Genomic DNA, 115,343 nt, shown 5'->3' on the forward strand with positions numbered 1-115,343 from the left:
TCATCATAGATCACGGCAACGAGTTCATCACGCTCTACGGTCATATGACACAGGTGCTTGTCAACGTGGGCGATAAGGTTAAGCAGGGCGATATAATCGGTCTTATGGGCTCAACAGGCTACTCAACGGGCGATCACCTGCATTTTGAGATACGCTATCAGGGCTATATAGTCAACCCCGTTTACTATGTTGACCTTACCATAGATACCGAAAAAGGCGGCGCAGCGTCACTGAAAGAAAAGAAAGACACAAGCGCCGATACCATAACAGTGGTCGAAACAGACCCTGACAGCAAGTCCGAAACTGTCTGGCTCGAACAGCCTGCCGACTCAAAGTCGGAAAGTTCAAAGCCCGATGACTCAAAACGCGAAGACAGTTCGGGAGGAACATAAAATAACTAAGACCGCTCGATTTTTTGCCATAGTTTGGCGGAATGATACGTGCGGTCTTTTATTTTAGGAAGGAGTTATAAAAATGAAAAAAATGAAAAATCTGTTTGAATACGCTACCAAAGAACTTTCGCAGGACGCTTTTCTCCGCTGGCTCTTTGAAAACTACAAATGCGAAAAGGAAAAGGTAAGAGAAGCTGCTTACAAACTTCTCAACGAATTCTGCTGTCTAAAAATGAAAGACGGTGATATAACTGATCTAAAGACCTGCGGGCAGTATAAGAAAATTGATGTCACTGTCTGCTTCAAATATAATGACAGATGCTATCTTGTCGCCATCGAGGACAAAACTTTCTCTAATGAGCATGACCAGCTGAAAAAATACAACGATGCGCTCGAAAACAAAGAAAACAAATATGATATATGCGATAAATTTGAATTAAGTGATGATGAATATAATAATTTAAAGATATTCAAGATATTCTATAAAACAGATGATGATTATTTCAAAGAAAAAGATATATGTGAAAAAAACGGCTGGAAACATTATTTCATAGATGATGTAAGCAAGCTGTTCAGTGGCATTTCCAACACAGGCAGTGAAATACTTGATGATTATATAGAACATCTTACTATAACAAGAAAAAAGGTTAACGAAGTATCTGCTGAACCGATAAAAAAATGGGATTATCGCAATTTCAGAACATACCTCCATAAAGTTATACTGCCGGAAGCGGAGAAAATATTTGACGGTAAAAAATGTAAGATGACACATGTCGGCTGGTACGCCTATGCGTCATTAGAATTCAAACATAATTACGATTTTTATAAGGTAAAGCCAAACAAGGAAACAGAAGATAAAATTAAAAAAAAAGAAACTGAAAATAAAATTACAAAAAAAGAAACTGAATTATCAATGGAGTTGAAGAGCTATGACACGGAGTCGAAGAACAGTGTCACGGAGTCGAAGAACAGTGTCACGAAGTCGAAGAACAGTGTCACGAAGTCGAAGAACAGTGACACGGGTTTTAAAGTCACATTCAGATTGAAAGGAAAAGCCAAATTTGAAGATGACGAGATCATAGATGTGGAGTGCGACCCTAAACTCAAAGATAGCTTCAGGAATATTATTACTAAAAGCGAAAATTTTAATAAATACTCAAAAAAGTGGTGTGTTTCGAGCTCAAGCAAAAAACTTGATGAAAAGTTTTCAAATAAAAACCAACTTGATATTATGACAGCTAATATCGTGGCAGTGATAAAGGAACTCGCTGATATATTCGATGAATGCGAACATATTGATGGCATCAAATAAGTCTGATACATATAAAAAGGGAGTGCGCATGCGCTCCCTTTTTGCGCATTCTCCCACCTCTGCAAACGCGGCAGGATATCCATAACGCTCTCTTCTTACCGCCGTTTCCTCAAAATTTGATTTCAGTGACTATCACGTAACAAGGGTTGACTAATAAAGGGATATATGGTATAATTATATAAATTTTTACTTGCGGACAACGGTTCTGTGAAAAGGGCAGTCTGCGATTTTCAAGGAGGTCATAATATGAAAATGACAGTAAGTCAGGCTATGGTCGAATGCTTGAAAGCGGAGGAGATCAAGGTCGTCTACGGTTATCCGGGCGCGGCTATCTGCCCCTTTTATGATGCACTGCTTGACGCTGAAAAGGATATAAAGCACGTTCTGGTAAGGCATGAAGCCAACGGCGGTCATGCGGCAAGCGGCTATGCAAGGATATCGGGTAAGCCCGCAGTCTGCATCGCGACCTCAGGACCCGGTGCGGTCAACCTTATAACAGCCATCGCGACCGCTTATGCAGACTCGATACCTATAGTCTGCATCACAGGTCAGGTAAATACCGACCAGATAGGTTCTGATGTTTTTCAGGAGGCTGATGTGACAGGCGCGGCTGAACCGTTCGTTAAACACAGCTACCTGCTGAAAGACCCCGCCGATGTCGCCAGAGTCTTTAAGGAGGCTTTCTATATCGCAGGTTCGGGCAGACCCGGTCCTGTGCTGATAGATGTTCCGATGGATGTCCAGAAGATGACAGTTGATTTCAAATACCCCAAGACCTGCGAGATACGCAGTTATAAACCCACAGGCAAGGGCAACGCTTTGCAGGTAAAGCGCGTAACCGAAGCACTGCGCTCGGCTGAAAAGCCCCTTATCTGTATCGGCGGCGGCGTTTTCGCATCAAATGCACAGGCTGAGGTCGTTGCGCTTTCCGAAAAGCTGAATATCCCCGTTATCACTACTATGATGGGCATTTCAGTCTTATCGGATGATAACCCGCTGTTCGTGGGCATGATAGGCACACACGGCACTAAGATAGCTAACTACGCTGTCAATGCCTGCGATACATTGTTCCTTGTGGGCGCAAGGGTGGGCGACCGCGCAGTCAAGACTCCGCTGGCACTTGAAAAGACCACCAAGATACTCCATATAGATATCGACCCCGCCGAGATAGGCAAGAATATCGGCGCGGATATCCCGCTTGTCGGCGATGCGAAGCTGGTTTTGCAGCAGATGCTCGCCTATATAGATAAGCACCCCGACGGCACTGCCGACCATACCGCGTGGCTCGGTCAGATAGCGGAAAAACGCACACCGGTCAAGTTTGAAAAGCCTGTCAAAGGCACTGTAAACCCCAAAGAGTTTTTACAGAAACTTGCTGAAAGAATGCCTGCAAATGTCAATATCTGCGCCGATGTCGGTCAGAACCAGATCTGGACGAGCAGATATTACTTCAAACGCGGCGGACGTTTCCTGACTTCGGGTGGCATGGGCACTATGGGCTACTCACTGCCCTGTGCGATAGGCGCGAGAATGGCTGACGAGAGCCGTCCCACTATCGCAATATGCGGTGACGGCGGCTTCCAGATGAATATGATGGAACTGGCAACTGCGGTGCAGTACGGTGTCGATGTCAAGGTCATCGTCTTCACCAATACCCGTCTGGGCATGGTGCGCGAACTCCAGACAAAAGGCTATAACGACAGACAGATAGCCGTCTTCCTCGACGGTTCGCCCGATTTCGTAAAACTGGCGGCGGCTTACGGTATACCCGCTGTCCGCGTAAAGGACAGCAAGTCAGCCGATAAAGCCATAGAGATGCTGGCTGAGGAAAAAGGCATGCTGCTCTGTGAAGTAGTTGTCGATAAGGATTTCCCCACATTGTAAGAGGTGCGAGATGCTGCATTACAGGATACTCAGCTATGGCAGTGACTATGACTGGGAGTATATGGTAGACCTCATCTCACTTCGCGATGCGGGCGAGATAGAGCGCCAGTTCGTCAGAAGGCTCAGCGATATGTCCCGCGATGATGCTTTTGCCGATGATGCTTCGGCGGCACTGATGAAAGATATCGACCGCGCCGAACGTACAGGCGAGTACGCGGTCATCACACCAAAAGGCAAGGGCTGTATCACCTGCCTGTCCAACGCAGTGCGCTTCGGGCTGATGGTCATAGATGCCGCCAAAAACGGCAAGCCCGTCATAACTAAGCCCTACGCCGCAGATATCGCGGTGCTTGAATGGCTGGCAAGGGCGGGGGAGCATACGCTGGTGCTCACAGATAATGAGTGCGATAAGTCGCTGAAAGAGGTGCTGACACTGGTCAATAACGGCGAAGCAGACCTCGAATATCAGGGGCAGACTTACTCGGCATACAGCATCAGGGATTGTATCGATGCTCTGCTGCCGCTCATTGAAAAAAATGAGGGCACTGCCGAAGAGGACACTCTCTGAGCGCAAGGAAAATAATTCTGATATGCTCGCGTTATTAACTTTATTAAGTTAAAATGTTAAAGAAATGGTCATAATATCATAGTATAATAAATAGGTGTGGAATTTATTTCCCGAAAACGGAGGTTTTAATATGAAGCATACCATCTCAGTCCTCGTAGAGAACCATAGCGGTGTTCTGTCAAGAATATCGGGTCTGTTCTCAAGAAGAGGCTTCAATATCGAAAGTCTGGCTGTAGGTCCCACAAATGATGAGTCCATATCAAGGATAACCATCGTTGCTGACGGTGACGATCATACCGTTGAGCAGATCGAGAAACAGCTGAACAAGCTGATCGAGGTCATCAAAGTCAAGACCTTCGGCAGAGATGAATTTGTAGCGCGTGAACTTATGATAGTCAAGGTGAATGCCCCCGCCGACAAGAGAAGCGAGATAATGACCATAGCCGAGATCACGGGCGCTAAGGTAATGGATATCACCCTTACCACCATGACGCTGGAGATATGTGACAGATATGACAGGCTGTGCCGTTTTGAGAAAGTTATCGAGCCTTACGGCATACTCGAAATGGCAAGGACGGGAACTGTCGCTGTTGAACGCGGCGCAGAGTATTTCAGCGCAAAAAAGTAAGTAATTTGCCCCATCACAGGGTAAAATAAATCAATCCAAAAATATTTAGGAGGAAATTAAAATGGCAGATGCAAAGATCTATTATCAGCAGGACTGTGACCTTAATGTACTGAAGGGTAAGACAGTTGCTATTATCGGTTACGGCTCACAGGGTCACGCACACGCACTGAACCTGAAGGAGAGCGGCGTAGATGTCGTTGTTGGTCTGTATGCAGGCTCCAAGTCCGCAGAAAAGGCTAAGAAGCAGGGGCTGGAGGTCGTAAGCGTAGCTGATGCTGTTAAGAGAGCAGACGTTATTATGATACTCATTCCTGATGAGAAGCAGGCAGCTCTGTATAAGAGCGAGATCGAGCCTAACCTGACCGCAGGCAAGACTCTGGCATTCGCACACGGCTTCAATATCCACTTCGGCTGCATCGTACCCCCTGCAGACGTTAACGTTATCATGATCGCTCCTAAGGCTCCCGGTCACACTGTTAGAAGTGAGTACCAGGCTGGCAAGGGTACTCCTTGTCTGATCGCTGTTGAGCAGGACGCTACAGGCAACGCTCTGGATATCGGTCTGGCATATGCAGCAGGTATCGGCGGCGCAAGAGCAGGCGTTCTGGAAACTACTTTCAGAACCGAGACCGAAACCGACCTGTTCGGTGAGCAGGCTGTACTGTGCGGCGGCGTTTGCGCTCTGATGCAGTGCGGTTTTGAAACTCTGGTAGAGGCTGGCTATGACCCAAGAAACGCTTACTTCGAGTGCATCCACGAGATGAAGCTGATCGTTGACCTGATCTATCAGTCGGGCTTCGAGGGCATGAGATACTCCATCTCCAACACTGCTGAGTACGGCGACTACATCACCGGTCCTAAGATCATCACTGAGGATACCAAGAAGGCTATGAAGAAGGTTCTGGCTGACATTCAGGACGGTTCCTTCGCTAAGGAATTCCTGCTCGATATGTCTGATGCAGGTTCTCAGGTACACTTCAAGGCTATGAGAAAGCTGCACGCTGAGCATCCTTCCGAGAAGGTCGGCAAGGAGATCAGAAAGCTGTACAGCTGGAACAACGAAGAGGACAAGCTGGTAAACAACTAATTTTCTGACAAATAAGCTATATGAAACTCTCCCGCGTGTCGGGAGAGTTTTTTTTGTTTTGTTTCCAAAATGGAAATGTTAATTCTTAACAATTTCTGTTGACTTTCGGCTCTGCCTGCATTATAATTATCTTAAGGTGCAAATATGTCTTGGGGAGAGGCGTACCCGAAAACCGCAGCTGGGGTAGCTGTGGTCTTCTTTTTTGCCCTGAATGCTATATGTCGTTTGGTATAAAAATGTTGCGTAAAAATGAGCAAAATGCAATAAATTTTAGTCATGAGGACTGCGGAGATTGACAAGAATTCCAAAACGTGTTATAATTTTAGTGTGGGCGCATATGCGCGAATCGTGTGATTTTTTTGGGGTCTGATCTATGAAGTACTACGTTTATGGATATACCAATACAGGTAACAGAGATAAAAATGAAGATGCCGTACTGGTCGGTAATGAAGTAGTCAACGATGGTTTTCGTGAGGCTGTGCTTGATGCGCCCTTTATCACAGGCATCTGTGACGGCGTAGGCGGCGAAAAAGCGGGCGAAGTCGCTTCGCGTACCTGCCTGCAAATGCTCTCTGAGGTAGAATATACCGCATCTTCCGATCTTAAGAGTGTCGTGCTGGATATCCACAACAAGATAAAAAAGGTCGGCTCACGCAGCCGCAGCGCCGAAAATATGCAGACCACTCTCTGCGCACTGGCTGTCGATGAAGAAGGGCGCGGGCTGTGCCTCAATGTGGGTGACAGCAGACTCTACCGCTTCGTCAACGGCACTATCAGACAGATATCCACCGATCAGAGTCTTGGTCAGCTGATGTATAATAAAGGTGCGATAGATACCGCCGAAGAACTTGTGCCCGAATACCGCGCAGCCATAGTTTCCGCTATAGGCAGCCCCCATAGTGAGCCGAATGTCGAGCAGGTGCCCCTTGTCAGTGATTTCGGCGCTGAACCCGATGATATGGTCATAATCACCAGTGACGGTATATCCGACTATGTCAGCGATAACGAGTTCGAGGTCGGTCTGTCGATGGATCTGCCCATCTCCGAAAAACTGGCTGCACTGGCAAAACTTGCTCTGCTCAACGGCAGTAACGATAATCTGTCAATAATCGGTATCAAGCCTTTTCTCGATTTTGAAGAACTTGCCGCACTGACCAGCCACGATGCCGTCAGTGAAACGGTGAATGTCATGGAGATGCTGGAGGAGCAGTCTGCTCCCCGCACCGCTGAGGAAAAGGACGAACTCAGCGATATACTGACGATCGATCTGGGCGATATAATCGGTAAAAGTAAGCCCGAACCAAAGCCCGAACCTCACCATGAGATAGTCAGCCGTGAGGATATCGAACTTGAAACGCATGACCTGTTCATGCAGGCGCAGGCATCACTTTCAAGGCTTTCGGGTATGATACCCAAAAAGAAAAAGGACGACTGAAACTCCAATAACGTTTGCAAAGCCTAAATTCAGGGATTTTTCAAACAACTATTAGGTAATAATGATGAAAATATTCCTGAACGCATTGTTAGTTTACGGTAAAACGATGAATAATCTTAGCAATGTATTGACAAAACGGACATTCTGTTGTAAAATATTTAAAGAAATAGACAAGGAAGGTCTATTCAAGATCACGATGAAACGAATTGGAGGAATTTGAGATGAAGAATTCAAAGATCGTTGCAGCTATGGCAGCTGCATCTATGGCTGTATCTATGCTGTCTATGGTTACCGCTTCTGCTGATATTACTTCTGATATCGATGAAGTTAAGGTAGATGGCAAGAGCGTATTTTTCAGCCTGACTGATAACGGCTATGATCCTGCTGAAGTAAAGAGCGTTTCTTTCACTTTCAGCGTTGATGATACTGACGGCTTCGGCGGCGGCATCATGTTCCAGAGCGATAAGAACAACTGGGATCAGAGAGATGGCGTATGGGATTGGGGCAACCCCGGTGCTGACAAGCCTATCACCGCTGAGGGTGAGGATGGCGAGTACACCCTGACTTTCGATCTGGAAGGCTACTTTGATGATTTCGATGGTGACATCACTTGGGCACAGGTTTATGTTCAGCAGTGGTGGGGCAATAACATCACCGTTACCGCTGTTGATGTAGCTACCGCTGATGCTCCTGTAGACGAGCCCGTTGACGAGCCCGTTGATGAGCCCGTAGACGAGCCTGTTGATGTTGTTCCTACCGATGCAGAAACTACTGACGGTGAGACCGATACTACCGGTGATCAGGATACTACCGATGCTGAAACTACCGGTGTAGGCGATGTAAACGGCGATGGCAAGATCAACGTAACTGACGTTTCTAAGGTTGCTGCTCACGTTAAGGGCGTAAAGGCTCTGACAACTGACGAGCAGGACAGAGCAGACGTTAACGGCGATGGCAAGGTAAACGTTACTGACGTTTCTCTGCTGGCTGCACACGTAAAGAACGTTAAGAAGCTGGCTGTTAAGGCTAACTAATTAACGTAACTGTTACTTAATAAGCATTATAAGCGAACGCTTTCGGGCGTTCGCTTTTTTGTGCTTGACTTGCGGCATAAAATGGAGTATAATGGTATATAATAAGACCAACAACGATAAGTCATAAAAGGAGAGATGTAAAAATGACGACTGACAGACGCAAAGTGGTGCTTATAGGCACAGGTATGGTGGGCATGAGTTTTGCCTATTCACTGGTGAATCAGGGCGGTATCTGTAACGAACTGGTGCTCATAGATGTCAATACTGTCCGCGCAAACGGCGAGGCTATGGATCTTAATCACGGTCTTGCTTTCGCTAAATCAAATATGAAGATCTACGCGGGCGAATATAAAGACTGCAAGGACGCTGATATCGTGGTCATTGCCGCAGGCGTTGCCCAGAAAGAGGGCGAAACCCGCCTTGACCTCCTTAAACGCAATGTCGAAGTCTTCCGCTCTATCGTCACACCCGTTGTCCGTTCGGGCTTTGATGGCATTTTCCTTGTAGCTACAAACCCCGTCGATATCATGACCCGCGTAACTTACGAACTTTCGCGTTTCGGCGCTTCGCGCGTCATCGGTACAGGTACTTCACTCGATACCGCCAGACTCCGCTACCTGCTGGGCGACTATTTCACCGTTGACCCCAAGAATATCCACGCATATGTCATCGGTGAACACGGCGACAGCGAGTTCGTGCCGCTGTCACAGGTGATGATGGCTACCAAGCCCGTCATGAAGATACTCGAAGATGAACGCAACAGCTATTGCATCGATGATATGCAGTCGATAGAAGAACAGGTGCGCACCGCCGCCTATAAAATAATCGAGGCGAAACGCGCTACCTACTACGGCATCGGCATGGCGCTCACCCGCATCGTCAAGGCTATATTGGGCGACGAGAACAGCGTGCTGACAGTTTCCGCGAAACTCTGCGGCGAGTATGGCTACCGCGATGTGTTCATCGGCGTGCCTTCGATAATCGGCAGAAACGGTGTCAAGGAGATAATCGAACTTGACCTCAACGAAGAGGAAAAGGAAAAGTTCAAAAGTTCCGTCAATGTCCTCAATGAGCATTTTGACCCGCTGGAACTTTGAACCCAGTGCAGATAGCATAAAGCTCACTCACAGATACACGCATTCGGCGCAGTATGTATGAATATTCGTTTACTGTAATTATTTATTTTCCCCCACTGTGTTATTTCACAGCGGGGGATTTTTTGCAGATTTAGCCAAAAGTTACTTTTATTAATAAAGATATAAAGTTTTTAATATTAACCGCTTACTTTTGAATTAATTGACAAAGTTGTATTGTTGATGTTAATAATTGTTGACAGCAGACTGATTTGATGGTACTATATTAATATATATGGCTAAAGTATGGTCATATTGTGTTTACTTTTTCGATGCAGTGCGTCGGCTGTTTTGAAAGAGTATGAACAATAAACGCTCTCAGATCATGTACCTGCGGTAAATGCCGCAGACAGAGAGGAAAAGATAACATCACATGCCCTTGTCAGAAGTGGAGCTTTCGTGGTGTGATAAGGGGATAGCTTTAGTTGTGTCACACATATGTCACGGAAAATGCTTGAAACAGCAGTTCTGCGCGATCTTGTACCGCGCACGAATATCTGCTGTATGCTGTGACACAGCTGAGCCGATGATCTGATGCGTTTATACAGAATAGTATAAGGGGGAATGCTTTACATGCAAAAAAGCACTCACAGGCTGTGTTACAGGGTGCTGGCGGGAATGCTCTCGCTGGTGTGCCTGTTTTCGCTGCTGATGGGAACTGCGCCCGCTGCCTTTGCAGCATCGGCTGAGTATCCCGAAAATATCGAACTGCTGTTTCTCAATAAGCCGAATGATAATATAATCATCTCGGAAGATGAGCGAAGCGCGGATTTCAACATACCTGATTCCGGTCAGCAGGTCGATATAAGGCTTCGCATAAGCCTTAACAAGAAGTATGAGGAAGGTCAGCTTAGTATCATCATACCTTACAATGCGTTCAAAAACCGTAATGGCGAATATTTCCGTATGACGAACAAGATCGCTTTCCTCAACCAGATCAACGCTGAGGCATCTCTGCTGAAAGTCGTTCAGGACAGATCGGGTCGTCCCGGTGAAGATTCGGTCATCGAACTTACTAACAAGACTGCAAGCGCACCTCAGATCGAACTGGATATCAGCTATCTGGTCAATGCTGTCACTGTTGAGGATAACAGCGTGCAGGACTACGGTATAAAGATCATCGACACCAAGACAGGTGAGGATCGTTCGCCCGAAAAGCTGACTGCGACTTTCCGCACACATGTCAGAAATGCGAAGATCTATAAGTATACCGAGAACGAAGGCATTGACGAGGGCTGTTATTACGCTTGGGACGATATGCTGGAGGAAAGATATAAGCTCACCAGCAAATACGGCATCGACGAAGCCGCATTCAACGAGCTTTGCAAAGAATATGACTACGTGGGTTACCGCTTCATGTGCAGTGTTGACTGCAACCAGACAGTGCAGATGTACTTCAAGGAAGATCCTGAGGGCGGTGAAGCTGTGGCAATGTCACAGCTGTACAACTATAAGAACTGTACCCCCCTCGATAAGGTAACAGAGGGTGAGCACGCAGGCGAGTGGCTCTACAACGGCAATGATGCCGAGTTCCTCTGTCTTGTAAGATATCCTAAGTCTGTGGCAGAAAGCGCAGACGGCGAGAATAACCCTTACATCAAAAATAATGTCACCGTCACATATGTGGGCGTTGACGGCGATACCAAAGATATCACCTCAAACAGCGATACCTGCCGTTCGATATGGCAGGGCATGGGCGCACTCTATCACGGCGATATCTGGAGCGTAAGGAAAGAGTCGGGTCCCGACCCATCGGGCGCACTTGACCTCCTCCGCGCAGGCAGGGACGCTACTTTCAGCTATACCGTAACAGGTATCGGTCTGACCTATAAGTACGGCGCGGCAGACGGCTTCACCTACAAGAACGGTCCATATTCTATGGAAGTTGTGGACGATGCACTGTATGTCAACGGTCTTGGCGAAAACGGCAAATCCAGCGCCAGACTCGGTCCCTATGATTTCCATTTCAAGACATTCACTATGGCAGTAAGCCATAAGGATGTTACTTCCGTAAAACTGAACCTTGATGTAAACGCATATACCATGCGCCCCATCAAAGACAGAAAGCCTGTCGAGGTCTATGTAATGACCGCCGACAAGCCCGATGTTTGGCAGCTTGACCAGACAGTTTCACTGCCAAAGGGTTCCAGCGACTTTGAATATGCCGATGAGAACGGCAGCGCGGTCTTCAAGTTCAAGCATGATAAGGTCTACAGGATAAAGTTCACCTATCCCGATGCAAACGGCGATATCGAACTTGACTCCAATGTTACAGGTGTCCTCAAGGGCACAGGCAGCACCGTTAAGCAGGTCATCGCCAATATGGATAAGATAAACCTCAAGAACTTCCAGCTGTTCAACTGGGATGGTCAGATGGGCTATGACGGAAACGGCAGATGGGAGAACCCCTCTGACGGCGCTACTGTTTACTCTTCCGATAAATGGGTAAGACAGGATCTTCTTGAATTTGATGCTCAGAATTATGAGGGTCATGTCAACGAAGACGGCAATGTAAAGATAGCCAACAGACTTTCTGCCAGCAACAACATAATCGGCGCAGATGCTATCTGCGGCGCTGCAAAGGTTAGCGAGGGCATTGAGCAGGAAGACCAGCGCATCTATTGTAACTATACACTGGCAGCAATGTCAGGTAAGGCAGCTACCCCCGAAGAACTTGCACAGCTGATAGAACTGGGCGTTGTCGGCGGAAGCAATACAGTGGTCTTCCATGAACTTCTGCCTGTCGGCATGAGTCTTGAATCGGTCGAGCCTGTTGTTGGCGAGTCAACCAATTTTGAAGACAACCCCAAGCAGTATAACTGGGCTAAACTGTGGACGCAGTACAGCGGTCATATCCACCCCGTATCTGCACTTGAACCCAAGATATCCTATGAAGTAACAGATAACTACAAGGGTACTTTACGCCAGATGGCGACCATCACCGTGACTTACCCCGAACTGCCTATAGCTAAACTGGGCGAGTACAACAACAGCTGCTACGTGCTGGCATCTGTTATAAAGGTAAAGACACGCGGCGAGTATGCAGACCTCAGAACTTCAAAGCTGGATAACTACATGGTAGCACAGTACCTTGATGATGAGGGCAAGCCTGTCAAACTGGGCGGCGTTATGGCAAAGCCCGATGACGGCGGCGTTTACTCCGATATCAAAGACAGGGAAGGCAATGCCGCACTCAACGATGTCGATGAAGACGGCGATACCACGACCACTTCCATCGTTGCCGCAGATGCCTCCGATACAGTAGTTATGTACTATTCGGGCACACAGCTTGAAAAGAAGATAAAGGCTGATGACTTTGATACCTATTTCAAGGACTTCACCCAGACCTACGCAGGTCATAACTATACCTACAGGATACAGTTCTTCACAAATGTAGGTACTGCCAAGAATGTCGTTATCTACGACTCTATCGAAGAGGCGTATAACGAGTCGAAGTATCAGGGTCTTCCTTACTGGAAAGGCACCCTCTACGGTGTTGACCTCAGTGAAGCTAAGGACGCAGGTTTTGATAAGATAAAGGTCTATGTCAACACATCTCACTTCTATTCTGATGGAGAGATAGCTACAAACTACGATGCAGGCTATGAGGGTCTTACTCCCGCAGACCTGACTGCTGCCAACGGCTGGCAGCTGATAGACCCCGATAATTACGACGGCTGGGCTGATGTCAAGACAATAGCATTCAGCATCGGTGAAGATGTAACTTTCGGTCAGGCAGATGACCTGCCCAAGTCGGTCAGCGTTTACCTGAAAATGACTGCACCCGATACTATCCACCCCGACCAGACTCCCACAAGTCAGGTGCTTGCATATAATGCACCCGCTTACTACAGCGAAAAGAAGATGGGTCTTACCGACTGGTCGAAGGATACCACCATCGCAAATGTGGTAACAATAGGTCTTAAATCTGCCACCGCAGATATCCCCGCTGTGACCAAAAAGGTAACAGGCGCGGCACTGCCCGCTGATTTTGAGGATACCTGCACCTTTAACATCAAGCCAGTGAACGGTTCACAGGCACCCCGCGCTTATAATAATGGCGTATGGGGCAAGGCGATAAGCGCAGTCAACGTAAAGGTCAATGCCGAAAACGCCACTGCTGTCGCTGATGAAAACGGCAGTCTGCTGTTCACCGAACCCTGCACTCAGTCCTACGAGATAACCGAGAAAGCAGGCGCAAAGGAAGGCGTTACCTACAGCAAGGAAAAATATCTGGTGACCTACGATGTCACCGATGAAAGAAAAGATGTTCAGTATGATGACAACACCCTGCTGAATGTCGAGATGCACATCTACAAGACCGCCGATGCTGAGGGCAATGCCCTTGAAACACCCATCGAGGTCAAGAGCATCGAGTTTGAAAACAACTACGAACCCGCTCCCGCTGAGTTCGAGATACCCACTGTCATCAAGAAGATAAAGGGTGCTGAAAGACCTGAGGAGAAGGAGTTCACTTTCGGTATACTCAACACTTACGTTGGTGTCATCATACCCATGCCCGAAAAGCCCATTGTAACTATCAAGGGCGAGGGCAAGGCAAGTTTCGGCAAGGTGCTGTACACCAAAGCAGGTAAATACAGATACATTATAAAAGAGATAGCCTCAGGACAGAAGGGCTACACCTATGACGGTCACGGCTACCTTCTGATAGTTAATGTAACCGATGTTGGCGGCAAGCTGAAAGCCGAAGTTTCAGAGCTTACAAGGTCAGACCCCGAAACAGAAGTTTCAGAAACAGCCGAAGAGATAGTATTCGAGAACACCTATACTCCCAACCCCAGCAGTGCTGTGGTTTTCCCCGAAGTTTATAAGCAGTTCTCAGGTCATAACAGACTTGATGACAAGGAGTTCAATTTCACACTCTCTGCCAAAAACGGCGCACCTCTGCCCGAAAAGACCACTGTTACCGTAGTAGGTGCAGGTAAGGCATCTTTTGGCGGTATAAGCTACGATAAGGCAGGCAAGTATGTCTATGAGATAACCGAAGATGACTTCGACCTGAGTTATGTCGGCTATACTAAGGACAACACCGTTTATACCTACACCGTCACCGTTGTTGACAACGACGGTCAGCTTGAGGCTGAGGGCGTGCTGACAAATGCAGGCAATGCCGCAAATGCAGCCATCTTTGTAAATGACTACACACCTATTCCCACAAGCATCGTAACAGGCGCACCTGTCAAGAAGATAGACGGCGACACTCACGGCAATGAACCAAAGGTATTTGCCTTTGAGATGACTCCCGTAAACGGCGCACCCGCACCTGCAAGCACCATTTCAAGGGTTCAGGGCGAGGGTACAGGCAGAAGTTTCGGCAGGATATCCTTCACCGAAGCAGGCACCTACAGCTATACAATAAGCGAAAAGGCTCTGCCTGACGACTATACAGGCTTCACTAAGGATAACGCAGTCTATGACTACACCGTTACCGTTACCGATAACGGCGGCAGACTCACCGCAAATGGCGTTCTCACCCTCAACGGCGTGCGCACCGATGAACTTGCGTTCACCAATACCTATAAGCCCGAAGGCACCTATATCGATGTTCCTATGGCTGTCAAGAAGGTAGAGGGCGATATCGGTGAAAACGAGGATAAGGTATTCACCTTTGAGATCATCTCCGCTGAGGAAAATGCAGATATCGTTCTGCCAATGCCCGATAAGACTACCGCCACCGTAACAGGCAGCGGCGAAGCTACATCTTTCGGCTCTGTAAAGTACGATGATGTTGGCACATACCACTACTCTATCATCGAGCATGAACTTGATGATACTCACACAGGCTATACCAGAGATGAGTCTGTGTACGCGCTGACTGTCACCGTCACCGATATCGACGGCAAGCTGTCAGCATCATATGAACTCACTAAGGACGGCGAACAGTTCGACTCTGCCGAGTTCGTCAACGAGTACAAACCACTCCCCACCGAACTTGAACTGCCCGTTGCAGTCAAGGAGATAGACGGCGATACCGCCGACAGCGAGGACAGAGAGTTCACATTCGTTCTCACCGATGCAGAGGACACTTCTTCTGCCGAACAGCCCAAGCCCGACCCGAATACCGCTAAGGTAACAGGCGCAGGCGAGGCTACACCTTTCGGTAAGATAAAGTTCACCGAAGCAGGGGAGTACAGCTATGAGATATTTGAGCAGGAACTCGATGATACTCACGCAGGCTACACCCGCGATGGTTCCATCTACAGTGTAGTTGTTACCGTCACCGATAAGGACGGTCAGCTGACTGCATCATATGTTATGACCAAAAACGGCGAACCTGCCGACAAGCCGGTGTTCGTCAACGACTACAAGGCTGAACCCTGTGACCTTGAACTGCCTGTAGCAGTCAAGGAGATAGACGGTATCGTTCCCGATGAAGAGGAGAGAGAGTTCACATTTGAACTGACCTCCGCTGAGGACAAGAACGCACCGATGCCCGAAAAGGCAGTCGTTGCCGTAAAGGGCGAGGGCGAAGCTGAAGCATTCGGCAAGGTGACCTACGATAAGGCAGGCACCTACACCTACGAGATATTCGAGCGCGACCTCGATGACAGCTATGTGGGCTACTCAAAGGATAACTCAGTTTACACACTGACAGTCATCGTAAATGACATCGGCGGCAAGCTGGCGGCTAAGTACACACTTACCAAGAACGGCGAAAGCTCAGATGCGCTGGTATTCGTAAACAAGTACACCCCCAAGCCCCTTGATACCGAACTGGAGATAGAGAAGCAGATAGAGGGCACAGCCCCCGCAGAAGCGGAAACCTACAGCTTCATCATCACAGGCGGTGAGGGCGCACCTCTGCCCGCAGAAACGACCCTCACCATCACAGGTGCAGGCAAGGCTTCTTTCGGCGGCTGGACTTACACCAAAGCAGGCGTTTACAGCTATACCGTTTCTGAGGTAAAGGGCAGTGCTTCAAACTGCACTTATGATCCATCTGTCTACACCGTTACCGATACCGTCACCGATAAGGGCGGCGTGCTGGTAATGGCAAGGAAAGTTACCGTAAACGGCGCTGAGGTCAAAGACATAACATTTGTCAACACCTACAGCGATGACCGTGAGGTAACAGTCCCCGAAGATGAAGACAGCACACCTCTCTCCGAAGAGGAGTCATCAAGAACTCCCGAAGAGGGCGACAGTTCAAGAGAACAGACTACTGTAGAGGACAGTTCGACTCCCGACAGCAGCGAAAGCAGCAGTTCCGATACATCGAGCAGTTCGCAGTCTTCTTCCTCTTCAACTTCTTCGACCACTTCCACAAGTTCAAAGACAGAGAGCAAGAGCACCACATCTGTAACTACCACCCCGAACACTTCCAATCCGGGCACGGGCGCAGGAAAGACCCTTGCAGGCGTTGAGATAGTGCTTCTCGGTGCGGCGATATGCGTGCTGAAAAAGCGCAAAAACAATAAGTAAAGCGCTCTGATAAGCATTTTTGCCCGCAGGCTGAAAAGTCTGCGGGCTTGCTTTATGCTCACGGGGCATTGTGCTGTATTAATTATAAGTATTGGTAATTTTTATAAATGTGTGCTATAATGTATAGTAAGGAAAATGGGGGGCAGTATTTATGGATGACAGCGTAAGGCAAAATCTGATAGATGCAGGCTGTGACGAAGAACTTATCTGTAAGTTCGATGAATGTATAGCCGATAAGAAAAAGTGTGAAAAACTTCTTGCCGACCATCGGCGCAGGCTTTTGGAGGAAGTCCATGCGGGCGAAGCGCGTATAGAATGCCTTGACTACCTTGTATTTAAAATGAAAAAAGACGGTCTTGAATGACCGCATATATAAAACGCCCGAAGATAAAGTTCTTCGGGCGTTTTTGCTGTTCTCCTTCACAAGATCTAAATATCTCTTACGTATTTTTAAGGTGAATATTAAGGAAGTTTAAGGTTAAGTAAAGAGTGTTTTCAGGAAAAAGAATTATAATAAAGTCAATGAAAAACGAAAGAACAGCACCGAAAGCTGTAACTCGTGGAGGAGGGAGAATAATGAAAAGAAAATAGAAGAAAAACTTAAAAAAGAATTTCATCGCGCTGGCGGCGGTAGGTGTTGCGGCAGAGAGCGGCGGAACTTCACTGTAGCCCTCGATACGGCATCGGTAAGTTCTATAGTCGTCAGCGTGCTGATATCGATGGCATTTGGCTTCTGTCCCGCAAACAAGGCGGCAAAAGACGCGCTGAGATATAAATAAAAGCGCTCATATCCCCAAGAACAAAAGATATTATAAATTTCATACCACCCTATAAAGCATCTTGCCCCCGTACCACGCGGGGGACAGGATAGCGAACGAAAGATAGCATTCCTCTTATCTCTTTCATGTTGACCCAAAGCAGAGGGCGGCGCAAAGCCGTCCTACGCTTGCGGGTACTTCAAAAAGATCTATACAAGACCTCAGAATACCACTAATACCATAAGCCCCTCACCGTTTTTGCGGTGAGGGGCTTTGGTCTGCCGCCCACTCAAACACTCCCGAAAATCCCTCTCTCCCACCCACACCCCATCTTCCGTCCCACCCTCCCTCACTAAAAAAACTCCCCGCGCCGTCATCTGACAGTGCAGGGGAGTTATGCCGCAAAAAAGCGCCGTCCCATCGGGACAGCGCTCTGTAATTTACTTTATCTGGTTCTTGAGTTTGTTCTGCTCTTCTTCCATCAGCTTCATCAGGTCTTCCAGTGAAGTATCCGAATTGATGTTCCTTGTGCCTGCGCCCACAGGTCTTCTTCTGCGAGGTCTTCTGCCGTCAGCTCGTCTGCTTATCGCTCTGTCAGCCGCCGCTGCCTGAGCCTCAAAGCTGTCATCAGCACTCTGCTGAGGTGCAGCGTTCACACCAAGACCGTTATCCTGAACAGGCTGCTGTACAGGTGCCTGCTGCATCGGCATCTGCTGAACAGGCGCAAAACTCTCAGCTGCCGCAGGAGCCTCGTCCGCAGGCTTGAAACTCAGATCTATCTGGTCTTCGTTCTGCCTCTTTGCAGGTCTTTCAAACTCAAATCCATCAGCAGGTGTCTGCTTCTTTCTGACAGGTTTGAAGTCTTCTTCGTCCTCGTCCTCTTCTTCAAAGGCGGGTACAGACTTCTTTCTGCGCTTAGCTATCTGCTCGCCCTCATTCTGTCCGCCAAACAGGAAGTCGTCAAGTTCAACGCTCTTTTCGTCGTCCTCTTCCTCATCGTCTTCATCTTCATCGTCATCGTCTTCATCACTGCCGTGTGTAGCTATGGCGATTATCAGTTCGATCAGCAGCAGCAGGAACACAGGTACTATCACACATACTATCATGCCGAATTTCTGTGTAACGAAGTTTATGACAGCGCCCGCAGTCACGAAATAGCTTGCGCATACGCCAACGATGTTGCTGCTCTTGATAACGTGACCCTGTGTGCCGTTGGTAACAGTGAAGTCAACGCCGTCCTTGCCCTCTTTCGAGTTCATGTCAGCAAGCCAGAACACGCCCGAACCTACACCGTCCACCTCTTCACAAAGTATCGCACTGCCTATCTTGCTCTTAGGGTCAGGCAGACCGTCCGATGCGATGACCAGTACATTCTTAGGCACAGCCACCACCGTCCCCGAAGGACCGTTCTGCACCAGATCTTCTTTGGTCATGAACAGGCTGTAGCCCATTATGCTCGGGGTAACGTCCTTATTCTTGAAGACTTTGCCCACGCCGAAGATTATCAGCACTTCTAATATTATGAACACGATAAAGAACACAAGTACGTTCTTGCCCGCGCTCGATCTTCTGCTTGTTGAAACAGAACTCATTACTCAACATTCCTTTCGATCTGTGCGCCCGTAAGAGCGCCTGAATTCATGCTACATTCTATTATAACACATCTGTCCTGAAATTTCAACCTTGTTCACTAACTTTTCACTTTTCATGACAAATTCTGTGGGTCGCGGCATATCATATCTCAGTCTTTTCTGAGCCTTATGCTGATATTGAAAGTCACCGCGTTGTTTATTACCGAGTATCCCGATATGTCATACCCTTTGTCAGGATAATCCTCCGCATACTCCTGTAACAGCTCAAACAGCGCTTCGCTTCCCGTACCCCCGCCGAACACCCAGTCCAGCGTTCCGTCAAAGCATTCCCTGTCAGCGCACTTTATGCGGGCGTATTCATCGCCCCTCTCCATCGCATCTCTGACAGCCCGCCTGAAAGCCTGCTCGGCTTCATCGGCATCTTCTGCGAAATAACCGTAATATCTGTAGTAATCCAGTTCAGTGGCAGTACACTCAGGCTCCTTCATGTACTTGTTTTCGTCCTCAGTGTGGTTCCTGCCCATCTCTTCATCGGTGACAGCACAGTAGTCGTATCTCAGATAGTTCTCCGCACTCTCGAAAACAGGGTCGTCCCATGTCACATCAGTGCTGTACCACTGACCGTCCAGCATCACCTTGTTCCAGATATGCCCCTGAGCCGTCCCGTCCTCATTCGTTGCCTGTCCTATCACAGGCAGACAAGGCAGACCTACCCTGTCACACAACAGCATCAGCGCCTTTGAGTACCCCTCACATACCGCGTTTCCTCCCACCAGACAGCCGTAAGCCGTGTAGCAGTCATCGTCAGCTTCGTAGTACAGACATCTGTTTATGACCGCATCGTGCAGTATCTTGAATTTCTGCTGGTCAGTCGAACCAAGCGGTATCTCAGCCACTATCTTGTCTATCGCCTGCTCGGTCAGCGCTCTGCGCGTCTGCGTGTCCTCCGCACTTCTCGTGTAGTTTATGGTAAGTGCCGATGCACATCCGTTTGCGTCCACCTGCACCGAATAATTCGTGTCTATATTGTCTATTTCGGGCGAACCTGTCACGCACATCACCACCAGCTGACATATGTCAGCTGAACTAATGACATCTTTTTTTATGTGTATCGTTTCCTCCATGTCGGTCAAGCCCTTGTATATCTGTCTGCATACCGTTGCTTCGTCCGCACTCATGTTCTTCACGAAATAGTCCACCGCAAAGGGAAGTTTCACCTTGTCAGCCTCTTCATCACTCAGCGCGAGGTCTTCTTCCTCCTCCGTCTGCCCGACCGTCAGCTCAGTCACAACACCTCCGCCGTCAGGCAGAGATACCTTGCTTTTCCGCGTGACCACCACGCCCTCTTCACTCTTTGATACCACCATCGGGTCATCACTGAGCATCGTGTAGGCATAGTAACCCCCGCCCGCTGCCGCCATGAGCAGCATCAGACCTATAGCCGCCGCCAACCTCTTAGCCAAAGAAATCACTCTCCTACAAAAGCCCTGCCTAACAGAGTTCTGCTCTTATCCTGCCTATTTTTCTGTCCTCTGCCTCAGTTACACTAAATCTGACATTCTCCCATGTCACCGCCGCACGCTCACCGTCTTCTGGTATGTGTCCCAGCAGTTCTATCACCATCGCACCGATAGTTTCAAAGGGCGAATTATCATCAGGCTCTTTCCCCAGAGCCTTCATTACCTCTTCATAATCGGCATTACCCTCTATCTCAAATATGCCTTCCGATATCTTTGTTATCTCTTCAGGTTCGTCATCGTATTCATCTTCTATCTTGCCGACTATCGTTTCAATAAGGTCTTCCAGCGTCACCACGCCCGCAGTCCCGCCGTATTCGTCCACCGCCACAGCCATCTGTATCTTCTGTGCGGTCAGTTCCTTGAAAAGTTCGCCGCACTTCTGGCTTTCGGGCGCAAAGACCACCTCGCGCATAAAGTCCCTGACCGTCCTGTCCTCAGCACTCTCATTGAAGACCAGCGTCAGCAGATCTTTCGCGTAGATAACGCCCTGTATGTCATCAATGCTGTCCTTGTAGACGGGTATGCGCGAAAATCCGCTCTCTATGGCAAGTTCCACCGCTTCCCGTATAGGTGCGCTCTCCTCGATGGCAGCCACCTCTGTGCGGTGTGTCATCACCTCGCCTATCTCTATGTCATCAAACTCGAAGATGTTGCTTATCATCTCCGCCTGACTTTCTTCTATAGCGCCCGTTTCGTTTACAGCGTCCACCATCATCAGTATCTCTTCTTCTGTGACAGCGTCATCTGTCTTGATGTTTTTAACGCCGAATATCCTGAGCAATACCCTCGTCAGCGCCCCGCCGACCGCCTCCAGCGGCACAAACAGCGTCAGCCAGCCGCAGTAAAGCCCCGCAGTTTTCAGCACAAAGCCTTCGCCTATCTTCCCGGCAGTACACAGCTTTTTCGGCACGCCCATGCAGACAGTCCCTATCCACAGCGTCAGTATGATGATAAGCACAGCCGCACTGCATATACCGCCTATCGCCGCCGAACTGCCCGTAAGCCCCGCCAGCGCCTTTTTCAGCGGGCTGTAAGCCCACCCGAACAGGCAGACCGTCTGCACAGCTGTCATCACAGTTCTGGCAGTCAGGTTCAGGTTCAGGAACCTGCCCGTCTGCCCCAGCATCTTTTTCAGCCTTTCAGCACGTTTGTCAGTTTCAGCCAGCTTTTTGAGGCGCGGGTCGCTCATTTCCACCGCCGCACACTCGCAGGCATAGAAAAAAGCAGTCAGCAGTCCGCATACAGCGACCACCGCCGCGCCGATGTACCCTCGATCGGGAACGTCCATCAGTCATCAAATTCCTTTCTTCATGTATACTTTATCGGTACTATAGTAAACGCTTCTGTCACGGCAGAAGTGATTCCCCGCCGACATCATTGAATGCCGATGCCCCAAATGCCGACTGAATGCCGCGAAGAAGCCAAAAAAATTCTCACTTGACCATATACCTCTATAATATATCATAACAAACATTCACCCGATTGTCAAGGCTATTTTCGGCAGTGAACACTATTTTTCTTACAACTTGCCAAAAACTTCCGTCAGTATAAGAGGTTTTTCTATATATCCGTGTCTTTAAAAAAAATTTACATTTCATATTTCCAAATATAATATCTTATTGCTTTTGGCCCCTGCCGTATTTCGTGTGTACTCACCGACTTTACAAAACGCCGAAAACGTGGTATAATACAGTCTGTGACCGCTGTGTCATAAACATGAAAGAAATATCGGACGAGGTCGTGACCCCGTCTGCAAAAAGGAGAAAACAACGATGTCTTACAAAATTCTTGTTGCTGAGGACGATGCCGATATCTGCGAAGTCCTCCGACTTTATCTCGAAAATGCGGGCTTTGATGTCATTTCGGCAGATAACGGCATACGCGCCTATGACCTGCTTAAGTCCGAAAGCCCCGACCTTGCCATATTCGATATCATGATGCCCGAAATGAACGGCTTTGAACTTACCAAGCGCGTCCGCATCACCAGCAGTATACCCATAATCTTCCTGTCTGCCATGAATGCCGACAGCGATAAGATACTGGGTCTTGATATCGGTGCCGATGACTATATCACCAAACCCTTCAACCCGCTGGAAGTCGTGGCGCGTGTCCAGTCAAATCTCAGGCGCAAATATAAGCTGGACAGCACCGCCCATCAGTCGGGTGAACTTCTCACTGTCGGTGAACTTACTCTCGATACCAAAAAATTCACCCTGCAAAAAAACGGCGAGGATATCCAGCTTACCCCCACCGAGTTCAAGATACTCTCTACCCTTATGGAGAAACCCGGCCGCGTATTCACCAAAGCACAGATATATGAGCGCATCAACGGCGAATATTTCGAGAACGATGATAACACCATGATGGTGCATATCTCAAAACTTCGCGAAAAGCTGGGCGATGACAGCAAAAGACCCAAGTATCTTAAAACTGTGAGAGGACTGGGCTACAAAATTGAAAAAAGTTAAACAGATAAAAAAGCGCAGTCTGTCATTTTTTGTCATAAGCAATATCATTCTCATGGTGCTTATGATAATCGTTGCGGTCAATATCGAAGATCAAATAACAGGCGACCTTCTTGTGGAACATCTCAAACAGATGTATCTTGAGGAATATCCCGATGCAACCTACCAAATGGCTACAGATGCCATTCTGCGCAACGAATTTACAAGCGAGATGCGTGATGACATCGTCCGCTACAATAACCTCTATCTGGTGATACAGCTTGTCATGATAGTCATTATTATCACCGTATTCAGCTGGATAATACTGCGCAAGGTGCATAAAGAACTTAAGATATTTCAGGTCGCCCTCAACAGCATATCCGATATCGATGTGCAGGACTGGGAGGTCGTTTCCATAAACTCCGATATCAAAGAGTTTGACAGCATTTGTACCAGCTATAACAGCATGGTCACAAAACTTCAGGAGAGCGAAGCGACCCGAAGTAAGCTGGAAAGCCAGCGCAGACAGCTGACCGCCGATATCTCCCACGACCTTAAAACGCCCATAACAGTCATTCAGGGCTACGCAAAAGCCCTCAATGACGGCGTTGCCGACCCCGATGCCGAGCGCAGGTATCTTGAAGCCATCTGCTCCAAGACCGAAATGGTGGCTGAACTTATCAATACTTTCCATGAATACTCAAAACTCGAACACCCGCGTTTCGGCTTTGAAATGGAAAACGGCGATATCTGCGAATATTTCCGCGAATATCTCGCCATGAAGTATGAAGAACTCGATCTTGCAGGCTTTGAACTTGAAGCCGACCTGCCCGAAAACAGCATTCCCCTCAGTTTTGACCATTCTCAGCTCAAACGTGTCTTCGAGAACCTTATCACCAACTCTTTCCGCCATAATCAGGCGGGTACGATCATCTATGCCGATATCACCGATGACGATAACGCGGTCGTGATACATATAGGTGATAACGGCAAAGGCATTCCCGAAGAGATGCGCGATACCATCTTTGAACCTTTTGTGGTGGGAAGCCGCTCGCGTACCGACAGTAAAGGTTCAGGTCTGGGACTTGCCATAAGCAAGCGAATAGTCGAAGCCCACAGCGGCAGTATCGCCCTGAAAGATGACCCCACAGGCAGATGTAAGACGCTTTATGAGATCATTCTGAAAAAACCTGCCAAAACTGAAAATTTCCCCGAAAAATAACCTTATTTACCATTTTCTTACTTGTATTTGTCTGATATTTGTGGTATAATTAACTTTATAGCTTGCCCGACAGTGCTTTCGGGCGATATTCTTTTTGTGTTGTCCCGATGACACACCGCACTGATAAAGTTATGTCGGCAGTGAATTTGGTCGGCTGTTTTCTTTCACCCACCGCGGATAGGTGAAAGATGACTCATCAGCTTCGGTGTGCCCGGCGGATAGCAATAATACTTTTTTAGGAGAGTCAAGAAAATGGAAAAGAAAAATTCGGAAAAGCGCAATTCCTTTTCCAGCTCACTGGGCTTCGTTCTTGCGGCGGCAGGTTCGGCAGTGGGTCTGGGAAATATCTGGCGTTTCCCCTACCTTGCGGCTAAAAACGGCGGCGGCATCTTTCTGGTCGTTTATCTGGTGCTGGCGCTGACCTTCGGTTTCACTCTGCTGGTAACAGAAGTTTCTCTCGGCAGAAAGACCAAACAGGGCTGTCTGACAGCCTACGGCGCACTTCACAAAAAGTCGGGCTGGATAGGCGTTTTCGCCAGCATAGTCTTCTTTATGATACTGCCCTATTACTGCATAATAGGCGGCTGGGTGCTGAAATATTTCACCGTTTTCGCAGCGGGCGGCGGTTCAAAGGCGGCAGATGACAGCTATTTCGGCAATTTCATCACCGCACCCATATCACCCATCGTGTTCGATGTCATCTTCCTTGCGGCGACGGCTTTCGTTATCTACAAGGGCGTAAATAAGGGCATCGAGGCGATAAGCAAGGTGCTTATGCCCCTGCTCCTGCTGGCTATCATCGGCATATCTGTCTTCTCACTGACCCTTAAGGGCGATGACGGCAGAACAGGTCTTGAAGGCTTCAAGATATTCGTTGTTCCCAATATCGACGGCATGGGCATAAAGGAGTTTTTCACAGTCGTGCTCGATGCGATGGGGCAGCTGTTCTACAGTATAAGCGTTGCGATGGGCATAATGGTAACATACGGTTCCTACTTCCGCGATGATGATAACCTCATGCAGTCGGTCAACCGCATCGAGATATTCGATACTCTTGTTGCATTCCTCGCAGGCGTTATGATAATCCCCTCAGTTTTCGCATTTCTGGGCGAAGACGGTCTTTCCAATGCAGGTCCCGGACTGATGTTCGTAGCCCTGCCTAAGGTCTTCGATGCTATGGGTCCCGTCGGCAACTGGATAGGCGCAGCATTCTTCCTGATGGTGCTGTTCGCCGCCCTGACAAGTTCCATGTCCATACTCGAAGCCGTAGTTTCTGGTCTTATGGATAAGTTCAAGTGGTCAAGAACAAAGGCTGTCATCATCGAGTCAGCAGCCGCACTGCTTCTTGGTGTCATCATCTGTCTGGGCTATAATAAACTCTATTTTGATATCAAACTGCCCAACGGCAACAGCGCCCAGATACTCGATGTCTTCGACTATATCAGCAATAATATCCTCATGCCCGTTGTGGCGATAAGCACCTGCATACTTATCGGCTGGATAGCAAAGCCTAAGTCCATCATTGATGAAGCCACCAAAAACGGCGAAAAATTCGGCAGACGCGGCATGTACATCGTCATGATAAAGTTCATCGAACCTGTACTGCTGTTCATACTCCTGCTCGGCGCATTCGGTCTGTTCTCAAAGTAACAAAACACCCCCGAAAGATAAGAACGGTACGCATAAAGAAATTTTACGCCATAGTATTTCTGATGTAAGGTCAGAAGTACTATGGCGTTTCTATTGACAGTACAGAGATGATGTGCTATAATTGTTACAAACATAAATCGGAATTTATAGAGGTGAAAATGTCAATGAATGTTCGCGAATATCTTGATATAATACATATAGCAGAAAGGCTAAAGGACACTCCACGCCATTGTACGACTTCACATGGACGGACAGAGAGTGTTGCGGAGCATAGCTGGAGAATATCTCTTATGGCGTTGTTGTTGAGGAATGAGTTTCCTGATGTTGATATAAATAAAGTTGTAAATATGTGCCTTATTCACGACCTCGGAGAATGCTTTACCGGCGATATTCCTACTTTCATTAAAACTGATTCAGAGAGAGAAACAGAAGATTCACTTTTGCAAAAATGGGTAAATTCAATGCCAACCGAAGTATCCAATGACCTTACTGCATTACTTAGTGAAATGGAAGCTCAAAAAACAGCAGAAGCTAAGATATATAAAGCACTTGATAAACTTGAAGCACTGATACAGCATAATGAGTCTCCACTAAATACATGGTCGGAAAATGAATTTGAGTTGAATAAGACTTATGCATTTGATGCTGTCGCTTTTTCAGAATGGCTGACTGAACTAAGAAAAGCGATTCTTGAAGATACAATCGAAAAGATCACTACGGAATAAATGATATAAATTCTGATTTAACTGAACAGTAAAAATACGATGCCCCGAAGAGCTTTAAAACGCTTCGGGGCAAAACTTCTATATGGGTATCCGTCTTATCCTTTCGGGGGATTTTTTGCGCCCTTTTCCCACTAAAAAAGGAGAGCACTCAGCCCTCCTTTGATAGTCAGCTATCATTTTTCCTTTTCAGAACACTCATCGTCCCGCGCAACCGCGTTGACCACCTTGAAGCGGTATGTCCTGACGTTTATGCACCAAAGATATATCGTCGTCAACATGCAGGTCTATGCGGTATTCTACGGGTTATTTCGATGGCATACCCTCAGCGTGACCCGCCCGTACTTCTGCGGCGTGCCATTCACCACACTGTCAAACCCGAAACCATAACAGCCCGCGTATGCGCCGCATAAATTCAACAGCGCACGCAGATTTCTCTGAAAACGCTCCTAAGCATTAAGGGGAGCGCAGGTTCGGTCTTGTAGGCTTTTCAGGCACGAACAGCGTGCCATCAAAATCAAATAATACCTTCACAGCACGTTTTTTCAGTCCCTCGTGAACTCCTTGCGGTACTCACCGGGAGTTATCTCTTCGTATCGCTTGAAAAGTTCGCACAGATATCCGGGCGTGCAGAAACCTGTTTCCACCGCTATCTGCTCGATGGGCTTGTCAGTGTTTGCAAGCAGAGTCTTAGCCTCGCGTATGCGGCGCTTTGCCACATATTCGGTGGGGCGGCAGTCAAGAGATTTGCGGAAAAGCCTGCAAAGATGCTGCTTGCTCACCCCCGAAGCGTCACACAGCTGTTCGAGAGTTATCTTTTCGGGATAGTTGTGGTTGATGTAGTCTATCGCCTTTACCAGAGGTCCCGAAGGCTCACTGCTCTCATATTCGCCCGTCAGCACCCTGTAGAAGTCTATCAGGAAATTGTACAGCATGCCCGATGCCCTGTAGTTGCCGAATATCGTGTCACTGCTAAGCGCCTCGTGCATCTTCATAAAGTTGTTTTCGATAACTTCCATCTCGCTCAGCTTGAAGACTTTCGCCTCAGTCATGCCGAATTCTTTGAGCATCCTGTCATAAGCATACCCGCCCGCAGTTATCCAGTGGGTGTCCCATTCATCACCTGTGGTGTAGTATTCGTGCGGCAGATCAGCAGGCAGGAAAAAGCCCATGTTAGGCGATATGCGATAGCTTGCGCCGTTCACGTTCAGCATGCCGCTGCCTTTTGTGCAGTAGATTATCTGAGGGTATCTGAAACCTTCGGGTCTGCTCACATGCGATTGATATTCGTTCTGCCCGATGGTGATTATGTATATCGGCAGGCGCGTTTCTGTGCCTACAATTGGGTAATCGTCAAAGAACATCTGTGTAACCTCCTGAGGTTAATATTGTTATATTTATTCTACCACAAAATCCACCCATCGTCAAGCAAATTAGCCTATTCGTGCAAATTTCCACTTTGTTCATAATTTTTAGGCGGAGTTTTTGTGCAGTTCACCAAAAAACTAAAAATCTTTCATAACCTCTTGACAAGGATAGTTGTCAGTGGTATAATACAACCATGACAAGGATAGTTGTCAAAAAGAAAATTAAAGTTGTCAAAACGAAAACGATAATTGTCAAACAGAAAGGGAGATAAACATGATCGGAACAGTCAAAGGTCACGAGATATTTACAGCAAGCAAGCGCAAGATAAACAAGCCCGAATTCACATCAAGGCTGACAGGCTATGCTGATGATATAAGGCAGACCGCTCTTGCCTGCCTTGCAAGTCACGGCGTTGTATATGGGCTGAAAAATAAGCAGAAAGAGTGCGTGTGCGCCTACTGCTTCGAGAAAGTATCAGAGCCTGAGGGCAAGCACAAGCGCCTTGTTTTCAGGGCAAAATACAGGTCTGAGGGCACTGAGGATATAGATAATATCGAAGCCGAGTTCGTCAAGGTACTCCGCGCCGAACTTAAAGATATGCTTCTGTTCACAGGCGTACACTCCATTGAGTGGGAGGGTGAAGTCATCACCGCAGAAGACCTCGAAAAAGAGATAGAGAGCAAATTCAGCACCGAAAACATCTTGTTCATGATCTTTGGTGTGATGATAGGGATTAGCATCGACAATCCGGCTGCGGGGCTCTGCCTGACAGCACTGGCGCTGGGCGTGATTTTCTCCCGTGATAAGATATCCTTCATATTCGGCACAAAAAAGAAAGAAAATGCCGACTCGGATAAAGAAAAGATATAACACATAAGAGAGGAACGCTGATATGCCGCTTAAAAACCACCTAAAGGAAATGCGTGCCCGTCTGGGCGTAAATCAGGCGGAAATGGGCAAGCTGGCAGGCACTTCAAGGCAGACCATCAGTCAGATAGAGCGTGGCGACTATTCCCCCTCAGTGACCCTTGCGCTGAAACTTGCCAAAATATGTAATGTCAAGGTAGAAGATATATTTGAATATGAGGAGGATAACAATGAGTAAAAACGTAAAACTGCTGCTGAAAGCGCTGGCGGTCGTGCTGGTGACGTTCGCACTGGGGTATGTTATGGGCAGACTGCTGGGCAAAGGCACAAAAGGTGTGGATCTCCCCGCATTGCTCAAAAAGGTCGATAATGAAGCCGCAGGCATACTGCTGGGGGCGGCGCACCTGCTGTTGACCATCGTGTCGCTGATATGTGCATCAGGACAGTTCTATTGCCTTAACAAAGCCGCCGCCAAATGGGACGGTGAGGACGAAGACTTCATCGACGACATCGAGGAACAGCTGAACGTCCCCATGAAACTGGTTTCAAATTCGCAGGTCTTCAACATCGTTCTTTTCCTCTGTTCTGCTTATTTTTTTATCAGTTCAAAGGCGTGGTACACGCTGATACCCACAGCTGTGTTTCTGGCGGGCGCGGTATGGCAGATGATGCTTACAGAAAAGCTGGTCACGCTGGAGAAAAAACTCAACCCCGAAAAGCAAGGTTCAGCCTTTGACCCTAAATTCAGGAAAAAATGGATTGAAAGCTGTGACGAAGCCCAGAAACAGATAATATGGCGCGCAGGATTTGAGGGCTTCCAAAAGGGAAGTACTGCATGCGTTGTCGTGATGATGCTGGCGGGAATATTTCAGCTTGTTTTCAGAACAGGCATACTGCCGGTCATCTGTCTGGGCGCTGTATGGCTTATCATGAATAACGCCTACATGAACGCCGCTGAAAATCTGGAGCGCCGCAAATAATGACATAACAGCTATAAAAAATGGTCGGAGAACGCATTGTCCTCCGACCTTTGTTTTTTATCAGAATTTTCCGCCCGAACCGCTGTGTGAACTTCCGGAATAGCTTGAGTGCGTTGAAGTGCCGCCGCCGCTTTTCTCAGCGGGCGGAATGTACTCGCGCTGAACGTTCCTGTAAAGGAATGTGTCGCGGTCGACAGTCAGCTTGAAACTGTTCTGCCTTATGTAGTCGTCAGCCCCGTGCTGCATCGAAACGCTGGTAAGCTGAGCCTTTATAGACTGTGCATATATCAGCCCTATCAGCAGACCTCCGCCAATTGCAATGGGTATCCATATCATGGGAAGTCTGCCCTTTACCCTGTGCCTATTGTCGTAAGGTGTGCCTTTTTCCCATTCTTTTATGAACTCTTCACTGATGTTGGCATACTCGTCAAAAGCCTCGTAGTATTTGCCTTTTTTCAATTCGGGTGTCACATTGTCCCACAAATAGTCCTGACCGTAGTCGGTGAATATTTCTATGCCTTTACCTTTGCCCGAAAACCATCTGTCGCGTTCTTCCATCGCCAGCAACATCACGAAGCCGTCATCGCTGAAACCGTTGTAGTCGTAGTAATCGTCAGCAAATTCCTGCGGTGTGCGGTCACCCAGCGAAAATGTCGTGACCACAGCCACATCTATGCCATAGCTTTCACTGATCCTGTCCAGCTTTTCAAGAAGTTTTGCTTCCTCCGAGTCTGACAGTATATCTGCATCGTCCACCAGTCTGTCTTTTATCCGCTCGTTCGGAACAGTGTTGGTGGTGTAATATTCATTAGGTATCAGCTGTTCTTCTGCAAAGGCTGTAACAGCCCCGCCCAGCAGCATGACCGATGCAGCCAGTGCTGCAAATAATCTCTTCATCATGCCGCCCCCCTTACCTGAAAAACAGACATGCGGCTGCATATATGGCTATCGCCGCGATAGTGCTCGCTATCAGGAAACTTTTTCTGTAAAGCCCCTTGTCACATGGCAGATTTCCCACGAATTTGCCTGTCTGACCGTTCATGCCGAAAAGATATGTACTGCCGTTCCAGCTTGTGGTCAGCACCCATACGGGGTACAGCGCATACTTCGCCTTAGCGTCATGAAGTCTGAGGTTGTCGCCCTCTTTTATGACGCTTGTATAACCCTGCACCGTGTTCCTGAAAGCCTCATCTATGCTCTCTTTTGCGCGTTCGTTCGCTCTTGCGGTGGAATTGTCAGCGCTCACATCATATTTGTCAGCCAGATATCCCGCCAGATAAGCAGTCTGAAAAGGCACCGCATCGCTGAAGTTGAAAGGTCCCACCGACTCCATAAGGTCATCGGGCATCTTGCTCGAACCGTCAACAGGTATCTTGTCAAAGCCTATCCTGCCCTCGCGGTACACCGAGAAATACTCTGTTTCGGTCACTCTGTAGTCGCCCTCCGTGTGGGAATGGCTCCTGCTGCACTTGTATCTCACGCCGCCCTCAGCGTCAGCATCGAACAGCCAGAAAGGTACATATATGCCTTTCACCTCGTCCAGATGGTTCTCTTCCTTGAACACCTTAGGCAAAAACTTCTTTCCTATCAGATGCTTTTTCAGCCCCTCAACAGCCGCCGCCTTGTCTACCTTGAAAGGTATGACATAATCAGGCTTTAGCGCACCCCGAAACTGCCCCGTCATTACCACAGGGTTGTCGCAGTAGGGACACTTCGTGGCGCCCATATTCTCGTCCCCGACTATCTCACCGCCGCAGGACTGACATGAGTACACCCTCAGATGATCGGTCTCACCTTCCTGCCATTCAGATGCTTCGGGATTCCAGTCCAGCTGGTCGTTGCCGTCAGTCGAAAGATCCTCGTCATACGCCAGAAGAGCGTCCATCTCAAACTCGGTGTCGCAGTATGGACATTTCATCTTCTGCACCTGCGAGTTGAATTCTATCGCTCCGGCGCAGCAAGGACATTTATATTCTTGTACCGCCATGCAAGTATTCTCCAATCAATGCTAAATTACCCTATCGCGGGTCAGCAAACAAAGCAATTGCAGAGATGCTCCCATCTCTGCAACCGCGTGAATGATCTTGAAAACTGTTATCAGTTAGCGTCGTTCTCATCAAAAATATCGCCGCACTCAGGGCAGAACTTAGGCGGGTGAGCGGGATCCTCGGGAGTCCAGCCGCACTTGTCGCACTTGTAAAGTTTTGCACCTGCGGGCTTCTTTGCACCACAGTTCTGGCAGAACTTGCCCTGATTTACAGTACCGCAGCTGCATGTCCAGCCGTTTTCCTCTGCGGGCTTTGGTGTGCCGCAGTTCTGGCAGAACTTGCTGGTGTTCACAGTACCGCAGCTGCAAGTCCAGCTGCCTGCTGCGGAGTTCATTGCGGGCTGAACATTCTGCTGCTGTGCCTGCTGCTGCTGACCCATAGCGAACAGGTTCTGCGCGTTCATGCCGCCTGCCTGCTGAGCCATGCCCATACCCATGAAGCCTGTCATAGCGCCTGCCGAGTTGCTGGCAGCTGCCTTCATAGCCTCAGCCTGTGCGCCTACCATTGTAGCTGCCGCATAGGTCGGGTTCTGCATCATAGCTATGCGCTGAGCCTCCTTGATCATGTCCTGATCTTCCTTAGGCAGGTTCAGAGCCTTTATAGCAACTTCAATGACCTCGATACCCATGTTCTTGCCCCAGGTATCAGCCAGTGCCTCATTGACAGCGTTCTTGAGTTCCTGCTTCTTGCCAGGTATCTGGTTGGGTCTTAACTCCATATCAGACATGGTGGAGAATGCAGGCGTCAGCGCATCGATGAACTCAGCCTTCATTCTGGGTGCTATGGTTTCTCTTCTGTACTCATGTGCCTGATTGCCGCAGATATTTGTGTAGAACAGCAGCGGGTCAACTATCTGGAATGTGTACATACCGCTGCACTTGATCTGTACATCGATATCAAGACCGATCTTCGAGTCAACAACTCTGAAAGGAACAGTTTCGGGTGTGCCGAACAGGTTGTTGGAGATCTGCTTGGTGTTGAAGTAATAAACTCTCTGATCCTTTCCGGGATCGCCGCCGTAGCCTATACGCTGACCTATCTGCTTGAAAGTATCCTTGATCTTCTGACCCAGCTTGCCGTCAGCGAACAGTGAGGGAGTACCCAGCTCAAAAGTATATCTGCCAGGACGGTTGCAGACTTCGATGATAGCACCGTCCTCAACGATTATCATGGTCTGACCGTCAGCAACAGCTATGCCCGAACCCGCAGAGATGATGTTGTCATTGCCCTTAGTGTTCTGACCGCGCTTTGTTACTACCTTCTGACCCTTTACCATCAGCACGTCATCGGGAAGTGCCTCGCAGTAAAAGTATTCTTTCCACTGATCTGCCATTGTACCGCCAACTGCGCCGATGGCTGCCATAATAAGTCCCATAGATAGACCCTCCTTGAATAAAGATAAAGATTATTTATAGATATCGGGCGCAAAGCCCCGTAGTTCACCTCTGAATATCAGGTGTTTCATACCCTTTTTTTGAATATGGGTTCATATTTTTCTTCTGCTTGTGCGGTGTGTCGGGCTGAGATGTTATCAGGTGCATAAGTACCGTCATCGTGCCGACTATGACCAGCCACCCTGCCAGTGCCATTACGAAGAACCACAGCGGAACTCCCAGAAAAAAGTGCAGTACCAGCAGTATCACCGCAGGTATCGCCCCCCACATATCAAGCAGGATATTGATCATAAAAGACCGAAACAAGGTACCCAACCTTATCACTCCGTTCACAAAAAGTACATTAAAGAAATTGAAATGCTCAATAACTGACATTCATATTATACCATACATTTTCATTAATTGCAATACCTTTTGACAAATTATTTTGATAATGTAGACTGTCTGTTAATCGTGCGGCGAACACGCTCCTTTCCCGCCGCATGGCGTTTTTTATCTGCTGATGGTATCAGCCGTCACAAATTCGGCATGATATATCTTTTTCTATGCCGACATAATAAACATATCAGCTATGGTTCAAGCATAACCTTGTTGCCCTCGCCGTCCACTATGATGATATTTTTCAGACTGCTTCTGCCGAAATCATTGCCGACCTTTGTGTTTACCGAAACTGTGCGGGTCACATACGGCATTATGATGATATCCTTGTGGTCGATGAAGTTTCCGTTGGCTTTTTCAGAACCGTTGTAGTAGATGTACAGGTCGGGCCATACGAAATCAGTTTCCTCACTGCTTACTTCAAGGTCGATGTACAGCCTGCCGTATTTCACCTCAGCCGATGCCACCGATACCGACAGCGTGCCGAGATTTTTCGAGTTCCAGCCTGTCACGGTGCCGTCGCCCAGCATGGGGTCTTTAGCCGAGATATAAGCGGAGTTCACATAGCCGTAGGTGTTGTCATACAGCGCGTAATACCAGCCCGAACTTCCCGTGTACCACACCCTTATCTCGGTGCAGTCGGGTATAGCCGCCAGCTGTTTTGAAGAAGATGATTTTTCTTCCCTCAGTGCCAGTGTATCGCCGCCCGTGTCAACGAACATTGTGCCCCTGTCGGTGTAATCAAGCGCCGAACCTTCGGTGGCACCGCATACAGAGCAGGTCTTTGGTGCAGTCAGCGTAGCGCCGACCCATGTGTGACCCAATGCCTTGCCCTTAGTTTCGCCGCAGTTCTCGCATGTTTCAGGCTCGGTGCAGGTCGCGGCTTTCCACTTGTGCCCGATGGCTTCGCCCTCAGTCTTTTTGCAGACTGTGCAGGTCTTCGGTTTGGTGCAGGTGGCTTCTTTCCACTTGTGACCTGCCGCATCTTTGCCTATCAGCCCGCAGACTTCGCAGTACTGGGGTTCTTCACAGGTTTCGTCCACCCACTTGTGACCCAGCGGTTCGCCCTCAGTCTTGCCGCATTTTGTACATGTTCTTGGTATGGTGCAGGTGGCTTCCATAAAAGTATGGGGAAGTTTTTTGCCCTCTTCCATACCGCAGACGGTACATCGTCTGGCGTGGGTGCAGGTGGCTTCCTCAAAGACATGTGCCGCGAGTTCGCCCCTTGTTTTGCCGCATTTTGTGCATGTTTCGGGCTTTGCGCAGGTGGCGGCAGACCAGTTGTGCAGGCAGATGGTCTTTGTGAAGAAAAGCGCCCCTATCCCAATGATAAAGCACAGCGTCAGCCCGATGGTCAGTGCCGCCTTTTTGGTAGCTTTTGACAGCTGAGGCTGTTCCTTTTGCGGTCTTGCCTGTTTATGGGGACGCGGCTGTTGTTTATTGCCGTCCTTCGCGCTTTCCGAATGCCCTTTGGTGCGCTGTTTCTGCGCCTGAACGGGTCTGCGTTCGGGTCTTGCGGGGGCGGGTCTTACTATAAGTTCTTCGGCGGGGTCGCCCGGTCTTATGTAGACGCTGTCGGTTATCTCGAATTTTTCGGGCGGTTCTTCCCTGACCTTTTTGCCGCTGTCCTTTATTATCGGTGCAGGCAGAACTTTCTCGGTCTTTTCCGACCTTTCAGCCTGTCCGCCTTTTTCTGCTTCCTTTATGACCGCTTCGCTTTTGCCGACATCTTCCGACATCTCATCGCCGTCAAGTGCCGCAAGAAGTTCTTTTGCCGACTGTATACGGTCAGCGGGGTCGAAAGCACAGCACTTCATGACTACATTTTTCAGTTTGTCACTGCCGTTTTCGGGTACGCCGAAAGTTTTTCCGCTCAGCCGCCCGAATATCGCGCTGTCGATGGCGTTGCGGTTGTCGCCCGTATTGACCATCGGCAGGCGGTTGCCGTTGAGAAGATAATACAGCGTTATGCCCAGCGAATAGATATCCGCCGCCGCACCGTAATGCTGTTCATTTGGTGTTCTCGCATTCCATACCTCAGGTGCCATGAACGGCTGTGTGCCCACAAAAGTTGCAAAGCTGGCAGACTGTGTCTGCTTTGCGATGCCGAAATCACCCAGATAGAATTCGCCGTTGTCATCAACATAGATGTTATCGGGCTTTATATCGCGGTGGAGCATATTTTTCTCCTGCATCGCCAGCAGAGCACTGCCGATATCCTGCGCCAGCTTTTCTATCTCAGATGGTGCAAGCACGCCTTTTTCGTTGATGTATTCGGTGAGGGTCTTATAGTACTCCATCTGTATCATCACATCGAAGCCTATCACTTCGCCGTCATCATTGGTGAAATCGCGGTAGGTGTGGTTTATGCAGTGTACCAGATGGGGCTTGTCGCCCAGCAGGTACATATTCTGTATCTCTTTGGAAACTTGCTTTTTGCGCTCGTCCATTTCCTGTTCTCGGCTTTCGCGGGTGACCGAAACGCTTCTGTCAGGAATGATGGAAAGCGCCTTGACAGCGCAATATCTGACCTGACCGTACAGTTCTTGTCTGAACCTGTAGACCTTTCCCGAACCGCCGCTGCCGAGATAGCAGTCCTTATACCAGTTTTCCCAAAGCGGTTCATAAGATGACAGTCTTTCACCGATATCTTTCATACTCTTCACCCCCGATGATGTTTTTACTTTCTTTACTTACACTATATTTTACGTGGTCATCCCGCTGACACGATACGAAACATAAAGCAGTCGGCATATATCTTCCTGACGCTGTATGCGATGGGAAGATATGCGGCACTCGGTCAACCTTTTGTATACCGCATTCTCAGCAGGTGTGTTAAAGGGATAGTCATAATACCTTATTTTCACACACATTATATCATAGACTCTCTTTTTTTTCAAGAAGAGCGCCCAACTTTCATTATTCTTTCACCCGTTCAGCACACTTCGCAACCCGCAGTGGAAAGAGTGCGCATTTACGTGACATTTGCATTGTGCGGTAATGCACTGAAACAAGCGGTACATCTGCACATGAAATGCGAGTTGCTTTTTGGATCGTGGTTATCCCGCTGACACACCACAAAAACGGCAGTCTTTCGGGAATGTTTATCATTTCAGACTTATTTAAGAACTGATTTAAGTGTTTTTTAAGACCTTTCTGCTATAATGAAAATATCAAAAGAAAACGCAGGAGGTAACATGATATGAAAGAGATAGTTCTTAAGACCAATGGGCTGACTAAAAAGTACAAGAAGTTCACGGCACTGGAAAACGCCGATATGACCGTTTATCGCGGTGAGATATACGGTCTGATAGGCAGGAACGGCGCGGGCAAGACCACGCTGATGAAAGTGGTGACGGGGCTGACCGAAAAGACTTCGGGGGAGTTTGAGATATTCGGCAAAACAGGTCCCGCCGCTGAACGTGAAAGAAAACGCATCGGCTGTCTTATCGAAAATCCCGCTTTTTTCGGGAATTTGACCGCTTACCGTAATTTGCGCTATTACTGCATGCAAAAGGGGATAACCGACCTTTCGCAGATAGATGAAGTACTTAAGATGCTGAACCTGACCGATGCCCGCGACCGCAAGTTCAAGCAGTTTTCGCTGGGTATGAAACAGCGTCTTGGGATAGCTTTCTCACTGCTGGATAACCCCGACCTTGTCATTCTCGATGAACCCATCAACGGTCTTGACCCGATCGCTATCAGCGAACTGCGCGATACTTTCCATAAGCTGAATACCGAACACGGCGTAACTATCATGATATCAAGCCATATACTTTCCGAACTATATGCTGTGGCAGACCGCTTTCTGTTCATCGACAAAGGGCATGTCCTAAAAGAGATGACTAAGGAGGAGATAGACCTTGAATGTATGCGCTGTATCGTTGTGAAAACAAGTGATACCAAAGCCGCCGCGACTGTTCTGGAGGAAAAACTTTCCATTACGGACTATAAGGTCATCGACAGCAGTGAGATACGTGTATACGAACGTTCAGCCGCCGCTGATATCATCAACCGTGAGCTTATCAGGGCAGATGTATCTGTTTCGGGCATATCGGAAGCGGGCATTTCGCTGGAGGACTATTTCAAACAGCTGGTAGGGGAGGAGTCAAAATGATAAACATGATGAAAGCGGAGTTATACCGCCTTGTAAGAAGTAAAGGTTTCGGTGTTTTCTGGATAGTTATGCTGATAAGCTACGCCATTACCATAATCACAAAAGAGGCGGGCGGCGTTACTATTGGCGGTCCGATGCCCGCAACTGACAGCGCTAAGCTGGATATACGCATGGTATGTATGAACTTTACTTACTATTTCACGCTGATAGCCCCTGTTTTCAGCATAATAACCGCTGAATTCTCGGAACATACGGTCAAGAACACTATAAGTTCGGCAGTGAGCAAAAAGGAGTATTACCTTTCAAAATATGTTTTCACGATGTTATGCACGCTGGTGATGTTCATGCTGGCAAATCTGATGTACTACGGTGCGAACGCCATAGTGAACGGCAGTGAGCACGCCTCGCAGTTTGCAGAATACTTCAAGGCTGTGATGATGCAGATGCCGCTTGTCACTGCGATAGTTTCGGCGTTCATATTCCTTGCGTTTTTCTTCAGGAAAGGCGCGGCATTCAACTCGGTAAGCATAATATACCCGTTCATATACTCCGCAGCGGCGCTGATATATTACAGCGCATGCCGCAAAGGTGACAACAAACTCGCTGTAAGGCTGCTGAACTATGAGATAAGCACCATGTTCTCGAAACTTGCGCTGGGCGGCAGCAGCGGATATGTGAGAAACTGCATTATCCTCTGCGCTGTCGTCACTGTAGTGTCTTTCGTGCTGGGGTATCTTTCATTTACTAAACGCGAGCTCGACTGATATATACCCGCCGTTGTGATGAACTTCGGCGGGCTTTTTTGCATAAGATCCGTCCTGTCCATATGTGTTGTGAAGGTACTGTATGCGGCACATATGGGCAGATCTGCATGTGCTTTGCTGAGAAAACAGTGCTTGACGCAAAAAGACCGTAAACGCCCTCTGTGACCTGCCAATGCACCTTGATCTGACCGAAAGCCTTTCCTGAACGCCTGCCGCGCCGCAAACTTCTCACGAAAATATTACTGCGCAGTTGTCAACTTTCATAAAAATATTAAAAAAAATAAAAAATTGCCGAAAAGGTCTTGTAATTTTGGGAAAAGTGGTGTATAATCGATATGTATGTTAAAATAATTTTCGGAGGAGTTTTTATATGAGTGGTTTACAATTCACACTGGCTCAGCTGCTTTCAAGCAACATTCCGCCCGATCAGACCGATCTCGGCGGTGAGACCATCGCATCTGTTGTAATAACAGGTATTTCGGTGGTGTTCATCGGTCTGATAATACTGATCCTTCTGGTAACGCTTTACGGCAAGATCTTTGAGGGCATCAACAAGAGCGCTGAGGCAAAAGCCAAAGCAAAGGCTGAAGCTGAGGCTAAGGCAAAGGCTGCCGAAGCAAAAGCTGAGGTCAAGGCAGCACCCGCCGCACCCGCTCCCGCACCTGTAGTTGAAGACGGTGTCGGGGAAGAAGTAGTGGCTGCGATAATGGGCGCACTTTCGGCAATGTACGCAGGCAGCGGCAAAAAGCCCGTACTTAAGGGCGTAAAGGCTGTTAAACCGAGAAGATCGGCGTGGTCTGCCGCAGGCGTTATGGAAAACACCCGCCCGTTTTAGCTTTGGAAAGGAACGTGATCTTTTAAAATGGCTATAATTCAATCGTTTTTGGACACTCTGGCTCAGCTGGCTCAGGAATCGGGCTTTGCAGGCTTCTTTGCAGACGGCGGCTGGAAAAACATCATAATGATACTGATCTCATTCGTGTTCATGTATCTGGCAGTTGCAAAGGGCTTTGAGCCGCTGCTGCTGCTGCCCATATCTTTCGGCATGCTGCTGACGAACCTGCCTTTTGCTGAGATGTACCACCCCGAATTCTGGAACTATGTGGACGATTTCAAAGAGGACGCCGGCACAGTCAACGACCACTACATAGACTATCAACGGATACTTGAACACGGGGGACTGTTGGATATCCTCTACATGGGCGTAAAACTCCAGATATATCCTCCGCTGATATTCTTGGGCATCGGTGCGATGACCGACTTCGGTCCGCTGATAGCTTCACCTAAGAGCTTCCTGCTGGGTGCTGCTGCACAGGGCGGTATCTTCTTCACTTTCGTAGGCGCTGCTATCCTCAACATGAGTGCTGCTGACTGCGCGTCCATCGCTATCATCGGCGGTGCTGACGGTCCTACATCCATCTACGTTTCTTCAAAGCTGTTGACTACCAACAGTGCGAACTCGGTCGGTACTATCGCGCTGGCAGCGTACACCTACATGGCGCTCGTTCCTATCATTCAGCCTCCTATAATGAAGGCGCTGACCACCAAGAAGGAGCGTTCGGTAGTAATGGGTCAGTTAAGACCTGTTTCAAGGCTCGAAAAGCTGATATTCCCTGTACTGGTAACACTTATCATCGCGCTGATGATACCATCTGCTGCACCGCTGGTAGGTATGCTGATGTTCGGTAACCTGCTTAAGGAAAGCGGCTGCTGCGACCGTCTGGTAAAGACTGCACAGAATGAACTGATGAACATCATCACCATCTTCTTAGGCGTTACTGTTGGTGCTACCACACAGGCTGATAAGGTAATAAGCCTTGACTTCGGCAAGGTAATGCTGCTGGGCGTAGTTGCATTCTCGCTGGGTACTGCATGCGGTATTCTGCTGGGCAAACTGATGTATGTTGTCTCAGGCGGCAAGATCAATCCTCTGATCGGTTCTGCGGGCGTTTCTGCTGTTCCTATGGCAGCAAGAATTTCCCAGAAGGTCGGACAGGAAGAAGTTCCCACAAACTATCTGCTGATGCACGCTATGGGTCCGAACGTTGCGGGCGTTATAGGTTCGGCGGTTGCTGCGGGCGTTCTGCTGGCTATCGTTAAGTAATTTCAAAGCTGCGGTGCTTCTGCTTTGTCAGAAGTCCCGCAGTTTTTTTTGATACAATGCGAAATGTGAGGTGATGGCTATGCCGTCAAGCAAACAATATCTTGAATTTGTTTTAGAAATGCTGTCAGATACGGAAGAGATCTCATACAGACCCATGATGGGCGAGTACATCATATACTGTCGGGGCAAGGTAGTTGGCGGTATATATGATGACCGTTTTTTGGTGAAAAAAACAAGATCTGCCGCACTGATGATGCCCGATGCGCCGCTGGAGCTGCCCTACGATGGCGCAAAAGAGATGCTGCTTGTGGAAAATGTTGACTCGAAAGAGTTTCTGCACGAACTTCTGCCTGCCGTAGCGGATGAACTTCCTGCTCCGAAAAAGCGGAAAAAGTCTGCTGACTGAGTATTTTATCATATCTTTCCTTTTCAGCTGATGCGCATAATCGCTGAAAGGCTGTCAATAATATTTATGCCATGAAATTTCAAACAAAGGCAAAGAAAGGAAAGATCACCATGAAGAAATATCTTGCAGTGACCCTCTGTGCGCTGTCTGCGGCGGCAGTTGTGACAGCCTGCGCAGCGGGCGACAGGAACGACTCTGACTACAAACAGGGCAAATACGAAGAAAGTGCTCCCGCTGCCACCCGCGAAACTTCGGCGGCTTCGAGCAAGGCTGAAAGCCGCGATGAAAGTTCGCGCCGCGAAGAAGTTTCATCAAAGCGCGAAGAATCGTCGAAAAAGCGCGATGATTCGTCGAAAAAGCGCGATGATTCGTCAAAGAAGCGCGATGAGTCTTCACGCCGCGACGATTCAGACGATGTTATGAGCCGTGTGGGTGAGGGCATCGACGATGTTATCAGCGGCGGCGGTGAAGTGATAGACGACACCCTCGATACAGGCAGGGAAGTCGTTGACGACATCTTTGAATAAAGCAGAAAGCGCAGCCCCGAAAGCTGCGCTTTTTACATACCTTATGCCTTGCCGCCAAAGCCCTGCACGCTGTTGAAGCGCCGCCATTCTTCGTTGGAAAGGTCAGCGCCGCGCGGTACTGCGCCTGTGCTCTCGTTGGGGGAAGCCGCCTGCCCGTGTGACAATTCTGCCGCCGCGAAAGTGTGTCCGCCGCACTCGCTCACTGCACGTTCTAGCGCCTGAAAATTCCCGATATCCTGCTTCATCAGCATTTTTCTCAGTTCGGGCGAAAGGCTCGCGAAAAATTCGCGGCTCTCCTTGTCGCGGCTGAGAAGTTCAGTCAGTTTGCTTTCCGTAAAAAACACCTCCATAAAAAAATGTGGTTATCCCGCTGACACACCACAAAAACAGCGGCTATACAGAACTTAAGGTTCTTGGCGTATATTTTTCCCCCGCCGCAGGCGGGGGAAAAATATACAACGCTCAATTATCCTTTTGTTTACCGCATTTTTAGTTGGTGTGCTAAAGGGATAGTCATAAAAAAATACCGAGGTCGCCCTCGGTATGATTATGTGCGTTTTTTCAGCGATTATTCGCCTTTTGACGGGCATATCTCCCGCAGAGGACAGCCGCCGCATTTCGGACTGCGAGCAGTGCAGTATTCACGCCCGAACATCACCAGCCTGTGGCAGAAATCGTTGCTCTTATCGGGAGGAAGAATTTTCCAAAGCTCAGCTTCGACCTTTGCAGGTTCTTTGCTCTTCACCAGCCCCAGTCTGCCTGTTATGCGTATGCAGTGGGTATCGGTGACGACTGCGGGCTTGTGGTAGATATCACCCATTATGAGGTTTGCAGTCTTGCGCCCGATACCGCTCAGTTTGGTGAGTTCTTCCAGCGTGTCTGGAAGAGTGCTGTTATAGCCGTCCCTCAGCTGAATGCACATCTCCTTGATGGATTTCGCTTTTGTCTTATAAAGACCGCAGGGCTTGACTATCTCTTCGATGTCGGCTATGTCGGCATCGGCAAACTCTTCTATCGACCTGTACTTTGCAAACAGGTCTTTCGTGACGATATTCACCCGCGCATCGGTACACTGCGCTGAAAGTCTGGTGGCTATCAGCAGTTCGTGTGGCTTGGTGTAGATAAGTGAACAGACTGCGCCGGGATACTGCTTTTCAAGAAGTTCTATTGCTTGTACTGCCAGTTCTTTTTTCTGTTTGATGGTCATTCTCTCACTCCCATATAATATAGCAAACGACATAAATTTTCACACATATCCCTTCAGCACAACGGTGGAAGTATGCGGTAAACAACAGTCACCTTAGGTTCTGTAATACCGCTGTTTTGGTGGTGCGTCATCGGGATTAGCGGTATTTTTCATGTCTTTTACTATAACTATCGGGCGACTTATAGTAAACGACAAAAATTTCACGATATTCAGCGCTCACAGCCACAAAAAGCACAATGTCTGCGAGCGCTGAATGTAGAAATAAATATGTCGTTTACTATAACAGCCGCCCGATATTATCAAGTTTTGTTTTTAGAACGCGGAACTTCCGTCAACCTCATAATTATGAATTATGAATTACAAAAGTCAGTCTACCAGCACAGGGTCAAAGTTCTCTGTCCAGGGCAGCCCCCACTTGTTCAGTGCTTCCATGAACGGATCGGGATCAAACTCCTCAACATTGTAAACGCCCGGTTTCTTCCACTTGCCTGTCAGCACCATCATAGCGCCTATCATTGCGGGTACGCCTGTGGTGTAGGAGATAGCCTGCGAGCCGACCTCCTTATAGCACTCCTGATGGTCGCATACGTTGTAAACATAGTAGGTCTTATCCTGACCGTCCTTTTTGCCCTGGAAGATACAGCCGATATTGGTCTTGCCCTTAGTTCTGGGACCAAGACTTGCGGGGTCGGGCAGTACAGCTTTGAGGAACTGGAGAGGAACTATCTCCTTACCCTCATACATGATAGGCTCGATGGAAGTCATGCCCACATTTTCCAGACATTTCAGGTGTGTCAGATAACTCTGACCGAATGTCATGAAGAAACGTATCCTCTTGATGCCCTTGATGTTCAGTGCAAGGCTTTCAAGTTCTTCGTGGTGGAGCAGGTACATATCCTTTTCGCCCACCTGATCGAAGTTATAGACTCTCTTTATCTCCATCGGCTCGGTCTCTACCCACTTGCCGTCCTGAATGTAGCTGCCCTTAGCCGAAACTTCGCGAATGTTTATCTCAGGGTTGAAGTTTGTTGCGAAAGGATAGCCGTGATCGCCGCCGTTGCAGTCGAGGATATCGATGTAGTTTATCTCATCAAAATAGTGCTTCTGTGCATAAGCGCAGAATACACCTGTAACACCCGGATCGAAGCCGCTGCCCAGTATTGCAGTTATGCCTGCTTTCTCAAATCTCTCGCGGTAAGCCCACTGCCAGCTGTATTCAAACTTTGCGGTGTCCTCAGGCTCATAGTTTGCGGTATCGAGGTAGTCCACCTTGCATTCAAGGCAAGCGTCCATTATGTGGAGATCCTGATAGGGAAGTGCCACATTTATGCAGATATCGGGCTTATACTCTTTCATCAGCGCAACCAGTTCGGGCACATTGTCGGCGTTTACCTGTGCGGTGGTGATGTTGGTCTTTGTCTTGTCCTGAAGTTCCTCCTTGAACTTATCGCACTTGGACTTAGTTCTGCTTGCGATACATATATCGGTGAAGACCTCGCTGTTCTGGCAGCACTTGTGTATAACTACACCCGCAACTCCGCCTGCACCTATGATCAATGCTCTTGACATTTTACATCTTCCTTTCGATCACTTAATCGGTCATCTTTCATTATACTGCACCGTCTGCACTTTTTGAAGCTGATATATCGGTACAGCATTTCATCCTGATAACTACATAGAATTATAACATATATCCCGATAAATTTCAAGAGGAAATCTGATTTTCATGTCTGTGCGACGGCTTTTTTCTCGCGAATAAAAAACGGGGGCAGACATGAATATCCGCCCCGCGAGATCACATTAAATGTATTTTTACTTCGTTTACTATTTTTATTCTACTACATTTATATAGTTTATCTCCAGATCCTCAGTACCCGTCAGCAGACAGCCTTTTTCCTTGCAGTAGTTTATGTAGCTGATTATTTCTCTGGTGATGCGTTCGCCCGGTGCAAGTATCGGTATTCCCGGAGGGTAGCACATTACGAACTCGCCGCAGATCTGCCCTGCGCTCTCGTTTATCCACATGGGGCGCTTGTCGCTGTAGAATGCTTTCTGCGGACTCATTTCGACCTGCGGGTCGATATACTCGTGGTCGAACAGACCGGTGGGGTCTTTTGAATAGAGTCGTTTTATCTCGCTGAGTGCTGATATGAAACGTTCTATCTCCAGTTCACGGTCGCCCGCCGAAACTATGGCGAGGATATTGCCGATATCACCGAACTCTATCTGGATATCGTAGTCATCTCGCAGAATGTCATAGACCTCGACACCTGCAAGACCTATATCGCGTGTATGGACGCTAAGTTTAGTGGAGTCAAAAGCATAGAAATCATCGCCGTTTTCAAGTTCCTTGCCGTAGGCGTAGTAGCCGCCTATCTTGTTTATCTCCTCACGGGCGTAATCGGAGTATGCCACCGACCTTGCGAAAAGTTCCTTGCCGTTGAGTGCCAGATTTTTTCTTGCAAGGTCAAGGCTCACCATCAGCAGGTAAGAACCGCTGGTGGTCTGGGTAAGGTTGATTATCTGGCGCACATAGCCCTCTGAAACGCTGTCACGGCAGAGAAGCAGTGATGACTGCGTAAGACTGCCGCCTGTTTTATGTATGCTGACAGCCGCCATATCAGCACCCGCCGCCATAGCGGAACATGGCAGACCCTCACCGAAATACAGATGAGTGCCGTGTGCTTCATCAGCCAGCACCAGCATGCCGTGTTTATGTGCCAGTTCGACAATGCCGCGTATATCCGAGCAAATGCCGTAGTAGGTGGGGTTATTGACCAGCACTGCCTTAGCATCGGGGTTAGCGAGTATGGCTTTTTCGACATCTGCCACAGACATGCCCAGCGGTATGCCCAGACGCTTGTTTGTACCCGGATCAACATAGACAGGCACCGCACCGCAGACCACCAGTGCGTTTATGGCGCTTCTGTGGACATTTCGCGGCATGATTATCTTCTCGCCCGCTTTGCAGGCAGTGAACACCATAGTCTGCACCGCCGAAGTAGTGCCGCCCACCATAAAGAATGCGTGGTCAGCCCCGAAAGCGTCAGCGGCAAGCTGTTCAGCTTCCTTTATGACCGAAACGGGGTGGCAGAGGTTATCCAGATTTTTCATGGAATTGACATCGCAAGCCATCACCTGTTCGCCCAGAAAAGCCTTGAGTTCTTTATTCATGCGCCCGCCCTTGTGACCGGGCACATCAAGGCGGACTATGCGGTTTTTCATATGTTTGCGCAATGCTTCATGCAAAGGCGCACTGTTTTGTAATTCATAATTCATAATTCATAATTCATAATTATTGACATGACCATCAGCTTTGTGGTTTGTCAACAATATGAATATTATCCCTCCTTTGTGTTTTTTATTATAGAGGTAAGAATTCTGATAAGTTCGATACAATCCTCATTTATCGAGCAGAATTGTTTTTCGCTGATGTATTCGGTCTTATACAATAGTTCCAGCCAATACTCGGTTTCAGATGCTTCTTTAAGTGCGATATTCATTTTTGACCGAAAATCAGCACGACTTTGACCGCGTATCGCTTCTTTTATATTAGCCCCTATACTCGTACCGCTTTTTAATACCTGTTTTGACAGAACATATTCACGTTTATCACCGCCGAGGTATTGATAAAGCCGAACTATGCGAACTGCAAAATCCATGCTTTTATCAAGTATAATATTATCATTTTTCAACAGATATATCCCCCATATAAAAACATAACCCATAACCCATGAACGACAAGAACAGCCACGCTGTTTTACTTGCCAATTATGAATTATGAATTATGAATTATGAATTAATAAATGTTCATGCCGCTGTATATCTCTATCATCTCGCGGCGCAGGCTGTCGGTTATGTCGAGGCGCTGTTTGGGGGTCAGTTCGTAGACATCTTTCTTGAAGAGATAGTTTTGCAGGTCTATCTCCTTTATAAGAAGTTTTGTGTGAAAAATATTGGATTGATAGACATTCACATCTATGGCATCGTACTTTGTCAGCGTGCTGTCATCGATGTAATCCTGTATGGAAGTTATATCGTGGTCGATAAAGAACTTTTTGCCCAGCACATCTCTGGTGAAGCCGCGCACGCGGTAGTCGATGGTGATGATATCCGAATCAAAGCTGGCTATCAGATAATTCAGCGCATTCAGCGGCGAGATAGTGCCGCAGGTAGAAACATCTATATCCACACGGAAAGTAGATATGGAGTTGTCAGGGTGATACTCGGGGAAAGTATGCACCGTAACATGGCTTTTATCAAGGTGAGCGTGTATCATCTCGGGTGCATCGGGCAGTCTGCCGAGATTGCACGATGGGTCGATAGAGTCTTTATCCAGTTCCTTCTCAGCGATAAGCACATTCACCGATGCGCCCTGCGGTTCATAATCCTGTTTCGAGATATTGAGCACCCGCGCCCCTATCATTTCGGTGACATCACAAAGTATTTTTGTGAGCCTTTCGGAGTTGTACTGCTCATCGATATATTCGATATAATCCTTCTGTTCTTTCTGTCCTTTGGCATAACAGACATCATATATATTAAAACTAAGTGTTTTTGTAAGATTATTAAAGCCGTAAAGGGTGATCTTCTTATTCTCCAATCTATCGTCCGTCCTTTCGGTGAAAGTGGCGCAAAGCCTACAGAATCGAGGTTTGCGCGGGATAGGTCATACAAACGATCTGCCGTGTTGCTTTCATTGCGGCAGGCATACCTTATTATAGCACATATTTCCCAAAAAGTATATAGCTTTTGAAAAAATTTGCAATTTTTTTTATTTTAAGGCTATCCCTTTGGCACACCAACTGAAAATGCGGTAAACAAGAGGATAATTCAGCGCCATGTATATTTCAACGACTGCGGTAAGTAATGTAAAACCGCTGACACGCCATAATAAACGGTATTATATCGTTATCTGAAACAGTCGGCGCGGAAAGCTGATATGTGGGAGAAATGCGTATCACACATTAAATTCCAGAAGGACGGTGAATACCGAATCTTCAGCCTTAGCTTCTATCCTGCCGCCAAGCATTTCGGTGAACTGTTTGGCTATGGCAAGCCCAAGACCTGTTCCGCCTTTTGTGCGGGAGATATCGGTGGTGTAAAATTCATCGAAGATGTGTTCTATATCCAGTTCGTTTATCTCGGCAGGGTTTTCAAAAGTCACTCTCAGCACATCTTCCTGCACAATGCTGACTTTCAGTTCGCCGCTGCCGTGTTTTAGCGCATTACCCACCAGATTGTCGAATATCCTCAGCAGCATGCTTCTGTTTGAGGATATTTTCAGCCGCCGCTGAGGGCAGTAAAGCGAGATACACCTGCCTCTGCTTTCGTAGTCGTCAAAATAATGCACTATCGACTCTTCGAGAATGCCCACAGGGTCAAGCACTTCTTTTTCGGGGATCTTGCCGCCTGATATGATCTTTGAGAACTCAAAGAATGAGTTTATCAGTTCTTCAAGGCGCATAAGCCGCTGTTCTATGACTTCAAGTTCGCGTTTTTTTTCCTCTTCCGAAATGTCAGCATTCCTTATAAGGTCGATGTAGCCCAGTGCAGAGGTAAGCGGTGTGCGCAGGTCATGGGAGATGTTGGTCATCATCTGTTCCATAGCGTGGCTTTTTCGTGTGTGTTCAACGCGGATCTTGCGAATCTCTTTGAGAAGTCGGTTTATCTCGGTTACCAGTCTGTCAGCCGTACCTGTTGACGACCGCAGAAGATTGTTGGTATTCTCGGTGCTGAGTTCTTTCAGCTGTTTTTCGACAGAGTACAGTTCATATCTCTGCAAAAGGCAGATAACACCGAGTACAGCCGCAAGCACAGCAAGCATAACGATGACAGCGATCAAATAAAACACCTCCCCAACAGATTATAGCACATTTTGCAGAGATTGTAAATACGGCTTTAAACTTGTAAGACCTCGCAGTAAGCTGTTTTATGAAAAAAGCTGTTTTATGAAAAAAGCTGTATCTGCCACAAAGTTCGGAGAGATACAGCTTTGTATATTTTTACGACTATGCGGTAAACAAAAGGATAATTGAGCGCCAATATCTTTTACCGCCTGTGGTGGGGGAAAGATATACGCCAACTATATTCAGTTCCCGATATAACATCGTTTATTTTGGTGTGTCATCGGGATAACCACATTATTTTTTATCCATATGGACATCTATCTGTTCAAACGGTATGGTTATGCCGTTTTCATCGAAGACCTCTTTTATGCGTTTGAGAATGTCCCAGCGGGTGCGCCAGTAGTCATCGGTGCTGACCCATGCGCGCATCATAAGGATAATGGCGTTGCTGCCATGTTCGCTGACCACCACAAGAGGTTCGGCGGGTGAGGAAAGAATGCGTTTATCGGCTTTGACGGTATCGTTCACAAGTTTTATCGCTTTGTTGTGGTCATCTGAATAGGATATGGAAAATCTCAGTTCAAGACAGCGCTTTTTTTCTGCCGTGAAATTCGTCACAGCGCTTTTGGTGACGATGCTGTTTGGTATGTACACCGCCTTGTTTTCGATGGTATTCAGCTTTGTGTAGAGGATAGATATGACATCTACAGTGCCCTCATTTTTGCCTATCTCGACATAATCGCCCACGCGGAAAGGTTTTGCCAACAGTATGATAAATCCGCCTGCCACGTTTGAAAGGCTGTCTTTCAGTGAAAGGCAGATCGCAACGCCTGCTGTGCCTATAGCGGCGATTATGGACGACATGGGGACTTTCACCGCAGAAAGTGCGCTGACTGCCACTATCACGGTGATGACGACCTTTACCATCGACATAAGGAACTTGTGTATGGTGGCATCGACATGTTTCAGGCTGAGCGCACGACCCATCAGCTTAAGGACGACACGCTGTAACAGAAACCCGCAGACAAGTATCAGGACAGCCGCAACAATGTTTGGCAGAAGGTCTTCGACCTGTGAAAGAAATTTTTGGGACATATTTTTCACCTCGCTTGATATTATAGCATATCTGTAAAAATATTGCAAGGACACGTTGCGAAATTGCCCGCACCTGTTGATTGATTTGTGTCGGTTTGTGAGTTATAATAGACTTACCAAAGAAAACATCGAAAAGGGGGCGTTCCGATGGATAAGAAGCTGATGACAAGTGCTTTGACAAAATACCTGCTGGGGTTCGTACTGCTTGGGGGAATGATATTTCTGCCTGCGGGTACGCTTAAGTTTGCACAAGGCTGGCTGTTCATGGCGGTGCTGTTTGTGCCGATGCTGATAATGGGTGTCGTTATGGCGGTGAAAAGCCCGGAACTTCTGCAAAAGCGCCTTAACGGCAAGGAAGAGAAAGGCACACAGAAAGCAGTCGTGGCGGCAAGCGGGCTGATGTTCGCGGCGGCTTTTGCGGCCGCGGGGCTGAGTTATCGTTTCGGGTGGCTGAGATTGCCGATGGGCGCAAGCATCGCGGCGTCTGTGGTATTTCTGGCGGGATACGGCATGTATGCCGAAGTTCTGCGTGAGAATGCCTATCTTTCGCGCACAGTGGAGGTACAGCGCGGTCAGAAAGTTATTGACACGGGTCTTTACGGTGTTATTCGTCACCCGATGTACACCGCCACTATACTTATGTTCCTTGCCGCGCCGCTGGTGATGGGTTCGGTGGTATCATTCATAATATGCCTTGCTTATCCCGTTATCATCACAGCAAGGCTGAAAAACGAAGAGAAAGTGCTTGAAGAGGGGCTTGAAGGCTATCGCGAGTACAAGAAAAAGGTCAGATACAGGCTGCTGCCGTTTATCTGGTAGAGAGGGAGAATATGGTCATGGGTACACTTATTATTGAGGGGATAGTCAACTGCTTTATAGTGCTTATCTGCTGTGTTGTGGGCATAGCGAACGGCCCTGTGGGGCTGGTATGCTTTTATGAGAAAGAGGTCTGGCAGAGAGTCATAGAAATGGGTCTTACGACCGAAAAGAAGATAAAGCACAATGCCATGTTGTTCCGTATTTTCGGCATTATACCGATGCTGGCATTCTCGCTGGCGGCGGTATACGGCATAAACGGCGCGAGGGGCTTTCTCGCGGGCTTCGGTCAGCTGGTGTTCATATTCCTGTGCGAGGGTCTGTTTGACAGGCTTTTCATCAACTACTGGTGGGTCGGCAAGACTAAGGCGTGGGTCATAAAAGGCACTGAGGACTTACAGCCATATATCTACGGCAAAACGCTTATCGGCAAGTGGCTGATGACGCTGGTGGGATATCCCATTATTGCGGCGATACTGGCGGGGATAATGGCGCTGATCATCAAGGCGTAGAAGCTAAGGTCATAAAACAAATTTTGCCCCTGAGCGTTTTGAGACGTTCGGGGGCATTTGTATTTTATATGGCTGATAAGATCTGATATCAAGATCTGCTTGTGATCTTCGTTATATTAAACGACATTAATTCAGGACATTCAGCGCTCACAGCCACACGCATTCGACGCAGTCAATGCTAATAACAGCATCAGTGAGCGCTGAATGTAGAAATAAATATGTCGTTTACTATAATAATTATGACTATCCCTTTAGCACATCGGCAGAAAATGCTGTAAACAAAAGGATAATTGAGCGCCCATACGCCAACCACCTTAAGTTCTGTAAAACCGCCGTTTTTGTGGTGTGTCAGCGGGATAACCACAATGTAAATTGATAAACAGCGCTAAGCCCTCCTGTTTTGCACTTAAATGCTCTCCGATAATGTGAATATCCCAATTTGGTTGTGTATTGTTCCCTCGCCGAAGGCGGGGGAACAATACGAAAGAACAGCCATTTTGTATCATCAGCAATACACATCAAAAATGGGAGATGTGAATAATATGTTAAATTTCAGAACATTCAAAAAAACTCTTTTCACCCCCTTGACAAATACGGATTTATATGGTAACATATGAATAGATATTCAAGTGATGGAATGAACAAATGAATGAAAAACGAAAACAAGAAAGGAAGTGCAAAGATGGCAGAAGCTAAAAAGCCCGAATTTCTGGCGCTTTCGCAGGAAGATATAGACAGGATAGAAAAGGAAACCCCGCCCGATGAACAGTTGTACGATCTGGCTGAACTGTTCAAGGTGTTCGGGGACAGCACGAGGATACGCATTCTTCATGCACTGCTTGAAAAGGAGATGTGTGTCGGTGACCTTGCGCTGCTGCTGGGGCTGACACCTACTGCATGTTCCCATCAGCTGAGGGTGCTGAAAAACAACAAGCTGGTGCGCTTTCGGCGTGACGGCAAGATAATGTTCTACTCGCTGGCTGATGACCATGTGCGAAGCATTCTGGCGCTGGGTATGGAACATATACTTGAATAGGCGGGGGAGATATGATGTCATTCTGGGATATAGTATCGGTCGGTTATGATCTTGTAGAACGGCTGATAAACCGCAAAGTCTACAACAACACAGGCAAAAGGGTCGCGCAGGAAGTCTGTCCGAGTGATGATGTGCTTGAATGTGCCTGCGGGACGGGTTCGATAACTGTACATCTGGCGGCGGCAGGCAGGACGGTACGCGCTACTGATTTTTCGGTGGGTATGCTGAGAAAGTGTCGGAAGAACACAAGGCAGTTTGACAATGTAAGACTTTGCAGGGCGGATATAACAGCGCTGAGGTGCAGAGATGAAGTCTTTGACAAGGTGGTGGCAGGCAATGTCATACACCTGCTTGACGAACCTTACAAAGCCCTTGATGAGTTGATGAGAGTCTGCAAAAAGGGCGGAAAAGTCATAATACCGACCTATATAAATCTAAGCGGCGGCAGCATCGGCTTTCTGGCTAAGGTGTTTGACGTATTGGGGGCAGACTTCAAACGGCAGTTCGACATTGAAAGCTATAAACGCTTCTTTGCTGACGGCGGGTACAGAGATGTGCAGTTCGATGTGGTCAGCGGCAGAATGCCCTGTGCCATTGCTGTGATAACTAAGGAGTAGTTAAATGGAAGTCAGCAGGATATATTTTGATATGGACGGTGTTCTGGCGGATTTTGAGGGCGGTGTGCGCAGATGCGGGCTGGTGCCTCAGCCGCAGGAAAAACGCGACCCCGTTTACGAAGCGGAACTCTGGCAGAGGTTAAGCGCGGTCCCGCACTATTACGACAAGCTGGAGATACTTGACGGTGCATACGAACTGTTCATGGCTGTTTACAAAAAGTACGGCGAACGCTGTGAGATACTCACAGGCATACCAAAGCCCGACAAGAACATGCCCACTGCGGCTGAGGACAAGGTTCGCTGGATGCACAGGCTGTTCAGCAATGATATAAAGGTGAACACGGTATACAGGCGCGAGAAGGTGAACTTCTGCAAGGGCGCTGACTGTGTGCTGATAGACGACCTGAAGCCCACCATAGACAGCTGGAACGAGGCAGGCGGCACAGGCATACACCACAGGAGTTCTGCCGAAACAGCCGCGATACTCGGAAAACTGGGCATTTTATGACAAGGACATATTGCATTGACCGCTGATGCGGAGGTGCATATAATAAATCATCTGAAAGGAAGAACTTACTATGAAAAAGGTTTACAAACTCATCGATCTGGATTGCGCTAACTGCGCGGCAAAAATGGAGAACGGCATCAAGGAACTGCCTGAGGTAGAGGACTGCACTGTTAGTTTCCTGACACAGAAAATGACCATCAAAGCACCTGACGGCACCGATATGGACGCACTGATGGAAAAGGTCGTAAAACTCTGCAAAAAAGTTGAGCCTGACTGCCAGATAGTTCTTTGATAAAAAACTGCTGATGCTCTTCTTCCCCGCCTTTATCGGCGGGAAAGAAAGGCATCGGGATACAAGAAACAAAACGTAGGACAAAAGAAAAGAGATACCACTTCACCATTTTATATAAGCCTGCGTCCCCTGTGTTTTAGCGGGGGACTGTCAGGCAAAACTACTAAGGAGGGTCATAATGACTCGCAAGCAGAAAAAAACTCTTATCAGGATAATCGCGGCGGGGGTACTGCTGATTGCGGCGGCGCTGCTGCCATTTGAGGAAAAAAGCATCCCCCGTCTGATAGCCTTTCTCGTCCCCTATTTTGTCATTGGCTGGGACGTTTTGTGGAAAGCTGTTCGCGGCATCATACACGGTCAGGTATTTGACGAGAATTTTTTGATGTGCGTGGCGACTGTCGGCGCACTTTTCGTGGGCGAATACCCCGAAGCCGCATCGGTAATGCTTTTCTACCAGATAGGCGAACTGTTTCAGGGCGTTGCGGTGGGCAAGTCAAGGCAGTCGATAACCGACCTTATGGACATCTGCCCCGAATATGCCAATTTAGAGCGTGACGGTCAGCTGGAAGAAGTCGATCCCGAAGAGGTCGAATTGAACAGCATCATCGTCATAAAGCCGGGTGAGAAGATACCGCTGGACGGCGTTGTTATCGAGGGAAGTTCTTCGGTGGACACTGCCGCGCTGACGGGTGAGAGCCTTCCGCGCGAGATAGGTGTGGGTGACGAAGTTGTAAGCGGCTGTATCAATCAGGGCGGTCTGCTTAAAGTAAGGGTAACTAAGGAGTATGAGGATTCGACCGTTACTAAGATACTGGAACTGGTTGAAAATTCTGCCAGCAAAAAGGCAAAGGCAGAGAACTTCATCACAAGATTTGCCCGCTACTACACACCGTCTGTGGTGTTTGCGGCGCTGGCGCTGGCAGTACTTCCGCCGCTGATAACGGGCGGAAATTGGGGCATGTGGATACATCGTGCACTGATATTCTTAGTTATCAGCTGTCCCTGTGCGCTGGTCATCTCGGTTCCGCTCAGCTTTTTCGGCGGTATCGGCGGTGCGAGCAAGCGCGGCATACTGGTCAAGGGCGGAAACTATCTGGAAGCCCTTGCCGCTGCTGAAACTGTGGTTTTTGACAAGACAGGCACGCTGACAAAAGGCAGTTTCGAGGTGACGAAGATACACTCACACTCGATGGCTGATGATGCGCTTCTCGACCTTGCCGCCCATGCGGAAAGCTATTCCGACCACCCGATAGCGAGGTCGGTATGTGCAAAGTTCGGCAAAGAAGTTGACCGCTCACGCATAACTTCCGATGAAGAGATATCGGGTCACGGCATAAAGGCGGTCATTGACGGCATGGAAGTGTATGCGGGCAACAAAAAGCTGATGGCTGACCAAAAAGTAGCCGTTCCCGAATGCGACTGTCGCGGCACTATGGTACACGTTGCGGCAGACGGCGGATATGCGGGGCATATCGTTATTTCTGACAAGGTGAAGGAAACTTCTGCCGATGCGATACGCAGTCTTAAAGAGAACGGTGTAAAGCAGACAGTTATGCTTACAGGCGATGCGAAGTCCACCGCAGATGCAGTTGCGAGCGAACTGGGGATAGACACAGTTTGCGCGGAACTTCTGCCTGCTGACAAGGTGTCGAAGGTGGAAGAATTGCTTGAAAAGAAAGCACCAAAATCGACGCTGGTGTTTGTCGGGGACGGCATAAACGATGCGCCTGTGCTTTCACGCGCAGATGTGGGTATAGCTATGGGCAGCATGGGCAGCGATGCGGCGATAGAAGCGGCTGACATAGTGCTGATGGACGATGACCCCGCGAAGATATCCCTTGCGATGCGCATAGCGCGCAAGACGGTGCGGATAGTACACGAGAACATTGTGTTCGCTCTTGGCGTGAAAGCGCTGGTGCTGGTACTGGGTGCGCTGGGCATAGCCAACATGTGGCTGGCGGTCTTTGCAGATGTAGGCGTGTCGGTCATAGCCATACTCAATGCCATGAGGGCTATGTCAATTCAAAATTCATAATTCATAATTCATAATTATTGACATGGGATATTGTATTGTTGTTTAAAAGATATATCCCAATTTGGTTGTGTATCATCAGCAATATACAGTCAAATTATCATATAAAAAGGTGGGAGCATTTTCCCACCTTTTTTATTCGCAATTCTACAAAAAAGCACCCGTTCTCCTGTGAGAACGGGTGCAAGAAATTTCAATTGTATGCGGTATTATTCAGTGATATCAGCGTGGTGAGCCTGAAGCGACTTTACACCGAAGTGTGTGTTCTGCTTGATAGCCTTGATGCCCTCAGCACTTGCCTTAGCAGCCGCCATAGTGGTGATGTAAGGTATGCGGTGCTTGATGGCAGCCTTTCTGATGTAGCTGTCATCGTGAACACTGGTCTTGCCTGCGGGAGTGTTGATTATCAGCTGTATCTCGCCGTTAGCGATCTGATCTGCGATGTTGGGTCTGCCCTCATACAGCTTGAATATCTTCTCGGCGGGAATGCCTGCGTTCTTTATCAGCTCATAGCTCTTGCCTGTTGCCAGTATACGGAAGCCCAGCTCGTTGAATGCCTTAGCTATCTCTTCCAGTTCGGGCTTATCGCGGTCGCAAACGCTCAGCAGGACAGTGCCCTCGCTGGGGAGTTTGGTCTGGGTAGCTTCCTGAGCCTTGTAGTAAGCCTCACCGAAGCTGGGGGAGATGCCCAGAACTTCGCCTGTGGATCTCATCTCAGGTCCGAGAACGGGGTCAACTTCCGGGAACATGTTGAACGGGAACACAGCTTCCTTAACGCCGTAGTGACCTATCTTCTTATCCTTAAGGGAAGGTACCGGCGAAGGATTGCCTGTCAGAGGAGCGGTAATTATCTCGGTAGCTATCTTTACCATGTTTATCGAGCATACCTTAGATACCAGCGGAACTGTTCTCGATGCGCGGGGGTTAGCCTCCAGCACGTAAACAGTATCGCCCTCGATAGCGTACTGCATGTTCATCAGACCCTTGACATTCATCTCGACAGCTATCTTCTTGGTATATTCCTTGATGGTAGCAACTATCTCGGGGCTGAGGTTCTTGGAAGGCAGTATGCAGGCAGAGTCGCCCGAATGAACGCCTGCAAGCTCGATATGCTCCATAACAGCGGGAACAAAGCAGTGCTCACCGTCGGAGATAGCGTCAGCCTCGCACTCGGTTGCGTGGTTGAGGAATCTGTCTATCAGTATAGGTCTGTCAGGTGTAACGCCTACCGCAGCAGACATGTACACTTTCATCATCTCATCATCGTGAACTATCTCCATGCCGCGTCCGCCCAGAACGTAGGAAGGTCTTACCATTACGGGATAGCCTATCTTGTTGGCGATAGCGAGGGCTTCATCAACATTGACAGCCATGCCTGCCTCAGGCATCGGTATGCCCAGCTTGTCCATCATAGCGCGGAAGTGATCTCTGTCCTCAGCGAGGTCGATAGTTTCGGGAGTAGTACCCAGTATATTTACGCCGTACTTCTTGAGGTCGTTTGCAAGGTTCAGAGGAGTCTGACCGCCGAACTGTGCGATAACGCCAACAGGCTTCTCCTTCTCGTGGATAGACAGAACATCTTCCAGAGTCAGAGGCTCGAAATACAGTTTATCGGAAGTATCGTAGTCGGTAGAAACAGTTTCGGGGTTGCAGTTTACGATTATCGACTCAAAGCCCAGCTTTTTGAGAGCCAGTGCCGCATGAACGCAGCAGTAGTCGAACTCGATACCCTGACCGATACGGTTAGGACCGCCGCCCAGTATCATGATCTTGGGCTTGTTGGTATTGACGGGGCTGTTGTCCTCATCGAGGTGGTAGGTGCTATAGTAGTAAGCCGCATTCTCGGTACCGCTTACGTGAACGCCCTCCCATGCTTCCTTGATGCCGAAGCCGATGCGGGCATTTCTTATCTCCTCTTCGGTAACTTCCAGCAGAGAAGACAGATATCTGTCGGAGAAGCCGTCCAGCTTAGCCTGTTTGAGCACATTCTTTTCGGGAACAGCGCCCTTGTTAGCCAGCAGAGCCTCTTCCTCGTCCACCAGTTCCTTCATCTGCTCTAAGAACCAGTGCTTTATCTTGGTCAGTTCGTGTATCTCTTCGATGGTAGCGCCCTTGCGCAGAGCCTCGTAGATAACGAACTGTCTTTCGCTGGTGGGGAAGCGCAGTTTATCCAGCAGTTCTTCCTTGCTGAGGTCATGGAAATTCTTTGCGAAGCCCAGACCGTATCTGCCTGTTTCAAGGCTTCTGATAGCTTTCTGGAAAGCCTCCTTGTAGGTCTTGCCGATGCTCATTACCTCACCGACAGCGCGCATCTGTGTGCCCAGCTTATCCTCAGCGCCCTTGAATTTTTCAAAAGCCCATCTTGCAAATTTTATAACGACATAGTCGCCGTCGGGAACATACTTATCAAGTGTGCCGTACTTGCCGCAGGGTATCTCATCAAGTGTAAGACCGCATGCCAGCATAGCAGATACCAGTGCGATCGGGAAGCCTGTAGCCTTTGAAGCCAGCGCCGAAGAACGTGAAGTTCTTGGGTTTATCTCGATAACGACTATCCTGCCGTCTTCGGGGTTTCTTGCAAACTGGCAGTTACAGCCGCCGATAACTTCGATGGATTCGATTATCCTGTAGGACATCTCCTGAAGTTCTTTCTGAACATCTTCGGGGATAGTCAGCATCGGTGCGGAACAGAAGGAGTCACCTGTGTGAACGCCGATGGGGTCGATATTCTCGATGAAGCATACAGTTATCTTGTTGTTTTTTGCATCTCTGACTACTTCCAGTTCCAGTTCTTCCCAGCCGAAGATGCACTCTTCAACAAGTACCTGACCTACCAGAGAAGCCTGAAGACCTCTTGCGCAGACTACTTTCAGTTCGTCAACATTGTATACCATGCCGCCGCCTGCGCCGCCCATAGTGTAGGCAGGTCTGAGAACTACAGGGTACTTAAGTTCTTCGGCTATCTTAACAGCCTCATCGACCGAGTAAGCCACCTGACTCTTGGGCATGCCGATGCCAAGTTCTTTCATGGCGTTCTTGAACTCTATCCTGTCTTCGCCGCGCTCGATGGCATCTACCTGAACACCTATGACCTGCACGCCGTACTTTTTCAGCACGCCCGCCTTGTCAAGTTCAGAGCAGAGGTTAAGACCCGACTGACCGCCGAGATTGGGCAGAAGAGCATCGGGGCGCTCCTTATCGATTATCTGGGTGAGTCTGTCGAGATTCAGCGGCTCGATATAGGTTATATCAGCCACATCGGGGTCTGTCATGATGGTGGCGGGGTTCGAGTTTACGAGAACGATCTCATAACCCAGATTTCTCAGCGCCTTGCAAGCCTGAGTGCCTGAGTAGTCGAACTCGCAAGCCTGACCTATGATTATAGGTCCCGAACCGATTATCATTATCTTATTGATGTCCTGTTTCTTTGGCATACTAGATCTCCTATCCCGCACAGCTGTGCGTAAAATTTCTAAAAAAATCCCTTAACGTATATCATAACATATTTTACGCCAAATTGCAAGATGTAATTGCAAAAACTTCATTATAATTATTTTCTGTTTTGCATTAATTCACAATATTATAATGTTGCACCGTTTCAGCTGTTGTGTACCGCTGTTTCTGCCGCCAGCCTGCCATCTCTTATGCAAAGATTTATCTCGCGTCCACAGCCGTCAAGAATGCGGTCGCAGATGATATCCTCGGCTTCCTGCTCGGCAAAACGCCTTATATCGCGGGCTGTGCCTTTTCGTTCAAGGCATCTGTCAGCCGCAAATGAGGCGCATTCGGGGGATATTTCTAAGGTATGACCCATTGCGCTGACCCTCTCGCGGAGTTTTTCAAACTCGCCCTCTGCGATAAGGCAAAGACTGTCGCGCGAGAGCGGCTCAAAGACGATGATATCGTCCATGCGGCTGAGAAGTTCGGGGGTTAGCACCTGCCGCACTGCCTTTTCCATCTCACTTTGCAGAGTTTTATCACGTTCTCCGAAGCCTGCTGTTTTGCGTTCTGCGAGGTCTGCCGCGCCCGCGTTGGTAGTGAGTATGACTGTCATTTCGCTGAGGTCTGCGCGCCTGCCAAGACTATCGGTGACCACGCCCTCCTCAAGCATCTGGAGCAGTATGCCGAAAATGTCGCGGTGGGCTTTTTCTATCTCGTCAAAAAGCAGAACGCCCGCAGGCTTGCGGCGTATCATTTCTATGAGTCTGCCGCCGTCTTCATAGCCCACATACCCCGCAGGTGCGCCCAGCAGTTTTGATACGCTGTGTGCTTCCATATACTCGCTCATGTCGAGCCTTATCAGGCAGTCTTCGCCGTAAAGCAGGCATGCAAGTTCGCGTGCGAGCATGGTCTTGCCAACGCCTGCACTGCCTGCGAAGACAAAACTTCCCACAGGTCTTCTGCCGCGCCTGAGTCCGAGTCTGCGCCGTCTTACAGCCCTTGCCACCGCCAAGACCGCTTTCTCCTGTCCGATGACTTTGCTGTTCAGCCGTTTTTCAAGACTTCTCAGGCGTTTGCGCTCCTCGTCATCTGCCGCCGCACAGTTTGAACCTGTACACCTGCACGCGACCTGTTCGAGAGTGGAGCGGTCGAGAACTGTCAGCCTGCGTGCTTTAGCCACTGCATCGAGGTACTCGCTCCTGTCGGACTTGCCTGTGATATAGCGCTCAAATGCGCGGTCAAGACCCTCTTTCTTACCTGCCGCCAGCTTGCGGGCGCTGCATGCTTCATCAAGCAGGTCGATGGCTTTATCGGGAAAGTGCTTATGGCGCATGAAGCGTCCGCTCAGAGTAACTGCGTATCTGCATATATCATCGCTTATGCTGACCCCGTGAAATTCTTCCAGCCTGCCTTTAAGACCTCTGAGCATATCATAAGTGCTGTCTTCATCGGGTTCTTCTATGACCACTTTGCTGAAACGTCTGTCCATAGCCGCGTCACGTTCGATGGTGCGGCGGTATTCCTCAAAAGTGGTCGCGCCGATGACCTGTATCTTGCCGCGCGCAAGACCGGGTTTCAGGATATTTGCCGCATCTATGGCACCCTCAGCCGCGCCAGCGCCCATGATGTTGTGTATCTCATCTATAAACAGTATACAGCCGCCTGTCTGTTCGGCTTCATCAAGGCATGCTTTAAGGCGTTCTTCAAAGTCGCCGCGATATTTTGCGCCTGCCAGCAGGAGTGTCAGGTCAAGGGCGAATATGCGTTTGTCAGCCAGCGGTGCGGGAGCACTGCCTGAAACTATCTTAACTGCAAGACCCTCGACTACGGCGGTCTTGCCGACGCCTGCTTCGCCCACAAGACAGGGGTCGTTCTTGGTGCGCCTGCAAAGTATCTCCATGACCCGTTTCAACTCGTTATCTCTGCCTATCAGCGGGTCAAAGCTAAGGCAGACGGTCGGGTCGGTCAGTTCTCTGCCGAACTTTGGCAGAGTTTTCAGGCGCATCAGCGGTCGGAGATCGCGGCGTTTCCCCGAAAGGCAGTCTGCTGACATTCTGCGTATGTCGGCGTGCAGGCGTTTGAGTATCTGCACGCCGCAGCAGTCGCCGCGCCTGAGTATCCCCGCAAGGATATGCTCACTGCCAACACTTGCGCCGCCCATCTGACCTGCTGTTTCCAGTACCCTTTTTACGTTGGGGGTCTTGGCATTCTCGGTGGTCATGCAGGGCGTACCTCTGCCGATGAGTTCTTCTATCTCATCAGACACTTTTTCATAAGTCACACCGTACCGTGAGAGAACAGCTTCTGCCGCACCGCCGCAGGCTGTCAGTGCAAGCAGGAGATGTTCCGTACCGAGATAGGTGTGTCCCCACTGACCCGCCAGTCCTGCGGCACTGCGGATAGTCTGCTTGTATATATCTGTTTGTCTGTCCATATAAAAAGCACCTCCGATGAAAGTATCGCCCGTGATACAAAAGCTATTCAGCCGCAGCGCCGAATATATCTGCCGAGATGCAGGCGCATCAGTCAAAAAAATATGTGGTTATCCCGCTGACACACCAAAATAAACGATGTTATATCGGGAACTGAAAATAGTTGGCGTTTATCTTTCCTTGTTATAAAGGTATTTTTTGGTGGTGTGCTAAAGGGATAATCATAAAAAAATAAACTGCCGCCTGCGCTGTCACACTTTTCCCCGATTCACATAATATATACCATAAGGTTCACGAAACCTTAAATAAGACCTAAAAGGAGAAAATACTATGAACTTCGGATCAAATTACTGGTGGATCATCATTCTTATCCTCATCATCGGCATGGCAGGCTGCGGCTGCTGCGGCGGGAACAACTGCGGCTGCAATAACGGCTGCGGCTGCAACTGACCTCATAACAGGGGGAGCGCGCTCTCCTTGTTCAGTCAGAAAAACGGCGGGCGTTATCCGCCGTACATATCACAGCGCCGCGCATTCGGGAAAAATGCGCGGCTTATATCATACGACATAAATTTCAGGACATCACAGGATAAGGCATATCAGACCCGAACAGCCCTCGTTTATCATGCGCTCGATGGTTTCTTTCAGGCGCATGCGGGCATCATCGGGCAGTTTTGACAGCTTGGTGTAAAGACCCTCGCTGACCAGTTCGTGCAGGGATTTGCCGAAAATGTTCGACTCCCATATCTTGTCGGGGCTGTTCTCGAAATCGCTCATCATGTACATCACCAGTTCTTCCGACTGCTTTTCACTGCCGACTATTGGCGCGACTTCGGTGTTTATCTCTGTTCTTACAAGATGTATGGCGGGTGCCTGTGCTTTAAGGCGTATGCCGTATTTGCCGCCCTGTCTGATTATCTCGGGTTCTTCAAGGCTGAGTTCTGATAATTCGGGCATGACTATGCCGTAGCCTGTGCTTTCCATCTGTGCGATGGCATCGCGGTATTTTGTGAACTTGCGGCGTATCTCCACAAGTTCGAGTATTCGCGGCAGTAGTTCGTTCTCGCCCTTTATCTCAAGACCTGTAGCTTCACCTATCACACGATAGAAAAGTTCGCTGTAAAGCTGTGCTTCTATCACAGCCGAACCGTTTCCCGCATCGATGTTCCTCACGGTACACCTTTCTACATACTCACAGCCGCCTATCACTTCGGCACAATCCGCTATCTGCCGAAGGGTCTGCACGCCCTCAGCCGCCTCGCGTATGTGGCTGAACACCGACTCTTTCAGCCAGTGACCCTTGCCCAGCGTGTTGACCCATTCGGGCATAGCTATACCTATCTCCCTTACGGGGAAAGAGTACAGCAGGTTCGCCATGATGCCTTTGATATCATCTTCATCGAGTTCAAGGCAGTTTACGGGCATGACCTCAGTGCCGTACTTTTCGGCAAGCGCGGCGCACATCTCCTTAGTGTGTGGGGATCTTGGTTCAGCCGTGTTCATGAGAACCACAAACGGCTTATCTATGGCTTTCAGTTCGTTTATGACTCTTTCTTCCGCTTCTTCGTACTCATCGCGGGGAAGGTCTGTGAAAGAACCGTCTGTGGTTATCACCAGTCCTATTGTCGAATGTTCGGTTATGACCTTTCTTGTACCGACCTCTGCCGCCATATTAAACGGTATCTCGGTATCGAACCAGGGGGTCATCACCATGCGGGGGGCTTCCTCCTCTATATACCCTTGTGCAGACGGTATTATGTACCCAACGCAGTCTATCAGCCTTACCGAGAACTGTGCGCCGCCGTCCAGTGTTATGCTGACGGCTTCTTCGGGTATGAATTTCGGTTCGGTGGTCATTATCGTTCTGCCGCCTGCCGACTGCGGGAGTTCGTCCTGCGCACGTTCGCGCCTGTACTCACTGCCGATATTTGGTATCACCAGCTGTTCCATGAACCTCTTTATAAACGTTGATTTACCTGTGCGCACAGGACCTGCCACACCGATGTAAATATCTCCGCCCGTCCGACGGGCTATCTCACCATAAATATCACTCATATAATCACCTATCTTAAATGGGGGCTGACTCGCCCCCAAGCCCCCACGCTCCGCCGCGCCCGGAGGGTTATCGCTTCGTTCACAAAAACGCCCCTTTGGGTCGTTTTGTTCACTCTCGCGATAACGGGGCGCGGGTCGCTCTTTGGCATGGGGCAGAGCTTTGTTATGCCCTCTTTGCTTTGCGTGGGTATGTTGTTTTTGTTTGTTGTTTTTGCTTGTGGTTGCGGGCGAAATGATTATTTTTGAAAACATCGGTGTAGGGTGGGGGCTTGCCCCGACCTTTTTTTGCCGATTTTCCGCCCTGAATTTCGGATTTGACCAAACGGCGGGGGCAAGCCCTCGCCCTATTTTAAATGGGGAACTGACCACGTTCGACGCAGTCAACGTTACCCCAATACTCCAAACATCATCTTTTCTGATGTTGCGATCCGCCGCACCCGAAGCGATAACGGGGCGCGGGTCGCTCTTTGGCATGCACTAAGGCTTTGTTATGCCCCGATGCTTTGCGTGGGTATGTTGTTGTTTTGCTTGTGGTTGCGGGCGAAATGATTATTTTTGAAAACATCGGTGTAGGGTGTGGGCTTGCCCCACCTTTTTTGCCGATTTTCCGCCCTGAATTTCGGATTTGACCAAACGGCGGGGGCAAACCCTCGCCCTATTTTAAATGGGGAACTGACCACGTTCGATGCAGTCAACATTACCCCAATACCCCAAACATCAGCTTTGCTGATGTTGCGCTCCGCCGCACCCAAAGCGATAACGGGGCGCGGGTCGCTCTTTGGCATGGGCAGAACTTTGTTATGCCCCGATGCTTTGCGTGGGTATGTTGTTTTTGCTTGTGGTTGCGGGTCAAAACCGCCCTACGATAACAATGCAGAACTTCTGTTCATGTCAATAATTATGAATTATGAATTATGAATTACGAATTACTATCATTCCTACTGGGGTGGTGTCGCTGTCAAGTTCGTTGTCCTCTAAGATGGCTTCGACTGAGGTGCGGGTGCGCTTGGCAATGTCCCAGATGTCTTCGCCGCCGACACATCTGCACAGCCTTATGGCACAGCTGTTGTCGCGGCAGGCAGGTTTTTCTTCGTCCATTTTTACACTGCTGACCAGCTTTACTTTGCCGCCGCTGACCGTCTTACAGCAGATGCGGACATCTGTGCGCACGCGAATGCTTCCGCCCTCCCCGAGATAGTAGGAACAGCCTGTGACTGCGGCGTTTGCTTCGGTCAGCACACTGCTGTCGGCGGCGGGAAGCTCGGCTTCGTAGGCGCACTGACCCTCAGTGCAGAAGATGCCGCCTTCACTGCCCTCGCCCATGACTGCGCAGGTCACACTGCCTGTCAGCAGGTATTTGCCGTCCTCTTTTCTGATGGTGGGTCTGCCGCACTCGGCTGAACAGTCGCAGACCAATCCCACTGTGCCGTCGGGGGCGGTGAGGGTGCATTCGGCGTTGGCTGAAAGGGTGGTGCTGTCTGCCTGACCTGCGGGTATCTCGGCTGTGTCATCGGGGAAGCACTCGTATTCGGTGGAGAAAGCATCTGTCACATAGACAGAAGTGCCTGTTTTTTCGGCGGCACAGAAGACATTCAGCGTCAGTTCCCATTCGGCTGTCTTTTCTTCGCCGCTTCCTGCCATAAGACTGCACCCCGTCGGTGTGACCTCAGCGCTGACCCTGTAGCTGTCGTCAACGCCCTCCATGTCGATTATCTGGCTGAAAGGCAGTGTGAATTTCAGTGTTTGGACGCAGTCCTCACCTGTTTTGTCGATGCAGGCGTAAAGCACTTCCAGTTCGGCTTCGCCCTTGACAGCAAGTTTGCCCGCCACAGTTCTGCACTCACTGCGGGAAATGACACAGCCTGTTCTCAGCACAGTGCCGACTGCGGGTTTATCTTCGGGAAGAGATGTTTGCTGAATGACGGTTATGCGCTTTGATGCGGTAAGCCGTTTGACGGGGCAGGTGACGGTCTGTTTTCTCAGCTGAATGCCGCACCCGCTGCCGCCTGTCAGCACTGTTTTTTCACGGGTACAGCAGACTTTCAGTGCCGCGCATACAGTTCCGCGAACGGCGATGCGGCGGCTTCCCTTAGCGCGGCAGCTGACACCTCTTGCGGCGAGGTCGATGGTGACTTCGGGGGCGGGGCAGTCGGCTGATAGTTCGACTGTGCGGGAAAGTTCAACATCCTGTTCGGCGCAGTTGATGCGGCGGCTGCCCTCAGTAAGGTAAAGCACGCGGATAACTGCTGTAAGTTCAAAAGTCAGCTTATCGGCGGTGACTGTCTGGGAGTCGAGCCGCGGTTCGACGGTACACCTGAGGATACGGAAGACATCGGGGAAATAATCGGGCAGTACGAAGTCCCTTTCCAGCGGGAGTTCCTCAGTGGTATCCAGCAGTTTTTCCGTCACGCAGACTGTATCGGCAGTGAGTTTCAATTCGTTTGACATTATAAATACCTCCTGTTTCTTGAAATAGGGTCTGCTAAGTAATAATATGAGTGCTTCATGCGGAATATTCATGTTGATCCATAATTCAAAATGTGGTTATCCCTCTGACACACCACAAAAACAGCGGCTATACAGAACTTAAGGTTCTTGGCGTATATCTTTTTGTTTACCGCATTTTTATAGCAATCCGCCTTAAAATTCAGACAAAATCCAGTCACAAAACCAATAAATCCCAGCTTTTGCGACCGGATTTTGTGAATTTAAAAAGTTGGATTGCTATAGTTGGTGTGCTAAAGAGATAGTCATAATTCAAAATTATTGGCAGGGGCGGAATAATGGCGTTTTGCGGGAGTTTCGGCGTGATAAGCGGCAAACTGTACCCTCCGCCGCGCAGTTTGAAAACATCTCCCTTTTGTAACGCACAAAAGCAGCTGCACGATGCTTGCAAGTGCAAAAAAGTTCATATTGTTAAAAAAGAAGTGAATATTCTGTATTGAAAAACGGTTTTAAATATGGTATGATAAAAGATAACAATAAACTCTCTACAAGGAGGAACGACATATGAACATTTCGCAGATTGCTGAAAAAGGCTCGCCAAAGAGTTTTCTTACGCTTCATGAAGACCCTGCTGTGCAGGAAAAAGGCACTCTTGCGCCTCGTGCGTACTTTGTGCCGTTCGCGCCGACACAGCGTATCGGAACGCCGCGTGAAAAGTCAGAGCGGCTGGAACTTCTGAACGGCGAGTGGGAGTTTGAGTATTTCGACAGTGTCATCGACCTGCCCGACCGCTTTACCGAAATGCCCTTTACAAAGTGCATTCCTGTGCCGTCAAACTGGCAGCTTCACGGCTTCGACAAGCCGCAGTACACAAATGTCAACTACCCCATTCCCTTTGACCCGCCTTTTGTGCCCGATGATATTCCCGTTGGGGTCTATCGCAGGCGTTATCTGAACAAGTCTGACGGAATGTCGAAAATACTGGTGTTCGAGGGCGCTGACAGCTGTCTGTATCTGTTTGTCAACGGCAGGTTTGTCGGCTACACGCAGGTATCACACCGCATGACCGAGTTCGACCTGACCGAACATCTGCGCGAGGGCGAAAACTCTATTGTCTGCGTGGTTTTGAAGTGGTGTGACGGCACTTATCTCGAAGACCAGGACAAGTTCCGACTTTCGGGCATATTCCGCGATGTATACATGCTCAGCAGACCTGCGGGAGCGGTGGATAATTACCGCGTTTGTGCAGATATGTCGGGCGAAATAACTGTCGAAGTCACAGGGGCTTCTGCTGTGGTGGAACTGTATGACGGTGACACTCTTATCTGCGGCGGCAAGGCGGAAGAGGGAAATGCCTTCACCGCAAAAATTGACGAACCTAAGCTCTGGTCGGCGGAATGCCCGTATCTTTACACACTGGTGCTGAAAACTGATGATGAAGTCATATATGACAGGGTGGGTTTCAGGACAGTTAAGATAGAAAACGGCGTGTTTACTGTCAACGGGAAGAAAGTCAAGATATTCGGCGTGAACCGCCATGACAGCTACCCCGACACCGGTTACTATGCCGATGAAGCGAAGATGCGCCGCGACCTTGAACTGATGAAAGCACACAACATCAACGCTGTGAGGACTTCGCATTACCCCAATGCACCGCGCTTTTACGAACTTTGTGACGAGTACGGCTTCTATGTGATAGACGAAGCTGACATTGAGAGTCACGGCTGTGTCAACGTTTACCAGAATTTGCGCTGGGACAGAGAGGGCGGCACTTACAACGGCATCGCGCTGACAGCGAGTGACCCCATGTTCCGCGAGGGGATACTGCACAGGCATCGACTGCTGGTGAAGCGGGATATCAACCGCCCATGCGTGGTTTTCTGGTCGCTGGGCAACGAGAGCGGTTGGGGGACGAATTTCCGCGAGGGCGCACAGCTTGTAAAGTCCCTTGACAGCACCCGCCCCGTCCACTACGAAAGCACCCACTGCCTTGACGGTACTCCCGATGACGTGCTTGATGTGGTAAGCGAGATGTACACCTCTGTTGAGGGCATGCAGGAGTTCCTGCAAAAAGAGGGTGAGAAGCGCCCGTTCATACTTTGCGAGTACAGCCATGCTATGGGCAACAGTTCGGGCGATATGGAAGATTACATGCAGATGTTCATGTCCGATGACCGCTTTATCGGCGGGCTGGTGTGGGAGTGGTGCGACCACGCATTCCCTGTAGGTGAGGACGAGAACGGCGTAAAATACGGCTACGGCGGCGATTTCGGTGAACTGCACGATGACGGCAATTTCTGCTGTGACGGTCTGGTTTACCCTGACAGAACGCCGCACACGGGTCTGCTGGAGGTAAAACAGGTATACCGCCCTGTTCGGGTGGTGAAGCGCGGCGGCGAATATTACATGCAGTCAAAACTGCATTTTGTGAGTGCGGAAGAGCGCTATGAACTGCGCGCCAACGGCGAAGTCATAGGCTTTGAACTGCCGCCTGAGGGCGAGTGCAAAGTCGTTCTGCCCGATGATATTTCGGGGGACAGCATAAAATTCACGCTGAATGACAGGCGTGACGGTCACGAAGTTTGCTTTGACCAATTTTTGCTGTCTGAGGAAGATATATCGCCCGCAAAGACTTCTGCCAATGTGGAAGATGTAATTGAAAACGGGCTGACTTTTGAAGTGAGAGCGGGCGGCGCGAGGTTCGTGTTTGACCGCAGAAAAGCCGAATTCACGGTGATAGAGCGGGGCGGGAACATTCTGGAAAAGCCGATGGCGTTCAACTTCTTCCGCGCACCCACCGACAACGACACCATGCGCGGTGACTGGGACAGGTTGTACATGCGTTCACCTGCCGTGAAAGTCTACGAAACGGTGCTTACCCGCGAGGACGGCTGTGCGGTGATACGCGCAAAGACCGCTTACGGACGCAGTATTTTTGCACCTTTTGCGCGGGTCGATGCCGAGTACCGCATTGACGGTGAGGGCAGGCTGACAATTACCGCAAGCCTTGATGCAGATGACGAAAAGCTGGCAGTCCTGCCGCGGTTCGGGCTGAGGCTGTTTCTCGATAAAGCCTATGATACGGCGGATTATCGGGGCTATGGACCGACCGAAAGTTACATCGACAAGCATCAGGCTTGCCGGTACGGCGATCACAGCGCAAAGATCAGTCAATTATATGAACCTTATCTGCGCCCTCAGGAGAACGGTTCACACTGGGGTACGAAGCGGCTGAAAGTCAGCGGCGGCAGGAATGAGATAGTCATTACTTCGGCTGAGGGGCTTTCATTCAGCCTGAGTGAGTACACGCAGGAGGAAATGGCATCGAAGCGGCATCGCTTTGAACTTGAAAAGTGCGGATATTCGGTGCTTTGCGCCGACTTTGCGATGGCAGGCGTGGGTTCAAATTCCTGCGGACCTCTGCTGATGGAGAAGTACCGCGTTCCTCTGAAAGGCGGCAGATGGTCGATGACCATTGAAGTGAGATAGAAATATATTAAACAAAAATGCAGGAGATAACGATGATACTAAAGAGATACAAAAAGCCGATCATAACAGCCGCAGTCGGTTTGATAGCGGCGGCGGTGCTGTTTGTGGTCGGGACTGATATCGTGGCGGCGTTCACTTTGCGGGACGCTTACCGCGAGTACACAAACTTCGGTGACAGCGAAATAAATAGGCTGAAAGACGAAATGGGCATCACGCTTGGCGGAAGTTCATCGCCTGAAAAATTGACAGTCAGTCACGCGGCAGGCGACTACTGCTATCAGCTTTGGCTGAGGGATACCGAACCGCCGCAGGAGTTCATGGAGGACTGCTTTGACGGAAAATATGAAACTGTCGATGTGAGTGCGCTGAGCGGCAGTTACGATCTCGATTATGACGGCGAAAAGCCCGAAAGTGCGGAAGAGATATTCCGATGCGAGTACGTAAACAGCGGCGGTGTGAAGCGGTTCGACTGCTATTATGCGGCATTTTACAGGGACGGCGGCGGTTTTAAGGCAAAGCTGTTCGCATCTAAGGATTAGGTGGCTGATATGGAAATGAATGAAAATTTGGACAGACCAAAATGGAAGAAACTGCGGGGCTGTCTGACAGCGTTTATCGTGGCGGTCGTGCTGCCTTTTGGGTTGATTTTCTATTCAATGATCTCGACAAGGCGGCAGTATCACAAGGACTGGGACAAATTTGACGATGAACGCATCAGCTATGCCGAACGCATACTTGATATGGAACTGCCCGATGATGTGACGGCAGAGCGGTTCATCTGTGACACATGGCTGGACAGTTATGTGCGGCTTTGGGTGAGCGGCATAGATGACCCGCAGAAATTCCTTGAAAAGGCTTATCCTGCGGGAAAGTGCGAAATTTCGCCCCCAACGGGAAAGTCTTTGGACTGGCTTGCCGATATGGCTGACGGAATGGGCGCAGGTCATGACTTCACCGAAATTTACGACCTGAAATTTAAAGACAGAAACGATGGGTTGTATGACTACAGCATCGGCTTCGGAAAAAATGACGGCGGATACTACGCGGTGATAGGCTATCGCACCTATTGACTGTCATCGTCTGAAATAAACAGAAAAAGAGAGGATTAAAATGGATCTTTGGTTTACAGAAAAGCATACTGATGATGTTAATTTCACAATAAAAGTGAAGAAACAGCTCTATTCGGGCAAAAGCTATTATCAGGAGATAGATGTGTTCGACACCTACGAATTCGGGCGGGTGCTGGTGCTTGACGGCTTCATCATGCTGACCGAAAAGGACGAATATATCTACCATGAGATGGTCACGGCTGTGCCGTTGGCGGTCAACCCCGACATAAAGAACGTGCTGGTCATCGGCGCGGGTGACGGCGGCACTGTGCGGGAACTGACCAGGTATCAGTCGGTTGAAAATATTGATATGGTCGAGATAGACGAACAGGTGGTGCAGGTCTGCAAGGAATTTCTGCCGCAGACTGCATGCAGGTTCGATGACCCGAGAGTTCACCTGTTTTTTGAGGACGGACTGAAATACGTGCGCAGAAAGCAGAACGAGTATGACCTGATAATTGTTGACTCCACCGACCCGTTCGGACCCGGTGAGGGGCTGTTCACGAAGGAATTTTACGGCAACTGCTTCAAGGCGCTGACAGACAGCGGCATACTGATAAACCAGCACGAAAGCACCTACTACGACAGCTATGTGGACATGGTGAAACGCACTCACAAGCGCATCGGTGCCAGCTTCCCTGTGACGATGGTGTATCAGGCGCATATACCCACATATCCGTCGGGGCACTGGCTGTTCGGCTTTGCATCGAAGAACCTGCACCCTGTCTATGACCTGAAAGCAGACCGCTGGAATGCGCTGGGCATAAAGACGCGCTACTACAACACCGAACTGCACAAGGGCTGTTTCGCTCTGCCGAACTATGTGCTGGAGATACTGGAAAATTCGTAGGCTGAGGGACGCTCCGCAGAGGGCGAAAAAATGTACTGCCGACTGCTGATATTACAGTCCGCTGCGGTCGTCAGCGGGACTGTCATGCTGTAAAAACGCCGCCCCTGCGCGGCTTGAAGAACTTACGGACGACTGAAAACAATAATGAAAAGGAGAATAAAAATGTTAGAGAAGAATATTTCCACTTTTATAGGCTGTGACTGCGAGTATGACGAGGCAAAGATAGTAATGTTTGGTGCGCCGTTTGACAGCACCACATCTTTCAGACCGGGTACGAGGTTCGCGAGTCAGGCGATGAGGAGCGAGAGTTTCGGGATAGAAACATTCTCGGTATATCAGATGAAAGACCTGCTGGACATAAAGGTGTTCGACAGCGGCGACCTTGAACTGCCTTTCGGTTCGCCCGAAAAGGCACTTTCGGACATTCAGGAGAGGACTGCCACCATACTGGCAGACGGCAAGATACCCTGCATGATAGGCGGCGAACATCTGGTCACGCTGGGCGCTGTGCGTGCGGCGGCTGAAAAGTATCCCGACCTGCACGTAATACAGTTCGATGCCCATGCAGACCTGAGAGATGAATATCTCGGCGTTAAGCTGAGCCATGCCTGCGTTATGCGCCGCTGTCACGATATACTTGGTGACGGAAAGATATTCCAGTTCGGTATCAGGAGCGCTGACAAGAGCGAAGTGGATTTCCTGATGGAACAGCACACCTCGATGAACCTGTTCGACTTCCGCACAATAAATGAAGTTGTGGGCTATATCGGCGCGGCACCTGTTTATTTCACACTCGACCTCGATGTGCTTGACCCGTCTGAATTTCCAGGTACAGGCACACCTGAGGCAGGCGGAGTGCATTTTGATGAACTGATCGATGCCATCGAAGTGCTGTCAGACCTGAACGTAGTGGGCTTTGACATGAATGAGCTTTCGCCCGCTTACGATCACAGCGGCAGGAGCACTGCCCTTGCATGCAAGCTGATGCGCGAGATGCTGCTGAGGTTCTGCAAATAAAAGGGCTTACGCCCCGCGCCGAAGTGCGGCGCAAATTTGGTATAGGAGTTTTTTATGCTGGTAAAAATTGAGCATCTGTATAAATATTTTAACGGCGAGCCGCTGCTGAAAGACATCAACCTCGTGATCGAAGACCACGAAGCTGTGGGACTTATCGGTGTCAACGGGTGCGGTAAGTCCACGCTGCTGAACATACTTATGGGCGATCTGGGCTATGACAAGACCGATGACGGTCTGGGTTCGGTGGAAGTTTCATCGAACTGCACCATCGGTTTTCTGCGGCAGAACAGCGGTCTGGAGAGCAGTTCGACCATTGACGAGGAACTGCACAAGGCTTTCGACAAGCTGATAACCGCACGAAAGCGAATGGACGAACTTGAACAGCAGATGACACATCTGACGGGGGCTGAACTGGAAGTGGTCAGCGGTGAGTATGCCGAACTTTCGGCATATTTTGAAGCGAATGACGGTTACCGCATCGATGTCAACATCAGCCGCATCTTAAACGGTATGGGCTTTGGCGATGTGCCGCGTGACAGGGTGATATCATCGCTTTCGGGCGGCGAGAAGACACGTCTGGCGCTGGCAAAGCTGCTGCTTGAATGCCCCGACCTGCTGATACTGGACGAGCCGACAAACCATCTTGACTTCACGACACTGATGTGGCTGGAAGATTATCTCAAAAGCTACAAGGGTTCGATACTGATAGTTTCGCACGACAGGTACTTCCTGAACAAGGTATGTTCGCGCATATGTGAGATAGAACAGGGGCGGCTGACCTCCTACAAGGGCGGGTATTCCGCTTATGTGGTGCAGAAAAAGCACAACGCGGAGCGTCAGCTGAAAGAGTGGGAGGCTCAGCAGGAGGAGATAAAGAAGCTGGAGGATTACATCGTTCGCAACAAGACGAGGGCTTCCACTGCGAAGATGGCGAAATCGCGTCAGCATATGCTGGACAGGATAGAGCGCATCGACAAGCCGCTGATGTTTACCAGACCGCCGAAGATAAAGCTGGAATACGACATCGAGCCGACTAAGGACATAGTTAAGGTGATAGACTGCCCGCTGGTCGTGGGTGAGGGCGAGAGCAGAAAGACGCTGATAAACAGCCTTGACATGCACATCAGGCGGGGTGAGCATGCCGCCATAATCGGGGCGAACGGCATCGGCAAGACCTCGATACTCAAGCTGATACAGGGCATTATCCCGCACGAGCGCGGCAATATAGTGTGGGGCGGGAATGTTAAGATATCCTACTTTGAGCAGGAGCACAACATACTGCACATGGGCAGCACTGTCATAGATGAACTGACAGACCGTTTTCCGAGCATGACACCTGCTGAGGCGCGAAAGGCTCTGGGGGCGGTACTGCTGACGGGTGAGGACGTTTTCAAGCCTGTTTCGGTACTGAGCGGCGGCGAGCGTGCGAAGCTGTGCTTTGCAATAATGGCGAACACGCGCGGCAACGTGCTTATCCTTGATGAGCCGACAAACCATCTCGACCTGAACACGAAAGAAGTTCTGGAAGATGTGCTGGCTGAGTTTGAGGGGACTATCATACTGGTATCACATGACCGATACCTGATAAACAAGGTGGCTGACCGCATAATTGAGGTCAAGGCTGATGAAGTCAACTGTTATGAGGGCAACTTTGATGCTTACGCGGAAGCTGTCAGTGCGGCGGGCGCGAAAGCGGCAGAGCAGGCGGCAGAACAGCGCCGCATTCAGGCTGAGCAGGACAAGCGTGAGCAGAAAGCCATAAGTTACCGAAGCAAGGAACAGCGCGCTCTTGATGCGAAGCGCCGCGCGAGGGTCAGGGAGTTGGAAGGACTTATCGAGCAGGCTGAGGTGGACATTTTCAACCTTGAAAACGAGATAGCAGACCCCGAAGTGGCGGCGAATTACGGTCTGATGACCGAGAAGTGCAATCTGCTGGAAGCAAAGCGCACCGAACTTGACGAGATGATGGACGAATGGGCGGAACTTTCGGAGTAATTCACAATTCATAATTGTTGGCATGGTCGGAAGAATTGTGTGCTGACAATAAAAAAGCACCTGTTCCCTGAAATTGGGGACGGGTGCTTTGTTTGCTTATTGCGGTCCTGTTATCTTTCGCGCGAAACAGTGTCAGGCGTGTTGCGGCGGGATAGCAAAATTATGCTTTAAGCCTGCTTTTCGAGAAGTTCGATGAGATCGCGCTTTGATATCGGGCGGGAGAAGAGGTAGCCTTGTGCGTAATCTACGCCCATATCGCGGAGTATTTGCAGTTGGTATTCGGTCTCTACGCCCTCAACAAGTATCTTGCGGCGCATCTGTCTTATCATGCGCACGCTGCTGTCGAGTATTATCTGACCGAGCTGACCTTTTTCGGCGCTCCACAGAATGCTTTTATCGATCTTTACGATATCGAAATCCAGCCTGAATATCGACTGCATATTTGAGTAGCCTGTGCCGTAGTCGTCCATTGAGAATTTGAAGCCTTGTTTTTTAAGGGTGCGAACCACCCTGCTGAGGGTGATGTAGTCGCTGGCGGCTATGGACTCGGTTATCTCGAAATTTATCATGTGTTTGTCGATGCCGTACTCTTCGACTATGTCTGCGATGTGGTCGGCAAAATTCGGCTGCATGCACTGGAGCACCGAAAGATTCACATTGATGCAGTCCATGCCGTATTTCTTCGGCACACCGCTCCTGATAAAGTCGCAGACCTCGCGCAGTACGTAGTCATCGACCTCATCGATAAGACCTATCTGTTCAGCGATGGGTATGAATTCATCGGGGAAGAGGTTGCCAAGTTCGGGGGCGTGCAGGCGTATCAGGGCTTCTGCGCCATGCAGACGTTTTTCCTGCACGTAGTAAGTGGGCTGATAGAATACCTCAAAGAAGTGTTCGCTCAGTCCTTTTGTCACGGCGCTTTCGACAGCGGCGCGGCGAAGCAGGTAGTCAAGGTCTGAGCCTGTGAGGATATTCTTATCCAGCTTTTTGGGAACAGGGCTGTCAGCCATGTAAAGGGCATCGTTAACAGTATGTATACGTTCGGGGACATCTGCCGCCATCAGCATGACTTTCAGCGGAAATTCGTTATCGCCTATCCTCCAGGGCTGTTCAAATCGCTCGGAGATGGTGCCTGCCAGCCAGACAGCTTTTTGCTCATCGCTGTCCATAAGGGTGACCATGAAAGTATCGGGGCTGGTGCTGTAGACATAATATCGCGGCACCAGTGTACGCAGGTATTCAGCCACCAGTTTTGAAAGTGCATCGGTATTATCCGAACCTGTGGCGCGTTTGATTATCTCGGTGTTGGTTATCTTAACGCACAGCAGGTAGAGGTTTCTGCCGCTGACGATATAGGTATTCATATCAGCGGTGAGGGCGCGGCGGTTATAGATGCCCATGCCTGCATCGATTCGGTCGTCCTCTATCTCAATGGATATCATAACGCCCAGCATGGCGACTATCTCGCTGAGAAGTTCTGTTCTGAGGTCATAGTTATAAAGCTGAACGCTCAGACCTATCAGCACGATGAAGAAGAAGTATATGAGCGCGGTGCGGCGCTTTGTATTCAGCGCCCTCCACGAGAACATCAGCATGAATACCGCCATCATCATATAAAGCCCCGCTTCGGCGTATATCAGCATAAGTCCCCAGTTGCGGTGGTATTCCATATTGCGGTCATAGTAGTAGACCAGCTTGGTAGCGGGATTGAAGACCACCATCAACTCAAATATCAGTGCAGGTATGAAGCTGATGATATAGCGTTTTCGCTTGCCGCTGAGGTTCGCACCGCAGACTGACAGCACGTACAGGTAGAACATCGGTGAGATGAGTGCATGTATCAGAAAATAGGTGAAATGCCCGAACCTGACTGCAAGGGCGGCGTTTGATGAAACGGCGCAGTAGGGTGTAGCGACTGCGGCGATTATCTCCGAGATACAGTTGCAGACCACCATTATCAGCAATGCAAGATATATCTTGTTCTGCTGTTTGTCGGTACGGCGGTTGAGAATTGTGAACAGTATGCCCGTGATACCGATGAGTATCGACGAGGCGTACATGACAACTTTGAATTGAGTGGTAAAAGGCATTTTTTCCCTCCTTTATTTTAGAAAAAAAGAGTAATTTGTTATAAAAATTATAACACAATTACATTAAAAATGCAACAAGTAAAGCCTATCATTGTGCATAATAAATAGTAATTTGCCGTCCGATTTAGTGATTTGATAGAAATAGCAAAGCGCACCTCTTGCGGGGTGCGCTTTGCTGTTATTTTTTGCCCAGCGGGAATATCCTGTCTTCGCAGACAGTCATCATTTTTTCAATGGCGGGCTGGATATCGAGCCAGAGTCCGCAGCCGTCGTCCGAACCGCTGGATTTCCATGCGAAAACGCCCTGATAGCCGTTGTTATAGGCAGTTTCGTAGACGTTCGAGATATCGTAGCCGTCCTTGCCCTTAGCGGGGAGTTCACCGATAACGGTGGGTTTGGAAGTTTCAAGCCCGAATTCTTCGGGGGTGTTTTCGTAGATAGTGCCCCAGTTGGGTATCATCCAGTCATACCAGTGGGTAGACCAGAAATCAACATAGGCGAGGGAACTGTCATATTTGCCGATATCAAGGCTTTGCAGTTCTTCATCGGATATCTTGTTGCCGTTCTGCTTATCGGAGTTATACTTTATCATGCCCATGCCGACGGTGACCAGCACATCGGAATTTGCGTGTATGGCAGAGCAAGCCTTTGCGTAATACTGTTCCAGCGACAGCCAGTCCAGCTTGCCGCACTCGGAGTTTTCGATTATCCAGTCAGGTTCATTGCAGAGGTCTACCGACCAGAGGTAGTCGCAGGCATCATAGCGCTTCACCAGCGGGACTATGTAGTTATCCACATATTCATCGGTGTGTTCGGTGGACTGTATAAGTGTGCGCCAAGCCTCGTAATTCTGGTTGGTGTCCTTGAAGTGGTCAAATGACTGCACTGTTGCCATCACGTATATCTGATAGTTTTCAGCCAGCATGAACAGGCTGTCGAGGTCTTCCCAGTGGGCAGTGGTAGCGCCCTCAAAAGTGCCGTCGGGGGATATCATCATGCCCACATCGCCGTTACAGCTTATCCAGATACGGCAGGCGTTTACGCCCGCATTGTGGAGCTTCTCAAAATGTTCCTGCCAGAAAGAGAAGTTGAAGCCGCCTCCGAAGTCGTTCCACTTATCCCACGGAGTATTTACGCCGTTGAACCAAAGTTCCTTGCCGCCGACCATGAACTTGTCGCCCGATACAGTGACCTTCGCGGAGCCGTCACAGGAAGTTTCAAAGGGTTTTGACAGAACATCTTCGCTGCCTGAGTTTTCGGTGGTTTCAGCACTTGACTGTTCTTTCTTTTCGGAAGCCGATGAATTATTGTCGGCTGTTTTTTTGTTTTCTTCCTCTTTTTTGCCGCCGCAGGCTGACATACCGACAGTCAGCACAGCCGCGCAGAGGATAGCCATCAACTTGTTTGTTTTCATTTTTTACCATTCCCTTCATTTATCATGGTTTACCCATATATCCGACCCTTGCCCTGTGCAAGCGGGCGAGGGGTTCATCGGTCGTTCTGCCACTCCTGATTCCAGTTTTTCTTGTCGCGTTCGACATCCAGCTTAAGGCGCATCTGAGTGATCTTATCGTCCAGCTTTTTTACCAGCTTTTGTACATCGTCAGCGTTATAGCCGTTCGTGCGGGCGGCACGCAGGCGTGTTTTACGGTATGGTTCGGGCTTGGTGAACTCCTTGTTCCAGCTTTTGAGCTGCCAACATTCTTCGAGGGCTTTCAGTTCAGCCATCATATTTGAAAGCAGAGTCAGAACATCTTTTATCTCGTAGCCACAGCCGTGAACCTCGCGGAGATCGCTGACTTCCGCAGGTAGATCTTTGATACTGTACATATGCGCACCCCTTTCATTAACTGATATATTCTGCGAACTTTCGGGCGGCAGACCGCCTCAGTTAAATTATAGCACAGCAGTTATTTTTTTGCAATAGGACGGTATATATTTTGATGATTTAACTATTTTTGCGGGAGTGCGGCGGAGGTCATTTTCGGGGGGATATTTCTGATAATATCTTTTGAATTATTTACATTTGCATGTCGTTTCTTTGGATAGGGTGACTATTTTTTAGGAGTGCGATTTAGTTGAACTTCTGTTTTTTCATTTATTTTAGACATATTTTATTAAAAGTTGTACAAAAACGTACAACTTTTGGGGTCAAAAAGGGTGTTAGTGAAAGGACTTTTGCGAGAAGCGAAAACGCAAAGTTCTCTTCACAGAAAAAAGAATGGAGTGATGTGACATGAAGATCTCACCGAAGACATTTGCAAAGATGTTCGTGAGGACGCGAAACGGTTCGGAAACGGCGGTGAGGCTTGGGGCTGAACCCGCTGAGGCGAAGCAGATAGAAGCCGACCTGCTGGCGAGTGCGGCTGTCAAGCGGGAGATAAACAAGCTGGACAGCGAGGACACACAGACCCTCTGCTATGTGAAGACAGGACTTTCGCGGCTGGCGTTCGGCAGTATAAACGAGGCGGCGGCGCTGGTATTTGCGGAGGAACTGACGAGGGAAGAAGTGCTGAGGGCAGACCTTTTCAATGTGGCTGAGATAAAGCGCGTCAAAGGCGGGGGAGTCGAGATGAAGTTCTTTGACAGGCAGAAAGCCCTTGAAAAGCTGGTGGAACTTGACCCTGAACTTAAGGAAGTTTCGGCGGCGCAGGAATTTCTGGACGCGGTGTACAGCGGTTCGCAGGAGATAAGCGATGTGGCTGAAAAAACGGGCGGTGAGCGCGATGGCTGATGAAAAGCGAGGCGGGCTGACCTTTTCGGAGAAGCAGAAATTCCTCTTCCGCTGGTGGAGCAACGCGAAATATCGCGGGTATGACGGCATCATCTGTGACGGGGCGGTGAGGTCGGGCAAGACAAGCTGTATGGCGCTGAGTTTTCTGATGTGGTCGATGGGGCGGTTCGACAAGAGAAATTTCGGGCTGTGCGGCAAGACGATAGTCAGCCTGCGGAGAAATCTGCTGACCGAACTGCTGAAATGGGCTGAAAAGCTGGGTTTCACGGTGACGGAGAACCTCTCGAAAAACTACATGGACGTGGACTTCGGCGGTCGGCGCAACAGGTACTATCTGTTCGGCGGCAAGGACGAAGGTTCTGCATCGCTGATACAGGGCGTGACTCTGGCGGGGGTGCTGATGGACGAAACGGCGCTGATGCCGCGAAGTTTCGTGGAACAGGCGGTAGCGAGATGCTCGGTGACGGGTTCAAAACTGTGGTTCAACTGCAACCCCGACAATCCTTACCACTGGTTCAAGCGGGAATGGATAGACAAGGCGGACAGCAAAAATCTGCTGTATGTACACTTTGAACTGAGCGACAACCCATCGCTTAGCGAGGCTGTGATAAAGCGGTATGAAAGGCTTTACACAGGGGCGTTCTACGAGAGGTTCGTGAGGGGCAGGTGGAGTGCGGCTGAGGGGCTTGTTTACCCGATGTTTGACGAGCGCAAGTATGTCTGCGGGGAACTTCCGCAGGACTGCGGGAGGTTTGTGGTGAGTTGTGACTACGGCACAGTCAACCCGAGCAGTTTCGGACTGTGGGGGCAGAGCGGCGGCATATGGTACAGGCTGGCTGAATACTACTACGACTCGGCAAGAGAGGGGAGCAGGCGCACCGATGAAGAGCATTACGCCGCCCTTGAAGAGCTGGCAGGCGGCAGAGAGATAAGCTATGTGGTATGCGACCCATCGGCGGCATCGTTCATACAGTGCATAAAGCGACACGGCAAGTTTCGGGTGATACAGGCGAAGAACGATGTGATATCGGGCATACGCCGCACGCAGGACTTCATACGCGGCGGCGGTCTGAGGATAGGTGCTGATTGCACCGACATACTGCGGGAGTTCACCCTTTACCGCTGGGACGAGGGGGCAGGCAGGGATTGCCCTGTGAAAGAGTTCGACCATGCGATGGACGACATGCGGTATTTCGTATGTTCGCTGGAGGACGGCGGCGGAGAAGTCGGGTTTGCGGCAATATCGGTCTGAAAAAGCTGTGGGCGGTCGGGCGGGAAGTGCAGAAGAAAGTGAGGAGCAGAAAAAAGTGAAAGGAGTGGTTTTTGATTGAGATTATTCGGACGAAAGGAAACGGAAGAGAAGTCCTATGAGCGGCAGTGTTTTTCGGCTGAGTCGGGGGACGGCATGTTCAGGCTGGCGGCAGATGACACGGCGCTTGAGGGCGGCATTTACGACAGTCTGAGGGCGACGGTGCCTGTCATAGACGCATGTTTCGGCAAGATAATCAGGCTGGTTGGGGATTTCAAGGTCAGACCCCGCGATGAAAGGTTCAGCGAAGAATTTGACAAGTTCTGTGATGAAGTGACGGTGGGGGTATCGGGCAGGTCGCTGAATACTTTTGCCGACATGTATCTTGACAGTCTGCTGACCTACGGCAGGGCTGTGGGCAGGATAGTCGCTGACAAGGAAACGCAGACAGTTCGGGGGCTGGTGGTAGGTGACAGCAGTCTGTTCCGCGTAAGGCAGGGGAGAGGTGAACTTGACAGGGAGTTCTTCTTTTACGGCAACGGCAGAGAGATAAAGATAGCTGAGCCTGACAAACTGCTGTACACGGCGCTGAACCCAAGTCCCAAGCACCCTGACGGCGTATCGATACTGAGGGGACTGCCTGCCATGAGTCAGGTGTTGATGCGCATATACCAGTGCATCGGGCAGAACTTTGACAGGGTGGGAAATGTCAGATATGCGGTGACTTACAAGCCTTCGGAGGACGGCACTGACAAGAGATTTGCGCGTGAGCGTGCGCAGGAGATAGCATCGGCGTGGGCTGACGGTATGCAGAGTGCGCGAAACGGCATCGTGAAGGACTTCATAACGGTGGGCGATGTGGACATTAAGGTGATAGGCGCGGAAAATCAGCTTATCGACACGGAAGTACCGGTCAGACAGATACTTGAACAGCTGATAGCGAAGCTGTCGGTGCCGCCGTTCCTGCTGGGGCTGAACTGGTCTACCACCGAGCGCATGAGCAGTCAGCAGGCGGACATACTGACCAGCGAACTGGAGTATTACAGGCGTCTGCTGGAACCTGTGATAAGGGATATCTGCTGTGTGTTCTTAAGAAGCTGCGGCACAGAATGCGGTGTCGATGTGGAATGGGGGAACATCAACTTGCAGGACGAGGAAGCGCTGGCGAGGTCGCGGCTGTACAATGCGCAGGCGAAAAAGCTGGAACTTGAAAACGAAGAAAAAGAGAAAGGGAGGAACACTGATTGAGCGAGAAGAAAGTCATTACAGCGGAAGTGCTGGAGAAGATAAACGTACACTCGGTAAAGGCGCTGACAGCGGAACAGGTATACTGTTTCAGCGTACTGCTGTGTGACAACGACATCGACCGCGACAACGAGAGATTCTCGGAGGAGGCGCTGGGTGTGCTGGCGAAGCTGTTCGTAGGCAGGACAGGAATATTCGACCACGACTGCAAGAGCAGCGGTCAGACGGCGAGGATCTATGACACGGAAGTAGTATCTCACCCTGACAGGAAGACGGCTGACGGCAGAGAATACAAGGCGCTTATGGGTCACGCCTACATGGTGAGGACAGATGACAACAAGTCGCTGATAGCGGAGATCGACGGCGGCATCAAGAAAGAGGTGTCGGTGGGCTGTTCGGTGAAGAAGCGGGTATGTTCGGTATGCGGCGCTGATGCTTCAAAGGGTGGCTGTGCCCATGTAAAGGGGCGGTATTATGGCGGGAAACTCTGTTATGTGACACTTGAAGAGCCTGTGGACGCATACGAGTGGAGTTTTGTAGCGGTGCCTGCCCAGAGAGCGGCTGGTGTCACTAAGGTATACAGTGAGCGCGGCGATAACGGCGAACTTGAAAAGCTGAGGGGCTTGCAGGAGAGGTTCTGCGAAGAACTGAGGTCTGACATAATCAGGCTGAAAGGCTTTGTAGGCGGAGAAGTCAGCGATGACAGCGAACTTGATGTTTTCGGGCTGATGGAACTCAAGAAGAAGCTGGAGCGCCGTCTGAGAGAGGAAGCGGCTTGCGGCGGAAGTGTCGGGGTGCTTACCGAAGACAGCGGAGGTATGGAAATGTTCAAGGTCTGACGGGTTTGGTCGGCTGACAGTCAGGGACAAAAAAGTTGGTGGGCGGGTGGGTGGGGCGCAGGGGAAGAGGGGAATGTCAACGGGGACAGCAGTTCGGCTGAATGAGCACAAAGCCGTGTTGCTGCACAGGCAGCGTCCCCGATGGTAAACGCCGAAAAAGCACCATGCCGACAGCGGGACTGATGGTCTTATGGGGCATAGAGCGGCTTATGGCGCGATAAAGCGGCAAAAAAGAAGATGGGCGCACTGCAAAGTCTGCTGCTGCGGTGCGCTTATGAAGAAAATTGCGGCAGAGAATTACGGAGGTTTATATGTACGATAATATCAGACTTGACAAGGCAATGTACAACATCACAGGCAAGAGTTTCACACAGGCGCTCACCGAACTTGACCCCGATGAGGGCTACAAGGACACTGAACTGAGAGGTCTGGACGCTTTTGAAAGACAGCTGAAGCGTTTCGGCATAAAGGTCAGCGGCGCTGACAGTGACAGGGTAGAGAAGTTCTTCGTTACTGCACAGTCGGCAGTACTCTTCCCTGAGTATGTCAGAAGAATGATAAAGAAAGGTATCGAGCAGACCTGCATATCTGATGTGGTTTGCGGTGCGGTATCAAAGACTGACGGTGTGGACTACAGAGGTTTTTCTGTGACGAGTACAGCGATAGTCACTGTTGACGAGGGCGATGACCTGCCTGAAACTACTGTGAAGCTGAGTTCTTCCGCGAAGAGCCTGAAAAAGTTCTCGAAGCTGCTCAGCTGTTCTTACGAATCGGTGAGAAGACAGCGCCTTGAAGCATTCGGCATCATGCTCAAGGAGATAGGTGCACAGGTCGGCAGAGGCATAAATTCTTACATGTGCCTTGAACTGGCGCTGGGTGTAACACCTTCTTCGATATCGGGTCAGACCATAACCTATGCAGACCTTGCGGCATTCTGGAGCAGCATGTCTGCCCATGATATGGATGTTATGGTATGCCACCCCGCTGTTATGGCGCAGATACTCGCTCTGCCTGAGATGAAGTTCTGTGTCAGCGACTACATGAAGAACGGCAGGATAAAGACACCCTACGGTGTGACTCTGGTGAAGTGTGCGCAGATAGGCACTTCTAAGATACTGGGTGTTGACAGCACTGTGGCGGCAGAACTGGTGCTGGGCAGTGATGTCATGGTGGATACTGACAGGCTTATCACTAACCAGATGAATGAGGTCAGCTGTAGTGTACTGCTGGGTGTTTCAAAGGTCATACCCGATGCTGTGGCAGTACTGACTGTCTGACAGCGAATGATAGGGGCGGCAGAGCGCCGCTCCTGCCCTGCGGGGCATGGAAAGGGGAGATAAGGTGAACAGTTTAGGATTTGAGAGAGTGCTGCTGATATTCCAGCAGTTGAGCGGCTGCAAAGCTGACAGGATAAATGAGGTCACACCGTTGGTGATGTCTGCGATGAAGTCGCTGGAAAGGGAGATAGATCATGCAAAGCTGACTGAGGCGGCGGTGCCTGCCTGCGAGTATGCGGCAGCTTGTTCGGCGGTGTATGACTACATCTGCCGTGAGGCGAGCCGCGAGCAGATGGCTGTGACGGCGGGCGGTGCTGCCGACAACAGCGGGGACTTCACCCACAGAATAAAGGGCGCGGCTGAACTGAAAAGGGAAGCTGTGCGCAGGATAGAGTGGCTTATGCCCAATAACGAATTTTTCTTTGAAACGATGTGAGGTGGTAAAATGGCGTATGTTGAGCAGGACAGCCTTGACCTGAACAGGTTGAAAGCGATGGTGAAAACGGCGCTGGAAGATGCGGGCTTTGCGGCTTTTGAAGAGTACACCGACTTTGAGAGCAGGGGAGTCGAGAGCTGCCTTGCTGTATGGGCGGTGAGCGGGCTGAATATCGAGCAGGCAGGTCACAGGGTCATAAACAGCAGCGGCGCTTTCAGGGGAGAGATAGGCTTTCAGCTGAAACTGATGGGGCATTACGGTAACTTTGATGACTATGCTGAGTTCGATGACAGGTGCTTTACTTTATGTGCCGCTCTTGCGTGCCTGAGAAGCTGCGGCAGGTGCGGAGTTAAGCTGGGTGCTGCCCGAAGTGACATGCAGCAGCGAAGGATAACAAGGTATGCTGAGGTGGTATTCAGGGTTTGCATGAAAGAAGAGTGAGCATTTTCGGGGAAAGCAGCAGAAAGGAGGAATGCAGATGGCGCTCAGACTGTGTGCGGAGGTGAACCACTCCATAGTTTCGGGGAACAGGGTCATATTTCCTGAAACGCTGAATTTTCTGAGAAAGGACACCTGCTATGAGATAGAGATGGTCGGCGGGGGCATAGACCTTAGGACAAACGGCTCGAAGGGTCTGGAGATAATAGCTGTTGGCAGGTACATCGCTGATGAAAAGGCTTACCTGCTGGCGTTCATAAAAAACTTCGAGTCAGATGCGCAGAGCGTTACAGCGGACGCGACCGATTACGGCAGAATGATACTGCTGGAAGGCACGCTTACTGAAAAGTCGGGCGATGTGGGCGGTACGTTCAGGCTGCGGTTCGGCGGATATGAATTGTAAACGGAGGTGATGTGATGGTATGTCAGCTTTGGCTGCTTATAAAGAGAAACGGCAGCGAACAGATGGAGATAATGGAGAACTGCCTTGAATTCGGGTATGAAAAGGCGCTGTATGTGCCGTACACTCAGTTTTACGGAACGTTTTACGCAGACGGCAGTCCGTCTTTCACGGCGGGAGAGGTAATAAAGATAACGGCGGCTATTGATGCTGTGCCGTTCCACATGGGACTGCCCGATGAGGTCAGCATAGTAAGGAGCGGCAGTGGTTACCGCGTGCGGGTGAAGTCGCGCAGCTACACGCTTTTGCTGGCACAGAACCAGCCTTATCCGCGAATAAACAGCAATGTCACGCTGAAAAGCCTGTGTCAGGCAAATCTTACCTGCCCTGAGATAAGCTATGAAGACCCCACGCCGACAGTGGGGAACATCTATGTCAACGAGGGTTCGACTGTGTGGGAGGCGGCTGTGGCTTACTGCATAAAAGCCAGCGGCAACTATCCGTTTATAAGCGGTAATAATATCGTGAGAATGACGGTCGGCAATTCGAGGGTCATCGACTACTCGGACGAACTGATAACAGCGCAGACAAGCAGTCTTTCGACAGATGCGGTGCTTTCGGATGTATACATGAAAGAGCTGGGGGACACATATCCCTTTGAAGCGCATGACAGTTCGGCGGCAGATATGGGAATAGTCAGGGCGAGGTACTATCCCCTTGACATGCAGTGGCTCTATGACCCGCAGGTAGGTCTTCAGCACAAGCTGGACTATTCCAACAAAGCTGTCAGGACAGTTGGCGTGACATATGCGGGCTGGAAGATGGAAGAACTTATGGATAAGGTACGCGGCGGCGGTGAGATATCGGGCAGGCGGATAAACCGCATAAAGGTCACGGGAAACAAGCGCGGGATATTCACCGAAGTGACCGCATACCTTGACAGATACGGACAGAGAACGGAGTGATATGATGATAATCAAGATAAGTGAGAACGGCAGAGTGACTCTGCCTGCGGGCAATGTGCTGGGCTATGTGGGCGAACATATGCTGAGGGTGCATAAAGTGATACACCCTCAGGTGGAGAATGCGATGTACACTATGGTGCTGGTATATGATGACGACACCGAAATGACAGTCAACATAAATGACGGTGAGATGGTGATGACCAGCGGTCTGCTGTCTGCTGAGGGTGTTGTTAAAGCGCAGTTCAGGGCTACAAGGAATGCGGGCAGTGTGGTGCATGTACTAAAGTCTGAGGTCTTTACGGTGAAGATAATGCCATCGGCAGATGTCTGAATAACAAAATAGCCGCCTCTTTCCTTTTACAGGAAAGGGGCGGCGTTTTGCCTTATAGCGATCCGCCTTAAAATTCAGACAAGATCCAGTCACAAAACCCATAAATCCCAGCTTTTGCGACTGGATTTTGCGAATTTAAAAAGTTGGATTGCTATAGTTTTTTTGCAGAACCTTAGCTGTTGGTATCAGCCTCATCATCGTCATCATGGTGGTGATGATGGTACTGCATTGCTTCTCTGACGCGGAATATGTGGATTATCTGTGCGAATATGATGAGCACGACACCCAGACCGAAGAGAATGCAGTTTACAAGTATCAGCCTGTCGGTGACACCGTAGATAGCGCCTGTTATGGCGTAATATATGCTTTCGTCCGTAAGGAAAAGACCATCGAAATAGCCTGTATATCGGCAATAGATAGCAGGTATCAGCAGCAGTGCCGAACCAACGAACAAGATAACGCCTATCCAGTAGGGCATATCAAATGGGTGATGCCTGTCGATGTAGTACATTACCGCCAGCAGTGCCAGCAGAACAACGCACGATAGCGCCAGTACACCTTTCATTTTCGGTACTACTTTTCTGCTGATGGAAACTGCGCCGCTCTCGGATAGTTTCTGCGCCATCATGATATCGAAGCAGTTTTCTATTTTAGCTTCGGCATTTTCCAGCGTGTTGTCGATGAAAGAATAATATTCAGCGTCCTTGACTATGTTGTTGGCATCAGAATATTTCTCGATATAATCGGTGACATCATTTTCAAAATCGGTGAAGTCGAACTGTACCTGCGGCTTTACATGGGTATTGCCGAAAACGTAGTCCAGCGAAGTTTTTGTCAGCCGCTTGGCGGTGACTGTTATCGTTGTTTTGTCAAGGCTTTTCATGTAAACGTCCTGCGGGATATCCGTAGGTATAGAATACTGTCTGAAATATGTGGACACCTCGTTATACAGCGCTTCTTCCGCGCCGCTGTCGCTGATAGTCCATACATAGTAATCGGTATTTAAGACCATCGTCTGGCAGAAAATCAGCAGTTGCGTCAGCACCATAAATACTGCGGCGAAGATGGTCAGGATAAGCATTGGTGTATAATGATACAGTCTTTTCATTTCTCAGTCTTGACCTCTTTCCATTCGATGTCTTCCAGCTTGCATATTATGGCGAGTCTGTATTCAGACATACCCAGCTTGCCGTTGTTCCAGCAGGTGTACATGGTCAGGCGGTCGTCATCGGTGGGATATACGTAGGTATAGTCCTTCTCGTGGAACACGACCCTGTCATTGACGATATAGGTGCATTTGCAGTAGACAGTTTCCACCGTTACCACATCGCCTATCTCACACTGGGGCAGGTTGAAAAATTCCCTGTGGTTGTGACCTGCGATGACCACGTTGCCGGGTCTGCCGATGTATACCGAGCCGTTGTACCAGCCTGCGCCGTGTTCAAGCACATCATTTGCAGTGCCGCTGTAGACGGGAATATCCTTCATGTCGGCGGCTTCGCAGTTTATGGTGGCGTAGTAGTCACCGTAATAAGGGTATACGATGGTGTGTTTTTCCTGCTTGCCGTTGACCTCGACCTCTATCTCCTTGATCTGGTCGGGCGCGTCATCGTCCTTGTACTTGTTTAGAGTACGAAGATTTCTGACCTCCATCGGTGTTGCACCGAAAGCGACATCCAGGTACGGCTTGTATTCTTTATAAGGTTTGAACAGTGCAAGCACCGCGATGCAGCACAAAACTATCAATACCAAAAAAGGTGTGAGAACATAAGTGACTGTTCTCAACACCTTAGATGACGAAGTTCCATGCTCATGAGTGTGCCTGCCTTTTTCTTTTGAAGAAACGGCATTACTCATATTGAAACACTCCGATACGCTCTTAAATTAAGCTCTGTTCTTCTTAGCCATTACAACTACGCCAAGACCGGCTGCTGCCAGTGCAACTGCTGCAACAGCTGCTGCAGTGTTGGAAGTTTCGGTCTCGCCTGCACCTGTATCAGCTACGGGCTTGTCGGTCTGGGTGGTAACACCGCTGCCGCCGCTCTTAGAAGAATTAGAACCATCCTTCTTGCTGGAGTTGGAGTTGTTGGAGTCGTTGCCATGAGGATGCTCAGCTGCTACTGCATAGTGAGCCTTGTCGATATTGGTAACGGTTATAGTAACGCCATATCTCTTACCGAGGTTTACCAGGTCATCAGTGATAGCCTTCTTCTCGTCCTCAGTCCAGTTTCTGCCGACCAGTATCTTGTCAGCTTCGGTCAGATCAGCAGGAGCCTTATCAACGACCATCTTAGCGCCGCCCTTGCAGTAAGGTGCAACGTAAGTATCTCTGATATTGTTCAGGTCAGCGATCATCTCATCATACTGAGCGCTGGTGAAGCAATCCTTATGTACCTGCAGGAAGTTATCCAGTTCCTGTACGTTGTTGGACTGAACGCCTGCATCCTTTGCTGCCTGTACAGCATCTTCATAAGTAGTAGCATATGCAGCGATAGACATAGTAGCTGCCATAACTGCTGCTGCTGCGATCGCGGAAATCTTCTTTATCATTTCTTTTTTCCTCCCAAGTCAAAAACGGATTTAGCAGTTGATACACTTCAACTACTTTGACATAAATTATAATACCACAAAACTTAAAGGATTTCAAGTACCTTACAACAACTTTGTTTAATTTGTACAATTCTTTTGGCGAATATGTGCACAATCGAATTTTCGGGGCTGTCCGACATTTGAACATTATCAAACGTCACGCACGAATTGCTCAAAAAAGGTACTAAAATGGTATTTGTTGAACGCTTTTTTGCTGACCGATAATGCTATTGTTCAGGTAAATGCTGGCATTTATCAGGTGTGGTTGAATTGTACAATTCAATATTGACATACGTACATAAACGTTTTCGATACATAGATCTTGCAATATGTCATGTGCAAATTGCTCATATAGTAAAGCAGAATGGCGCTGCGGGTATCCCGTTTTTGCCGAACACGGTCACTTCGCCGTAGTTTACCCACTGGTATCTGACTGCTTTGGGCTGCGGGACTTTTTCTGAGTGTATAAGGGCTTTCCTTCCGCCGAGTGAAGCCTCTGCGGGGTAGAAGATGCCGTCTTCGCCTGCTATCTCGAAGCCTGTTATATCGCCCTTCACCCTGAAACCGTCATCGGCATACAGGAAGCTGACCTCAGCTCTGCCTTTTTTGAAAATGCAGCGGTCGGCTATGGGACCGAATGCGCTGACATTTATGCCGTAGACCAGCTTTTCAGCCTGCAAACAGAGCCTTTCGCCCACAGGCAGCTTGTCTTTCGGGTGTATCTCATTGAACTCGCCGCAGTCGAGTATAACTGCGATGCCCGTGTTTCTGACGGTGCGCCAGGTCTTCATCTGTGCATCACGTATCTTGCACCAGTGCTTGTAGTCGGGGTCGGCAGCGTACTTGAACATGGGCAGCTGCACCATTATAAATGGCAGTGTGTCATCGCCCCAGACGCTTCTCCACTTGCCTATAAGCGAGGTAAGCAGTCGGTAATAGCTGTCGGGCTTGTGGTCATCGGACTCTCCCTGATAGTAGAGAAAACCCTGTATCGTGTAGGGGCAGACCCGCATTACCATATTCTCGAACATGTTGGTGGGTCTGAATGGGTTGAACTCGTTAAGCGGACCCGGCCACTGATTTTTGCCAAGACGCTTCTCTATCTCGCTCCACTGTATATCAGGTTCTTCTTTCATCAGCTGAGCCGATTTCTCGTTCCACTCGTCATTTGCCTTGACATAGGCATCATATTCGGCTTTCTGTTCGTCAAGGGATTTGCCCGCTATCTTCGCATCATATTCCTCTATATAGGAACTTATCTGCTTGTCGTTTGCAAGAGTTTCCCTGTCTACCCAGCAGCTTGCGGAAGTTCCGCCCCAGTTGCAGCCTATCAGCCCGACAGTCACACCCAGTTCCTTAGCCAGCTTCATGCCAAAGTGGAAGCCCACAGCGCTCCAAGCCTTTGAACTTTCGCTCCCCGCCCTTGACCAGCCGCTGTTTGCGCCCATCTTCTCGGCTTCTTCGGCGGTGGCGACTTTCGGAGTGTAGTAGTATCTGACGGGTGTTTCCTCAGTCAGTTCTGCTAAATATTTAGCGCCGTCTTTTGCGTTCTGCAATTCAAGTTCCATATTGGACTGACCGCCCAGAAACCATACTTCGCCCACTGCCACATCGGTGAAAGTCACGGTATTCGTGCCGTCTGTCACGGTGAGGGTAAGACCCTCTGCGGCGGACATGGGGGGCAGTACACAGCGCCACTTGCCGTCTTTGACGGTACAGGTCGCTTTGTACGCGCCTATCTCCGCAGTTATTACAGTGCCGTCATCGCCCTTACCGAAGATATTTACAGCCTTGCCGCGCTGCAAGACCATTCTGTCTGAAAACATCTGTGAACATGAAAACATTTTTAACTCCTCCAAACAGTACCCATTTTATCCATATTAATTTATCAGCCAAAGTATCAGCTTGACGATCAGATATATCGCCTGATACAGCACCTATAGCGATCCAACTATTTAAATTCACAAAAACTAGTCGCAAAAGCTCGGATCTATGGATTTTGTCTGAATTTTAAGGCAGATTGCTATAGTACAAGCTAACAGCAGTCACAAAACATAGTATATCAAAGATAGCCGAAATATCCATGTAAATATCAGCCCGATGATGTGCAGCATGACAGCACCTCCCAAAACGAGTCAGCTGTGTCTGATGCGTTTTTTCAGCTTGACCATACCGCAAGTTATCAGATAGATGACCTGATACAGCGGGACGAACCATGCGTATGTAAATGTAAAAAATATACCCACGCCTATCCCCGATGAAAAGCCGTCAAGACCGAAGTCTTTTTCGCCGCTGCTGAGTGCAGGTGCGACCCAGCCCGAATCTATGCCCGTAAAAGCACACTTCACGCCAAACAGTATCCAGACAAGGTAATAACACAGTGTCAGCAGGAATATCACCTTGAAAACTATCGCTATATTGATCTTCATTGTCGTTACCTCTTTTGTTGTGGAAATCATTTTTCTTTCTTCTGATTTTACCACAACACAGCATTTTTGTCAACAAAAAGCAGGCAGAAAATCTTTCCCGCCAATAATTATGAACACCAGATCTCAATGTGTATTGCCGATGATAAAAATGAGTGTTATCATATTGTTTCCCCCGCCTGCGGCGAGGAAAGCAATACACACCGATCAGCATTTTTGTCAACAAAAAGCGGGCAGAAAATCTTTCCCGCCCGCATAAATGCCTTGTATACGGCAGAAATCTTCGTTCCTGCCAATAATTATGAATTATGAATTATGAATTATCAAAGCCCGTTTGGGTTGTTTTTGATGAAGTTCCAGCTGCTTGCTGTCATTTCGTCAAGGGTCAGCTTAGCTTCCCAGCCGAAGACTTTCTTTGCCTTGTCGGGGTTCGCATAGCAGGTGGCGATATCACCTGCGCGGCGTGGCATCACCTTGTAGGGGAGTTTCTTGCCGCACGCCTTTTCAAAGCTGTGCAGTACATCGTAAACGGAAGAACCCTTGCCTGTACCCAGATTTACCGCGTCACAGCCCTTGTTCTCCAGCACGTATTTAAGCGCACAGAGATGACCCTTAGCCAGATCGACAACGTGGATATAATCACGCACGCCTGTACCGTCGGGAGTGTCGTAATCGTCACCGAAAATGCCCAGCCTTTCCAGCTTGCCCACAGCCACCTGACAGATGTACGGCAGAAGATTGTTGGGTATGCCGTTGGGGTCTTCACCGATGAGTCCGCTTTCATGTGCGCCGATGGGGTTGAAGTACCTCAGCAGTGATACCGACCATTCGGGGTCTGCAACGCAGACATCTTTGAGTATCTGCTCTATCATCACCTTAGTGTAGCCGTAAGGATTTGTGGCAGAAGTCGGCATATCCTCAGTGTATGGCGCTTTGTTGACAGGACCGTAAACAGTCGCAGAAGAGGAGAAAACTATCTTCTTGACACCTGCATTGCGCATCGCCTGTATCAGCAGAAGTGTGCCTGTGATGTTGTTGTGGTAATACTCAACAGGCTTCTGCACGCTTTCGCCCACAGCCTTAAGACCTGCAAAGTGTATCACAGCATCTATCTTGTTTTCCTCGAATATCCTCTCCATAGCCGAAAGGTCGAGCATATCAGCTTCATAAAAGCCGAATTCCTTGCCTGTTATCTGCCTTATTCTATTCAGCGCTTCGGGCTTTGAGTTGGAAAAGTTATCCATGATGACCACATCGTAGCCTGCATTAAGCAGTTCAACGACCGTGTGACTGCCAATAAAGCCTGCGCCGCCTGTTACAAGTACCATTGACATATGCGTACCTCCATATCACAAATAATGTTGTAACCTTATTATACCACATTATTTGGATATTTCAATTGACAAATCCGCTAAAAATACATCATCACAGCTTTTTGCCGAGCGCTTTTTCAAATTCGTCTGCCCTGTCTGATATTATCAGCACATCGAAACCGCCTATTTTCAGCACTTTCGCCTTTTCCAGCTTGTCCAGTTCTTCGGGGCGGTAATCGCGGAAAGTCGAAGTGCGGCTCTCAAGGCGGTCTTTCAATATCTTCTGACCGTCAATGCCATCGGCAAACTTTATTGCCGATATCTCATCTGCATAGCCGCCCTCAGTGTTGTAGAGTATGCCGCCGTCAAGTATATCGGCGCTTTCGACCGAAAAGAACTTGCCTGCGTTTTTATCGAACTTTTCGTCACCCGACATTATTATGCCGTCCAGCTTTTCGTCTTCGATGCCGCCCAGCAGGTCAGCCGCAGTGACTTCTGCCGCCGCAGTGTCGGCTGTACTTTCGCTGACAGTGCTTTTTCCGCACCCGCCCATAAGCAGTGCCGCCGCCGTCAGCAGGAGTGTCATCTTAATTTTCATATTCATTTTCGTCTGCCACCTCAAAATCTTCGTAGCCGTCTATCTCGCCGTTTTCGTAGAGCCACGTAATTATCTCATTATATATCTCACGCTTATATCCGAGTTCTTCCCTGCCGAAGTATTCGTCCGCCGCGCGGGACTTTTCTTCTGACTGATGAACGCCGTCTTTAAGATAACTGCACAGCAGGTCTGCCAGCTTGTCTGCATTTTCTGCCCGCTCACCGAAGTCATATCCGCCCTCACCGCCGAAATATATCAGCGGTTTTCGCATAACGCCTGCGGCTGTTTCTTCGCCGTTGTCGGTGACTATGAGTGCGGCGCGGCTTTTAAGTTCGTCCTCGTCAGGATCATCTGTCAGCACTGTTATCCTGTCATGCTTCGGCAGAATGTCCGCATCGTTATCGTTAACGCCGCGCAATGCTATGGTGAGGGTGTATCCGCTGTCTGTCAGTGCATCGGTGAAACGCTTGTTTTCGAGCAGTGTTCTGATATTTCGGAAAATTTCGGTATCTATGAAGTCTGCATTATCCTCAGCCTTATGGTGTGCAAACATAAGCAGAAGTTTGTTTTCGCCCGAAATATCCTTTATCCTGTCATAGCAGGTAAGACCTGTAAGCCGCATGACATCGGTGTTATCGTAGCCGTATTCGGGCTTCTTAAGCTCGTCCAGATATTTTTTCGTGCCGCAGAAGTACAGCCGCACGTTGTCGCAGATGCGTTTGTTTTCGCTGACGTTCGGCATATCTTCGGGGGAGTTTTGTAGCATTATCACATTTTTTCTGATGTGTCTGCCCAGCGTGCTTTGTGCTTCGGTCATTCCGCAGAAGTTTATCCTGTCGGCGCGGGGCTTTGTGGTGATGTATGCCTGCGCATTCAGATATATCATCTTGTGCAGGAAACTGCCTGCGTACAGCGGTCTGTAGCCGTCAGCCACAAGGCGTTCTGCGGCGGGACTGCCTTTTTCGGTCAGGTAATAGCAGTAGACTTCATCGTGACGGGTCATGGCATAGCGGAACATGTCCTCTGCCGCGCCGCCGCCGAGTTCGGGGTCATCGGCAAACAGCCAGATGCTTTTGCCCCTTGCCCATCTTTCCGACCATTTGCATGCGGTGCGCAGGCTGAACGATACGCCGTCCCTTGCTGACAGGCTGACCGCCTTGCTGAAGCGTCTGCGCTGTTCGCTTAAGGGCATGGGCTGAGTTACCAGTCTGCCGCCCTCACAGGTGATGCAGATGTCATTTGTCAGCCTTAAGAAGCTGTCATATCTGTCATCAAGCAGTTTTGCCGACCACTGACCCGAACAGCGCTGTTTTATCTCATAGCGGCATCCCTTGAACAGCAGGAAAAATCTCAGTTCAGCGCGGGTGCCTGTCAGCGGGAATGTCAGGTGGAAACTCTTTTCCTCGCTTATCTCCTTGCCGAAAAAGAAGTGCTTTGCTGATTTGCTGTCGTAGGTCATCGTGTATTCTTTGCCCGCATATTCAGCGATCAGTTTGGTGCGGCGCTGATTGAACATGTCATCGAATCTGCCGTCTATCTCCAGCATGTCTTTTCGGTGGTTTATCAGGTCTATCCGAATGTTCAGCGCAGTGCTGTCGGCTAACACGATATCTTTCTGCACCGCGAACAGCTTTTCGCGGGAGTAGCCAAGGTCGGTGTAATAGTCCTCGCGTCCGTGTTTCAGCCCTAAAATAATGCGTTTATCGCTGACTGTACAGTGTGGCAGGTCATCGGCATAGACACCGCACAGCACCTTGTCCTCAACGGGGGCGAGGGCTTTTGTCAGGGTCTTTATGACAGTTTCACGCTCTTTTTCGGGAAAGTTTGTCAGCAGTCTGCCATAGTCGATGCGGCGCAGGACTTCTGTGGCGGCGTAGTGCTGTAAAAACAGCGGCAGTCTGCCGTCCTTGCCCTTGCAGTTTTCTTCTATGGGAAGAATGCAGTTCTCAAATATCTCGGTATGCCATTTTGCGGTCATGGCATCGGGCGGGAAAGACTCTGCATCTTCATAATTTTTAGTGCAGTCGGCTTGCAGGACATTCAGCGTGCTGTCATACCATATCCTGCGGCAGTCGTTCAGCATAGCGAGCATATTTTTCTGCTCTGCGAAAGTGCCTGCTTCTGTTTCAAAGGGGTGTTCTGCCAGATAGGAAGTCCTTGCGCAAACGCCCTCCAGACTGTCAGGAAAAGCGCAGAATACCTTATCGAGTTCAAGTATGCCTTTTGGCAGTGTGAGTTCGCGTTCCAGCTGTTCTTTATTGGCGGCTAAACGTCTGCCGCAGGCGAAGTTAAGTTCTTTGTCCTCGTCCAGTGCCGCAGTCAGGCGCGGGAAGTATGACGGGTCAGCCTTAGCGCCTGCCCGCATGACAGTGCAGTATTCGGCGTTTGCGAACCTGACGAAAGTGTTCAGCAGTTCGGCTTCGCTTTTTTCGCCTACATTTATGAAAGCGGTCATACCGTAGGCGGCAGACCTTTCAAGGTAGAGTTTTTTTCTGTCATCTTCGGTGAAGTCGCCCGCGATTATCAGGAATATATCTTTGGTCAGTCCGCCCGACTGCGATGCGATGTTCTCTACCGTTTCCAGTGCCACGCGGTCTGAACTGCCCGTTATCAGAAGTACCGAGAACTTCATATCAGCGCTCCTTTCTGCCGAATATCTCGTTTATTATCCTGTCGGTGGCGTGACCGTCACAGGCTGACATATGGTATTCAGCGCAGGCTTCAAGGTCAGCTGTACTGCGGCAGAGGAGTTCCTGTTCGACTGCTTCTGCAAGTTCATCAGCGGTCTGTGCAACGGTGGTGGGGAAGCTGAAATAGTCCACATAGAAGCCGCGCTGTGTATCGAACTCGCGCAGGTCGGGTGCGAAGAACACGAAAGGCTTTTTGTAGAGAAGCCAGTCGAAGACCACGCTGGAATAGTCTGTCACGAGTATATCAGCAGCGGCGAAAAGCCTTTCGGTGGGGAAGCCGTCATCGGACTGCATATGGGGGTGCAGTTTTTTTATCAGGTACCAGCCGCGCGCTTTGCAAACCTGTTCGATGATATCCTCACCGACCACGAAAGGTTCTGCGGCGTTGCCGCGAAAAGTGGGTGCCCACAGCACGATAGTCCTGCCTGCCGCATCGGGGTGTGCTTTGAAGAATTTTTCGCGGCAGAGGTCGTTATACTTTTTGCTGTAGTAGATATCTGTTCGGCTGACACCCAGCGCTTTTACGTTTTCACTTTTCTGGTGCATCGACTCAGCCATGATGGGTGCAACGCATTCAGCGCTGACAGTCCAGAGGTCGTAGCCGCCGAAGACTTCGCCCTTGTAGAAAGAAGGCACACAGTCTTTTGAATCATAGCCTGCCTTTTTCAGCAGACCGCAGGAGTGCCACAGCTGAGTGACGAAAGTTTCCCTGCGTTTTTTACAGCTTGACACAGGCAGGAAAGTATCGCAGATGAAGACATATTCCGCCCTGCCGAAAGCAGTCATAAAGTCGAGTATGAACCGCGCCATTTGCAGTTTGCCGCATTTTGAGAAGTCGAGGTAGAATTCCTTGATGTGCATGTCGCCCATTTGCGCGACTTTTTTGCGCATCACCCGCATGCTGAAAGGGCAGTCATTATGGTGTGCATCTGCGAACAGCACCAGTCCTTTTTCTATCTTTCCCCGTGAATTCAAGAAGTATATGAACGGCAGCAGGCAATTTTGCAGCAGCATTTTCGCCAGCTGTCTGATCTTCAGCTTTATGCTCATTTTCAGACCTCCGTGATCTTACTGTATTTGGATACAGATACCCATTCCATATAGTATAGCACATTTTACGGAGATTTGTCAATCTTTTAACATAAAGCGCAGGGTCAGCCCCCACCCTTTCGCGAAAGGGTGGACGGAAAGCTCAACTCGCACATAGCTTTGTGTTCTATCGCCGCTTTGTTTGGCGGCGTAGTTAGCACTTTTCCGCTGAAACGGCTTGCTATCGTCCATGCCAATAATTATGAATTATGAATTTGGCGGCGTAGTCAGCACTTTTTTCGCTGAAACAGCTCGCTATCGTCCATGCCAATAATTATGAATTTGGCGGCTTAGTCAGCACTTTTTTCGCTGAAACGGCTTGCTATCGTCCATGCCAATAATTATGAATTATGAATTTGGCGGCGTAGTTAGCACTTTTTCCGCTGAAACGGCTCGTTATCGTCCATGCCAATAATTATGAATTATGAATTTGGCGGCGTAGTCAGCACTTTTTCCGCTGAAACGGCTCGCTATCGTCCATGCCAATAATTATGAATTATGAATTTGGCGGCTTAGTCAGCACTTTTTCCGCTGAAACGGCTCGCTATTGTTCATGCCAATAATTATGAATTATGAATTATGAATTATGAATTCCAAAACCCCCGTCATGATGGTGAAGGATACTTCGCGGCGGTATTCTTCGGTTTCCAGCTTTGCCGCTTCTTCGGGATTTGAAAGGAAACCGCATTCTATCATGACAGCAGGTGTGTCGGTTTTGTCAAGTAGATACAGTTCGTCATCAACAGGCTTCGTTTCACGCTCGTTATCTGGCTGTAAAAGCGAAACGAACTGTTTCTGCATAGCACCCGCAAGCCTTTCACCCTCGCCGTTGCGCCGCGAATAGAACATCTGCGCACCGCTGAACCGACTGTCGGTGAACTGGTTCTGGTGTATCGAAATGGCGATGTTTTTGGAACTGTCAAACATTGCAAGGCGGTTTTTCATATCCGACTGCTTCTGCTTTGAAAGCCCCTCTATGCCTTCATCGTATATTGAACGGTCGTCCTCGCGGGTCATTTTCACATCGAAGCCCATTATATTCAGCAGTTCACGTTCGGTAAGTGCTATGTCGAGGTTTATGCCCTTTTCGGCAGTGCCGTCAACGGATATGCACCCGCCGTCCATTCCGCCGTGACCCGCATCTAGCACCACCTGCGGGTGTTCTTTTACGGGGGCTGAAACTGCGGCGGCGATGTGTTCCTGCGCTTTTTTGCCCGCAATGTCCCCCGCCCATACAAAGCCTGTCAGCAGTGCGAAAACCCCACAGCAGGTTAGTATCTTCTTAGCTTTAGTGTTCATATCAGGTACCTCCGAGATAATTTGTCTGGTAAATGATATGCGCTTGTCCTGTCATGTATGCAAAAAAGCAGAGCTGTCAGCTGACAGCCCTGCTTTGGTTCATATAAAGAAGTTGTATGCGATTATCGCGTTGATAATGCCCAGCATCACGCCCGCAAATACCTGCGCGGGGGTGTGACCCACAAACTCTTTCAGTTTGACTTCGGGCAGCTTCTTTGAAGTGAAAAGTTCCATAGTTTTGACTATTTCGTTGAGTACAGTTGACTGCTTGCCTGTTTCAAGCCTTACGCCCTTAGCATCGTGGCAGACGACCACTGCCATTATGCCCGCGATGGCAAATTCGACCGAATCAAAACCTTTGACCAGACCTATACAAGTCGCCAGTGATGTCACCGTAGCCGAATGACCGCTGGGCATTCCGCCGTCACCGCATATTCTGGTGATATCCAGCTTTTTGTTGACGATGGCGTGTATTATCGTTTTTAGTATCTGCGCTTCAGCCCATGATGAAAGTGCGGTCAGCACAAATACATTTGAGAACAGGTCGGATAGGTATTTCATTTTTATCATTCCTTTTTGTTTTCGCTTTGGGGTAGTTTTTTACAAAGACGGCAAAGATATTGACCATGCCGAATATTTTTTATGGTCATTCCTTTAAGACACCACTATAGCAATCCGCCTTAAAATTCAGACAAAATCCGGTCACAAAATCCATAGATCCGAGCTCTTGCGACTGGATTTTGTGAATTTAAATAGTTGGATTGTTATAAGAATAAAGGCATAACAAGGAACAGTTATTGAGATGTATTCTTTCCCCCGTCTGCGGCGGTGGAAGGATAGCATCAGCACGATGTTTCCTTGTTATAAAGCATTTTGCGGTGTGCTATAGCAATCCGCCTTAAAATTCAGACAAAATCCAGTCACAAAACCCATAAATCCCAGCTTTTGCGACTGGATTTTGTGAATTTAAAAAGTTGGATTGCTATAAATGGATAACCACGTATTATTATGCTCCACAACTCTTTTGATATAGGCATTTTCTACAAGTCAAGGTTAATGCCATCTGATGCGAATTGTGAATTAAAAAAAGCTAATTAAACTGCCCTTTCCCGCGTCGTCGGGAAAGGGCGAGCTTATCAGTTATGCCTCTACAGGCTCAAATTCAATTCTTATCTTGGGGAGTTTTTCGATGGTCTGGTAGCTGTTGAACATACCGTCCTCGATAGAAAGGTCGTTCTCACCGCTAGCAGGAGGTGCGAAAATGCGCAGTGTCAGGTCTGCCGCGCCGTTAAGCGGCTTCTCATAGAAAGCACTCATCAGGTCGATGACCTTTGCTTTGGGCGACTTGTAGAACCACTTGCCGTTTATCTCCATCATCAGGTTGCTCTCGTCATCGAAAGTGACTTCGCAGAAGTGCGGGTCACTGTCAAAGTGCAGTGGTATCTCCAGACCCTCAGCGTCTTCCGAACTGCCCCAGCGCAGTTTTGCGGGGAAAGACACTTCACCGCCCTTAGTCATTTCGGGCTTGAAGAAGTCATCATGGAGTATCTCTTTATAGGTCTGCAAAACAGGCTGTTCGATGCCCACATTCTGATTGTTGGGGTCTTCTATCTCAAGACCGAGTCTGCCTCTGTCGCGGAACTGGTAGAAAGTGAAGCCGCTGAACCATTCTTCGGGGTCTGCTTTGAGCATATCGCAGAAGCCCTTGACCATAACAGCCTGGTCGTAAGCGCCTGTAACGTCGCCGTCAGCATTGAACTCACTCATGACCATAGGTTTGCTTTCGCCGCCGTTTATGACCTTGAAGCGGTCATAGCTCATTTTAGTGAGCTTGTAGGTATTCTCAACGGTATCGCGCTTGAAAGTTCTGTTCTCAGAGGTTTTCAGTGCCACATCAAAAGGCCAGCCCCAGTGGAGTGCCATATACTTGTCCACAGACCAGATATCTGTTTCCCTGACAGCCTGCGAAAATTCCTTTTCCATGATTATCTCGGTGGCGTTTGGGTCTTCTATGCCGCCGATGCAGAGGACTGTCTGCACATTCGGGGCTTTCTCATGGAGTATCTTATTGAAGCGGCAGTAGAAATCTGCTACGCCCTGATATGTAGTCCTTTTGGTAAAGCTGAACCAGTTGCCTGTAGCTTCGTGGTTGACGCGCAGGAAGACTCTGCCGAAAGTGCGCAGGTCTTCGGCAATGGCGATAAGCTGTTCATCGGAAACGTTCGGGTCGATGGTGAGAGTCAGTGTAACATCCTGACCGTGTCTTCTGACATCTCTCATACATGTGAACGGTTCGCCGTTCCTGTCGCCTTCAAGACCGCCCTTGTATGTGAAATAGTCATCGTAGGGGTAATCCCACTGGAACTTTACATCAGCATCTTTCATGACTTCCGATATCCTGCCCGGAAATTCCTTATCCAGCGGATAGTAGCAGTACATCAGGCTGATGCTTCTGTGCGGTCTGCCCAGTTTGTGCAGGATATAGTCCTGATCCACATACTCGCCGCGTTCAGAACCGTCGCCCAGATCGAGGGCACACTTTGCCTTGCCCATGTGTACCGAATAAACCTTGTATTCGCTCATAAAATACCTCCATATTTACCTTGATATATCCCGATATAAGACAGCCACGCCGCACATCGTAAAATGTGCGGTGTATGCTTATAAATGTTTCAGACTTTATGTGTTATTTTCAGGGTGAGTTTCGTTGTCAGCTTCGTGGTCTGTTTCTTCGGCTGTATCATTGACAGCTATCAGCGAATTGATATCATCGCACACCAGCGCGATATCTTTGAAGACCTGACAGCTTTCTTCTGTTTCAGGTGTCTGCTGAGTATATATGCACAGCACGAAAGGCGAGTCTGCATAGACTATGGCGCAATCACTGAAAGCACTTTCGAGATAGTCGGTGCCGTACTTCTGTGCAACGGGATATTTTTCGCCCAGTGCCTTGCCTATCTGGATATTCAGCTTAGCGTTGCACATAAGGTCAGTGAGCCATTTGCCCAGCTTATTTTCCTCAGCGAACTTGTAGATATCCACGTAGCTTTTTGTCATATCTTCGGGGGTGCAGTAGGTGAATATCCACTCAGCATTATAACCGAGAGTGAAATTTGCGCCTATCTCATACTGATTGCGGTTGAACTCATCAGTGCCGAAAGTCTGGCATAGAAGCTGATATGCGGTATTGTCACTTTCCAGTATAGTGTATTCTATCAGTTCTCTGGCGGTGAACTCTTTGCCGTAATCCTCGCCTGACAGCGTACCGTCATCGCCTGCCCACTTGTTGTTCAGCGGTATCTTGGTATCGAGGTCGATATCCTTTACCAGCAGTGATTTTACGAACGGCGCTTTGATAGTCGAACAGGTCATGAACTGTTCATACTGGTGATAGCCTATAGTTGCACCTGTTTCGACATTCTTAAATTCAAAGCCCAGCGGGAAGTATGAACTGCTGCATATCTCCTGAAGTCTGTCAAAGCAGTTTTGCATTTCTTCATTTGAATATACCATTTCAAAACCGCTGACGGTAAAGCCGTAATTGCCGCCGACATTGAAATATTCAGAATTTCTTTGTTCGACAGCTTTAGTGACTTCCTTATTTTCGACAACTTCATCAAACACCTGCGAAGACGCATCTTCAAGCAGCGGCGAAAGAGCCGATGAAGCCTCTTCTGCGGTGCTGTTTTCTTCTGCGGGACTGTTTTTATCAGTCGATAAGGCCTGTGCCGCCGAAGAATCGTTTTTGCGTTTGATGGAAACCGCCTCTGCCTTGCTGCCGCAGCTGCTGAGAAGGCACGCTGCCGCCAGCAGGAGTGCAGTGACACCTGCGTACATTTTTTTACCCATATTTATCTGACCTCACTGTGATCTTATATGAAAGATCTGTCTTTCATGTGGATCACCCTCACCGTGACCCTGTGCTGACCACCACGAAAGTACAGGGCAGATATACCGTACTATGTTTGAAGATATCGTTCAAAAGTCAGTTTATGCTTACTTTTGATGATGTTTCTCCGATAGTTCAGTATACCATTGTATTCTAACATATTTCCCCCGAAAAGTCAACATTATTCCAAGATTTTCCGCAAAATATCCACTTGACAAATGGAGAAAAATAGTATAATATAAATATATTAAATGTCACTGCGTTTATTCATGTGCAGTGCGGTGTGATGGGACGGAGGTATAAAAATGGTAAAGATGACACTGGGCGTTGAGGGCATGATGTGTCCTCACTGTGAAGCGCATGTAAATGAAGACATCAGCAAGGCATTCAAGGTCGAGTCGGTAGTGAGCGACCACGATGCCAACACCACTGTAGTAGTTGCAGAAGCAGCTATTTCCGAAGGTGAACTGAAAAAGGTCATTGACGAAGCGGGTTACAAGCTGGTTTCCTACGCCTGCGAGAACGCCTGATATTATCTGAAAAAAGCGACCGCCCCGACACGGCTCATGCTGTGTCGGGGCGGTTTTGTGTTCTTGTTTTGTGGTAGTTTTTCAATGCACCATGCCGGCTTTTGGGTCTGCTTACTGCTTGCAGGGCGGGGGCTTGCCCCCGCCGTTAAGTCATCGCTATGCTATGGGTATTTGCTTGCTTCGGTCGAGGGTCTTGTCTGTTACCGTCTTTTGCTTTGTTCGCCCGACTTGTTTTGTTAGTCGCGTTGCTTTGCCGCTCTTTATCGTTAAAACAGCTTGCTTTCGTCCATGTCAATAATTATGAATTATAAATCGTGGTTATCCCGCTGACACACCACAAAAACGGCGTTTTTACAGAACTTAAGGTGGTTGGCGTATGGCGCTCAATTTTCCTTTTGTTTACAGCATTTTCAGCCGGTGTGCTAAAGGGATAGTCATATTATGAATTGACTACCAAGGTTTTACTGTGCCGACTATCTCACTGATGTTGTTGATGCCATTGTCTTCACAGAATTTCTGCATGCCATCGATTATCTTCACAGGTGCATACGGGTCGGCAAATATCGCCGCACCTACCTGCACAAGACTCGCACCTGCCATCATGATCTCTATCGCATCTTCCCATGTGGATACGCCGCCCATGCCGCAGACAGGGATATTGACAGCGTTTGCCACCTGCCATACCATTCGGACTGCCACAGGGAACACCGCAGGACCCGAAAGTCCGCCCACGTTATTTCTGAGGACAGGTCTTCCAGTGTTGATGTCGATGCGCATGCCCAGCAGTGTATTGATGAGCGATACCGCATCAGCGCCGTTCGCTTCAACACTTTTGGCGATGTCGGTTATACTGGTGACATTCGGTGACAGCTTGACCATCACGGGTTTATCGGAATTGTCCTTTACAGCCTTAGTTACCTGACCCGCGATAGTGCAGTCAGTACCGAAAGCCGCGCCGCCCTGTTTTACGTTGGGGCAGGAGATGTTCAGTTCTATCATATCCACCGCACTGCCTTTAAGTTTAGCGGCGAGTTCAGCGCATTCTTCTATGGTCGAACCTGCTATGTTCGCGATTATGCGTGTGTCTTTTGTGACGAGGTTTGGCAGTTCGTATGAGAGGAACTTATCAACGCCGCCGTTTTGCAGACCCACAGAATTCAGCATTCCTGATGGTGTTTCTGCCACACGCGGCGCGGGATTACCCTCGCGGCGGTGCAGTGTGGTGCCCTTTACCGATATGCCGCCCAGTGTCGAGAGTGGGTAAAGGCATTCATATTCTCTGCCGTAGCCGTATGTGCCGCTGGCAGGAACTATAGGGTTTTTGAAATCAACTCCGCAGAAGTTCACGTTCAGTCTGTTCATTCAAAAACCACCTCCTTGCTGTCAAATACAGGACCGTCTTTGCAGACATGCGAATGTATCTCCTTGCCGTCGCGGACTGTTCTGCAAGCGCACACAAGACATGCGCCCACGCCGCAAGCCATGCGCTGTTCAAGGCTTACCTGACATTCTATGCCGTTTGCTTCAGCTATCTTAGCCACGTTTTTTAGCATCACCATCGGACCGCAAGCCACGATGATATCTGGCTTATCAGCGGCTATCTGTTCGGTGAGCGCATCGGTGACGAAGCCCTTTCTGCCTGCCGAACCGTCATCGGTGCAGAGTATCGCTTTGCCGCCTGCCGCCTGAAGGTCATCCTGCAAAATGACAGCCGCCATATTGCGGAAACCGCTTATCGCCACCGCATTTTCGCCGTAGGCTTTGGCTATGCCCACCATCGGCGGAACGCCGATGCCGCCGCCGACACAGACTATCTTCCTGCCCTCAAGCACTTTGAAGCCCTTGCCCAGCGGTGCGATGATATCGATAAGCTGACCCTTGCAGAGGTCTGCCAGCTTTTCCGTACCCTTGCCGCGTATCTCGAACACCAGTCTTATAGTGCCCTTAGCCTTGTCAATGTCGCATATCGAGATAGGTCTGCGCAGGAAGAAGCCTTCTGCCGCCACCTGAGCGAACTGCCCGGGCTGTGCCAGCTCCGCTATTTCGGGACATAGTATCTCCACATCGAAAATGCCCTTAGCGAGGTTCTTTTTCGACACTATCTGATATTTGCCTTGTTTGTACATTCTATCAGCCCCCATTAAAATTATCATTTACTATTATAAAACATATTGCGGCTGTTGTCAACCGTATGACATCAGCCTTCGCGAAAAATGATTTTTTGTGATCATCCCGCTGACACACCACAAAACAGCGGCTATACAGAACTTAAGGTGTTTGGCGTATATCTTTTTTTACCGCATTTTCAGTCGGTGTGCTAACAGAGTTCAGTACGGGCATATCAGGCTTTTCTGCGCATCTCCACATGAGGTATTCCATCTTCGAGAAATTCTTCCGATGTCACTTCAAAGCCTTCTTTGGCATAAAATCCGATGGCGTATGTCTGTGCTTCAAGGTACAGGCTTTCAGCGCCATCGTACAGGCACGCCTGCCTTACCCCCTCATGGAGCAGTCTGCCGCCAAGACCTGTGCCGCGTTCGGTGGTTATGACTCTGCCTATCTGTACTGTATGGGGTTCATCGGGCTTGATGAACAGCCGCAGGCAGGAGGTACATTCGCCCTTGTCGTTCAGCGTGAAGAGGTGTCGGCTGATAAGGTCGATGCCGTCCATATCCTCATAGGGACAGTTCTGTTCTATTACAAAAACGTCCTGCCGCGCTTTCATTATTGCGTATACCTCAGCGGGAGTGAGGTCATAAAATTCTTTGGTGATGATATCATTCACTTGCCTGCACCTGCACTTTCGTAAAAATCTTCGATGGTCTGCATAAGTTCGGTGTTGATGGTGTTGACTATCGTCTTGTCCATCTCTTTGGTCAGTTCTGTGAGTTTTTCATCACGTTCCTTGCCCTTATAGTTTTCCATTATCTCCTTTTTGCGCTGATTGAACGGCTTTTTGTACTCGTTGCATTCATCGCTGTTGAAGAATTTGTTGTGGTCGGCATTCTCGCCCGTCAGCGTGATAAACTGTGCATTGGGGTTGGTTATCTCGTCACGCTTTGAAACTATGCTGACTTCGCTGTACACCACGAAATCGTCATTCTCACCGTGTATCAGCAGGTTTGGTATGCCCGACTTGTTTATGCCGTCAACAGCGTTAAGGTCTGCATATTCTTTGAAAACCAGTTTATTATAGCCCCACACGAAAGGGTGGAAGACTATTGCGGCTTTGGTCTTCATGGTCTGTATCGTGCCGACATCAAGCATTTCGATGGGGTCGGCGTAGCCCGACATTTCGGCGCTTGCCTTGATATCGTGGTCAAAATTCTGCACTGCACTGACAGCGAAGCCGCCCCAGCTGTGTCCCAGCAGGAAGATATCAAGCCCTGCAAGTCGAGGGTCGTTCTCGGCAAAAGTGAGGGCTTTGTCAAGGTCTATAGCCGACTGCACCAGTCCGACCGAACCTTTACCTTCGCTCCAGCCCGAACCTGTGGCATCGTATGTGAAGACCCTCCAGCCCTTTTCCACGAACCACATCAGCTGATTTATGTAACTTTCATGCCCTGTGGATATGCCGTGTGCAAACACCAGCAGACCTTTCGGGCTTTCGTTCTCCATGCCGTAGATGAAGCCTTTCAGCATATTTTCGCCCGACTTGAACTCTACTTCTTCACGCGGGTGTATATCTTTCCAGTCGGGGTCATAGCGGTTGTACGGGTCGGAATCTTTGGCGGGGTAGTCACCTCTGCCGAAGATATTGTGCATGACCGTGACAGTCACCCCGCACATCGCCGCGAAAAGCAGCGCTATCACTGACAGTGATATGAACAGTGCTTTTTTGTAACTGTGCTTTTTTCTGCTCATATATTTCTCCTCACTCCCAATTATGATGTGTATTGCTGATGATACAAAATAGCTTTTCTTTCGTATTTGGATTTGATTTTATGACTATCCCTTTAGCACACCAACTAAAAATGCAGTAAACAAAAGGATAATTGAGCACCATACGCCAAGAACTTTAAGTTCTGTATAGCCACTGTTTTTGTGGTGTGTCAGCGGGATGACCACATTTTTTGTATCTCTTTCCCCGCCATCGTCAGGGGAAAGCGATACTCGACCCTATCGGGACTTTTCACTTGACATTGAATAGCTTCACATATTCGCTCTGGTTTTCTATAACGCCGAAAGCGCGGGCGCGCATGAATATTTTGGTAGCCCAGTTGGTGTGGGGGCGTATCTCGTTCATCTTATTGCCGCCCGAACCCTTTACCACGCCGCCCTGAGTGTTTCCGAGTATCATGCAGGCATCATCGTATTCCTCTTTTGTAACAGCCATCAGCGCATTTACAAAGCGCACATGTGTGGGGTGAATGACAGTCCTGCCCACGAAACCGTTTGCCTTATCGAGAATGACCTCTCTCAGCAGACCATCGACCTCGTTATTAACTATGGTCTGCCGTTTGAACAGGTAGTCTTCAAGGCTGTGGGAGGGGAGTTCTTCAAACATCAGTTCTTTCGGTGCGCGGAAGTACTCCCACACGGGACCCGAAATGACATAGTCGTTGTTGCGCCCGCAGATGTTCATGATATCGGCAAGGCATTCGCGGACGGTCATAATATCGTATATGGAATAATCTACCCCTCGCCTTACGCCGAACACCGATGAAAAGTCAGTGCCGCCGACCCTTACCTGCAAGACGAGGTCGTGGTACTTGTCGAGTATGCGTTTTATGCCCAGCAGTTCGGTGATGCGGCTTTCCTTATAGGCAACTTCGGGGTCTTCGATGATGGGCATGCCGTATAGTGTATCGCCCAGCACTTCGCTCAGACCTTTGAGGTAAGCGAAGTATTCGTAGCCGTTTTCGGCGTTGAATTTCGGGAAATTTATGCCGCACAGTGACTTTGCCTTATGCTTGTCAAGTCCTTTTGCAAAGTGCCTGAACTGTTCAAGATTGCGTATGCGCACGAATATCAGCGGCACGCGGTCGGGATCGAGAGTGCCGTTCTCAACAGCATCGGTGACAGTATCAAGCAGATGATAGACATTTTTCTCGGCGGCTTCAACGCTGTCTTCGGGACATGCGTCCTCAAAGCACAGCACGACTGTGGTAAGACCGGGCATCGAACCGTTGAGTATCTTCGGCGTGAAGTTTTTAGTGCCGGGCATGTACATGGTAGCGCCCAGACAGTATTGCAGAAGTTCTCTGTCTGTGTACTTATCGAAACTTTCGGGTTCACGGACGAATTTGAAATCGGGGTTATAGAGATGGTGTTTCATAGTATTTCCTTTCAATTTTATCGGATATGCTTTGATTATATCATCAATGGGGGAATATGTCAACAATTTCTCACGGCATGGCTTCTGCTGACTTGCGGGGGAAGGCTTAGTTTGCATCTTATTGGCATTGTGTACTTTCGTTTTATTGCTGGTTTTTCTCTTTTTATGGACTGCCTCCCCTCCCTCCCACCCGCAGATCATCGTCCCTTGAACTATTGACAGCCTATTGCGGTGGACAGCGCCACGACCGCCGAAAACGCTGTCGCTGTCCGGCAAATATCACGCAGGCAATTCGCTTCCAGCACACAGAAAGAGCGCGGACGAGAGTTTCGTCCACGCTCTTATCTCTGCAAATTGCCTGCTAATTATGGTCGAAGGCTTTGACCTCTTACTGTCTGTCACATTGTTCGCCCAAAAGGATAGCGAGTATCGTTTCTTTGCCGTTCCCCGATTGAGGGCGCTGCCCTCAAACTCCCGCAAGCCCTCTGGCGGCGGGCTTGACCGACCGCTTTGACTCGCACACAGCTTTGTGTTCTTACTCCGCTTTGTCCGCGTCATGTTTTGCGCTTTTTCCGCCTAAAACGCCATTCTTTCGGTCATGTCAATAATTATGAATTATGAATTATGAATTATGAATTACTAAGCCCCGTGTTTTCGGCAGATCTTAATTTGGTAAAGGTGATGCTTCGCATATCAAGTCCGCCAAGACCAAAATGCAGTCGGAAGATGGTGTATCTTGAGAATAGAGGCATTTCATCTATGGTGAAGGTGACAGGTTCGCCGCCTGTGCCGTTCCAGGTGAATGTGCCCCATGCCGTGCCCATGCTGAATACGGTGACAGGCATCTGCGCTAACTCGCTCTGTGTCGAACTTGCGGTTATCTCCATGCGGTACTGACCCAGCTGTGTGACATCAAGGGTAAAGCTGTAGTCAAGGTTTCTCGCAGTTTTAACAGCGGTCATGTCGATGGTCAGTCCGCCGTCAAGGGTGAATACCCTCTCAGCCGCACCGTCATCGACAGTTTCGGCAGGTTTGTTTATCACTTCGACTGTTTCGTCACTGCCTGTCACACGCTTCATGGCATGCGTGCCGAGAATAAAGGAAAGCACGTTCCTCGCCGCACGCTGGAGTTCAGCGCGTCTAAGTTCGCCATTTTCAAGGGAAGCCGCCACATTGTCGGTGTGCTTGCCGCCGTCAGCGCAAACCATGTAGACATCGTTCTGTGCCCTTACCATCGCGGCGAAGTTGTCCTTGTCAGGTTTACAGCCCCTGTCGTTGATGTTTGCCCACCAGTCGGTCATGGTAAAGCCTGTAAAGCCCCACTCGTGGCGGAGTATCGTGGTGTTCAGGTCGATGCTTCCCGCAGTCCACAGGTCGTTGACCTTGCCGTAGGTGGTCATTATGGACTTTGCGCCGCCCTCTTTGACAGCTATCTCAAAGCCTCTCAGGTATATCTCCCTCAGCGCCCTTTCGCTGACTGCCGAGTCAAGGAAATGCCTGTTTGTTTCCTGATTGTTGCCGCAGAAATGCTTTATCGTGCCCTCAACGCCGACACTGTGCAGACCTTTCAGTTCTGCCGCCGCCATTTTGCCCGTGAGGAACGGGTCTTCCGAGAAATACTCGAAGTTTCTGCCGTTCAGCGGGTGACGGTGTATATTCATTCCGGGACCCAGCAGGCAGTCTACCTTGTTGGCACGCATCTCAAGACCCGTCATCGTGAACAGTTCAGTCAGCAGCGGCTTGTTGAAGGTTGCCGCGATAAGTGTGCCGTTGGGCAGGCTGAAAGCCTTTGTGCCAACATCAAGGCGCATGCCCGAAGGTCCGTCCGAACAACAGCCCGCAGGCACTTTCCGTTCAGCAAGCCTGTCTGAAACACCGCCGAAAGCCGCCGCCGTACCGGGTGTGACCTTAGGCGAACACATTCCCTCACCGCGCACAAGGCAGTTGAGGTCATTGTCATCAAGCTGTGCGATGAAGCTGTCAAGGTCGTTCCTGCCCTCAGCCACATCGGCAAGTGTGATGCCCTTGTCACCAGACTGTGTTATCTCTTCGGGCATGAACTGAAGTCTTCTCGCCTTTTCGTCCACCTTTGACATGGGAACTTTTTTGTACGCAAGACCGTTTTCGGTGCGCACCATGCGCTCAAACTCAGTCACAGGTGCAAGTGCCTGTTCAAGCTGTTCTATGACGATATCTTCCGCCGCCGTGAAGCTGTATACTTTCTTTGCAGACCTGACATCACTGCCCGCATAGATGTTATACTCTCCCGCTTCCATCACCCATGCGTAAGCGCCGCTGTCATCGTATGAAGCCATACTGCGGCTGTCAATGTCAATATCGAGCGTACACTCTTCGCCTGCCGCCAGCAGGGGAGTTTTCTCAAACCCGCACAGCACTCTTGCCGCCTTGCCCAGCCTGCCGTTCGGGGCTTCGATGTATACCTGCACGACTTCCTTGCCCGCGCAGCTGCCGATGTTTTTCACTTTAGCTGTGAGTTTTACCCCCTCAGCACCGCCGACTGCTTCCGCAGTTATCTCAAAGTCGGTGTAGCTTAGTCCAAAGCCGAAAGGATAGCGCACCTTGTCTTTGGCGAAAGTTTCAAAGTACCTGTATCCCACGAAGATATCTTCGGCGTAGAAATTGCGGTCACGGTCATGGAAATTCTTGTCAGATGGGTAGTCAGCAATATCGAACGCTATAGTATCGGGCAGTTTGCCGCTGGGCGAAACTTCTCCCAGCAGTACCTTAGCCGCACCTGTGCCGCCCGTCATGCCGCCCTGCCAGAGGTACATCACACCATCGGGCGAGAATTCGTCCACAAAGCCCATGTCGATGATATTGCCCACATTCAGCAGAACAGCCATTTTCTTAAAGTGCTTCCTGACAGTGCGAAGCATATCCTTTTCGGCATCGGTCAGCAGATACGAACCCGCTTTACAGCTGTTGTCCTGTTCTTCGCCCGCAGTCCTGCCTATCACGCAAAGCGCGGCATCGGAAGTTTCAGCCGCCTCAGCCGCCAGTTCGTCACTAAGCGGCATCTCCTGCTGACACCAGGGTTCGCCGCCCCAGCCCTCGCCGTAGTCGTAGGGGTGTTCAGCCACCCAGTCACGGTAGGTCTTAAGGACTTTTCCGTTCAGCTTTGCGCCCGCCTCCAGCAGACCGTCAACTATGCCCGTCACCTTAGCCACGTTGACCATTCCGCCCGAACCTGTGCCGCTTTTGTAGTAGTCCAGCTGTATCCGCCCGAAAACGGATATCTCGCTGTTTTTGTCCAGCGGCAGAACGCCGTCATTTTTCAGCAGTACAGCGCCCTCAGCGTTGACCTCTGCGGCTTTTTCGAGATATTTGTTCCAGTCGAGTATTGCCATAGGTTTTCCCCCCTATAATTCTAAACTTTCTATTGTTGATAATTGCATAGCACCGCCCGCCGCGAAATAGGTCACAGCGGAACAGCTTTGCTTTTATTTACTCGGTCATCCCGCTGACACACCACAAAAACAGCGTTCTTACAGAACTTAAGGTGGCTGCTGCATATTCTTTTTTACCGCTTTTTCAGCCGTTGTGCCGACATAACAGCGAACGTTCATTATTATGCCCGCTGAAAGGCTGTTTATAGCAATCCGCCTTATAATTCAGACAAAATCCAGTCACAAGACCCATAAATCCCAGCTTTTGCGACTGGATTTTGTGAATTTAAAAAGTTGGATTGCTATAGTCCGCTGTTTCAGCGTGATGACCATATTTCTGCTTATTCGGGGAATGCGATCCTCGGCAGATAGGAGATTATATCCTCTTTCATGCGGATAACTTCTCTTCTTGCGGCTTTTGCGAAATCGTGTTCATCGCACTCTTCTTTCTTGTATGCGCACATAACACCTCTCGAAGAGTTTACTATCGCGCCAAGACCGTTCTTGTCAAAGCCCTTGCTGACACCCTCAGCGCCGCCGCCCTGTGCGCCGTAACCCGGTACAAGGAAGAATGTGTGAGGCAGTGCCGCCCTCATCTCAGCCAGCTGTTCGGGATATGTTGCGCCCACAACTGCACCGACACCGCTGTAGCCGTATTTGCCCATGACCTCAGTGCCCCACTTCTCGCACATGTCGCCCATTGTGGCATATACGGTCTTGTCGCCTATTTTAAGGTCCTGAAGTTCGCCCGATGACTTGTTTGAAGTCTTTACCAGCACGAAGATGCCCTTGTCATACAGCTTGCACTGTTCCAGCAGAGGGTTTATGCCGTCCGAACCCAGATAGCCGTTTACAGTCAGCGCATCAGCACCGAAAGCCTCTATCTTCTCGCCGCCCACATCAGTCAGACCCAGATGCGCCGCCGCATAAGCCTCCATAGTTGCGCCGATGTCGTTGCGCTTGCCGTCAGTCATTACGAACATGCCTTTTTCCTTAGCGTACTGAATGGTCTTGTAAAGTGTCTTAACGCCCTCGTAGCCGTACATCTCGTAGTAAGCAGCCTGCGGCTTTATAGCGGGGCAGATGTCGTGTATCTCATCTATGATGCACTTGTTGAACTCCAGTATAGCCTTAGCCGCCGCTTTCAGTGTGCGGTCATATTTCTTGAACTTCTTTTCCTTGATGAATTCGGGCACATACTCCAGCTTAGGGTCAAGTCCTACCACCGAAGGGTTCTGTGTTTTAACTATGTTTTCAATAAGTCTGTCCATTGACATGTCAAATTCCTCCTTGGTTCAATTATTTCCGTTGTATATTGGTGATGAGCTCAGTACGGATATATCCCCACCTTTTCGCAGGGAAAAGAGAACCTCACCATATCTCCGATATTTATCCTGCCGCGTTCGCTCACTGCAAGCATTTCAAGCCCGTCAGGGGAAAAACGCAGATACAGCACCGCACCGTCCCCGTCCTCTTCTATATCCTCGCATACCGCCGTAAATGTGTCCGTGGTGCCGTCGGTCGAAAATGAAGCACGCTTACCCTCAACAACGGCTATCTCGGTTATATCCGTATCTTCATTCCCGCCGAATGTGAACTCTATCCCGTAAGTGCCGTCCTTTATCGGCGCCTCATCGAAGTGCCATATGCCGCACACTTTCCCAAGTCCGTTACGGGCAGTTACTATCGTACTGCCGTTTACCTCCTTCACATCTGTAAGGAAAACGTTCATCACAGCACCTCTTTCAGCCTGCCGTCATCGGGGTCGCACCAATGAGGTATGCCCATTTCGTCCGGCAATGCTTCAATCCCGTCAAGCAGATATCTCATCTCAAATCTGCGGTACTCAGCCACACGTTCAAATTCTCCGCTCTCAAACACTGCCCAGAACATTGCAGGCAGTTCCGCCCCGCGAAAAAAGCTGTCGATGCGTCTGTCGTTCTGCGCCTTTATGAATGCTTCCATGACCTCAGCTTCGGGTATGTGAGGATAATGGATAAAGCCCTCCTACGAACAGCACATAGCCTTTCCGACTATAACGCATTCGGCATGGTCAAAAAGGTATCTGCCGCCATTCTCCTGCGCCGGCAGATGGAAAGCCGTTATCATAAGTGCCGTATACTCACCTCAGCGTGGTGTTATCGGGCAGGTTTTTCTGCGTGCTTTCGCTGTCTGTGTGGTTCATATTGTTCAATTCGTTGAGATACCCGCCTGTTATTATGCCCGATGGCAGAGCGATTATCGCAATGCCGAACAGTGATGACAGCATCGTGACCACCCGTCCAAGTGTCGTTGTGGGGTAGATGTCGCCGTAGCCCACCGTTGTCAGCGAAACTGTCGCCCAGTAGACCGCGTCAAAGAAATTCCCGAAAGAATCAGGCTCGACATTGAATATTACCAGCGCCGAAAGCATTATGTAGGCGCACGCGAGTGTCGCCACAGCGGTCAGCGCCTTGTGTTCACGTTTCAGTACGTTCACCAGTATCATCAGGTTTTTTGAATACCTGAGCATCTTCGCCGCCCTGAATACCCTGAAAGTCCTTGTCAGCCTGAGTATTTTAAGCAGTCTGAAACCGTCGTTGAGAAACGAGAAAAACGGCAGTATCGCCAGCAGGTCTATCACCGCCATCGGCGTGAACGGGTAGATGAAAAACGCCGCAGGTGCTTTTATTTTCAGTTTCAGGTCAGCTGTGATGAAGCGCAGTATGTAATCGACCATGAATATCACCGTCGAAACAAGGTCAATGACCTCGAATGCGGTGTTCGTAGACTTGAAAGCCAGCGGCACAAGGCTTATGACTATCACGAAAAGCATCACGCCGTCATAGATGTCGCTTGCCTTGTTCTCTTCACTGATGACTTCGATTATGTCGAATAGTTTCTTTCTCATTTTATCTCCGACCTGCGTATAAACATTCTCCCCGCCGCAGCAGGGAGAGTTTTCTTTTATATTTGTTTTTTACGAACAGTCCGTCACAGGCTGTATACTACCTTGCCGCGACAAATGGTGTACATATTCCGTCCCCTCAGATGTTCTCCCTTGAACACTGTGTTCTTGCTCTTTGAGTTCAGTTCTTCGGGTATTACTTCCCACTCATAGTCGGGGTCGAATATACAGAGGTCGCATCTTTCACCGACAGCTATCTTTATCGGTTCAAGACCCAGTATCTTTCTGGGATTGACACTCATTACCTCTACCAGCTTGTCAAGGCTCAGTTTGCCTGTGTGGTACAGCTGTGTCAGCGTCACTGCCAGCGAAGTTTCAAGCCCCACAACGCCGTTGGGCGCTTTCTCAAAATCAGCCTTTTCCTCAGCCGAATGCGGTGCGTGGTCGGTGATTATGCAGTCGATAGTGCCGTCAAGCAGTGCTTCTTCGACAGCCTGCCTGTCTCGCTCAGTCCTCAGCGGGGGCGACATGCGGTAGTCTGCATCGCGGCTGAGAAGTTTTTCGTCAGTGTAGGTGAAGTAGTGCGGCGCGGTTTCGCAGGTGACTTTCACGCCGTCACGCTTTGCCGCCCTTATGATATTCACCGAACCCCATGTGGAAACGTGGCAGATGTGTATGCGTGCATCACAGCTCATCGCGAGGGTTATCTCGCGGGCGGTTATGCTGTCCTCGCTGGCTCTGTCCATACCTTTTACGCCCAGCTTCTC

The 115,343-nt window shown here is 49.3% G+C and carries 97 protein-coding genes (2 of these 97 cut by a window edge); 48 read left to right on the plus strand and 49 right to left on the minus strand.

The annotated features are described in order from the left end of the window. The 11 genes from CUS_RS16480 to CUS_RS16530 form a co-directional block, all read left to right on the plus strand. A protein-coding gene (locus tag CUS_RS16480; RefSeq protein ID WP_002852969.1) for a murein hydrolase activator EnvC family protein crosses the window boundary here: on the plus strand, positions 1 to 392 show its 3' end. The gene continues 1,477 nt to the left of window position 1, outside the view; the window shows 392 of its 1,869 coding nt (coding positions 1,478–1,869); the start codon falls outside the window, past its left edge; its stop codon occupies positions 390 to 392. Between the two features lie 82 nt (positions 393 to 474). Further along, entirely contained in the window at positions 475 to 1,704 is a 1,230-nt protein-coding gene (locus CUS_RS16485; protein WP_002853005.1) for a hypothetical protein, read from the plus strand. A 246-nt stretch (positions 1,705 to 1,950) separates the two neighbouring features. Beyond that, on the plus strand, positions 1,951 to 3,588 hold the full coding sequence (gene ilvB, locus CUS_RS16490) for a biosynthetic-type acetolactate synthase large subunit (RefSeq protein ID WP_002852759.1): 1,638 nt from the start codon (positions 1,951 to 1,953) through the stop codon (positions 3,586 to 3,588). A gap of 10 nt (positions 3,589 to 3,598) precedes the next feature. Further along, positions 3,599 to 4,156, plus strand: a complete 558-nt coding sequence (locus tag CUS_RS16495) for a hypothetical protein (protein WP_002852701.1) — start codon at positions 3,599 to 3,601, stop codon at positions 4,154 to 4,156. Positions 4,157 to 4,286: 130 nt separating this feature from the next. Continuing rightward, the gene (ilvN, locus tag CUS_RS16500; RefSeq protein WP_002852911.1) at positions 4,287 to 4,784 is read left to right on the plus strand and encodes an acetolactate synthase small subunit; all 498 of its coding nucleotides are present in this window, start codon (positions 4,287 to 4,289) and stop codon (positions 4,782 to 4,784) included. A 61-nt stretch (positions 4,785 to 4,845) separates the two neighbouring features. Continuing rightward, complete coding sequence (gene ilvC, locus CUS_RS16505) at positions 4,846 to 5,871, plus strand: ketol-acid reductoisomerase (RefSeq protein WP_002852811.1); 1,026 nt, start codon at positions 4,846 to 4,848, stop codon at positions 5,869 to 5,871. 373 nt (positions 5,872 to 6,244) lie between these two features. After that, positions 6,245 to 7,306 carry a PP2C family protein-serine/threonine phosphatase gene (locus CUS_RS16510; RefSeq protein ID WP_002853028.1) on the plus strand — a complete coding sequence of 354 codons (1,062 nt, stop codon included), beginning with the start codon at positions 6,245 to 6,247 and terminating at the stop codon, positions 7,304 to 7,306. Positions 7,307 to 7,527: 221 nt separating this feature from the next. Continuing rightward, the gene (locus tag CUS_RS20240) at positions 7,528 to 8,340 is read left to right on the plus strand and encodes a dockerin type I repeat-containing protein (protein ID WP_002853067.1); all 813 of its coding nucleotides are present in this window, start codon (positions 7,528 to 7,530) and stop codon (positions 8,338 to 8,340) included. A 143-nt stretch (positions 8,341 to 8,483) separates the two neighbouring features. Next, entirely contained in the window at positions 8,484 to 9,437 is a 954-nt protein-coding gene (locus tag CUS_RS16520; RefSeq protein ID WP_002852867.1) for an L-lactate dehydrogenase, read from the plus strand. A gap of 609 nt (positions 9,438 to 10,046) precedes the next feature. Next, entirely contained in the window at positions 10,047 to 16,916 is a 6,870-nt protein-coding gene (locus CUS_RS16525) for a Spy0128 family protein (protein WP_002853015.1), read from the plus strand. 151 nt (positions 16,917 to 17,067) lie between these two features. Then, a complete protein-coding gene (locus CUS_RS16530; RefSeq protein WP_002853057.1) occupies positions 17,068 to 17,280 on the plus strand; it encodes a hypothetical protein in 213 nt (70 codons plus the stop codon). Between the two features lie 834 nt (positions 17,281 to 18,114). Here the strand turns inward: CUS_RS16530 and CUS_RS19965 are convergent. The 3 genes from CUS_RS19965 to CUS_RS16545 form a co-directional block, all read right to left on the minus strand. Continuing rightward, entirely contained in the window at positions 18,115 to 19,266 is a 1,152-nt protein-coding gene (locus CUS_RS19965; RefSeq protein ID WP_002852862.1) for a hypothetical protein, read from the minus strand. Positions 19,267 to 19,415: 149 nt separating this feature from the next. Next, complete coding sequence (locus CUS_RS16540; RefSeq protein ID WP_002852707.1) at positions 19,416 to 20,729, minus strand: transglutaminase domain-containing protein; 1,314 nt, start codon at positions 20,727 to 20,729, stop codon at positions 19,416 to 19,418. 28 nt (positions 20,730 to 20,757) lie between these two features. After that, positions 20,758 to 22,074 carry a hemolysin family protein gene (locus tag CUS_RS16545; protein WP_002852843.1) on the minus strand — a complete coding sequence of 439 codons (1,317 nt, stop codon included), beginning with the start codon at positions 22,072 to 22,074 and terminating at the stop codon, positions 20,758 to 20,760. Between the two features lie 484 nt (positions 22,075 to 22,558). Between CUS_RS16545 and CUS_RS16550 the strand changes: the two genes are divergently transcribed. The 4 genes from CUS_RS16550 (at position 22,559) to CUS_RS16565 (ending at position 26,827) form a co-directional block, all read left to right on the plus strand. Beyond that, positions 22,559 to 23,254, plus strand: coding sequence for a response regulator transcription factor (locus CUS_RS16550; protein WP_002852757.1), 696 nt, complete (start codon positions 22,559 to 22,561; stop codon positions 23,252 to 23,254). Beyond that, positions 23,241 to 24,452: a sensor histidine kinase gene (locus CUS_RS16555; RefSeq protein WP_002853118.1), complete on the plus strand. Its 1,212-nt coding sequence runs from the start codon at positions 23,241 to 23,243 to the stop codon at positions 24,450 to 24,452. Before CUS_RS16550 ends, CUS_RS16555 begins: the two co-directional genes overlap by 14 nt. Positions 24,453 to 24,704: 252 nt before the next feature. Further along, positions 24,705 to 26,102 (plus strand): sodium-dependent transporter, encoded by a 1,398-nt coding sequence (locus CUS_RS16560; protein ID WP_002852922.1) that lies wholly within the window; start codon positions 24,705 to 24,707, stop codon positions 26,100 to 26,102. Between the two features lie 164 nt (positions 26,103 to 26,266). Then, positions 26,267 to 26,827, plus strand: a complete 561-nt coding sequence (locus CUS_RS16565) for an HD domain-containing protein (RefSeq protein ID WP_037277813.1) — start codon at positions 26,267 to 26,269, stop codon at positions 26,825 to 26,827. Positions 26,828 to 27,369: 542 nt separating this feature from the next. Here the strand turns inward: CUS_RS16565 and CUS_RS16570 are convergent. Then, positions 27,370 to 28,188, minus strand: a complete 819-nt coding sequence (locus CUS_RS16570; RefSeq protein WP_002852958.1) for an AraC family transcriptional regulator — start codon at positions 28,186 to 28,188, stop codon at positions 27,370 to 27,372. Positions 28,189 to 28,465: 277 nt separating this feature from the next. Here CUS_RS16570 and CUS_RS16575 point away from each other — a divergent pair, with 277 nt between their 5' ends. Genes CUS_RS16575 through CUS_RS16585 form a run of 3 tightly spaced genes read left to right on the plus strand, consistent with a single transcriptional unit; the run spans position 28,466 to position 30,039 of the window. Beyond that, positions 28,466 to 29,062: a hypothetical protein gene (locus tag CUS_RS16575; RefSeq protein WP_002853103.1), complete on the plus strand. Its 597-nt coding sequence runs from the start codon at positions 28,466 to 28,468 to the stop codon at positions 29,060 to 29,062. 22 nt (positions 29,063 to 29,084) lie between these two features. Next, a complete protein-coding gene (locus CUS_RS16580) occupies positions 29,085 to 29,297 on the plus strand; it encodes a helix-turn-helix transcriptional regulator (protein WP_002852884.1) in 213 nt (70 codons plus the stop codon). Continuing rightward, a complete protein-coding gene (locus CUS_RS16585) occupies positions 29,290 to 30,039 on the plus strand; it encodes a DUF3169 family protein (protein WP_002852769.1) in 750 nt (249 codons plus the stop codon). Before CUS_RS16580 ends, CUS_RS16585 begins: the two co-directional genes overlap by 8 nt. A 60-nt stretch (positions 30,040 to 30,099) precedes the next feature. Here the strand turns inward: CUS_RS16585 and CUS_RS16590 are convergent, their stop codons facing one another. From CUS_RS16590 to CUS_RS16610, 5 genes are all read right to left on the minus strand, one after another. Next, complete coding sequence (locus tag CUS_RS16590; RefSeq protein WP_002852833.1) at positions 30,100 to 30,939, minus strand: TPM domain-containing protein; 840 nt, start codon at positions 30,937 to 30,939, stop codon at positions 30,100 to 30,102. 10 nt (positions 30,940 to 30,949) lie between these two features. Then, on the minus strand, positions 30,950 to 32,026 hold the full coding sequence (locus tag CUS_RS16595; protein WP_002852874.1) for a hypothetical protein: 1,077 nt from the start codon (positions 32,024 to 32,026) through the stop codon (positions 30,950 to 30,952). A 110-nt stretch (positions 32,027 to 32,136) separates the two neighbouring features. After that, the gene (locus tag CUS_RS16600; protein ID WP_002853116.1) at positions 32,137 to 33,462 is read right to left on the minus strand and encodes an SPFH domain-containing protein; all 1,326 of its coding nucleotides are present in this window, start codon (positions 33,460 to 33,462) and stop codon (positions 32,137 to 32,139) included. A gap of 64 nt (positions 33,463 to 33,526) precedes the next feature. Then, positions 33,527 to 33,796: a hypothetical protein gene (locus tag CUS_RS16605; RefSeq protein WP_172634538.1), complete on the minus strand. Its 270-nt coding sequence runs from the start codon at positions 33,794 to 33,796 to the stop codon at positions 33,527 to 33,529. 254 nt (positions 33,797 to 34,050) lie between these two features. Beyond that, positions 34,051 to 36,516 carry a serine/threonine protein kinase gene (locus CUS_RS16610; protein ID WP_002853030.1) on the minus strand — a complete coding sequence of 822 codons (2,466 nt, stop codon included), beginning with the start codon at positions 36,514 to 36,516 and terminating at the stop codon, positions 34,051 to 34,053. Positions 36,517 to 37,061: 545 nt separating this feature from the next. On the opposite strand from CUS_RS16610, the gene CUS_RS16615 reads away from it, so the two are divergent. From CUS_RS16615 to CUS_RS16640, 6 genes are all read left to right on the plus strand, one after another. Further along, positions 37,062 to 37,979, plus strand: coding sequence for an ATP-binding cassette domain-containing protein (locus CUS_RS16615; protein WP_002853021.1), 918 nt, complete (start codon positions 37,062 to 37,064; stop codon positions 37,977 to 37,979). Next, the gene (locus tag CUS_RS16620; protein WP_002852767.1) at positions 37,976 to 38,743 is read left to right on the plus strand and encodes an ABC transporter permease subunit; all 768 of its coding nucleotides are present in this window, start codon (positions 37,976 to 37,978) and stop codon (positions 38,741 to 38,743) included. The genes CUS_RS16615 and CUS_RS16620 overlap by 4 nt, the downstream gene beginning before the upstream one ends. A gap of 370 nt (positions 38,744 to 39,113) precedes the next feature. Continuing rightward, entirely contained in the window at positions 39,114 to 39,578 is a 465-nt protein-coding gene (locus CUS_RS16625; RefSeq protein ID WP_002852827.1) for an OadG family transporter subunit, read from the plus strand. Between the two features lie 27 nt (positions 39,579 to 39,605). Next, positions 39,606 to 40,847, plus strand: coding sequence for a sodium ion-translocating decarboxylase subunit beta (locus CUS_RS16630; protein WP_002852781.1), 1,242 nt, complete (start codon positions 39,606 to 39,608; stop codon positions 40,845 to 40,847). A gap of 79 nt (positions 40,848 to 40,926) precedes the next feature. Then, a complete protein-coding gene (locus CUS_RS16635; protein WP_037277814.1) occupies positions 40,927 to 41,253 on the plus strand; it encodes a TfoX/Sxy family protein in 327 nt (108 codons plus the stop codon). Positions 41,254 to 41,363: 110 nt separating this feature from the next. Next, on the plus strand, positions 41,364 to 41,780 hold the full coding sequence (locus tag CUS_RS16640; protein WP_002852910.1) for a hypothetical protein: 417 nt from the start codon (positions 41,364 to 41,366) through the stop codon (positions 41,778 to 41,780). Positions 41,781 to 41,821: 41 nt separating this feature from the next. Here the strand turns inward: CUS_RS16640 and CUS_RS16645 are convergent, their stop codons facing one another. The 8 genes from CUS_RS16645 to CUS_RS16680 all read right to left on the minus strand — a co-directional run bounded on the left by CUS_RS16645 (position 41,822) and on the right by CUS_RS16680 (position 49,931). Then, positions 41,822 to 42,130 carry a hypothetical protein gene (locus tag CUS_RS16645; RefSeq protein WP_002852747.1) on the minus strand — a complete coding sequence of 103 codons (309 nt, stop codon included), beginning with the start codon at positions 42,128 to 42,130 and terminating at the stop codon, positions 41,822 to 41,824. A gap of 218 nt (positions 42,131 to 42,348) precedes the next feature. Further along, positions 42,349 to 42,987: an endonuclease III gene (gene nth / locus CUS_RS16650; protein ID WP_002852808.1), complete on the minus strand. Its 639-nt coding sequence runs from the start codon at positions 42,985 to 42,987 to the stop codon at positions 42,349 to 42,351. A 366-nt stretch (positions 42,988 to 43,353) separates the two neighbouring features. After that, positions 43,354 to 44,556 (minus strand): saccharopine dehydrogenase family protein, encoded by a 1,203-nt coding sequence (locus tag CUS_RS16655; protein ID WP_002852891.1) that lies wholly within the window; start codon positions 44,554 to 44,556, stop codon positions 43,354 to 43,356. Between the two features lie 261 nt (positions 44,557 to 44,817). Next, positions 44,818 to 46,266: an aminotransferase class I/II-fold pyridoxal phosphate-dependent enzyme gene (locus CUS_RS16660; RefSeq protein WP_002852705.1), complete on the minus strand. Its 1,449-nt coding sequence runs from the start codon at positions 46,264 to 46,266 to the stop codon at positions 44,818 to 44,820. A 62-nt stretch (positions 46,267 to 46,328) separates the two neighbouring features. Further along, a complete protein-coding gene (locus CUS_RS16665; protein ID WP_002852896.1) occupies positions 46,329 to 46,715 on the minus strand; it encodes a four helix bundle protein in 387 nt (128 codons plus the stop codon). A 71-nt stretch (positions 46,716 to 46,786) separates the two neighbouring features. Continuing rightward, complete coding sequence (gene speD / locus CUS_RS16670) at positions 46,787 to 47,590, minus strand: adenosylmethionine decarboxylase (protein ID WP_002852776.1); 804 nt, start codon at positions 47,588 to 47,590, stop codon at positions 46,787 to 46,789. Between the two features lie 357 nt (positions 47,591 to 47,947). Then, positions 47,948 to 48,832: a sensor histidine kinase gene (locus CUS_RS16675; RefSeq protein ID WP_002853044.1), complete on the minus strand. Its 885-nt coding sequence runs from the start codon at positions 48,830 to 48,832 to the stop codon at positions 47,948 to 47,950. A 298-nt stretch (positions 48,833 to 49,130) separates the two neighbouring features. After that, positions 49,131 to 49,931 carry a mechanosensitive ion channel family protein gene (locus CUS_RS16680; protein ID WP_050792256.1) on the minus strand — a complete coding sequence of 267 codons (801 nt, stop codon included), beginning with the start codon at positions 49,929 to 49,931 and terminating at the stop codon, positions 49,131 to 49,133. A gap of 147 nt (positions 49,932 to 50,078) precedes the next feature. On the opposite strand from CUS_RS16680, the gene CUS_RS16685 reads away from it, so the two are divergent. The 7 genes from CUS_RS16685 (at position 50,079) to CUS_RS16715 (ending at position 55,747) form a co-directional block, all read left to right on the plus strand. After that, the gene (locus CUS_RS16685) at positions 50,079 to 50,750 is read left to right on the plus strand and encodes a methyltransferase family protein (RefSeq protein ID WP_002852948.1); all 672 of its coding nucleotides are present in this window, start codon (positions 50,079 to 50,081) and stop codon (positions 50,748 to 50,750) included. 17 nt (positions 50,751 to 50,767) lie between these two features. Beyond that, a complete protein-coding gene (locus tag CUS_RS16690; protein WP_002852848.1) occupies positions 50,768 to 51,259 on the plus strand; it encodes a hypothetical protein in 492 nt (163 codons plus the stop codon). Positions 51,260 to 51,941: 682 nt separating this feature from the next. Further along, a complete protein-coding gene (locus CUS_RS16695) occupies positions 51,942 to 52,295 on the plus strand; it encodes an ArsR/SmtB family transcription factor (protein WP_037277858.1) in 354 nt (117 codons plus the stop codon). Between the two features lie 11 nt (positions 52,296 to 52,306). Further along, positions 52,307 to 52,912 (plus strand): class I SAM-dependent methyltransferase, encoded by a 606-nt coding sequence (locus CUS_RS16700; RefSeq protein WP_002852809.1) that lies wholly within the window; start codon positions 52,307 to 52,309, stop codon positions 52,910 to 52,912. 4 nt (positions 52,913 to 52,916) lie between these two features. Then, the gene (locus CUS_RS16705) at positions 52,917 to 53,420 is read left to right on the plus strand and encodes a hypothetical protein (RefSeq protein ID WP_002852950.1); all 504 of its coding nucleotides are present in this window, start codon (positions 52,917 to 52,919) and stop codon (positions 53,418 to 53,420) included. 70 nt (positions 53,421 to 53,490) lie between these two features. Beyond that, the gene (locus CUS_RS16710; RefSeq protein ID WP_002852923.1) at positions 53,491 to 53,712 is read left to right on the plus strand and encodes a cation transporter; all 222 of its coding nucleotides are present in this window, start codon (positions 53,491 to 53,493) and stop codon (positions 53,710 to 53,712) included. A gap of 178 nt (positions 53,713 to 53,890) precedes the next feature. Continuing rightward, positions 53,891 to 55,747 carry a heavy metal translocating P-type ATPase gene (locus CUS_RS16715; protein WP_002853055.1) on the plus strand — a complete coding sequence of 619 codons (1,857 nt, stop codon included), beginning with the start codon at positions 53,891 to 53,893 and terminating at the stop codon, positions 55,745 to 55,747. 206 nt (positions 55,748 to 55,953) lie between these two features. Here CUS_RS16715 and carB read toward each other — a convergent pair whose 3' ends face one another. From carB to CUS_RS16740, 5 genes are all read right to left on the minus strand, one after another. Then, on the minus strand, positions 55,954 to 59,178 hold the full coding sequence (carB, locus tag CUS_RS16720) for a carbamoyl-phosphate synthase large subunit (protein WP_002853002.1): 3,225 nt from the start codon (positions 59,176 to 59,178) through the stop codon (positions 55,954 to 55,956). 164 nt (positions 59,179 to 59,342) lie between these two features. Continuing rightward, entirely contained in the window at positions 59,343 to 61,619 is a 2,277-nt protein-coding gene (locus CUS_RS16725; protein ID WP_002852964.1) for an AAA family ATPase, read from the minus strand. A 580-nt stretch (positions 61,620 to 62,199) separates the two neighbouring features. Further along, positions 62,200 to 63,672: a stage IV sporulation protein A gene (gene spoIVA, locus CUS_RS16730; protein ID WP_002853061.1), complete on the minus strand. Its 1,473-nt coding sequence runs from the start codon at positions 63,670 to 63,672 to the stop codon at positions 62,200 to 62,202. A gap of 488 nt (positions 63,673 to 64,160) precedes the next feature. After that, entirely contained in the window at positions 64,161 to 64,457 is a 297-nt protein-coding gene (locus CUS_RS16735; protein WP_002852734.1) for a hypothetical protein, read from the minus strand. Positions 64,458 to 64,584: 127 nt separating this feature from the next. Then, positions 64,585 to 66,120 (minus strand): DUF3794 and LysM peptidoglycan-binding domain-containing protein, encoded by a 1,536-nt coding sequence (locus CUS_RS16740; protein WP_002852960.1) that lies wholly within the window; start codon positions 66,118 to 66,120, stop codon positions 64,585 to 64,587. A 561-nt stretch (positions 66,121 to 66,681) separates the two neighbouring features. Between CUS_RS16740 and CUS_RS16745 the strand changes: the two genes are divergently transcribed. The 6 genes from CUS_RS16745 to CUS_RS16770 all read left to right on the plus strand — a co-directional run bounded on the left by CUS_RS16745 (position 66,682) and on the right by CUS_RS16770 (position 74,577). Beyond that, positions 66,682 to 69,606: a glycoside hydrolase family 2 gene (locus CUS_RS16745; RefSeq protein ID WP_002852790.1), complete on the plus strand. Its 2,925-nt coding sequence runs from the start codon at positions 66,682 to 66,684 to the stop codon at positions 69,604 to 69,606. A gap of 32 nt (positions 69,607 to 69,638) precedes the next feature. Beyond that, positions 69,639 to 70,145, plus strand: a complete 507-nt coding sequence (locus CUS_RS16750) for a hypothetical protein (protein WP_002852765.1) — start codon at positions 69,639 to 69,641, stop codon at positions 70,143 to 70,145. 9 nt (positions 70,146 to 70,154) lie between these two features. Beyond that, positions 70,155 to 70,676, plus strand: coding sequence for a hypothetical protein (locus CUS_RS16755; protein ID WP_002852881.1), 522 nt, complete (start codon positions 70,155 to 70,157; stop codon positions 70,674 to 70,676). A gap of 40 nt (positions 70,677 to 70,716) precedes the next feature. Further along, positions 70,717 to 71,565, plus strand: a complete 849-nt coding sequence (speE, locus tag CUS_RS16760) for a polyamine aminopropyltransferase (RefSeq protein WP_002853065.1) — start codon at positions 70,717 to 70,719, stop codon at positions 71,563 to 71,565. Positions 71,566 to 71,727: 162 nt separating this feature from the next. Next, positions 71,728 to 72,582 carry an agmatinase gene (gene speB, locus CUS_RS16765; RefSeq protein WP_002852943.1) on the plus strand — a complete coding sequence of 285 codons (855 nt, stop codon included), beginning with the start codon at positions 71,728 to 71,730 and terminating at the stop codon, positions 72,580 to 72,582. A gap of 54 nt (positions 72,583 to 72,636) precedes the next feature. Continuing rightward, positions 72,637 to 74,577 (plus strand): ABC-F family ATP-binding cassette domain-containing protein, encoded by a 1,941-nt coding sequence (locus CUS_RS16770; RefSeq protein ID WP_002852789.1) that lies wholly within the window; start codon positions 72,637 to 72,639, stop codon positions 74,575 to 74,577. Positions 74,578 to 74,744: 167 nt separating this feature from the next. On the opposite strand, the gene CUS_RS16775 is transcribed toward CUS_RS16770, so the two are convergent. The 3 genes from CUS_RS16775 to CUS_RS16785 all read right to left on the minus strand — a co-directional run bounded on the left by CUS_RS16775 (position 74,745) and on the right by CUS_RS16785 (position 78,497). Further along, positions 74,745 to 76,667, minus strand: a complete 1,923-nt coding sequence (locus CUS_RS16775) for an EAL domain-containing protein (RefSeq protein ID WP_002853063.1) — start codon at positions 76,665 to 76,667, stop codon at positions 74,745 to 74,747. A gap of 178 nt (positions 76,668 to 76,845) precedes the next feature. Then, complete coding sequence (locus tag CUS_RS16780; RefSeq protein ID WP_100084616.1) at positions 76,846 to 78,081, minus strand: cellulase (glycosyl hydrolase family 5); 1,236 nt, start codon at positions 78,079 to 78,081, stop codon at positions 76,846 to 76,848. A gap of 74 nt (positions 78,082 to 78,155) precedes the next feature. Then, complete coding sequence (locus CUS_RS16785; RefSeq protein WP_002853087.1) at positions 78,156 to 78,497, minus strand: hypothetical protein; 342 nt, start codon at positions 78,495 to 78,497, stop codon at positions 78,156 to 78,158. Between the two features lie 406 nt (positions 78,498 to 78,903). Between CUS_RS16785 and CUS_RS16790 the strand changes: the two genes are divergently transcribed. From CUS_RS16790 to CUS_RS16835, 10 genes are all read left to right on the plus strand, one after another. Next, the gene (locus CUS_RS16790; protein WP_002852851.1) at positions 78,904 to 79,401 is read left to right on the plus strand and encodes a terminase small subunit; all 498 of its coding nucleotides are present in this window, start codon (positions 78,904 to 78,906) and stop codon (positions 79,399 to 79,401) included. After that, complete coding sequence (locus tag CUS_RS16795) at positions 79,364 to 80,653, plus strand: PBSX family phage terminase large subunit (RefSeq protein WP_227945305.1); 1,290 nt, start codon at positions 79,364 to 79,366, stop codon at positions 80,651 to 80,653. The genes CUS_RS16790 and CUS_RS16795 overlap by 38 nt, the downstream gene beginning before the upstream one ends. A gap of 75 nt (positions 80,654 to 80,728) precedes the next feature. Next, the gene (locus CUS_RS16800; protein ID WP_002852741.1) at positions 80,729 to 81,898 is read left to right on the plus strand and encodes a hypothetical protein; all 1,170 of its coding nucleotides are present in this window, start codon (positions 80,729 to 80,731) and stop codon (positions 81,896 to 81,898) included. Continuing rightward, on the plus strand, positions 81,895 to 82,734 hold the full coding sequence (locus CUS_RS16805; RefSeq protein ID WP_002852882.1) for a hypothetical protein: 840 nt from the start codon (positions 81,895 to 81,897) through the stop codon (positions 82,732 to 82,734). Before CUS_RS16800 ends, CUS_RS16805 begins: the two co-directional genes overlap by 4 nt. A gap of 311 nt (positions 82,735 to 83,045) precedes the next feature. After that, positions 83,046 to 84,011, plus strand: a complete 966-nt coding sequence (locus tag CUS_RS16810; protein ID WP_002852906.1) for a hypothetical protein — start codon at positions 83,046 to 83,048, stop codon at positions 84,009 to 84,011. Between the two features lie 64 nt (positions 84,012 to 84,075). Then, positions 84,076 to 84,447, plus strand: coding sequence for a hypothetical protein (locus tag CUS_RS16815; RefSeq protein ID WP_227945306.1), 372 nt, complete (start codon positions 84,076 to 84,078; stop codon positions 84,445 to 84,447). 9 nt (positions 84,448 to 84,456) lie between these two features. Next, positions 84,457 to 84,888 carry a hypothetical protein gene (locus CUS_RS16820; protein ID WP_002853066.1) on the plus strand — a complete coding sequence of 144 codons (432 nt, stop codon included), beginning with the start codon at positions 84,457 to 84,459 and terminating at the stop codon, positions 84,886 to 84,888. Positions 84,889 to 84,925: 37 nt separating this feature from the next. Next, the gene (locus CUS_RS16825) at positions 84,926 to 85,288 is read left to right on the plus strand and encodes a hypothetical protein (RefSeq protein ID WP_002852889.1); all 363 of its coding nucleotides are present in this window, start codon (positions 84,926 to 84,928) and stop codon (positions 85,286 to 85,288) included. A 14-nt stretch (positions 85,289 to 85,302) separates the two neighbouring features. Further along, entirely contained in the window at positions 85,303 to 86,250 is a 948-nt protein-coding gene (locus CUS_RS16830) for a hypothetical protein (protein WP_002852994.1), read from the plus strand. A 4-nt stretch (positions 86,251 to 86,254) separates the two neighbouring features. Continuing rightward, positions 86,255 to 86,581 (plus strand): hypothetical protein, encoded by a 327-nt coding sequence (locus tag CUS_RS16835; protein ID WP_002852813.1) that lies wholly within the window; start codon positions 86,255 to 86,257, stop codon positions 86,579 to 86,581. Positions 86,582 to 86,753: 172 nt separating this feature from the next. Here the strand turns inward: CUS_RS16835 and CUS_RS16840 are convergent, their stop codons facing one another. From CUS_RS16840 to CUS_RS16900, 13 genes are all read right to left on the minus strand, one after another. After that, complete coding sequence (locus tag CUS_RS16840; RefSeq protein ID WP_002852728.1) at positions 86,754 to 87,689, minus strand: hypothetical protein; 936 nt, start codon at positions 87,687 to 87,689, stop codon at positions 86,754 to 86,756. Next, positions 87,686 to 88,438 carry a class D sortase gene (locus CUS_RS16845; protein WP_002853003.1) on the minus strand — a complete coding sequence of 251 codons (753 nt, stop codon included), beginning with the start codon at positions 88,436 to 88,438 and terminating at the stop codon, positions 87,686 to 87,688. Before CUS_RS16845 ends, CUS_RS16840 begins: the two co-directional genes overlap by 4 nt. A 27-nt stretch (positions 88,439 to 88,465) precedes the next feature. Continuing rightward, positions 88,466 to 89,131 (minus strand): hypothetical protein, encoded by a 666-nt coding sequence (locus CUS_RS16850; protein ID WP_002853112.1) that lies wholly within the window; start codon positions 89,129 to 89,131, stop codon positions 88,466 to 88,468. 386 nt (positions 89,132 to 89,517) lie between these two features. Further along, entirely contained in the window at positions 89,518 to 91,014 is a 1,497-nt protein-coding gene (locus CUS_RS16855; protein ID WP_002852905.1) for a sialate O-acetylesterase, read from the minus strand. Between the two features lie 291 nt (positions 91,015 to 91,305). Continuing rightward, positions 91,306 to 91,599 (minus strand): hypothetical protein, encoded by a 294-nt coding sequence (locus CUS_RS16860; RefSeq protein ID WP_002853106.1) that lies wholly within the window; start codon positions 91,597 to 91,599, stop codon positions 91,306 to 91,308. A gap of 320 nt (positions 91,600 to 91,919) precedes the next feature. Beyond that, positions 91,920 to 92,930 (minus strand): UDP-glucose 4-epimerase GalE, encoded by a 1,011-nt coding sequence (galE, locus tag CUS_RS16865; RefSeq protein WP_002852975.1) that lies wholly within the window; start codon positions 92,928 to 92,930, stop codon positions 91,920 to 91,922. 91 nt (positions 92,931 to 93,021) lie between these two features. Next, positions 93,022 to 93,513: a DUF4358 domain-containing protein gene (locus CUS_RS16870; RefSeq protein ID WP_002852755.1), complete on the minus strand. Its 492-nt coding sequence runs from the start codon at positions 93,511 to 93,513 to the stop codon at positions 93,022 to 93,024. Continuing rightward, positions 93,497 to 96,139 carry a hypothetical protein gene (locus CUS_RS16875; RefSeq protein ID WP_002852967.1) on the minus strand — a complete coding sequence of 881 codons (2,643 nt, stop codon included), beginning with the start codon at positions 96,137 to 96,139 and terminating at the stop codon, positions 93,497 to 93,499. Before CUS_RS16875 ends, CUS_RS16870 begins: the two co-directional genes overlap by 17 nt. A 1-nt stretch (position 96,140) precedes the next feature. Continuing rightward, positions 96,141 to 97,247: a CDP-glycerol glycerophosphotransferase family protein gene (locus CUS_RS16880; RefSeq protein WP_002852761.1), complete on the minus strand. Its 1,107-nt coding sequence runs from the start codon at positions 97,245 to 97,247 to the stop codon at positions 96,141 to 96,143. Positions 97,248 to 97,856: 609 nt separating this feature from the next. Next, positions 97,857 to 98,585 carry an N-acetylmuramoyl-L-alanine amidase gene (locus CUS_RS16885; protein ID WP_002852787.1) on the minus strand — a complete coding sequence of 243 codons (729 nt, stop codon included), beginning with the start codon at positions 98,583 to 98,585 and terminating at the stop codon, positions 97,857 to 97,859. 99 nt (positions 98,586 to 98,684) lie between these two features. Continuing rightward, positions 98,685 to 99,146, minus strand: coding sequence for a divergent PAP2 family protein (locus tag CUS_RS16890; protein ID WP_037277820.1), 462 nt, complete (start codon positions 99,144 to 99,146; stop codon positions 98,685 to 98,687). Between the two features lie 579 nt (positions 99,147 to 99,725). Beyond that, positions 99,726 to 101,168, minus strand: coding sequence for a hypothetical protein (locus CUS_RS16895; protein ID WP_002852797.1), 1,443 nt, complete (start codon positions 101,166 to 101,168; stop codon positions 99,726 to 99,728). Positions 101,169 to 101,264: 96 nt separating this feature from the next. Further along, positions 101,265 to 102,434 (minus strand): serine hydrolase, encoded by a 1,170-nt coding sequence (locus CUS_RS16900; RefSeq protein WP_002852726.1) that lies wholly within the window; start codon positions 102,432 to 102,434, stop codon positions 101,265 to 101,267. A 345-nt stretch (positions 102,435 to 102,779) separates the two neighbouring features. Between CUS_RS16900 and CUS_RS16905 the strand changes: the two genes are divergently transcribed. Next, positions 102,780 to 103,004: a heavy-metal-associated domain-containing protein gene (locus CUS_RS16905; protein WP_002852719.1), complete on the plus strand. Its 225-nt coding sequence runs from the start codon at positions 102,780 to 102,782 to the stop codon at positions 103,002 to 103,004. A gap of 450 nt (positions 103,005 to 103,454) precedes the next feature. Here CUS_RS16905 and CUS_RS16910 read toward each other — a convergent pair whose 3' ends face one another. The 11 genes from CUS_RS16910 to CUS_RS16960 form a co-directional block, all read right to left on the minus strand. Continuing rightward, positions 103,455 to 104,366 (minus strand): dihydroorotate dehydrogenase, encoded by a 912-nt coding sequence (locus CUS_RS16910; RefSeq protein WP_002853096.1) that lies wholly within the window; start codon positions 104,364 to 104,366, stop codon positions 103,455 to 103,457. After that, positions 104,363 to 105,130: a dihydroorotate dehydrogenase electron transfer subunit gene (locus tag CUS_RS16915; RefSeq protein ID WP_002852715.1), complete on the minus strand. Its 768-nt coding sequence runs from the start codon at positions 105,128 to 105,130 to the stop codon at positions 104,363 to 104,365. The genes CUS_RS16910 and CUS_RS16915 overlap by 4 nt, the downstream gene beginning before the upstream one ends. Before the next feature lie 215 nt (positions 105,131 to 105,345). Beyond that, complete coding sequence (locus CUS_RS16920) at positions 105,346 to 105,789, minus strand: GNAT family N-acetyltransferase (protein WP_002853017.1); 444 nt, start codon at positions 105,787 to 105,789, stop codon at positions 105,346 to 105,348. Beyond that, positions 105,786 to 106,868 (minus strand): alpha/beta hydrolase, encoded by a 1,083-nt coding sequence (locus CUS_RS16925; RefSeq protein ID WP_002852806.1) that lies wholly within the window; start codon positions 106,866 to 106,868, stop codon positions 105,786 to 105,788. The genes CUS_RS16920 and CUS_RS16925 overlap by 4 nt, the downstream gene beginning before the upstream one ends. Positions 106,869 to 107,136: 268 nt before the next feature. Next, entirely contained in the window at positions 107,137 to 108,282 is a 1,146-nt protein-coding gene (locus CUS_RS16930) for an HpcH/HpaI aldolase/citrate lyase family protein (RefSeq protein ID WP_037277823.1), read from the minus strand. A 629-nt stretch (positions 108,283 to 108,911) separates the two neighbouring features. Then, positions 108,912 to 111,650: a glycoside hydrolase family 3 protein gene (locus CUS_RS16935; protein WP_002852979.1), complete on the minus strand. Its 2,739-nt coding sequence runs from the start codon at positions 111,648 to 111,650 to the stop codon at positions 108,912 to 108,914. A 380-nt stretch (positions 111,651 to 112,030) separates the two neighbouring features. Continuing rightward, a complete protein-coding gene (gene pyrF, locus CUS_RS16940) occupies positions 112,031 to 112,966 on the minus strand; it encodes an orotidine-5'-phosphate decarboxylase (RefSeq protein WP_002852907.1) in 936 nt (311 codons plus the stop codon). A gap of 50 nt (positions 112,967 to 113,016) precedes the next feature. Further along, on the minus strand, positions 113,017 to 113,421 hold the full coding sequence (locus tag CUS_RS16945; RefSeq protein ID WP_002852946.1) for a hypothetical protein: 405 nt from the start codon (positions 113,419 to 113,421) through the stop codon (positions 113,017 to 113,019). Next, positions 113,421 to 113,654 (minus strand): hypothetical protein, encoded by a 234-nt coding sequence (locus CUS_RS16950; RefSeq protein ID WP_002852883.1) that lies wholly within the window; start codon positions 113,652 to 113,654, stop codon positions 113,421 to 113,423. The genes CUS_RS16945 and CUS_RS16950 overlap by 1 nt, the downstream gene beginning before the upstream one ends. A 157-nt stretch (positions 113,655 to 113,811) precedes the next feature. After that, on the minus strand, positions 113,812 to 114,579 hold the full coding sequence (locus CUS_RS16955; protein WP_002853080.1) for an ion transporter: 768 nt from the start codon (positions 114,577 to 114,579) through the stop codon (positions 113,812 to 113,814). 83 nt (positions 114,580 to 114,662) lie between these two features. Next, a protein-coding gene (locus CUS_RS16960; protein WP_002852894.1) for a dihydroorotase crosses the window boundary here: on the minus strand, positions 114,663 to 115,343 show its 3' portion. Its footprint extends 594 nt past the window's final position; the window shows 681 of its 1,275 coding nt (coding positions 595–1,275); the start codon falls outside the window, past its right edge — the gene reads right to left on this strand; the stop codon is at positions 114,663 to 114,665.

It is taken from the genome of Hominimerdicola alba 8 (assembly GCF_000178155.2).
Classification (GTDB): Bacteria; Bacillota; Clostridia; order Oscillospirales; family Ruminococcaceae; genus Hominimerdicola; species Hominimerdicola alba_C.

Bases quoted from the DNA above. Each gene is read 5' to 3' on its own strand.
- CUS_RS16485 (WP_002853005.1), top strand. From the start codon at position 475: ATGAAAAAAATGAAAAATCTGTTTGAATACGCTACCAAAGAACTTTCG.
- ilvB (WP_002852759.1), top strand. From the start codon at position 1,951: ATGAAAATGACAGTAAGTCAGGCTATGGTCGAATGCTTGAAAGCGGAG.
- CUS_RS16495 (WP_002852701.1), top strand. From the start codon at position 3,599: ATGCTGCATTACAGGATACTCAGCTATGGCAGTGACTATGACTGGGAG.
- ilvN (WP_002852911.1), top strand. From the start codon at position 4,287: ATGAAGCATACCATCTCAGTCCTCGTAGAGAACCATAGCGGTGTTCTG.
- ilvC (WP_002852811.1), top strand. From the start codon at position 4,846: ATGGCAGATGCAAAGATCTATTATCAGCAGGACTGTGACCTTAATGTA.
- CUS_RS16510 (WP_002853028.1), top strand. From the start codon at position 6,245: ATGAAGTACTACGTTTATGGATATACCAATACAGGTAACAGAGATAAA.
- CUS_RS20240 (WP_002853067.1), top strand. From the start codon at position 7,528: ATGAAGAATTCAAAGATCGTTGCAGCTATGGCAGCTGCATCTATGGCT.
- CUS_RS16520 (WP_002852867.1), top strand. From the start codon at position 8,484: ATGACGACTGACAGACGCAAAGTGGTGCTTATAGGCACAGGTATGGTG.
- CUS_RS16525 (WP_002853015.1), top strand. From the start codon at position 10,047: ATGCAAAAAAGCACTCACAGGCTGTGTTACAGGGTGCTGGCGGGAATG.
- CUS_RS16530 (WP_002853057.1), top strand. From the start codon at position 17,068: ATGGATGACAGCGTAAGGCAAAATCTGATAGATGCAGGCTGTGACGAA.
- CUS_RS19965 (WP_002852862.1), bottom strand. From the start codon at position 19,266: ATGAGTTCTGTTTCAACAAGCAGAAGATCGAGCGCGGGCAAGAACGTA.
- CUS_RS16545 (WP_002852843.1), bottom strand. From the start codon at position 22,074: ATGGACGTTCCCGATCGAGGGTACATCGGCGCGGCGGTGGTCGCTGTA.
- CUS_RS16550 (WP_002852757.1), top strand. From the start codon at position 22,559: ATGTCTTACAAAATTCTTGTTGCTGAGGACGATGCCGATATCTGCGAA.
- CUS_RS16560 (WP_002852922.1), top strand. From the start codon at position 24,705: ATGGAAAAGAAAAATTCGGAAAAGCGCAATTCCTTTTCCAGCTCACTG.
- CUS_RS16565 (WP_037277813.1), top strand. From the start codon at position 26,267: ATGAATGTTCGCGAATATCTTGATATAATACATATAGCAGAAAGGCTA.
- CUS_RS16570 (WP_002852958.1), bottom strand. From the start codon at position 28,188: ATGTTCTTTGACGATTACCCAATTGTAGGCACAGAAACGCGCCTGCCG.
- CUS_RS16575 (WP_002853103.1), top strand. From the start codon at position 28,466: ATGATCGGAACAGTCAAAGGTCACGAGATATTTACAGCAAGCAAGCGC.
- CUS_RS16580 (WP_002852884.1), top strand. From the start codon at position 29,085: ATGCCGCTTAAAAACCACCTAAAGGAAATGCGTGCCCGTCTGGGCGTA.
- CUS_RS16585 (WP_002852769.1), top strand. From the start codon at position 29,290: ATGAGTAAAAACGTAAAACTGCTGCTGAAAGCGCTGGCGGTCGTGCTG.
- CUS_RS16590 (WP_002852833.1), bottom strand. From the start codon at position 30,939: ATGATGAAGAGATTATTTGCAGCACTGGCTGCATCGGTCATGCTGCTG.
- CUS_RS16595 (WP_002852874.1), bottom strand. From the start codon at position 32,026: ATGGCGGTACAAGAATATAAATGTCCTTGCTGCGCCGGAGCGATAGAA.
- CUS_RS16600 (WP_002853116.1), bottom strand. From the start codon at position 33,462: ATGGGACTTATTATGGCAGCCATCGGCGCAGTTGGCGGTACAATGGCA.
- CUS_RS16610 (WP_002853030.1), bottom strand. From the start codon at position 36,516: ATGAAAGATATCGGTGAAAGACTGTCATCTTATGAACCGCTTTGGGAA.
- CUS_RS16615 (WP_002853021.1), top strand. From the start codon at position 37,062: ATGAAAGAGATAGTTCTTAAGACCAATGGGCTGACTAAAAAGTACAAG.
- CUS_RS16620 (WP_002852767.1), top strand. From the start codon at position 37,976: ATGATAAACATGATGAAAGCGGAGTTATACCGCCTTGTAAGAAGTAAA.
- CUS_RS16625 (WP_002852827.1), top strand. From the start codon at position 39,114: ATGAGTGGTTTACAATTCACACTGGCTCAGCTGCTTTCAAGCAACATT.
- CUS_RS16630 (WP_002852781.1), top strand. From the start codon at position 39,606: ATGGCTATAATTCAATCGTTTTTGGACACTCTGGCTCAGCTGGCTCAG.
- CUS_RS16635 (WP_037277814.1), top strand. From the start codon at position 40,927: ATGCCGTCAAGCAAACAATATCTTGAATTTGTTTTAGAAATGCTGTCA.
- CUS_RS16640 (WP_002852910.1), top strand. From the start codon at position 41,364: ATGAAGAAATATCTTGCAGTGACCCTCTGTGCGCTGTCTGCGGCGGCA.
- CUS_RS16645 (WP_002852747.1), bottom strand. From the start codon at position 42,130: ATGGAGGTGTTTTTTACGGAAAGCAAACTGACTGAACTTCTCAGCCGC.
- nth (WP_002852808.1), bottom strand. From the start codon at position 42,987: ATGACCATCAAACAGAAAAAAGAACTGGCAGTACAAGCAATAGAACTT.
- CUS_RS16655 (WP_002852891.1), bottom strand. From the start codon at position 44,556: ATGTCAAGAGCATTGATCATAGGTGCAGGCGGAGTTGCGGGTGTAGTT.
- CUS_RS16660 (WP_002852705.1), bottom strand. From the start codon at position 46,266: ATGAATTATGAATTACAAAACAGTGCGCCTTTGCATGAAGCATTGCGC.
- CUS_RS16665 (WP_002852896.1), bottom strand. From the start codon at position 46,715: ATGGGTTATGTTTTTATATGGGGGATATATCTGTTGAAAAATGATAAT.
- CUS_RS16680 (WP_050792256.1), bottom strand. From the start codon at position 49,931: ATGTCCCAAAAATTTCTTTCACAGGTCGAAGACCTTCTGCCAAACATT.
- CUS_RS16685 (WP_002852948.1), top strand. From the start codon at position 50,079: ATGGATAAGAAGCTGATGACAAGTGCTTTGACAAAATACCTGCTGGGG.
- CUS_RS16690 (WP_002852848.1), top strand. From the start codon at position 50,768: ATGGGTACACTTATTATTGAGGGGATAGTCAACTGCTTTATAGTGCTT.
- CUS_RS16695 (WP_037277858.1), top strand. From the start codon at position 51,942: ATGGCAGAAGCTAAAAAGCCCGAATTTCTGGCGCTTTCGCAGGAAGAT.
- CUS_RS16700 (WP_002852809.1), top strand. From the start codon at position 52,307: ATGATGTCATTCTGGGATATAGTATCGGTCGGTTATGATCTTGTAGAA.
- CUS_RS16705 (WP_002852950.1), top strand. From the start codon at position 52,917: ATGGAAGTCAGCAGGATATATTTTGATATGGACGGTGTTCTGGCGGAT.
- CUS_RS16710 (WP_002852923.1), top strand. From the start codon at position 53,491: ATGAAAAAGGTTTACAAACTCATCGATCTGGATTGCGCTAACTGCGCG.
- CUS_RS16715 (WP_002853055.1), top strand. From the start codon at position 53,891: ATGACTCGCAAGCAGAAAAAAACTCTTATCAGGATAATCGCGGCGGGG.
- carB (WP_002853002.1), bottom strand. From the start codon at position 59,178: ATGCCAAAGAAACAGGACATCAATAAGATAATGATAATCGGTTCGGGA.
- CUS_RS16725 (WP_002852964.1), bottom strand. From the start codon at position 61,619: ATGGACAGACAAACAGATATATACAAGCAGACTATCCGCAGTGCCGCA.
- spoIVA (WP_002853061.1), bottom strand. From the start codon at position 63,672: ATGAGTGATATTTATGGTGAGATAGCCCGTCGGACGGGCGGAGATATT.
- CUS_RS16735 (WP_002852734.1), bottom strand. From the start codon at position 64,457: ATGCCAAAGAGCGACCCGCGCCCCGTTATCGCTTTGGGTGCGGCGGAG.
- CUS_RS16740 (WP_002852960.1), bottom strand. From the start codon at position 66,120: ATGTCAAACGAATTGAAACTCACTGCCGATACAGTCTGCGTGACGGAA.
- CUS_RS16745 (WP_002852790.1), top strand. From the start codon at position 66,682: ATGAACATTTCGCAGATTGCTGAAAAAGGCTCGCCAAAGAGTTTTCTT.
- CUS_RS16750 (WP_002852765.1), top strand. From the start codon at position 69,639: ATGATACTAAAGAGATACAAAAAGCCGATCATAACAGCCGCAGTCGGT.
- CUS_RS16755 (WP_002852881.1), top strand. From the start codon at position 70,155: ATGGAAATGAATGAAAATTTGGACAGACCAAAATGGAAGAAACTGCGG.
- speE (WP_002853065.1), top strand. From the start codon at position 70,717: ATGGATCTTTGGTTTACAGAAAAGCATACTGATGATGTTAATTTCACA.
- speB (WP_002852943.1), top strand. From the start codon at position 71,728: ATGTTAGAGAAGAATATTTCCACTTTTATAGGCTGTGACTGCGAGTAT.
- CUS_RS16770 (WP_002852789.1), top strand. From the start codon at position 72,637: ATGCTGGTAAAAATTGAGCATCTGTATAAATATTTTAACGGCGAGCCG.
- CUS_RS16775 (WP_002853063.1), bottom strand. From the start codon at position 76,667: ATGCCTTTTACCACTCAATTCAAAGTTGTCATGTACGCCTCGTCGATA.
- CUS_RS16780 (WP_100084616.1), bottom strand. From the start codon at position 78,081: ATGAAAACAAACAAGTTGATGGCTATCCTCTGCGCGGCTGTGCTGACT.
- CUS_RS16785 (WP_002853087.1), bottom strand. From the start codon at position 78,497: ATGTACAGTATCAAAGATCTACCTGCGGAAGTCAGCGATCTCCGCGAG.
- CUS_RS16790 (WP_002852851.1), top strand. From the start codon at position 78,904: ATGAAGATCTCACCGAAGACATTTGCAAAGATGTTCGTGAGGACGCGA.
- CUS_RS16795 (WP_227945305.1), top strand. From the start codon at position 79,364: ATGTGGCTGAAAAAACGGGCGGTGAGCGCGATGGCTGATGAAAAGCGA.
- CUS_RS16810 (WP_002852906.1), top strand. From the start codon at position 83,046: ATGTACGATAATATCAGACTTGACAAGGCAATGTACAACATCACAGGC.
- CUS_RS16820 (WP_002853066.1), top strand. From the start codon at position 84,457: ATGGCGTATGTTGAGCAGGACAGCCTTGACCTGAACAGGTTGAAAGCG.
- CUS_RS16825 (WP_002852889.1), top strand. From the start codon at position 84,926: ATGGCGCTCAGACTGTGTGCGGAGGTGAACCACTCCATAGTTTCGGGG.
- CUS_RS16830 (WP_002852994.1), top strand. From the start codon at position 85,303: ATGGTATGTCAGCTTTGGCTGCTTATAAAGAGAAACGGCAGCGAACAG.
- CUS_RS16835 (WP_002852813.1), top strand. From the start codon at position 86,255: ATGATAATCAAGATAAGTGAGAACGGCAGAGTGACTCTGCCTGCGGGC.
- CUS_RS16840 (WP_002852728.1), bottom strand. From the start codon at position 87,689: ATGAAAAGACTGTATCATTATACACCAATGCTTATCCTGACCATCTTC.
- CUS_RS16845 (WP_002853003.1), bottom strand. From the start codon at position 88,438: ATGAGTAATGCCGTTTCTTCAAAAGAAAAAGGCAGGCACACTCATGAG.
- CUS_RS16850 (WP_002853112.1), bottom strand. From the start codon at position 89,131: ATGATAAAGAAGATTTCCGCGATCGCAGCAGCAGCAGTTATGGCAGCT.
- CUS_RS16855 (WP_002852905.1), bottom strand. From the start codon at position 91,014: ATGTTTTCATGTTCACAGATGTTTTCAGACAGAATGGTCTTGCAGCGC.
- CUS_RS16860 (WP_002853106.1), bottom strand. From the start codon at position 91,599: ATGAAGATCAATATAGCGATAGTTTTCAAGGTGATATTCCTGCTGACA.
- galE (WP_002852975.1), bottom strand. From the start codon at position 92,930: ATGTCAATGGTACTTGTAACAGGCGGCGCAGGCTTTATTGGCAGTCAC.
- CUS_RS16870 (WP_002852755.1), bottom strand. From the start codon at position 93,513: ATGAATATGAAAATTAAGATGACACTCCTGCTGACGGCGGCGGCACTG.
- CUS_RS16875 (WP_002852967.1), bottom strand. From the start codon at position 96,139: ATGAAGTTCTCGGTACTTCTGATAACGGGCAGTTCAGACCGCGTGGCA.
- CUS_RS16880 (WP_002852761.1), bottom strand. From the start codon at position 97,247: ATGAGCATAAAGCTGAAGATCAGACAGCTGGCGAAAATGCTGCTGCAA.
- CUS_RS16885 (WP_002852787.1), bottom strand. From the start codon at position 98,585: ATGAACACTAAAGCTAAGAAGATACTAACCTGCTGTGGGGTTTTCGCA.
- CUS_RS16890 (WP_037277820.1), bottom strand. From the start codon at position 99,146: ATGAAATACCTATCCGACCTGTTCTCAAATGTATTTGTGCTGACCGCA.
- CUS_RS16895 (WP_002852797.1), bottom strand. From the start codon at position 101,168: ATGAGCGAATACAAGGTTTATTCGGTACACATGGGCAAGGCAAAGTGT.
- CUS_RS16900 (WP_002852726.1), bottom strand. From the start codon at position 102,434: ATGGGTAAAAAAATGTACGCAGGTGTCACTGCACTCCTGCTGGCGGCA.
- CUS_RS16905 (WP_002852719.1), top strand. From the start codon at position 102,780: ATGGTAAAGATGACACTGGGCGTTGAGGGCATGATGTGTCCTCACTGT.
- CUS_RS16910 (WP_002853096.1), bottom strand. From the start codon at position 104,366: ATGAACAGACTGAACGTGAACTTCTGCGGAGTTGATTTCAAAAACCCT.
- CUS_RS16915 (WP_002852715.1), bottom strand. From the start codon at position 105,130: ATGTACAAACAAGGCAAATATCAGATAGTGTCGAAAAAGAACCTCGCT.
- CUS_RS16925 (WP_002852806.1), bottom strand. From the start codon at position 106,868: ATGAGCAGAAAAAAGCACAGTTACAAAAAAGCACTGTTCATATCACTG.
- CUS_RS16930 (WP_037277823.1), bottom strand. From the start codon at position 108,282: ATGAAACACCATCTCTATAACCCCGATTTCAAATTCGTCCGTGAACCC.
- CUS_RS16935 (WP_002852979.1), bottom strand. From the start codon at position 111,650: ATGGCAATACTCGACTGGAACAAATATCTCGAAAAAGCCGCAGAGGTC.
- pyrF (WP_002852907.1), bottom strand. From the start codon at position 112,966: ATGTCAATGGACAGACTTATTGAAAACATAGTTAAAACACAGAACCCT.
- CUS_RS16945 (WP_002852946.1), bottom strand. From the start codon at position 113,421: ATGAACGTTTTCCTTACAGATGTGAAGGAGGTAAACGGCAGTACGATA.
- CUS_RS16950 (WP_002852883.1), bottom strand. From the start codon at position 113,654: ATGGAAGCATTCATAAAGGCGCAGAACGACAGACGCATCGACAGCTTT.
- CUS_RS16955 (WP_002853080.1), bottom strand. From the start codon at position 114,579: ATGAGAAAGAAACTATTCGACATAATCGAAGTCATCAGTGAAGAGAAC.